Origin of the sequence: Nonomuraea sp. NPDC050394 (genome assembly GCF_044459065.1) — a bacterium.
Classification (GTDB): domain Bacteria; phylum Actinomycetota; class Actinomycetes; order Streptosporangiales; family Streptosporangiaceae; genus Nonomuraea.
On record NZ_JBITIO010000001.1, the window covers coordinates 1,458,443 to 1,573,785 of the forward strand.

The following is a 115,343-nucleotide window of genomic DNA, read 5'->3' on the forward strand; positions in this document are numbered from 1 at the left end:
GGGAGGGCGACGGGCGGCTATGAGCCGTGTACCCATGGTCGATGTGATGACCACGCTCCAGCAGCGGCTGCCGGGCGCAGCTTCCCTCGCCCAACCGGAGACTCCGCGCAAAAGGTTCACCCGGGCGCTGAAGCCCGCCCGCACACCCGTCGGCGTGACGCTCGCGCTGGCGCTCACGGCCGGGCTCGGCCTGACCGCGGCCGAGCTGGTCGCGTCGCTGATGGGGACGCCGCTGGGATGGATTCCGCTGGATCGGGTGCTCGCGGTGGCCGGCCGTACCACGTGGTGGGAGATCTCCTTCGCGGCGCTCGTGCCGGTGATCGGCGGCGCGGGGCTGCTGGCGCTGGCGATCGTGCCGGGACGTTCACGGCTGGTTCCGGTCGAGACCGCCGACCCGCTGATCGTCATCGGCATCACCCGTTCCGGGCTGCGCCGCACGCTGCGCGCGGTCGCCCAGAACGTCGACGGCGTCGCCCGCGCCCGCGTCCGGCTGCGCAAACGCGCGATCGAGGTGACCGTGACCACGGGATCGGAGAGTTCGGGCGCGATGCTCAGGCAGGTGGGCACCGCGGTGGGCGATCGGCTGGCCGGCCTCGGCGCGATCTGCGCGGGCGAGGTCGTGGTACGGCTGCGCACCAGGGGGCTGTGATGCGCCAGTACTCGGGCAACCGGATCGGCCTGGCCGTCGTCGGCACGATCCTGCTCGCCGCCGGCGCCTATGCCTACCTGCGCGGCCAGAACCTGTTGCCGGGCCTGGCCCCGCGCGCGAAGGTCCTGCCCGACGCCGCCGCCGAGTCCGTCGCCGCGCAGCCGTGGATGCTCTGGCTGCTGGCGCTGATCCTGCTCGTGCTCGCCCTGCTCTCACTGCGCTGGTTCCTGCTCGGCCTGGGTTGGGGGCGCAGGGGCGCGCGCAGCGGGACGGGTACCGCGATGTTGTGCGTGGGCCTGAAGGACGTCGAGGGCCTGACCGGCGCGGCCGTACGCGTCGTGGGCGACGCCGAGCGGCTCAACGTCCACCTGGCCTGCCCCGCGGCGGCCGACGTCGGCACGATCGTGAACAAGCTGGACCGCGAGATCATCGGCCGCATCCGCCGCGAGGTCTGCGAGGACGACCGCGGCGCCGTGGTCCGCCTGCACGTACGCCGCTAGGCGCGCATCGGGACGTCAGCCGCTAGGCGCGCAGCGAGTCCAGCAGCCGGGCCAGCGCGGCCTGGGTGTCGGCCAGGTCGCGCGGCCCGCCCGCGGCGGCCAGCCAGAGCGCCGCCTCGTTCATCGCGCCGGACAGCAGGTGGGTCAGCGGGTCGACCGGCTGGCGCGCGATGACGCCCAGCTCGACCAGCCCGGCGAGCGCCTCGCCCAGGTGGCGCGCGGAGTTGTCCGCGTCGAGTTGCCGCCACTGCGCCCATCCGAGTACGGCGGGGCCGTCCACCAGCATGATGCGCTGCAGCAGGGGATCGGTGCTGGCCGTCAGGAAAGCCTGGCAGCCGGCCACCAGCTGGTCCCAGGGATCCTTCTCGGCGTCGGCCGCCGCGACCACCCGCGCGGCCACCTCCTGCTGCACCTGGTCGAGCACGGCGCGGAACAGCGCGGCCTTGCCGGCGAAGTGGTGGTAGAGGGCGCCCTTGGTCACCCCGGCGGCGGCGACGATCTCGGCCAGCCCGACCGCGGCGTAACCCTGGCCGGCGAACAGCCGCCTGCTCTCACGCAGTAGCGTCATGCGCGTTTGCTCACGTTGCTCGGCCCGGGTGCTCACATCGACCTCCATTTGACATACCGACGGTATGCGAGCTAGTTTACTTCACATACCGATGGTATGTGAAAGGAACTTCTCATGAACGTCAGCAGCTTCTACCCGGTCATCGGCAGCTCCCGGCTGGCCGAGTCGCGTGACTTCTACGTGCGCCTGTTCGGGTTCGAGGTCACCTTCGAGGCCGATTGGTATGTCAGCCTGCGCCGGGACGCCTTCGAGCTGGCCCTGCTGAACTACGACCACTCCACGGTGCCCGCCGCGTACCGCAAGCCCGCTCAGGGCATCCTGCTCAACATCGAGGTGGACGACGTGGACGCCGAGTGGGAGCGCCTCGTGCTCACGGAAGGGCTGAAGCCCGAGCAGGAGATCAGGACCGAGGACTTCGGCCAGCGCCACTTCATCGTCGCCGACCCCAACGGCGTCCTGGTCGACGTGATCACCAACATCCCGCCGTCGGAGGAGTTCGCAGGCGGCTACACCGCCGGATGACTGGCAAGTCTGGCCGGGGGGTCAGCGTGAGGGCCGGTCGTGACGGGTACGTCATCCCTTCCCCGACATGGCGAGGAGAAGACGATGACCCCTGGTTGCGGCAACTGCAGCTGCTCGGACGCGATGTCCACCGGCACCCCGCCGCGCTGGCAGATCGTGCGCGTCGAGTAGCCGTCCGCGATGCCCCCGCCCCGCGCTGAAGGGCGGGGGCAACACCCGGCCGCCTACACGTTGATGCCGTTGAGCACGCTCACCTGGAACGCGATCGCCGCGGGCGTGGCGGCGGGATCCAGGCGCACGGCCTCCGCCCTGGCCATGGCCGAGGCGAACGAGGTGTCCGGGACCTGGTCGCCGTCGCCGTCCACGAGTTCGTCCAGCGTGTGGGCGCCCTCGGCGAAGTTCAGCCAGGCCGTCAGCAACTGGGCGTCGAGCTGACGACGGGGGTCGATGCCACGCGGAGTCAGCACGGTGAACGCCCGATCCCTGGTCGAGACGTCCACGACCTCGGAGAACACCCTGCTCATGTGCTCCACCGTGCGCAGCAGGCAGCCCACGGGCGCTCCGCCGGGACGCATGCGCAGCGCCCAGAAGGCCAGCAGCCTCGGCCCGCCGCCGTCGCCGCCGTCGCCGGTGACGACCAGCGTCGCCTCGTCCGCCGCCTCACCGCCGTCGTCGTCGGCCGCCGTCACGCGCACGCCGTACACGCAAGGCCTGGTCCACGTGTGGCGGGCGACGTCGCGCACGTCGCGCGGCCGCACGTCGGGGCTGGGGTCGGGGTCGGTGCCCGGCGGATCGATCAGGTACGCGGTGCTCGTAATCTGCCCATCGCCCCAGGTCCAGGTGACGGTCAGGTCGTCACTGCCGGGGTCGGTGCCGCGCACCGCCCACTCCGCCGCGACCCCCGCGCGGGCGACGCGCGTGTCCGGCCCCTCGATGGCCGCGGCCGGCGCGAGGTTGGCGACGGTGATCGAGGCCGTGTCCTTGCCCGTGCGTCCGCCCTGGTCGGTGACGGTCAGCGTGACCGTGAACGTGCCGTCGTCGCCGTAGACGTGCGTGGCCTGCGCGCCCGTGCCCGTGCTCCCGTCGCCGAAGTCCCAGGCATAGGTGAGCGTGCCCGTCCCCGTCGCACCGCCGGCGAAGGCGACCGGCGCGTTCTCCACTCCGGTGTACGGTCCCCCGGCCTCGGCCTTCGGAGCCAGCGCCCGCTCGACGCGTTCGCGGATCTCCGCCGCGACCTCACCGGTGATCTCCGGCGGCGTCGGCGAGTGCGTGCCGTCGGCGTAGTCGGGGTCGTCGCGGAAGTTGTAGTCGAGGTTGGCCCAGTCGTCGTGCCCGGTCAGCGTCTGGCCGGGGCTGGCGCGGCAGTCGTCGAAGCCGAGGTTGTTGATGTCGACGGAGACCCGCGCGGGGTCCTGGCCGTTGTTCTCGTTCCAGTCGAGCGGGCCGTTGGCCTGCCCGCTGCTCAGGCCGCCGGCGCCGCCGTCCGCGCTCCAGAACGTGAAGTCGGTCCCGCCGGCGCCGACGCCGTCGGACTCCAGCAGCGAGTTCTCCTTCAGCTCGGTCAGCGCCCCGCGGGAGTAGTCCAGCCGGTTCGGCCCCGTCACCTGCGGGATCAGCGTGGTCTGGAAGGAGTAGCCCATGACGCTGATGTAGTTCGGCTTGCAGTTGGTGTTGTCGGCGCCGCCATGACGCAGGCCCAGGTTGTGGCCGAACTCGTGCATGAGCGTGCCCGCCTGCTCCCGGACGTCGCCGACGTGGTGGCCCGCGGCGTCCACGGTCCAGGGCGTGCCGCCGAGCGTCACCAGAACGTCGTTGCCGTTGATCTCGGCCCGTCCCGACGAGTTGCCGCCGTCGCGCGTGTGCCCGAACAGCACGTAGTGGTAGACCTTGCGTTTGGCCTCGATGACCTCGGGCCTGGCCCGCTGGGCGGCCGTGCCGAAAGCGCCGGCCTTGATCGTGTCGTACTCCGTCCACGTGGTCACGTCGTCCTCGTGGGCGAGCTCCTCGTCCAGGTCGATGTGCAGGGTGATCCCGGTGCTGCCGTCCGGGTTGACCACCGGGGCGGCGGCGAACGCGGCCACGACGTTCTGGCCGGCCACGGGCAGCAGGTCGTGCTGCTGCATGTGGTCAAGCTCCAGGTAGATGTCCTTGCGGCGGCGGTTGGCGCCGGTCAGCGTGAGGTCGGCGACGCCGTCGCCGTTCCCGTCGATGCCCGAGGTCTCCCATTCGTCGAGAATCCCGTCGAGATCGGTGTCGCCGCTGACGGTGAGCCTCGTCGTGCACGTGGCCAGGATGGTGGCGCCCGTGTGCGACGAGGTGACCTCGATCGTGATGTCGTCGGTTCCGATGGGCGCCGCGCCCGTCGTGAGGTGCGTGTTCACGTTGACCCCGGTGCCGCCGCCCACGTTCCTGACGAGATAGGTGTGGCGGGGGCCGTAGAAGTCGTTCTCCAGCATCACCGCGGTGAACGTGGTGTCGGGATCGCTCGCCGTCGGATTGCGGAAGCTGAAGTCGAGTGCGAACGTTTCACCGGCCGCCAAGGTCAGGTGCCGCGCGCTGAACCCGCAGCCCGCGGCGGGCGCGGCGAGCGCCGCCCCGCTCTGGCCGGGATCCACCGCGATGAGCGCCGCTGCCAGGAGCAGCACCATGGTCGTTTTCACGCCAAGGAAGATCACCCAGCGAAGATCATCAGAAACCCCGCATCATGGAATGATTCCAGCTCACCGCGCATATCGGGATCGCGACTCGTTGATCTCCGCCTCGTGGCGCACCGCCCAGCCGGCGAGGGCGGAGACCGGTTCGAGCAGCGTCCTGCCCAGCGGCGTCAGGCTGTACTCCTGAGCCGCTGCCTGCTCAGCCACCGCCTGATCCCGCTGCTCGACGCCGCCCCCGCTCCGGTGATCATCAACGTGGCGGGAGCGGGCAACACGGCGGGCGGCATCGTCTGGGAGGACCCGCAGCTGACCCGCCGCTACGGCCAGATCCGCGCCCAGCTCCAGGCCGGCCGTGCCAACGACCTGCTGGGCGTGGCCTTCGCCGACGTCGCCGGCAGCAAGGCCCGTTACGTGCTCTATCACCCCGGCTTCACCCGCAGCGGCACCGGCCACCGGAATCCGCTGGTCAGAGGCTCGCTCAAACTGCTGGCCCGGCTCTTCGCCCGGCCCGTCCCCGACGCGGTCCGGCCGATCGTGGGCTGGATCGACCGGCCTCCGTCGGCGGCGCTTTCCGTCTTCGACCGGGGGCGGAAGGCCGGCCTGTCGCTGAAGACACTCGACCCGGCGGACGCCGCCCGGCCGGCCGCCTATACCGAGAACCTGCTCCGGAGGGCTTGACCCTGACCCTGCGTCAGGGGTTCAGCATCGGATCCATGCCAAGCACATATGACAGATCAGTCCTGGAGGCCGACCTTCAGGCCATCCACGACAAGGGCGTCCCCGGGCTGCTCGCCGCGGCGCACACCGGCGGCGAACTGCTGACCGCTCACTGCGGCACGACCTCCGGCCGGCCCATCGCCCACGACAGCTTCTTCCGGATGGGCAGCACGGGCAAGACCTTCACCGCCACCGTGGCGCTCCAGCTCGTCGGCGAAGGGCGGCTGTCCCTCGACGACACCGTCGAGGATTGGCTTCCCGGCGTGGTACGCGGCAACGGCAACGACGGCGCCAAGATCACCGTCAGGCGGCTGCTCCAGCAGACCAGCGGCCTGCCCGAGTACATCTTCGACGTCCCGATCTGGACCGCGGCGGACTTCCGCGAGCACCGCCACGACTCCTACACCGCCGAGGACCTCGTGGCCCTCGCCATGCGCCACGAACCCAACTGGATCCCGGAACCCGGCGACCGGCGCTGGAGCTACTCCAACACCAACTACACGCTGACCGGGATGATCATCGAGAAGGTCACCGGAAACCCGCGCCCGCAGGAGGTGGCGAACCGGATCCTCCGCCCCCTCGGCCTCGACCGCACCTTCTCCCCGGGCGACGACCCCAAGCTCCCTGACCCGCACCCGACCGGCTACACCGAGTTCCCCGACAGCCCCGAGCCGGTGGAAACCACCGAATGGAACCTCACCCCGGCCAACGCCGCGGGCGACCTCATCACCACGATGCCCGACCTCGTGCGGTTCTGGCAGGCCCTGCTCGGCGGCGAACTCCTCAACCCGGCCGAACTCGCCGCCATGAAGCAGACCGTCCCCGCCCCCGAATGGGACCCCGTCTTCCCCGGCGCACGCTACGGCCTCGGAATCGCCCAGCTCCAATCCCCCTGCGGCCCCTACTGGGGTCACGCGGGCAACACCCCCGGTCACACCACCCACAGCGGCTTCACCGAGGACGGCCGCCGCGGAATGGTCCTGCTCACCACCTTGTGGGCCCCCAACGAGAACGCCCTCCCCATCGAGAAGCTCATCAACGCCGCGATGGACCACCTGATGTGCGACGCGAAGATGTAGAGGTGCTCACCATCGGCCAGCTCGCCGCCCACACCGGCGTGACGGTACGCGCCGTCCGCCACTATCACCATCTCGGCCTGCTGCCCGAGCCGGAGCGGGACGTCTCCGGATATCGCCGGTACGGCGCCGCGGCCGTCGTCGACCTGATCCGGATCAAGACCCTGGCCGACGCCGGCGTCCCGCTCGCCCGCATCGACGAACTCCTTCACGCCGGCCCCGGCCACTTCGCCGAGGCCGTCACCGAGATCGACCGCTCCCTCGCCGAAAAGATGGACCAGCTTCGCGAACACCGCAGGCGCATCTCCGAACTGGCCGCCGGAGACCGGCTGTTCCTCCCAGAGGACGTCGTGCGCATCCTCGACCGCGAGCGTGCCCTGGGCGTCGGCGAGGGTCTGGTGCGCCTGGAACGCGACGTCTGGATCATGCTCGCCGCCCAGACTCCCGAAGCCGTACCCGAATGGGTCGCCGTCAAGGGCGCGGCCCTCGACGATCCGGCATTCGTCGAGCTCTACCGGACGATCTCCCACGCCCTGGAATGGTCTCCCGCGGATCCACGACTGGCCGGCCTCGCCGAACAGATCACGACATGGCACCACAGGAACCTCGACCGGCCGGGCCCCGGCTCCACCGTCCCGGCCGACCTGATGTTCTCCCATGTCCTGCAATCGTCACCGGCACTGCGACGGCTGCTGGGACCCCACCCGGCAGACCCCTCGTGGCCTGGATGATCACGCCCCGCGATGACCGGCCCGTCGCCACCTGACGAGCGGCCGATCCGACATGACGATCAAGATGGTGCTATCTTCCTGGGTTCCTGTGGCGACCGGCAGATGTGGGGCGACGATGTTCACGTACGAGTTCGGTGTTGTCGAGTGGCTATGGGACACGAACGCCATCCGGGTCAACCTGCCGGGAGGCGACGAACGCGTGTTCTCCGGCAGCTACGACGAGGTGGTCGCGGTACTTTCCGAACTCGGCGGCCAGGGCTGGGACGTCGCCACCTGCGCCGCCCAAAGCAACTGGCTGTTCTGGACCATGCGCCGCCAGCGCTGACACCAGACACGCGACGGTCCGCCTGAACCCCTTGACGACGGAGACGGATAGCGCACGGACCGGTGCCGGCAGGCAGCAGCTCACCGGTCGGGAGCTAGCCGGTCGCGTCATCCGGGCGGGTCACTGACACCACCTGAACGAGCTGGTCAAGGCCGTCGAAGTCCTTCGGGTTGGCGGTATACAGGGGAAGTTCGTTGGCGGCGGCGATGGCCGCGATCATCAGGTCGGACGCTCGTCCTCGCGGTTGGCGGCCCATGGCATAGACGAGGGCGCAGGCCTGGCCGAACATGCGGGCCGACTCGGCGTCGTACGGCAGGGGGTCGCCGAATGTCGCTTCCACGTGCTGAAGGACCGCGATGCGCCGTGCCCGCTTGATCGGGTCGTCGGCGGCATATGGCCCCCGCGACAGTTCGCCGAGCGTGACCGCGGTGATGGCGGCCTCGACCGGAAGTTCAGCGGGATCGAAAAGTTTGAAGGCAGCGACGATGTTGGTATCGAGGATGCCGCGGTCGCGACGACTCATAGCTCGGTCCCTTCGAACGGGTCGCGCAGTGAATCGTCGATCACGTCGTCCCACTCGGCGCGCACGTCGGCCCAGTCGATGGCCGGAGCGGCGGCGAAGGTGGCCTGAGCCTCGGCCGTGGGCACGAATCGGCGACGCCGAATCGGCTTCACCTCGGCGAGCGGTTCCCCGTTGATCGTCAGAATGTACCGCTTGCCTTCCCGCAAGCCACGCGTCACGCTGCCGGAGTCGTTGACGAACTGGCGCACGCTGACCTCGGTGGGTGGCGTCGTGGGCTTCATGGCCTCATCGTACGTCAGCGTGCCACGATGTACCACGCCTCCCTCGCCCACAGCCTGAACCTCTTCGGCGCGAAGGTCCCCGGTAAAGACCATGAGCACTCGATGACGTTGACGGCCAGGCCGCCAGTTGTTGAGCATGTCCTGGCCGGTGTCGAGCATCGTCTTGATGATCTTGTCCATCCACGCTGTCCGAAATGCAGCAAGCTGTCGATCGGTGCTGCGCCGTCATGCCCTGACGCCACTCGTTCCGCCTGACGCGACCCGAGTAAATAAAGACGCACGCCTCCGGTTTCGAGGACGCCGGCCTTCGCCGGCGTCAACCCGGGCGTAGTCACAGGACGCCGACCATGTGGGGAGCGCGAGGGTGCTCCCTCGCCAAGGGGTGTGGGGCGGAGCCCCGCTGTCACAGCCCGAGCTCCAGCCCTCTTGTGAGGACCTTGCCCTCAGGGCCGCGGCCCCACAAAGAGCAGCCTGAACTTCTTGGTGCGAGACGCCCCTCGTGAAGACCCTTGCCTGTCAGCATTCGGTGACGTTGACGGCCAGGCCGCCGCGGGATGTCTCCTTGTACTTGTCCAGCAGGTCCCTGCCCGTGTCGCGCATCGTCTTGATGGGCTTGTCCGCGCACACGTTCAACACTGCGGCCTTGAGGTTCACTCGTAGTGGTAGCGGGCCTGCAAGATTATGATCTCGTCGTTCTCGACGAGATACACGAGCCGATGTTCGTCGGTGATACGCCTCGACCAAGCGCCCGCCAGCGCATACTTGAGTGGTTCTGGCTTGCCAATGCCTTCATATGGCTCACGTACGGTGTCTTCGATGAGTCGGTTGATCCGCTTGAGGATCTGTCGATCCGCCGTCTGCCAGTGGACGTAGTCATCCCACCCCTGGCTGGTGAATGCCACCTTCATCGTGCGGCCTCGTCGTCCAGCAGGTCGTGCTGCTCATACCGCCCTTCGAGAGCCTCTTGGTATGATTTGATCAAGCGGCGGGCATTTGCCGGGGAACGGAGCAGATGGGCGGTTTCCTGAAGGGCTTCATACTCTTCTGCGGAGACCAGGTAGGCATTGCCGCCCTTGGAGACGATTTCGACGGCGGTGCGGTCGTTGTTGACCTCTTCGATGAGTGGGAATAGGCGACGGCGAGCTTCGCTTGCAGTGATGGACACTAGCTTCCCCTTCTCGAGTGGTACCAAAAATGGTACCACTAATGCCAGTGTGAGCGAGGTCCACCCCACATCGGGAATCGGATCAACCCCACCGCAGGACCTCGGCCACACGGAGAGCGCGAGGGTTCTCCCTCGCCCGGGGTGTGGGGCGCAGCCCCACTGTCACAGCCCGCCCCCTACGTGAGGACCTTGCCCTTAACTGGGGTGTGGGGGCAGCGCCCCCACAAGGAACTGCCTGAACTCCTTGGCGCGAAGCGCTCCCCGTGAAGGTCTTGCCCTCAACACGGCGATGACGTTGACGGCCAGGCCGCCGCGGGATGTCTCCTTGTACTTGTCCAGCAGGTCCCGGCCGGTGTGGCGCATCGTCTTGATGGGCCTTGTCGTTCATCCGGTCCGCTCTGTTAAGAGGCGGTCAGAGGTTCGGCCGGACCACTTGTATGGCGATCACCTCTACGCCTTCATGAACGGTGATCGTGTACCAGATAGTGACGTCATCGCTGATGAGGTTCAGCTCATAAGCGTTTGGCACACCGGCCATAGGCTCGGCGAGCGTGGGTCGTGGCTCGTCCGGGAGAGTGAAGATGGCAAGCTGGACGGGTCTGCGCAGCCCCTCAGGCAGAGCCTCGATCTACTCCCACGCACGCTCAGGAAAGGCGATACGCCGGTCAGCCACCAATGCCCCACTCGGCGGCCAGTTCGTCGCGAGTGAACGTTCGCACGTGGCCTGGGGTGGGTGAGTTGTCCATGATGGCTCGCATGACCTGCTGGCGACCTACCTCCCGGCGCAGCCGGCGGACCTCGGCTTTAAGGGCCTCGTATCGTCACGAGGAATGGTGATGACCTCGTCATGGTGATTCGCCGTCATGCGCTCACGCTACCTGTCCTGTCCGACATCCCCGAGTGAAAGCACGTTCTATGAACAAGGCCGCCTACGTCCCTGCTGCGAGGCGGCCTGCTTACCCCCGGCGTGACCACGGGACACCGGAGCGCGAGGGTTCTCCCTCGCCCGGGGTGCGGGGCAGAGCCCGCTGTCACAGCCCGAGCTCCAGCCCTCTTGTGAGGACCTTGCCCTCAGGGCCGCGGCCCCACAAAGAGCAGCCTGAACTCCTTGGCGCGAAGCGCCCCTCGTGAAGACCCTTGCCTGTCAGCATTCGATGACGTTGACGGCCAGGCCGCCGCGGGATGTCTCCTTGTACTTGTCGAGCATGTCCCTGCCCGTGTCACGCATCGTCTTGATGGCCTTGTCCAGGCTGACGAAGTGCCGGCCGTCGCCGCGCAGGGCGATGCGGGCGGCGGTGATGGCCTTGATGCTGGCCACCGCGTTCCGTTCGATGCACGGGATCTGGACCAGGCCGCCGATCGGGTCGCACGTCAGACCCAGGTTGTGCTCGATGCCGATCTCCGCCGCGTTCTCCACCTGTTCCGGGGTGCCGCCGAGGACCTCGGTCAGGCCGGCCGCGGCCATGGAGCAGGCTGAGCCCACCTCGCCCTGGCAGCCCACCTCGGCGCCCGAGATCGACGCGTTCTCCTTGAACAGGACGCCGATCGCGGCCGCCGTCAGCATGAAGCGGACCACGCCCTCGTCGTTGGCCTGAGGGATGAAACGCGTGTAGTACGTCAGGACTGCCGGGATGATGCCTGCCGCGCCGTTCGTCGGGGCGGTCACGATGCGCCCCCCGGCGGCGTTCTCCTCGTTGACGGCAAGGGCGAACAACGAGACCCAGTCCATCGTCTGGAGCGGGTCCTTCTCGGGGGACTCGCTGCACAACTGGCGGTGAAGCTGGTGGGCGCGGCGGCGGACCTTGAGGCCACCGGGCAGCATGCCTTCCTTGCTGATCCCGCGGTGCACACACTCGGCCATGACGCGCCACAGGTTCAGGATGCCGTCGCGGATCTCCTGCTCGGTACGGCCGAAGGCCTTCTCGTTCTCCAGCATGAGGCCGGAGATGGACAGGCCGGTGTTGTGGCAGTGCTTGAGGAGCTCTTCGGCGGAGGTGAACGGGTACGGAACGACGGTGTCGTCGGGCTTGATGCGGTCGGCGCCGGTGGCGTTCTCGTCGACGACGAAGCCGCCGCCCACGGAGAAGTACACCTTCTCGCGGAGCTTCTCCCCGCCGGCGGCGAAGGCGGTGAAGCGCATGCCGTTCGGGTGCTCGGGCAGGCTGATCTTGCGTTCGAAGACCAGGTCCTCGCCGACGACGAACGGGATCTCGCGCTCGCCGTACAGGCGGACGGTTCCGGCTTCGCGCATGGCGGCGAGGCGTTCGTCGACGGTGTCGACGTCGACGAGTTCGGGCTTCTCGCCGGACAGGCCGAGGAGTACGGCCTTGTCACTGCCGTGGCCCTTGCCGGTCAGGCCCAGGGAACCGTAGAGGATGGCCTCGACCCGCGCGGTCCGCTCGACGAGGCCGTCTTCGTGCAGGCCGCGGGCGAACTTGTGCGCGGCTGCCATCGGGCCGCCGGTGTGGGAGCTCGACGGGCCGATGCCGATCTTGAAAAGGTCGAAGACGCTGATCGCCATTGATGCGTCCTTCCGCAACAGGGGGGAGGGCGGTGCCGGGGCCCATGCCGGGCCCCGGCGGTTGGTCAGGAGTCGCCGGAGGTGAGTGCTCCGTACTCCTCAGCCGAGAGGAGGTCCTCCGGGTCGCCTTCGAGGCGCACCCGGAACATCCAGCCGTCGCCGTAAGGGTCGCTGTTGACCAGCGACGGGTCGTCCACGACGGCCTGGTTCACCTCGGTGACCTCGCCGCCGACCGGAGCGTAGATCTCGCTCACCGACTTGGTCGACTCGACCTCGCCGATGGAGTCGCCGGCCTCGACGTTCGAGCCCGCCTCGGGAAGCTGCACGAAGACGACGTCACCCAGGGCCTCGGCCGCGAAGGCCGTGATGCCGACGGTCAGGGTCCGGCCGTCGTCGAGACCGGCCACCCATTCGTGCTCCTTGGTGTAGCTCAGCTCGTCAGGGATGCTGCTCACTTACGTCCTCCTGCTGGTTACTGCGCTTGTAGTTTCGATCCTCACCCGTCACGGACGGGCGCTGCGCTTGTAGAAGGGCAATGCGACGAGGTCCATGCCCTCCTGGCTGCCCCGGATGTCCACGGCCACGCCTTCGGTGACACCAGTGTCCACGTAGGCCATCGCGATGGGCTTACCCAGGGTCTGGGAAGGGGCCCCGCTGGTGACCTCGCCGACCACGGCGCCGTCCTTGGTCACCGGGTACCCGTGGCGGGGGACCCGGCGCCCGTGCGCGACCAGTCCGACCAGGCGCCGCCGTGGCGGGTCGTCCTTGACCGCCTCCAGCGCCGCCCTGCCGACGAAGTCGCCGGGCTTGTCGAATTTCACCACTCGGCCCAGGCCCGCGTCGAACGGGGTGAGCGCGGTGGACAGCTCGTTGCCGTAGAGCGGCATGCCGGCTTCGAGGCGCAGCGTGTCGCGCGAGGACAGTCCCGCCGGAATCAGCCCGTACGGCTCGCCCGCCTTGACCAGTTCCTGCCACAACGGCACCGCGTCCTCGTTGGCGACGAACAGCTCGAAGCCGTCCTCGCCGGTGTAGCCGGTGCGGGCGATGAGCGCCTGGGCCCCGGCGACGACGCCGGGCAGCCCGGCGTAGTACTTGAGTCCCGGCAGGTCGGCGTCGGTGAGCGAGGAGAGGATCTCCTGGGCGCGCGGACCCTGCACGGCGATGAGCGCCCACTGCTCGGACTGGTCGTCCACGACGGCGTCGAACCCGGCGGCGCGCGCGGTCAGCTTGCGGGCCACGAGGAGGTAGTTGGAGGCGTTGGCCACGACCATGAAACGTTCGTCGGCGAGCCGGTAGACGATCAGGTCGTCCAGGACGCCGCCGTCCTCCCCGACGATCATGGTGTAGCGGGCCCGTCCGGGCGCCAGCGCCGAGATGTGGCCGACGAGCGCGTAGTCGAGTGCCTCGCCCGCCTGGGGACCGGTCAGGAAGATCTCGCCCATGTGCGAGAGGTCGAACAGTCCGGCGGCGGTGCGCACGGCGTTGTGCTCGGCGGACTCGCTGCCGTAGCGCAGCGGCATCAGCCAGCCGGCGAAGTCGGTCAGCGTCGCGCCGAGACTCTCGTGAACGTCTCGCAGCGGTGTCGGTCGGGACATTGGTCTTCGCACCTCAGGGCAGGGTCGGATGCCAGCATCCTCCCCCTCTGTCATCGATGCCTGAGAGCTTCGCCCGGGTTTTGCCGGACTTTCACCTTCGGCGAGGCCCGGAGGCCTGCTTTCCAGAGGCACCTCGCCCGAGCGGTCCTTTGCCTTGAGAGGTTCGCGGGGAGGGCTTGCTCCTTCAGGGGCTCTGACCGGATTGTCAGAACGCTCTCCCGCACGGGTTCACCGGTGTCTCCAACCAGCCTAGTGCCGTCACGGGGGTGTTGTCGCGTGTGGATCGCGCCAATCGATCTCTTCCGTGAGCTTGTGCAGGGTTGTGGCGCCGATGCGGCCTTCGGAGTACATCTGGCCGAGCGTCTCGCGCTGCGCCCTGGCGAGCTCGTCGCGCAGTTCGTGCGGGGTGCCGGCGTTCGCCTCGACCGCGAGCAACTGCCGCTGCGCCCACAGCGTGCCGGTGTCGAGACGGTGGGAGATCTGGTCGAGCCTGTGCATCGCCGCCGCGGCCGCCGCCTGCCGCGCCCGCGCCTCCTCCTCGGGCGCCGCCACACCCCCACTGTCCGGTACGGCGGCGCGGCACGTGAGCAGGGCGAACCCGCTGACCAGCACCACCGAGGCGGCCGCGAAGATCAACGCGTCCTGGGCGGGCAGCGCGGGCATGGCCAGCGCGATGGCCAGCGTCGAGGCCCCGCGGGTGCCGCCCAGCGTGAGGGCCCGGACGCCGCGCCGGTCGACGGCCAGCGCGAACGCCAGCCGTACCAGCAAGGTCGCGCCCAGCAGTGCCGCGGTGACCAGCAGGACCGTCGTGATCGGCAGCCCGGAGTGTGAGCCGCCCAGATCGCGCAGCTGGAGCCCGAGCAGGACCGCGAGTGTCCCGCCGAGCAGGAACGTCAGCACCTGCCAGGTGATCCGCTCGGTGGCCCGCGCGGGGGTGTGGAAGAGGCGGCCGCGCGCCCCGACGTAGAAGCCGGCGGCGGTGACGGCGAGCGGGCCGGACAGTCCGAGCTTGCTCGCGCTGATCTCGGCGACGAACGGCGTGGCCAGCGAGAGCACGATCAGCGTCCCCGAGTCGGCCAGGCGGCGGCGCAACTGCACGACGACCCAGCCCAGCGCGAGACCCGCGAGCGCGCCGCCGGTGATCGCCCCGGCCAGTTGCAGCGCGGCCACGGAGACGGTTTCGGGGCGTTTGAGCTGCTCAAGGCCGATGGCGAGCAGCACGACCGCGACGCCCTCGTTGATCAGGCTCTCGCCGCGCAGCACGGTCAGCACGCGTTCCGGCGCGCCGAGCCGGTCGAGGACGAGTGCCTGGGTGGGCGCGAAGGCGGCGCCGACGGTCAGCGCGGCGCCCCACGGCAGGCCCGGGAGCAGCAGATGGGCCACGAGGGTGACGGCGCCGGCGGTGGCGAGGGTGAGCCCGACGCCGAGGAACATGATCGGCCGCCAGGCGGCGCGCGACTCGCGGGGCGCGCTGCGCGTGGTGGCGTGGTGGTAGAGCAGGGGCGGGATGAGCACGGTCAGCACGACGTACGGGTCCATCGAGACGACCGGCACCCAGGGCATGACTCCCACGAGCATGCCGAGCAGGACCAGGAACGGCAGGGGCGGCAGCCTCCACCGGGTGCTGAGAAAGCGGGCCAGCACGATCGAGACGGCGACGAGCGCGGCGATGATCACCAGGTCGCTGGACAAAAGCTCGGGCTCCCTCCTGAGGGGGATCGGATCCGGACAACGGTGGCGAGCCTATGGGCGATATGTCCGGATCAGGCCGAGCATGTGGAGGGCTTGGCGCCTGAAGTGATCAGTGTTTGCCGAGAGGTTCAGGGGCCCTGCGTGTTGCTTGCCCCGTGTTTAACGGGATATTTCGGGACTTTGCGGGGCGTGTGATTCAACGCATAGCGCGGCCGGCCGTCCCCCCGGATGAACGGCCGGCCACGGGGTGTGGCCGGGAACCTGGCACACCCCAGCGGTTCCCGGCCACGTCTGTACGACCGGCGCCTGGCGGGACGCCGGCCGTACATGCTCCTCTAGAGGCGCTGCCAGAGCGCGGGTGTGCCGGGCGGCTCCCAGCCGGGCAGGCTCGTGTGGCTCTGCAGGCACCGGTAGTTGGTGCCCTGGTAGCTCACGGTCGTGCCGGCCGTGTAGGAGGTGTACGGCGCCCATTCGTTGCCGGTGCTGCCCACGGTCAGGGTGAACGTGGCCGAGCGGTCCGTGCTGGTGCCGTCGCCGTTGAGCGTGATCGGATAGGTGCCGGTGGCGACCGAGGAGGTCGTCGCGATCGACACCGCGGAGGTCTGGCCGGCCGAGATGGTGGCCGGGCTGAAGCTCACCGTCACGCCCTGGGGAGCTCCGGAGGCCGTCAGCGCGATCTGCTGGGCCTGGCCGGAGGTGACCTGGGTGTTGACGGTGGCGCTCGCGCTGCCGCCGGGCTGGACAGAGGCGGACGCCGGGCTGACCGAGAACGAGTAGTCGTTCTGGACCTGCCCGATCGTCAGGTTGAAGGCGGTCGAACGGTCGCTGTCGGCGCCGTCACCGTTGAGGGCGATCTGGTAGCTACCGTTCGCCGCCGCCGCTGACGCCGCGACCGTGACCGTCGAGGACTGTCCCGCCGAGATCGTCTGCGGGTTGAAGGAGACGGTCACCCCGGCCGGGACGCCGCCGGCGGAGAGGCTGACCAACTGCGTCTGGCCGGAGGTGACCGTCGTGGTGAGCGTCGTCGTCGCCGACTGGCCGGGCTGGAGGGTTGCCGAGGCCGGGCTCACCGCCATGGAGTAGTCGTTCTGCTGTGACTGGCCGACGGCCAGGTTCCACAGCGCGTGTGCGGCCGCGTCGGCGTTACGGTCGAGCGCGGTCGTGTTGATGTTGGACGGATAGGTGTCGCAGGCCGAGTGGTAGCAGCGGTCGAACGACTGGTTGGCCTGACCGCCCCACTTGGCGGCCTGGGCGGCCGTCTTGCGTTCGCTCGCCCCGGTGAAGACGCCGCCGACGCGTACGCCGGCGTTCTTGAACGAGGCGTGGTCGCTGCGTCCGTCGCCGATGCGCTCCGGCTCGGTCTGCACGCCGATCGAGGTGTAGTAGTCGTTGAACAGCCGCTGCAGGGCCACGTCGTCGTCATAGACGAAGTAGCCGGGGTTGGGCGAGCCGGTCATGTCGAAGTTGAGGTACGCCTCGACGCCCGCCGCACCCCCGTTCTGCACGTAGTACCGGGAGCCGATCAATCCCTGCTCCTCGGCACCCCACCAGCCGAACCGGACGTGCTTGGTCACCGTCGGCCGCTGGCTGGCCAGGGTCAGAGCGATCTCCAGCAGGGCCGAGGAGCCCGAGCCGTTGTCGTTGATCCCCGGACCGGCGGCGACGCTGTCCAGGTGGGCACCGAGCATGATGGTCTGGTTGGTCGGGCCGCCCGGCCAGTCGGCGATGAGGTTGCTGCCACCGCTGAAGGTCTGGATCCGGGTGGTGTATCCGGCCGCGTCCAGCTTGCCCTTGATGTAGTTGACCGAGGCGTTGTACCCGGGCCGTCCTGAGGCCCGGTTACCGCCGTTGGCCGTGGCGATCGACTGGAGCTGGCTGAGGTGGGCTGTCACGTTCGCGACCGGGATGTTGGGCGGCGCGACAGCCTGAGCGCTCGTGGCGCCGGCGAGGGGGGCCAGGGCGGCCACCACGATGGTGGCCAGCCCTGACACTAGGAGTTTCTTCACAGCGGCTGCCAGAGTGCGAGCACGTTCGGCGGCTCCCAGCCGGGCAGGCTGGTGTGGCTCTGCCGGCAGCGGTAGCTGGCGCCCTGGTAGGTGACGACCTGGTTGATCGTGTAGGAGGTGTACGGCGCCCATTCGGTGCCGGTGCTACCCACGGTCAGCGTGTAGGTGGCCGTCTTGCTGCCACTGGTGCCGGTGCCGGTGAGCGTGATCGGGTACGACCCCGCCGCGACACTGGAGGTCGTGGCGACGGTCACCTGAGAGCTCTGGCCGGCGGTGACGGTGGCCGGGCTGAAGGTCACCGTCACGCCCGAGGGCTGGCCGGTGGCCGACAGCGCGACCTGCTGAGCGGAGCCGCTGGTCACCGTCGTGTTGATGGTGGTCTGGGCGGAGCCGCCCGGCTGAGTCGAGCCGGACGCCGGGCTGACCGCGAACGAGAAGTCGTCCTGGACCTGCCCGATCGTGAGGTTGTAGGTTGCGTTCTTGTCGACGGCGGTGCCGTCCGCGGTCACCTGTACGGCGTGGCCGCCCACGGGGCTGCCCGCCGAGGTCGACAGGGTCAGCGTCGAGGTCTGGCCGGCGGTGATCGTGGCCGGGTTGAACTGGGCCGTCACACCACTGGGCAGCGTGCCGGCGCGCAGCGTGATCTGCTGGGCGTTGCCGCTGGTCACCGTGGTCCTGACCGTGGTGGTCACGCTGTCGCCCGGGTCGGCCTGGCCGGCGGCCGGGTCGAGAGCGAGCGAGAAGTCGTCGGTCGGGGCGGTGCACGTCGGCTCGCCGGACTGGGCGCCCAGGCGGATGCCGTCGAAGGCGGCCTTCACCACGTTGAACTCGGCGCAGCTACCGGGCCACAGCTCCTTGGCGGCCTGCAGCGCGGCCACCCGGACCTTGGTGTGCGTCCACGGGGACGTCTTCTTGTTCAGCGTGGTCATGAAGACCTGGGCGGCCTTGCGGATGCCGATGCCGACGATCGCCGGGCCGTTGTCGCAGCGGGTGCTGGCGGGCTTGCCCTGCGGGTTGGTGCCCTCGGACATCAGGTAGAACCAGTGGTTCTGCGGGCCGGCTCCGGCGTGCACCTCGGGGAAGGACCCCGGGGTGTAGCAGTTCGGGTGGCCGAGAGCCGACGGGTTGTACATGTTGCGGATCGGGCCGCCGCCGAGCGCGGGCTCCTCACCGACCAGGTAGTCCGGCGGGTCGTTCGGGTTGTTGGCGTAGTGCTCGGTCACGGCGCCGAAGATGTCACCGGTGGACTCGTTCAGGCCGCCGGCCTCGTTGCCGGAACCCGCGCCGCCGGGCGTGGTCTGGAAGATGGCGTGGCCGTACTCGTGGCCGACGACGTCCATCGAGACCAGGTTCTTGCGGGCGGCGCCGCTGGCGCCGTTGTGGCCGTAGTTGGTGTACGAGCCGTTCCAGAAGGCGTTGGCCTGGGCCAGGCCGACACGCGCCGGGAAGCCGCCGCCGGAGCCGTTGATGCCGTTGCGGCCGACCCACTCCCGGAGCATGTCCCATTCCTTCTGGACTCCGTAGAGGACGTCGACGCAGGCGGTCGGCAGGTCGGTGGCGCCGCCGTTGCCCCAGGGGCTGGAGCCGGTGAAGGCGGAGCCGTTCTGGCCGCCGCACTGGATGCCGCGGCGGTTGGGGTCGACCATCGAGGTGGCCTGGGTGTCGATGGTGACGGTCCCGACGTAGTGGGACCGGCCCTCGGCTGCCTTGAACAGCTCGACCTCGTCGATGACCGCGCCGGTCAGCGCGTCGACGTAGACGGTCCGGTTGTTGGACGGGCCGGTGACGGTGGTCGCGTACGCCAGCCGCGGAGTCTTGCTCGCGGCGTGGATGACCAGCGACGGCGCGCTGACGCTGTCCACCTTCTTGATCCGTGCCTGCGACGTGGCGGCGGCGGTGGCCGCGCTCACCTTGGCCGTGGTGCCGACGTTGATGACGGCTTGCTGGCCGGTGGTGATGTCGCTGACCGACTGACCGGAGGCGTCCGTCGTGACGACGACCTCGCCGCCGTAGACGGGCAGGCCCTTGTGGGTGCGCGAATAGGTCAGGAACTGCAGGCCGTTCGCGCCGGGGGTGTTGGCCTGGAGGTGGTATGCGTCGTCCTGCGCGGTACGCAGGGAGGGAGCATAAGCAGCAAGTGCGCCCTGCGCCGAGGTGACGGCGCTCTTGGCCTCACTTGGAGTTGGGGGATCTTGTCCGGCCTGCGCCGCCTGGGGTACCAGGGCCAGCGCCAGCGCGACTAACGCGGCGGCCGACAGTTTGAGCTTGGGGTTCACTCTCGTGGCTCCTTGGGGGGTGTGAATCTGGCTGGAGTCAACCCCAAGCTGACATCGGGGGCTCACGGACCGTAACCCCACAATTTGTCATAACGTCACACTATGGGCGCCATGTCGCCGCAGCCACGCGTTGTATGTGGGGTTGCGCATGGCCTCCGACCAATAGGTCTTGGTGACCGCCTGGACGAGGTCCTTGGCGTGCGGAGCCAGCGCTCCGTGCTCGGTCCAGCCGATCAGGTGACGCATCTTCATCGGCGACCCGACCAGCGGCCGGATCACGATGCCGTCCCGCGCCGGGCTCGTGGCCTGGAACAATCCGACGCAGCGGCCCTCGGCGATCAGGTCGAGCGCGACGCTGAGGTCCACCTTGAAACCGACCATCGGCGAGAACCCGTGATCGGCGCAGGCGGTCCAGAAATGCTCGCGCGGCCCCGACTCCAGCAGCGCGTGCTGCGCCCATTGCTCCTTGGCGAGATCCGCCAGATCGATCTCGTCGTGTGCCGCCAGAGGGTGACTGGCCGTCAACCCCACGAACACCGGCTCGATCGCGATCTCGGCGTAGACGGCGCCCTGGGGCGGTTGCAGTTCGTGGCCGGGATAGTCGTCCAGGGTGGCCAGCTCGATGCGTTCCGACTCCAGCAGTCCGGGCAACACCTCGGTCGTCTCTTCGGTACGAAGGCTGATCTCGGCCTCTGGTAACAGGCGGCGTAACGCCTTGGCCGCGTAGATGGCCAGCCGGGTGAGGGCGCAGCCGACGCGGATGGTGTCGCGCTCGTCCCGCGCGTGGCGGCGGGCGTCACGCGCCAGGTCGTCGAAGGCGGGTAAGACGGAACGCGACCTCAACAGCAACCAGCGGCCTAAGGGAGTGGGCGTCGTCCCTTCGCGGCCCCGCTCGAACAGCGGGCCGCCGAACTGCCGCTCGATGCGGCGCAGCTGCGCTGCGAGCGCGGGCTGGGACATCCCGAGCGACGTCGCCGCCTTGGAGATGCTCCCGGTGTCCGCGATCGCACATACGACTCTGAGATGCCGGACCTCGAGCTCCACACTCCGAGAGTAAAAGTAAAGAAGCTTTCCAGTAAGACCCAATTCAGAATTCGCTGCTGACCTGGTGTTCACTGGGGCGACATGACCGCGTCGTGGGGGGTTCTACCTCGTGGTCTATCAGATTGGGGTCGATCGCGGCTTTTGCGGTGGATCGTGACCACCGACTTGACAGCCACCCCCTGCGGACCGGACAGGAGCGGGTGAAGACGCCGTCTGCACGCGCCGGGGTGGCCGGAGGCGGGGCCGTGGCCACCCCTCACGGCCACGGCCTGGCCTCCGGCGCCACCTCTCACCGCCACGGCCCGAGCCCCTCACCGCTACGGCCTGGTTTCCGGTGGCGCTCCTCATGGCCTCGGCCCGGTCTCCGGTGGCGCTCCTCCCCGCTACGGCCCGACCTCGGCCACGGTCCCACCTCCGGTACGGCCTCCTCATGGCACCACCTGGCCCGCTGGCCACCGGGTGTGTGGGGGCCGGGTCGTGGGTGGGTGTGCTCGGGGGGCCGGCGTCGGTTGGTGGGTGGTGGGTCAGGGGGTGGGGTGGGTGGCGGCGGTGGTCAGGGCGTGGAAGAGGGCGGGGTCGTTGCCGGCTTCCGGGTGCCATTGGACGGCCACGGCGAAGGGGTGGGCGTCGAGTTCTATCGCCTCGATGGTGTCGTCCTCCGCGCGGGCGCTGACGGTCAGGCCGGTGCCCAGGCGGTTGACGGCCTGGTGGTGGTAGTGGGGGACGTCGAGCGGGTCCTGGCCGAGGATCTTGGCCAGGCGGGTGCCGGGTTCGGTGTGGACGGGCAGGTGCCCGAACGTGCCCGGCGCGGGGGAGTGGCCCTCGTGGCCGGTCACGTCGGGCAGGTGCTGGTGGAGGGAACCGCCGAGGCTGACGTTGAGAACCTGGAGGCCCCGGCAGATGCCCAGGAAGGGCAGCCCGGCCTCCAGAGCCGCGGACATCAGGGCGAACTCGGCCTCATCACGAAATTTCCGGATGTAGCCGACACGGTCGTGGGCCGGCTCGTCGTACCGGGCGGGGTCGATGTCGCCGCCTCCGGCCACGATGAGGCCGTCCAGGCGGGTGACGAGTTCGGCGGGGTCGCCGGCCGGAGGCAGGATGACAGGCTGACCGCCGGCCGCCGCCACCTGCTCCACGTACATGTACGGCAGCAGCGCCGTGTCCATCTCCCACACGGTGAACCGCGCGGGCTCCACGTAACAGGTGATCCCGATGACGGGCCGCATGCTCATACCTCCATCCTCATCCATCCGCCTGCCCACCCGGCAAGCCGGTCAACGCAACACGCGAGCGGACACCTCACCCGGGGAATGGGGGGGTCGGGCGAGGCGTGTGGCTGGCTGGCCGTGGGAGCGGGTCGTCGCGGGGGCCCGCCCCGCGCGGCCGCCTGCCGTGGCCCTGGAGTGCCGCCCGCCCTGTGCGGCGGGTGGCGGGGGCGGCGGCTTGCCGTAACGGAGCAAAGGCCCGTAGCGGAGCAACAGTCCGTAGCGGAGCAACGGTCCGTAACGGAGCAACAGTCCGTAACAGAGCAACAGTCCGTAACGGAGCAACGGCCCGAAACCGATCAACGGCACGTAAGGCATCAGGGGCCCGTAGCCGAGCGAAGGGCTTGGGAGACATCAGGGGCGGCAAAGGGATCAGAACGGGGTGACGTACGCGCCGGAGATGCCGCCGTCGACGAGGAACTCCGAGCCCGTGATGAAGCTGGCGTCGTCGCTGGCCAGGAAGGCGACCGCGGCGGCGATCTCGGTGGCCTCGGCGAAGCGGCCGACCGGGATGTGGACCAGGCGGCGCTGGGCGCGCTCGGGGTCCTTCGCGAACAGTTCCTGCAGCAGCGGGGTGTTGACCGGCCCGGGGCACAGGGCGTTGACGCGGATGCCCTCGCGGGCGAACTGCACCCCGAGTTCGCGCGACATCGCCAGCACGCCGCCCTTGGAAGCGGTGTAGGAGATCTGCGAGGTCGCCGAGCCCATCACGGCCACGAACGAGGCGGTGTTGACGATGGAGCCCTTGCCCTGCCGCCGCATGTAGGGGATGACGTGTTTGCAGCAGAGGTACACGCTGGTGAGGTTGACCTCCTGCACGCGCCGCCAGGCGTCGATGCCGGTCTCCAGGATGGAGTCGTCGTCCGGCGGGGAGATGCCGGCGTTGTTGAAGGCGATGTCCACGCTGCCATAGGTGTCGAAGGCGGTCCGGTACATGTGGGCGACGTCCTCGTCGCTGGTCACGTCGGCCTTGACGAAGATCCCGCCGACCTCCTCCGCGGCCTTCTTGCCGGCCTCCTCGTCGATGTCGACGCAGACCACCCGGGCGCCCTCCTCGGCGAACCTGCGTGCCGTGGCCAGCCCGATCCCGCTGCCCGCACCGGTGATGACGGCGACGCGGTCCTGCAAACGCTGCATGTCTATGACTCCCAGGAGATGAAAACGTTTTTGGTCTCGGTGAAGGCGCTGAGGGCGTCGGGGCCGAGTTCGCGGCCCAGGCCCGACTGCTTGAAGCCGCCGAACGGGGTCCAGTAGCGCACCGACGAGTGCGAGTTGACCGACAGGTTGCCCGCCTCGACCGCGCGCGCCACCCGCAGCGCGCGGCCGACGTCGCGGGTCCAGATGGACCCGCTCAGGCCGTAGGGGGTGTCATTGGCGATGCGTACGGCGTCCGCCTCGTCCCGGAAGGACACCACCGACACCACGGGCCCGAAGATCTCCTCGGTGAACGCGCGGTCGGTGACCCGCGAGGTGAGCACGGTGGGCGGGAACCAGTAGCCGGGCCCGTCCGGGCAGGCGCCTTGAAGGTGCGGCCCGGCGACGAACCCGCGTACCCGCTCCAGGTGCTCGGCGCTGATCAGCGGGCCCATCTCGGTGTTCTCGTCGAGGGGATCGCCGACCTTCACATCCAGGACGGCGGCGCCCAGCGTCTCCAGGAACTCCTCGTACACGGTGTGCTCGACCAGGATGCGCGATCGGGCGCAGCAGTCCTGCCCGGAGTTGTCGAAGACGGCATAGGGCGCGGTTTTCGCCGCTTTTTCGAGGTCGGAGTCCTGGAAGACGATGTTCGCGGACTTGCCGCCCAGCTCCAGCGTCAGCCGCTTCACCTGGCCCGCCGCCTTGGCGGCGATCTCCTTGCCCACCTCGGTCGAGCCGGTAAAAACGATTTTGGCCACGTCCGGGTGCTCGACCAGCCGTGCGCCGGCGACCTCTCCGGCCCCGGGCAGCACCTGCAGCACGCCCTCCGGCAGGCCCGCCTCCAGGGCCAGCTCGGCCAGCCGCAGCGCGGTCATCGGCGTCCACTCGGCCGGCTTCACGATCACGGTGTTCCCGGCAGCGAGCGCGGGCGCGACGCCCCAGGTCATGACGACCATGGGGAAGTTCCACGGCACGATCACGCCCACGACGCCCAGCGGTTCGTGGAAGGTGACGTCCACGCCGCCGGGCACGGGGATCTGCAGGCCGTGGTTGCGTTCCGGGGCACCGGAGTAGAAGTGCAGCACGTCGCGGACGTTGCCGGCCTCCCAGCGGGCGTTGCCGATCGTGTGGCCGGCGTTGGCGACCTCCAGCTGGGCCAGTTCCTCGCCGTGGCGGTCCACCAGGTCGGCGAACCGGCGCAACAGCCTGGCCCGGTCGCCCGGCGCCACCTCGCGCCAGCTCGCGTACGCCCGCTTGGCACGCTCCACAGCCCGGTCGGCCTCGGCCGCGTCGGCGAGGTCGACCTCGGCCACCACGGCTTCGGTGGCCGGATTGATGATCTTCATGCTGGTCCCTTACAGACGTTCGAAGCCGCGGAACATTTCCCAGTCGGTGACCGCCGCGTCGAAGGCGGCCAGCTCGACGCGCGCGTTGTTGGCGTAGTGGGCCACGACGTCCTCGCCGAAGGACTCCCTGGCCAGCTTCGAGCCCTCGAACAGGGCGAGCGCGTCGCGCAGCGTGTGCGGCACGGTCTCGGCGCCGGAGGTGTAGGCGTTGCCGGTGAAGGCGTCCTCAAGTTCGAGCTCGTGGTCGATGCCGTGCAGGCCGGCCGCGATCAGCGCGGAGACGGCCAGGTAGGGGTTGACGTCGCCGCCGGGGACCCGGTTCTCCACCCGCAGCGAGTGGCCGTGGCCGACCAGGCGCAACGAGCACGTGCGGTTGTCCACGCCCCACTTGACGGCGGTCGGGGCGAAACTGCCGGGCACATACCGTTTGTAGGAGTTGATGTTCGGCGCGTAGAAGAGCGTGAGCTCGCGCATGAAGGCGAGCTGGCCTGCGATGAAGCGGGCGCCGAGCTCGGACATGCCGTGGGGTCCGTCTCCGGCCATCACCGGTTCGTCGGCGGTGCCGCGCAGGCTGATGTGGATGTGGCAGGAGTTGCCCTCACGCTGGTTCGGCTTGGCCATGAAGGTGATCGAGCGGCCCTCCTGGGCGGCGATCTCCTTGGAGCCGGTCTTGTAGATCGAGTGGTTGTCGCACGTCTTCAGCGCCTCGTCGAAGCGGAAGGCGATCTCGTGCTGGCCGAGGTTGCACTCGCCCTTGGCCGACTCCACATACAGCCCCGCGCCCTCCATCTCGCGCCGGATCCGGCGCAGGAGCGGCTCGATGCGGGCGGTGCCGAGCAGGGAGTAGTCGACGTTGTAGAGGTTCGCGGGCGACATGTCGCGGTATCCGCGCTTCCACGCCTGCTCATAGGTGTCCTCGTAGACACAGAACTCCAGCTCGGTGCCGACGAACGCGCGCAGGCCGCGCTCGTCCAGGCGGGCGAGCTGCCTGCGCAGGATCTGGCGGGGAGAGGCGGTCACATCGGTGTCGTCCTCCCAGGTCAGATCGGCCATGAGCAGGGCGGTGCCCTCCTGCCAGGGGATCCGTCTGAGTGTCGAGAGATCCGGTTTCATGACGAAGTCGCCATACCCGCGTTCCCACGACGACATCGCGTAGCCCTCGACGGTGTTCATGTCCACGTCCACCGCGAGCAGGTAGTTGCAGCCCTCGGAGCCGTGCCGCAGCACCTCCTCCAGGAAGAACCGCGCCGAGAGGCGCTTTCCCTGCAATCTGCCCTGCATGTCGGCGACGGCGAGCAATACGGTGTCTATGCGCCCAGCAGCAACTTCGTCCCGCAGGTCGGAAACGGACAACAATCCGGTGCTCACGTGAGGATGCTCCGATCTGGCCACGGCGGTTTCCCGTTGATTGGGCTAGTGTTAGACCATTGAGGTCCATGGCGGGATCGATTGTCAAGGCCCTGTGGCGGTGGGGGGAGCGAAGCGTGAACCCGTTGACGGTGCTGCGCCCCGTGCGCGCGGGCAACGCGTTCGAGGAGACCGTGGAGCGGTTGCTCCAGGCCATCAAGCTGGGCGTCGTCGCGCCCGGCGAGAAGCTCCCGCCGGAACGCGAGCTCGCCGTCCAGCTCGGCATCAGCCGGGTGACGCTGCGCGAGGCCATCCGCGCCCTGCAGGACTCCGGCTTTCTCGATGTACGGCGCGGCCGTTACGGCGGAGCCTTCGTCACCTATGTCCCACCCCAGCCCGGCACCGGAGCCCTGCGCAAGGTCGTCACCGACATGGGCAACGACGACCTCTCCGACGCCCTCACCTTCCGCATGGCCGTGGAGTGCGGCGCCGCGCAGGTACTGGCCACGACCTCGCTCGACGAGGACCGCCGCCGGATCCTGCGTGCCCGCCTGGACGATCTCAACGCCGCCGGGCCCGGTGAGTACCGCCGCCTCGACACCGCCTTCCACCTGGCGATCGCCGAGCTGACCGGCTCCCCGCTGCTGGCCGCCACCTGCGCCGACGCCCGGCTGCGGGTCAGCGACCTGCTCAACGCCATCCCGATGCTCCAGGTCAACATCGATCACGCGGCCACCCAGCACGAGGCCATTGTGGCGGCGATCCTGTCCGGAGATCCGGAGGCGGCGCGGCGTGCCGTGTCAGAGCATCTGGAGGGCACCGCCGCACTCCTGCGCGGCTTCCTGTCCTGAGCCTTCTGGCATCCTAGGAGGAGCGCGACTGGCGGCACAGAGGATGGAATCGACCATCGGGGAGCTCGTCGTGGAAGCCGACCGCCTGGGCGACCACGTTGCGAGGAGAGCCATGACCCGCATGCTTCCCGGCGGTCCGGTCGCGCAGAGTGTCCTGGAGGACGTCGCCGCGCGCGCCGCCGTACTGACTGCCAAGGGTGTCACGCCCTCGCTGGCCACGATCCTGGTCGGTGACGACGACGCCAGTGCCGGATATATCAGGATCAAGCAGCGGCAGGCGGCCGAGCTCGGCTTCGACTCACCGCACACCCACCTGCCGTCCGACGCCACCCAGGCCGACCTCCACGCCGCCATCGCCGCCTACAACGACGACCCGGCGGTGCACGGGCTGCTGGTGCAGTACCCGGTGCCCGGCCACCTCGACTACGACGCGGCGCTGCAGTCCATGGACCCCGACAAGGACGTGGACGGCATGCACCCCCTCAACATGGGCCGGCTGTCCCTCGGCATGCCAGGGCCGCTGCCCTGCACGCCCGCCGGGATCGAGGCGTTGCTCGCCTTCTACGAGATTCCGGTGGCGGGGCGGGAGGTCGTGATCCTCGGCCGTGGCGCCACCCTCGGCCGGCCGCTGGCCACGCTGCTCAGCCAGAAGCGGCCCACGGCCAATGCGGCGGTGACCGTCGTCCACACCGGCGTACCCGACTGGGCCCGCTACACGCAGCGGGCCGACATCCTCATCGCCGCCGCCGGGGTGCCGGGAATCATCCAGCCTGAGCACGTGAAGCCCGGGGCCGTCGTCGTCGGCGGGGGTGTCCGGTACGAGGGGCGGCGGTTGCTGCCCGACGTGGACGAGTCGGTTGAGGCGGTGGCAGGGGCGATCACGCCTCGGGTGGGCGGCGTGGGGCCGACGACGGTGGCGATGCTGTTCCGCAACGCGATCATAGCCGCGGAAAGGGCCGTGGGCGTTCCGGCGTGACCGCGCCTCGGTGCGGCGGTCCTTCCTGGGTACGCCGGTCGGCCGCCGCGGCTTCTTCCGGGATGACACCGTCCGGAGTGCAGCGGTCCTATCGGGGGCGCCGGAGGGTCATCGAGCTCGCCGGAGGGTCATCGACCTCGCCGGAGGGTCATCGACCTTCCGGCGTGACCATGGGAGGCATGGGGCCTTCCGGGGTGATCACGTGGACGACCCCGTCCGGCCAGGTGAGCGTGACGGCCAGCCCGTTCACCTCGGCTGAGGGGAGTTCGGGCAGTTCGTGGGCCAGGACGGCGGCGCTCACCCGCCAGCCGGTGGCGTCGGTGCCGGTGAGCGCCGGGACCAGGGCGGGCCTGCCGAACGCCGTGCCCTCGGACGCCTCCAGCACCGAAGGCGTCACCGCCCCGGCCAGCGGAATCAACCAGGACCCCAGCCCGTCCACCGCCCGCACCACGGCCCCGCCCGCGATCCTCCCGTCGGAGCCACCCACTCCGCCCGCCGTGTCCGCGGCCTGAACGGCGTAGCCGCCCACCCCATCCGCGCCCGTTGTGGCGAAGCCGCCCATCTCGTCGGCGCCCATTACGGCGGGATCGCCCGCTCCGCCCGTGGCTGTCGCGGTGGGGTCGCCCGCTCCGCCCGTGGCTGTCGCGGCAGTTTCGTCCGCTCTGCCCGAGGCAGTTGTGGCGAAGCCGCCCATCTCGTCCGCGCCCCTCACGGCGGGATCGCCCGCTCCGCCCGTGGCCTTCTCGGCGGTTTCGTCCGCAGCCCCCACTCCGCGGTCCCCTGGCGTGGCTTGGGGCAGTGCCCAGCCGGTCTCCCGGCCCACCTCGCCATAATGCAGCCGCACCTCCACCTCTCCGCGCACCACGCTCACACTGGCCACCCCGCTGCCCTCACTGAACGAGGCCGCCCAAGCGCCGTCGCCCAGCGAACCGGCTCCCCGAGGGACGATGCGTCCGCGGGGAGCGGAGCCCGCGTGGTTGTCCGGGACGTCGGTGGCGGTGGTGGGGCCGGTGCGGGTGGAGTACGCGTACCGGTCGTAGAGCGGGTCGCCGGGATGGTGCTGGCTGCCGTGGTTGACGACTCGGGCGAGGCCGCCGGTGTTCTGGACGATGAGGCCGGGACCGGCCAGCGCCAGTACTCCCCGCGGCCCCGGCTCCTCGGTGGCCGTCCAGACGGGGTGGTCGGCGGGCAGCAGGAGGCCGGCGAACGCCTTCGCGGCCCAATACGGCGAGGCGAACCCCGAGTACCCCTGCAGCGACGGTTCGTGCGGCCCGTGCCAGCCGAGCGTGAGGATGCCCTCCGGTGACAGGGCGTCGTGCTCCAGGAAACGGCGGAGCGTCGCCGAGGCGACGCCTCTGGTCTGGCCGGGTGTCAGCGGGGTGGATCCGGCGAGCGCTCCGGCGAAGAGCGAGGCGGCCGAAGCGAAGCGATAGGTGAGCGATCGGCCGTGATAGAGCATGCCGCCGTCACTGTCGAACATCAGCGCATAACCGGTCAGGAACTCTCTGAGCCGCTCGCCGTACCTCCCGACCGATGTCTTGGACAGCAGGGCGAGCAGGACCGGATACAGGTGCATCGCCCAGCCGTTGTAGTGGTCGAAGGAGCGGTTGGCGCCGTCGGAGTACCAGCCGTCGCCGGTGTACCAGGGCTCGATGCGCTCCAGGCCGCGCCGCACGGCCGCCTCGGCCTCCTTGGTGTGGAACCCGGCGGCCGCCAGGAAACCGCCCACCATGACGGGAAACAGCCACCAGTTGTTGTCCACCGGCTCATGCCGGAGCGCACCGGCCAGGTATCCGGCCACGCGTGCCTGGACGTCGCCGGGCAGGCGGTCCCAGAGCTGCTCGCGGGTGAGCCACAGCCCGATGGCGATCGACGCCGCCTCGACCATCGGCTGAGTACGGTCCCCGACCGGCTCCCAGACCTCCGGCCCTGCCCGCAGCCCGCGCCCATAGGGTTCGAGCAACTCGACCGGCCCCCCACCGGCCACCCGGAAGGCGGCGAGCAGGAACGTCCTCGCATACCCCTCCAGACCATCACATCGCGACGCGCTCTCCCGGCCGGGCAAGGTGATCACAGCACCGTCCGAGGAGCGATACGGTTCCACCGCGCCCAGCAGCCCGTCGGCCACCGCCTCCCAGTGGGCACGGGTCCACCCCGTGAGCGGGCTGAGCGAACGGTCCTCCGGCGGAAGGGGAAACATGCACCACTCCAAGGGATCTCCGATTGTGATCGAACGAAAGCATACGTTCATATCCGCACGCTAGGATCAGCAACGACCGAGTCGAAGGGGCAATCGTGTTCGTCGAGCAACGCCATGAACTCATCCTGCGCGAGGTGAGCGAGCGCGGATCCGTGCGGCTCACCGACCTGGTCGAGCGCGTCGGCGTCTCCATGGTCACCCTGCGCAGGGACGTGGAGAACCTGGCCGCGCAGGGGTTGCTCAAGCGTGTGCACGGCGGCGTGACCAGGGTCCGCACCGACCTGCCGGACTCGCCCGCCACCGCCGACACCCCCGCGGCGCCCGGCACCGGCGACACCGCCCTGACCATCGGCATGCTCGTGCCCTCGGCCACCTACTACTACCCGGCCGTCATCAAAGGCGCCCGCGAACAGGCCGCCAAACTCGGGGCAAGGCTGGTGCTCGGCGTCTCCCGCTACGACGAGGCCGAGGAACGCCTCCAGGTGGCCCAGCTCGTCGCCGGAGGCGGAGTGGACGGCCTCCTGCTCACCACGACCCGCCAGCCCGACGAGTCCCACGGAGACTGGCTCGCCGGCCTGAAGGTGCCCACGGTCCTGGTAGAGCGCCGGGCGGGACTCGGCGGCCCCGCCTCCCTGCTGGACGCCGTCGCCTCCCACCACGCCCACGGCGCCTTCCTCGGCGTCCGCCACCTCGCCGAACTGGGCCACAGACGCGTGGCCATGGTCACCCGCGAAAGCCCCACGGCCCCGCGCGTACGCCAGGGCTTCGAAGCGGCACTGCGCGACCTCGACCTGTCCGGCTACGCCGACCTCGGCATAGACCAGGAGGGCCCGTCCCACCACCAGGTGGGCGACGTCGTGCGCGCGGTCCGCGCCGAGGGTGTGACCGCGTTGCTCGTCCACAACGACGAGGACGCGTTGCTCCTGGTCCAGCACCTGCGCTCAGCGGGCGTCACCATCCCGGACGAGGTCTCCATCGTCGCCTACGACGACGAGGTGGCCGCCCTGAGCGACCCGCCTCTGACCGCCGTGGCCCCACCGAAGAGCGCGGTGGGCGCCCACGCCGTAGACCTCCTGATCCGCCGCCTGACCACCGGCCCCAAGACCCCCCGCCAGCACATCGCCCTCCTCCCCGAACTCCGCCCCCGCGCCTCCACCCGCCCCCACTGATCGTCCCGCTCCCTCTTTCGCTTTCGCTCCCTTTGCTCCTTTTCGCTCCGTGCGCTTTCCCTCCCCGCAACGCTGCCCCACCTTGTGCTGCGTCCCCTCTGTGGCGCGTTCCCGCGCGCCTTGCGCCCGGCCTTCGTGCTGTCCCGCCTTGTGCTGCGTCGCTGTGCTGCCTCGCCTTGCGCTGCGTCCCTCTGCGGCGCATTCCCGCGCGCGTCGCGCCCGCCTTCGTGCTGCACCTTTCCGTTACGGCAAGCCACCCCGCCCGCCCCGCCGTCGTAGGTTGCCGCCTGTCGAGCGCTGGTCGTGAGGGCTCACGGGTCGCTCGCCGCAACAACTCCGCTCTTGCCCAGCCGCCGTGCCCCACGTCCCCACCGCACAGCGGCGCCGAACGCCACCGACCAACCCCCCACCGGTCGGCGCCGGAAAAGCGCAGGTGGCTCGCCACCGACCGCGTCCCGCACCGCGCGTTCTGCCCGGTTGTCGTGGTGTCGGGCCCCTTATCCCGCGTGGCTGTCGGGACTACGCGATGGGCCGGTGTCCGGAGGCTGCGCAGGTCAGGCTCGCATCCCGGGACCGGGCCTGTGCGGGTGCGGGCGCGGGTTGCGTCGTCGGGCAGAGGGCGGGCGATCGGCCGAGAGCCCAGGGGGTGAGTGCGGGATGGGGTCAGTGGTGGAGGGGGCGGTGCGGGCGCTGGCTGGTGGAGGGGCGGTGAGAGCTGGCTGGTGGAGGGGGCTGGCTGGTGGTGGACACGGGGTGGTGGTGGACACGGGGTGGTGGACACGGGGTGGTGGACACGGGGTGAAGCGGGGTGAAGCGGGGTGAAGCGGGGGTGGGGGTGGGGTGGAAGCGGGGTGGGGGTGGGGTTTCGAGATGGAGTTGTGATGATCGAATGGTAGACATGTGTTCGGTTATGAGCGAATGATGCTCCAGAACGATCGGATTTCGATCGATTGCGGAAAAGGAGCATCGATGGAGCGTAAGCGCGCCGCCGCCGGCCTTGCTGGGCTGCTGGCCGGGATCACTATGCTCGCGGCCTGCGGTGGGGGGCAGGAGGGCGGCGGGTCCGGGGCGGGTGGGCAGCCGGTTACCGTCACGTTCTGGGGCTGGGCCAAGGGCACTCAGCAGGTCGTGGACGCCTTCAACAAGTCGCACAAGGACGTCCAGATCAAGTTCGAGGAGATCCCCTCGGGCAACGCGGGCGGCTATGCGAAGTTCGCCAACGCCGTCAAGGCCGGCAACGCGCCCGACGTCATGTCGATCGAGTATCCCCAGTTGCCCGATTTCGTTAATCAGGGCGCGTTGCAGGACATCACCGCTGCTACCGCTGACGTCAAGGGGAAGTATCCGGGTTCGGTCTTCAGCCTGGTCGAGCTGGGAGGGAAGACCTGGGGGGTGCCCATGGACGCGGCTCCACAGGTGTTCTTCTACCGCAAGGATCTGTTCGAGAAGAACAAGATCGAAGTGCCGGCGACCTGGGATGACTTCAAGGCTGCCGCAGCCAAGGTGAAGAAGGCGGACGGCAAGGCGCGGATCGCCACGTTCTTCCCTGATGATCCCAGTGTGCTGGCCGCGCTGGCGTGGCAGGCGGGGGGTAAGTGGTTCGGGACCGAGGGCGACGCCTGGCAGGTGTCGATCGCGGACGAGGCCACCAAGAAGGTCGCCGGCTACTGGCAGGACCTGGTCAAGGACGACCTCGTGCATGTGCAGGCCTCGTTCTCGCAGCCGTGGAACGCCGCCTTCGAGGACGACACCCTCTGGGGCTATGTCGGCGCCAACTGGGGTGCGGGCGTCATGAAGAGCGGCCACGCGGGCCAGTCCGGCAAGTGGGCGATCGCGCCGGTGCCGCACTGGGGGACGCCGTCCAGTGGCATGCTCGGCGGAACCACTTTCGGTGTGTCCAAGAACAGTAAGAACAGTAAGCAAGCGATCGAGGTCATTAAGTGGCTGACCGGTTCTGAGCAGGCTTGGACGGCCCGCCTGGCCTCCGGTACCTCCAGTGGCTTTCCTGCCATCGCCGACCTGGTCCCGGTCGCGGCCAAGAGCTTCGACGCGTCGTTCTACGGCGGCCAGGACATCTACGGGCTGTTCTCGGAGTCGTACAAGACCATTCAGCCGGGGTGGACGTGGGGGCCGAGCATGGTGCAGACCCTCACCGCCTTCAAGGACTCGCTCGGCAAGGTGGGCACCGGTGAGACCACGATCCCGTCGGTTCTGGACACCGTGCAGACCGCGACGGTCAACGAGATCAAGGCCCGCGGGCTGAACGTCGCCGCCCAGCAGTGACACCGGTACGGCACGCCCCGCCGGACCCAAAGGTTGCGCCGGACCGAAAGGGTTGCGCTGGACCAACGGAGTCGCGCCGCTCCGGAAGGATCCGCGCCGCACCGAAAGGTCCCGACGGACCAAGAGGATCCGCGCCCCCATCGGAAGATCCCGACAGCTCAAGGAGATCCCGATGGATCGAGGGGATCTCAGCGGATCAAAGGGGGTCCCGGCGGATCAAAGGGGGTCCCGGCGGATCAAAGGGGGTCCCGGCGGATCAGAGGGGGTCCCGGTGGATCGAGGGGATTCCGGCGGATCAGAGGGGGTCCCGGTGGATCGAGGGGATTCCGGCGGATCAGAGGGGATTCCGGTGGATCGAGGGGTCCCGGGGTGCCGGAAAGGTCCGTGACCTGTGTCGGAAGGAAGGATGCGCGATCTACCCCGAAAGGGTGCGCGCCGTAAAAGATCGATGACGAAGGAGCAGCATGCGCAGTGAGGCGGCGCGGCGGCGGGGAGCGGTTGTGCTCTTCGTGGGGCCGTTCTTCGTGCTCTTCGCCGCGGTGATCGTGGCGCCGCTGGCCTACGCGGTCTATCTGAGCTTGTTCAGTGAGAAGTCCTCGGGGCTCGGGTTCGGTGGTACCGAGACGGTGTTCGTCGGGCTTGGGAACTACCTGGACACGCTTGGGGACAAGGCCTTCACCGACGGGTTCCTGGTGATCGCCGGCTACTGCCTGCTCTACATCCCGCTGATGATCGGCGGGGCGCTCGGGCTGGCGTTGTTGCTCGATTCGGGGCTGGCGCGGCTGCGGAGGTTCTTTCAGCTGGCGTTGTTCATGCCGCACGTCGTCCCGGGCGTGATCGCGGGTCTGATCTGGCTCTATCTCTATCTGCCGGGGATCAGCCCGATCGTGGATCTTCTGGGCGGGGTCGACTTTCTCGGTGGCGGGGCTGTGCTCGGGTCCATCGTCAACGTCGCGCTCTGGGAGTGGATCGGCTACAACATGATCATCTATTTCGCGGCGCTGCAGGCCATCCCGGCCGAGGTGCTGGAGGCAGCGCGGATGGACGGCGCGGGCCGGTTGAGGACCGCCTTCAGCGTGAAGCTGCCGCTCATTCGCGGCGCCGTCATCACGACGCTGCTGTTCACGATCATCGGCTCGCTGCAGTTGTTCACCGAGCCCATGGTGTTCGACAACTCCAGTGACGGCGTGGTCAGCACCTGGACCCCGAACATGTACGCCTACAACGAGGCGTTCGGCAACAACGACTACGGCCAGGCGGGCGCCGCCTCGATCCTGCTGGCGCTGCTGGCCGCCGTGATGTCGTACGTCGTCACCAAGTGGAGCAACCGCCGATGAAGTGGATGTCCCGGGCGACGGTCAACCTCTTCCTGGTGATCGCCGCTCTCTACACGCTGCTGCCGCTGACGTGGCTGCTGTTCGCCTCGACGAAGACCCTCGACGACCTGTACGGCACGCCGGGCTTCGCCTTCGCCGACTTCAGCCTGATCGACAACATCCGGGCCGTGAGCAGCGAGAACGGCGGCATCTTCTTCCGCTGGTATCTCAACAGCGTCCTGTACGCGGGGGCCGGAGCGGCGGTGAGCGCGCTGATCTCGGTGATGTGCGGCTTCGCCTTCGACAAGTACGCCTGGTTCGGCAAGGAGAAGATGTTCGGCCTGGTGCTGCTCGGCGTGCTGGTGCCGACCACGGCGACGGCGTTGCCGCTGTATCTGCTGGCCTCGAAGGTGGGCGTGGTCAACACGTTCTGGGCGGTGTTCGTCCCGGCGCTGGTACATCCGTTCGGGGTCTATCTGTCCCGCGTGCTGTCGGCCGGCTACGTACCCAATGAGGTGCTTGAAGCGGCGCGCTCGGACGGTGCGGGGGAGGTGCGGGCGTTCGTGAAGGTGGCGCTGCCGATGCTGCTGCCCGCGTTCGTGACGATCTTCCTGTTCCAGTTCACGGCGATCTGGAACAACTTCTTCCTGCCGCTGGTCATGCTCAACGACCAGCATCTCTACCCGCTCAGTCTCGGGTTGTTCACGTGGGAGAAGCAGGGCAACGCCTTCCCCGAGTTCCACACGCTGGTGATCACGGGCTCGCTGCTGTCGGTGGTGCCGCTGCTGATCGTGTTCATGTCGCTGCAGCGGTTCTGGAAGGCCGGGATGACGGCGGGCAGCGTCAAGTGAGTGATTTCTCGGGGGATGTCATGAAGAGGCCCAGGACGCTGGTCGCCATGGGCGCGCAGGTCGCGCGGCGGCTGCTGCGCGAACCGGTCAGAAGCCGCCTGGCGCTGGTCGCCGATGTGGACCCGGATCTGGTGGTGACCGACTTCGCCGACGCCGACCTGGCCGAGGTGGAGGTGCTCTACACCTCGTGGGGCTGCCCGATGGTCAGCGCCGAGGTGCTGGCCAGGGCGCCGAGGCTGCGCGCGATCGTGCACGCGGCGGGGTCGGTCAAGCACCATGTGAGCGAGGCCTGCTGGCAGCGTGGCATCAAGGTCTCCACCGCCGCGGCGGCCAACGCGGAGCCGGTGGCGGAGTTCACGCTGGCCGCGATCTTGTTCGCGAACAAGCGGGTGTTCGACATCGCCCGCGACTACCGCGCGAACCGGGCCGACGGTGACTGGGACGCCCGCTATCCCGGCTTCGGCAACTACCGCCGCACGGTCGGCGTCGTCGGCGCCTCCCGCATCGGCCGCCGTGTCATCGAACTCCTTCGCCCCTTCGACCTGGACGTTCTGGTCAGCGACCCGTACCTGCGCGAGGACCTGGGCGCCGAGCGGGTGAGCCTCGACGAGCTGGTCTCCCGGAGCGACGTCGTCAGCGTCCACGCCCCGGACCTGCCGGAGACCCGCTACATGATCGGCAAGGACCGGCTCGCGGCCATGCGCGACGGAGCCACGCTGATCAACACCGCCCGCGCGGCCCTGGTCGACCAGGACGCGCTCACCGCCGAGCTGGCCTCGGGCCGCCTCCACGCCGTGCTCGACCACACCGCCCCGGAGATCCTGCCGTCCGGTTCCGTCCTCTACGACCTGCCGAACGTGCTGGTCACTCCGCACATCGCCGGTTCGCTCGGCGGCGAGCTGGCCCGCATGGCCGATCTCGCCGTGGACGAGCTGGTCCGTTACGCCCGCGGCCTGCCCTTCGCGCACGGAGTGGAGCCCGCGAGCCTGTCCCGCTCCGCCTGATCCCGACCTTCTGGAGAGCAACCGATGCGCTTAACCCCCCGCCTGGCGCTCCTGACCGCGCTCGTCGCGGCCTGCGCCGGGCTGACCGCCGCCCCGGCCCAGGCCGCCGCCGCACGTAACTTCTTCGTCGACTGCCAGGCCACCCCCGGCGGTTCCGGCCGTGACGCCGCCGGGCCACTCACCGCGCTGGCGCAGGTCAACGCGATCGTGTTCCGCGCGAAGGACACGGTCAAGTTCCGCGCGGGCACCGTCTGCACCGGCCGCCTGGAACCACTCGGATCCGGTACGGCGGGCCGCCCCGTCACCTTCACCTCTTACGGCACCGGCCCCAAGCCGATCATCCAGGGCGACGGCGGCGAGTGGGCCGTTCACCTGGTCGACAACAGCCACGTCACCATCGAGAAGCTGCACATCACCAACCCGGCGCCGACGACGGGCAAGCGGACCGGCGTGCAGTACAACTCCACGACGGCCGCGCCCAAGGCCGGGCTGGTGCTGCGCGACCTGGAGATCTCCGACGTCGCCGGGTGGGGTGACAAGACCGGTGCGAACGCCTCCTGGTTCTCCTACTCCGCAGGCATCAGCATCCAGGCGCTGCCCGACGGCGTGCCAGGCCCGATCGACGGCATCACGATCACCGGCAACCACATCCACGACACCGGCGGCGGCGGGATCAAGATCAGCCGGAAGGGCAATGACTACCACCGCGACGTGCTCATCGCCCGCAACACGATCAGGGCGGTCGGCGGCGACGGCATCGTGGTGCACGCCTCGGACCGTCCACTGGTGGAGCACAACTTGTTCGACGAGGGCGGAGCCGGGAAATACCCGTACATTGACGGAAATTTCGCGGGCATGTGGCCGATCAACTCGGTTGACCCGATATTTCAGTACAACGAGGTGACCCGCCAGCGGCCCACCATCTACGACTCCACCGCCTGGGACTGCGACGGCGGCATCAAGGGCACCTGTCTCTACCAGTACAACTACTCGCACGACAACGCCGGAGGCTTCTTCCTCGGCTGCCAGGGCTGCACCGAATTCCCCAACTACAAGGCGACCGCCGTCCTGCGCTTCAACATCGCCCAGGACGACTGCCGCATCGCCAACACCGACAACGCGCCCTTCCGCGTCTACAACAACACCTTCTTCTGCTCCAGCCAGAAGGTAGACATGCGGCTCAACCAGGACACGCGCCTCGTCAACAACATCTTCTACGCCGCCCACGGCGCCTTCCCGACCGGCACCGGCATCACCTACGACGCCAACGTCTACCACGGCGGCATCACCCCGCCCGCCGGCGACGCCCGCGGCATCACCGCCGACCCCGGCCTGGCCGCGCCCGGCACCGCCACCGGTGCCGGCGACGTGGACGGCTACAAGCTGCTCGCAGGATCGCCCGCCCTGGGCACCGGGGTGGCCGTGGACGGGCTGGGCGCCCGTGACTACTTCGGCAACCCGTTGACCACGCTCAGCAGGGGCGCCTACTCGGGGCCTCCCGTCGCGGCGCAGCCGTACCGGAGGATCGAGGACGCCTACAACAACGTCGGCGTCAGCTCCGACCTCAACCCGAACACCGGCGGGCTGTCCACCAGCGGACGCAGTTATCCGGGGCAGGGGCTGGAGAAGGCCGGGCTCGTTCCCGGGCGGCCGGTGAGCGTGCTCGGCGCGTCGTTCGTCTGGCATCCGCGCCCGTACGGCTGGGCCGACAACGTGAAGGCGGCCGGTCAGACCATCCGGGTGTCCGGGAAGGGGGCGAAGCTCGTGTTGCTGGGGGCCGGGGTGTTCAAGGTGCGGGAGGGCGAGTTCACCGTTACCTACACCGATGGCAGTGCCGAGTCGAAGACGGTGCGGTTCGGGGACTTCTGGGATTCCGCGCCACCTTCCGGTGGGGTGGTGGTCGCTCGCACGGACTATCACAACATCACCCAGACCAGCCACAAGAACCCGGCCACCGGACAGACCCGCGAATCGGGCGTCACGGTCTTCGGCTACTCGGTCCCCTTGGACCCGGGCAAGACGGTCGCCTCGGTCACGCTGCCTGGGGGGAGCCCGCTCGCGGACGCCGGTCTGCACGTCTTCGACATGAAGGTCGCCGGCTGACCCCATGACGCCCACCACCCCGCACCCCACCAGAGCGCCCCGCCCCAACGCGGCGCCGCTCCCCGGCGGAACGCCAAGATCCGCCGGGGCGCCATCCCGTGGCGAGGCACCGCACCGTGAGCCGGCCGCGCGGCCCGAGCAGGCCGGGCGCCCCGGGCGACCAGGGCAGCCTGGGGGGTCTGGGCAGAGCCGGCGGTCCGGGCAGAGCCGGCGGTCCGGATGGGCGGGGTGGTCTGGGGGATCCGCGTGCCTCGACGGTGTCTCGTGCTCCGGCCGGGGCGGGGTTGGGTGGGCCGGTCCGGGCGGGTGGCGTGGCCGTTCCCGGTGGTGGGTTCTCACCGTGGCCGTCACCGCGATGCTCGTCACCGCCTGCTCCCTCACCCCACCGCCACCGGGGGAAGAGGTGGTGGTGCTGGTCGATGGGGAGCCGGTGGTGCGGGCGGAGCTGGAGCGCGGCATGAACACCGCCCGCGCCGGCGTCGCCGCGGCCAACGGAGGCGCCGTCCCGCCCGACCGGTTGCGGGCCGAGGGGCTGGCGCTGGCCGTACAGGACAAGGTGCTGCGGTTGTGGGCACGCGAGGAAGGGCTGCTCGCCGACGTCAGCGAGGCGGGTTTCGCGGCGGCGCTCGCGGCGGAGAACCGCCGCCGCGAACAGGCCCGCGCGTCAGGCCGCCCGCTGCCCGGGGTGCCGTCCTACGACGAGTACACCTTCGCCGGCCTGCGTGCCGCCGAGCTCAGGAAGGCGCTGGCCGACCGCCTGGACCTGCCGCGCGAGCGGGTCCACGCCCACTACGACGAGCTGGTGAAGGACCTCACGGGCGAGCCGCCCACGTTCGCGGAGTCCGAGCAGCGGGTACGGCTCTCGCTCGCCGGCCGCGAAGTCACCAAAGAGCTCGCCAAACGCCTCCAAACCGCCCAAGTGACCCAGCCGTCGCGCAAGGTGCAATGAACTGCTCGTACCATCGGTTTCAGGGCTATGGGGTATTGGTTCGAGCACAGCATCGTTGCGACGGGGCGGCTACCGCTGTTCTGTTTCTTCGTCGCGCTCATCGGCGCCTTCGTTTTTGTGCGCATCAACGTCCGGCTGATCCGGGCCAAGATCGGATGGTTCCGCAACGTCAGCGTCGGCGAGATGCACATCCACCACGTGGTGTTCGGGGTCGTGCTGATGCTGATCGGCGGCGTCACCGGGCTGGTCGTGGCGGGGGCGTCGCAGCTGTGGTTCGCGGTGGCGGCCTCGATCTTCGGGGTGGGTTCGGCGCTGGTGCTGGACGAGTTCGCGCTGATCCTGCACCTGCACGACGTGTACTGGGAGGAAGAGGGACGAACCTCCGTCGACGCCGTCTTCATCGCCATCGCCGTGACCGGTCTGCTGCTGATCGGACTACGGCCGCTGGTCGTGGACCTCTGGGGCCTCGCCGACACCACACTGGTGATCGTCTGTAATCTCGTGCTCGCCGTGGTGACCCTGCTCAAGGGCAAGATCTGGACGGGTCTCGTGGGCCTGTTCGTGCCGCTCGTCCTGGTCGTCAGCGCGGTACGGCTGGCGCGTCCCGGCTCTCCCTGGGCGCACTGGTTCTTCGCCGGGCGCAACCCGCGCAAGCTCGCCAGGGCCATCCACCGGGAGGACCGCTGGCGCCGGCCGGTGATCCGCGCGAAGATCGCGTTCCAGGAGTTCGTCTCGGGACGGCACGACCTCCCCTCGACCAGGAAGCGCCGAGGACAGGTGTGACGCCGGCTAGTAGCCGGTGGGGGCGGGCCAGTGGCGTTCGACTCCGGCGGCGTCCAGGCCGGCGGTGAAGTCGCTCAGGTGCGTCTGGTTCTCCCCGACCTCGTGGGGTTCGGTGCCCCGGCGCAGGCAGTACGCGGCGAGATGACCGGCGACCTCCCCGATGTTCCACTCCACGGGATGCAGCCGGAAGCAGCCGTTGGAGATGTGGGTCGTGCCGAGGTTCTTGGCGGCGGGCAGCAGGTTGCGCATCCTGACCGGCAGCAGCGCGCCCAGGGGGATCTCGAAGGGCACGCTGGCGATGTCGATGTAGTTGTCGCCTCCGGTCGAGGGGTGCAGGTCGATGCGGTAGGCGCCGACGCCGACCGAGTCGTGGTGGCGTAGTGCGCCCCGTTCGCCGACGATGGCGCGGGAGACGTGGTGCTCGGTCACGGTCGTCCGGGCGCGGATGCGGCGCGACTCCCGGACATAGGCGGACTTGGCCAGGCCGTCCCCGGTGCCGACGACGTCGTGGCGGAGCCGGAGCCCGGGGAAGCCGGTGCCGCCGTCGAGCCGTGGCGCCTCGGTCTGCAACCAGTAGAGCAGGGACAACGACAGCTGCTTCGCCTCCGCGTGGGCACGCGCGGCCGTGCCGGGGTCGACCTCGATGATCGGCTTGAGCCAGTAGTCGTTGAGCGGCCAGTTGACCAGGGTGATGTCGGAGGCGGCGAAACCGGGCTCGAACAGGTCGCGGGCGAGGATCCGGCGGAACATCCACAGGTCCTTGTCCCCCGACTGGGCACTCTGGTCGGCGAGCACCCCGCGCGGGTCGCCTGTGGGGTTGGGGTCGAACCAGCGATCCTCCGGCTCCAAGGTACGCGGGTCGGGCGCGCTGAAGCCCAGCAGCGGGCCGGGCCAGAAGTCCGGCCGGTGGTCGCGCCAGAACGCGTAGTCCGCCGGGCGGTCGATGACATGGTTCTCGCCGTCGTGGTGGGACACGGCGAAGCAGTACGTGATGCCCTGCATGTTCAGCGGCTGGTGCTCGTCCGGCGCGTGCGGCTCGCCGTGCTCGCGCCCGGCCTCCGCGCCCGTGACGTATTCGGTCTTCGCCAGCGGCAGCAGCTCACCGGTCTCGGTCGCGTCGAGGACGTACGCGGCGGTGACGGTGAGCGAGTCGCCCGAGCGGGTGTCCCGGAGCGTGACGGCCGTGACGCGGTCGCCGTCCACGTCCACGCCGAGAGGGCGGTGTTCGAGGAGGACGCGCAGCCGCCCGGCGGACTGGTGGGGGGCGAGCATGGCGCGCAGTACGGCCAGCGAGACGCCCGGCTCGTGGCACAGCTTGCTGACGTAACCGGCGCCCGGGTTGAGGTGGCGCCAGCCGCGCGCGCCGCCGGTCATCGGGTACCACCGCCGGTAGTGGTCGCGGATGGAGGCGCGCAGGTCGCGGTAGGTGGCGGTGGCGCCGTAACTCTCGATCCAGGGGTGTTCGTCCGGTGGCACGGCCTGTGCGGTGAGCTGTCCGCCGATCCAGTCGCTCTCCTCGGTGAGAACGACGTTCTGCCCGGCGCGGCAGGCGGCCAGGGCCGCGGCGACGCCGCCGAGCCCACCGCCGACAACAAGGATGTCCGTTCTGATTTCGGGCATGGTGCGGCCTTTCAAGGGGGTAAAAGGGGTGTCAGCGCGGGGACGCCGCGGTCTGGCCGGGCTCAAGCTCGCAGGCCAGAAGCTGGTGCCGGGAGACGGCCCGGTCTCCCGCGATGAGCTGGGCGAGCAGCCGGACGGCCGCCGCGCCCATCTCACGACGCGGTACGGCGAAGCCGGTGAGCCCGCCGGGACCGGCGGCGGGGTCGCCGAGTGTCGCCAGGGACAGGTCGTCGGGGAACCGGTACCCCGCTTCGCGCGCCGCGGCCAGCAGTGCGAGGTGGGCGGCGTCGGTGTCGGTGGCCTCGGTGACGATCGCGGTGATGCCCTGGTCGTGCCAGGTCCGCAGCCGGTCGGCGGTCAGGTCGGCGCCGTCCGTGCGCACCACCGTGGCCGGCAGCCCGCACGCGTCCATGCCGTCGCGGAAGCCCGCCTCCCTGTCGATCGAGGTGATCGCCTCGTCGGGTTCGCGTACGTAGAGGATGCGCTCGTGGCCGAGCCCGGCCAGGTGCCGCACCACGGCCGCGCTCGCCGACACGTAGTCGGCGCCGACGTAGGGCAGGCGGTCGCCGAAGTCGTCGTGCCGCCCTATGTAGACGATCGGGAGGTTGGTGGCCAGCAGGCGGTCCATCTCCGGCACGGGCAGGTGCCTGCCGAGGAACAGGCAGCCGTCGGCCAGCCGTACGCGGTTGAGCACCTGGGCGTGCGGGCGCTCGCCGGTGACGCTGGAGGCGATGAACATCAGCAGGTCGTAGCCCTGGACCGCCGACTCCTCCTCGATGCCCACCAGGAACGGGTAGTAGGCGTGGGACATCTCGGTGGGGAAGGTCGAGGTGAAGGTGTAGAGGCCGAGGAGGTTGTTCTGCCCGGCGGCCAGGCGGGTGGCGATCGGGTCGGGCACGTAGCCGAGCCGCTCGGCGGCTTCCATGACCTTGCGCTGGGTCTCCTCGGCGATGCCGACAGCGGCGGCGCCGCCGTTCAGGATCAGCGACACGGTCGGCTGTGAGACGCCGGCCAGCCGAGCGATGTCCGCCTGACGAGGGCGACCGCTCGATCTCATGACATACCCCCCAGGAAATAGTAGATCACGGAGCCTCGATCCCGCCGTCGGGCCGCCGGACCCGCGCGGCCCACCGCTCGTGCAGATGGGTCCGCGGCGGATGGCGCAGGGCGGCCCGCTCGTCGAGGTCGACGCCCCAGCCGGGCCGGTCCGACGGCATCAGGTACCCGTTGACCGTCCTGAGCGTTCCCGGGAACACCTCGTGCACCGCCTCCGGGTAGACGTGCGCCTCCTGGATCCCGAACGCCGGGCTGGTCACGTCGAGGGTGACGTTGGCCGCCGCGCCCACGGGTGACACGTCCGGCGGTCCGTGCCAGGCGGTGCGCACCCCGCTCAGCTCGCACAGCGCCGCGAGCTTGCGCGCCGGGGTCAGCCCGCCGACCGCCGAGACGTGCAGGCGCAGATAGTCGACAGCTCCGGAGGTGATGAGGCGAGCCGCGCCGGTCACCGAGGAGACGAGCTCTCCCGACGCGATCGGCATCGGGGCGGCCGCGCGTACCTCGGGCAGCCGGTCGAAGTGCTCGGGCGCGAGCGGGTCCTCCAGGAAGAACAGCCGGTACGGCTCCAGCGACCGTGCCAGCACCACGGCCTCCTTCGGCGTCAGCCGGTTGTGCGCGTCGTGCAGCAGGCCGAGCTCCTCGCCCAGGACCGAACGGGCGCGCTCGAAGAAGCGGGGTGTGTCGCGCAGGTACCGGCCGACGTCCCAGCCGTCCGGATGGGGGCTGCCCGGGTATCCGCCGGGCGTGCCGGTGCCTCCGTAGGTACCGATGCCGGGCCCGCCGAACTGCAGCCGCACGTACCGGTAGCCCTGGTCGGCGAGCGCCGCGGCCCGCTCGATCGACTCCTCCACCTCACCGCCCCTGGCGCCGGTGTAGGCGGCGGCAGCCGTACGGACCCGGCCGCCCAGGAGTTCGTAGACCGGGACGCCGAACCGTTTGCCCGCGATGTCCCAGAGCGCCTGGTCGATGCCGGACAGCGCGTTGTTGTGCACGGGCCCGCCACGCCAGTACGACGAGTAGTGCAGCATGCGCCAGATGTCCTCGATGTCGGCCGGATGCCGCCCGATGACCATGGGCGCGACGTGCTGCTCGATCGCGGCCACCACGGCGTGGAAGCGCTGGGTGAAGGTGGCGCAGCCCAGGCCGTACAGTCCGGGCTCGGAGGTGTCGACGCGGACGACGACGAGAGGCACGCCGCCGGGGGCGGTGACGATCGTGCGTACCCCGGTGATGCGCAGCCCGTCCCTGGCCGGCCACGGCGCCTGTGTCTCCGGCATGATCATGGAAGCAGCTCCTCGGCGGTGAATCCGAGCACCCGTCTGGCGGGTTCCAGGTCGATGGCCACGGTTCTGCCGGGCAGCTCCGCGCGGCACGGGACACCGGGGTGATAGGTCGCGATCAGCTCCCGCGTGGGAGTGGACATGAGCGTCTCCGGGGCGGCGAGGTAGAAGGCGGGTGTGCCCTCCAGCGGGGCGGTCAGCCCGAGCAGGCAGGCGCGGGCGGCGTCGCGCAGGTCCAGATAGCTCCACAGGTCCGCCGCTCCCGCCGCCGGGTTCCCGGCCAGCATCGCGGCGCGCGCGGCCAGCCTGGCCCGGTCGCCGAGGAAGGGGAAGCGCAGGGTGGCGACGGTCATGCCGTGCCGGCGGCCCATCATCGCCGCGGTGGCCTCGTCCACCTGCTTGGACAGCGCGTAGGGGTCCTCGATCAGCGGCGGCGCGTGCACGTCGAGCGGCAGGTACGCCGGGCTCGGGCGCGATCGGGCGAACGGCAGTCCGGTGATCGACAGGCTGCCGGCGATGACCGCCCGCCGTACCCCTTGCCCGCCCGCCTCGTTCAGCACCACGAACGTGGCCTGAGTGTTGGCGGCGAACACCACCTCGGGCGCGGCGACCTCGGGAGAGGCGAGCGCCGCGGTGTGCACGACGGCGTCGGCTCCCTCCAGCGCCGCGCGCACGGCGGCGGGGTCGCGCGCGTCACCCACGACCACCCGCTCGGCCGCGATCGGCCCGGGGTCGCGCGCGACGAGCGCGGTCACCTGATGTTCCGCCAGCTCCGCGAGTACGGCGGAGCCGAGCCGGCCGGCCGCGCCGGTGACCAGGACCCTCATCCCTTCAGCCCGGTGAAGGCGATGCCGCGGATGATCTGCCGCTGGAAGACCAGGAACACCACGACGGGCGGGATGATGGCGATCAGCATCCCGGCGATCAGCAGGGCCTGGTCGGAGGTGTCGGCCAGCCGGGGGAGCGCCACGGCCAGCGGCTGGCTCTCGGTGTCGGTGATGGCGATCATGGGCCAGAGGAAGTCCTTCCACGCGTTCATGACGGCCAGCAGGGAGACCACGGCCAGGATCGGGCGGGACATGGGCAGCACGACGCTGGTGAAGATCCGCCATGGCCCGGCGCCGTCGAGGCGGGCGGCCTCGAACAGCTCGCGGGGGATGCCGTCGAAGAACTGCTTGACCAGCAGGACGTTGAAGGCGTGCGCGCCGGCGGGCAGCCACACCGACAGCGGGGTGTTGGCGAGGCCCAGATCGAGGACGGTCAGGTAGAGCGAGACCATCGAGACCGTCGCGGGCAGGAACAGGGTGGCCAGGACCGCGCCGTAGACGTACCTGCCGTAGGAGGGCCGCAGGATCGACAGCGCGTACGCCCCGGTCGCCGCGACGAACAACTGGGTGAACCAGGAGCCGGCCACGAGCACGACGGTGTTGGTCAGGTAGTGGCCGACCTCCAGCGTCGTCCACGCCTCCGCCAGGTTCGACCAGCGCGCCTCCGCGGGCCACAGGGCCAGCGGATCGCGCAGCGACTCCTGGGTGGAGGAGATCGCGCCCTTGAAGATCCAGTAGATCGGGCCCGCGCCTTCCAGCAGAAGGGCGACGATCAGCAGCACCTGGATGGTGGACAGCCGCCCACGCAGGCTGCGCCGTTCCGCCTCCGAGATCACTTGGTCCCCCAGGTTCTGGTCAGCCGCAGGTACACGGCGGACAGCAGGGCCAGCACCACGGCCAGGCTCACGCTCAGCGCCGCGGCGGCGCCGTAGTCGCCGTTGACGAACGCGTATCTGTAGATCAGTAGCAGCACCGTGACCGTCGAGTCCTCGGGCCCGCCGTCGGTCAGCACGAACGGCTCGGTGAATACCTGGAAGGTGTTGATCACCTGCAGGAGCAGCATGATCAGCAGGACGGGCCGCAGCTGCGGCAACGTCACGTGCCATATCCTGCGCGGGATCGAGGCCCCGTCCAGCTGGGCGGCCTCGTACAGCTCGACCGGCACGCTCGACAGCGCGGCCAGATAGATGAGCACGGCGCCGCCGGCGCCCGCCCAGGTCGCCTCCAGGACGAGGCTCGGCATCGCCATGCCCGTGGACTGCAGCCACGGGTACGGGCCGAGCCCGACGAGCCCGAGCAACTGGTTGAACAGCCCGGAGTCCGGGTCGTAGAACCACTTCCACATCAGGACGGCCACCACCGGCGGCACCACCACCGGCAGGTAGACCAGCACCCGCATGAGGCCGGAGCCACGGCGCAGCTCCGACATCAGCACCGCGAGGACGATCGGCACCGGGAAGCCGATCACCAGGGCCAGGCCGGTGAACAGCAGCGTATTGCCCGCCGCCGTGCCCAGCAGCGGGTCGGCCAGCAGGGTGCGGAAGTTGTCCAGACCGGCGAACGCCGCCGCCTCGACCAGGTTGGTCCGCTGGAATCCGAGCACCACGCTGCGGACGATCGGCCACCAGGAGAAGAGGCCGAACACCAGCACCGTCGGGATGAGGAACAGCGCAGCCGCGAGGCCGGGACGCCGGGTCACTGTGCTTTCTCGAGCAGGGGCGCGACCCGCGCCGCCGCTTTGGTCAGCTCTTCGCGGGGGTCGGCGTCCTCGCGGGTCAGCACGGCCTGCACGGCGGTGTCGAGCGCGCCGTACAGGTCCTGGGCGGCGATCGGGGGCTCCACCAGGTACTCCAGCTTGTCGGTGTCCTTCACGTAGGGGGTGAAGTTGGACACCGGGATGTTGGAGTGCTTGGCGATCGCGGCGTTCACGGGGCCGGACACCGCGCTTCCGTAGAACGGCAGTGTGGGCAGGCCGACGGCCAGCTTGTCCGCCGCGTTGGCGATGGCCAGCCGCTCGGCCGCCGCCGGGTCGTAGTTGGGCTTCAGGTAGTAGAAGTCGATCCACTTCACCGCGGCGGCGCGCTGTTCGGGGGTCGCCTTGGCGTTGACCGCCGCCACCAGGCCGCCCAGCAGCGTCGCCCTCGCTCCGGCCTGCTGGGGAAGTGCCGTGATGCCGAAGTCGTCCGGCTTGCCGGAGTACAGGGTGGTGTAGCGGGTGTAGCTGTTGACGGTGCCGATCATCATGCCGATCTTGCCCGCGGCGAAGTCGCGCTCGGCGTCCTGCTGGGTGCGCAGCTGGTTGGCGCCCATGGAGCCGTCCTGCCAGCGCATCGCGGCCAGGTGGCGCAGCGCCTGCTCGGCCGGGCCGTCCAGGAGTGACGGGACGTACTTCTCGCCCTCCTTCTTCTCCATCCGGCCGCCGAAGGAGTAGGTCATCGCGGTGAGGATCCAGCCGCCGGTGTTCTTGACCGTCATCTGGGTGTAGCCCGCGACGCCGGAACCGGCGAGCTTCTTCGCCGCCGTCCTGACCTCGTCCCACGTGGCGGGCGGCCGGTCCGGGTCGAGCCCGGCCTTGGTGAACAGGGCGCGGTTGTAGACCAGGCCCAGCGCGTACTCGGTGACGGGCAGGCCGTAGATCTTTCCGTCGGCGCCGGTCGCGGGGGCCAGCGCGCGGGGGTCGAAGTCGGTCGCGTGCGGCAGGGTCTTGATCTCGGTGCTGAGATCGGCGATCTGCCGCCGCGCGATGAGCCCGGGCGGCTCGGTCAGCGGTACGGTCAGCACCGTCTCGGCGTTGCCTCCTGCCAGCCTGGTCGCGAACGTCCTGGCGTCCCACTGCGTGTCGGTCGGCTTGAGCTTGATGTCGGGGTTGGCCTTCTCGAACGCGGCGACCGCGTCCAGGAACTGCTTGCGGGTCTTCGCCGCGGTCGTGGGGGGCATGCCCGCCACGGTGATCGTGGTCTTGCCGGGGTCGCCTTCCGTGGTGCCGGACGAGCAACCAGACGCCGCGGCGGCGAGCACGAGCGCTCCGGCCATCCCCAGACGCCACCTCGTGGAGACATCCATGGGCAACTTCCCTTCGCCTAATGCGTATTAGGCGGCATCTAAGCCGGTATGGCGGGCGGATGTCAAACGCTTGACACTCTGGTGACGGCAGGAGTACACCTCTCACCTAATTCGCATTAGGTGACTGGAAGGGATCCTCATGGCCGACATCCCCCGACGCCGATTCCTCGGCGGAGCCGTTGCCGCGGGGCTCGCCGGAGCCCTGCTCCCCGCGACCGCTGCCGAGGCCGGCGCCCCGTCGATCGCCGCCGACGGCATCACACTCCTCGCCGCGGCCGACGGCACGATCACCGTCAAGGACGGCGCCGGTGTCGAACGGATCCGGCTCACCGGATTCATGACGAAGGACACCGTCATCGGCATCCAGCGAACGACCGGCGGGACCCCGTCGCTCGTCACGCTCCCGGACGGCGACCAGGCCATCCAGGTCGACTACACCCTTCCCGCCGCGGCGCAGGGGATCACCGTCCGCGGCGTCTTCCGCGTCGCGCCGAACCGGGCGCGGTTGCGCTGGGAGGTCACGGGCCCGGCCACGCTGATCCCGGCGGGCTTCATGCTCGGCCGCACGGTCGTCGCCCCCACCGAGCCCGAGTCCTTCACGGCGCTCACCCGATGGAACCGCGACGCCGGGGGCGGCGTGCCCTACGAGACCAACGCCGGAGTGGTCTACCAGGAGACCTGGGCCGCCACCCGCGCCTACTTCCGGCTCGGCGCCACCACCCCGGCCTGGACCAACGCCACCTGGATCCACGCGCCGGGCACGGGGATGGCCGGCGGGGCGGTCACGGAGGCCGATCTGGCGCTCGGCCCGGTCCGGCCCGCGGCGGGCGGGACCATGGGCGCGGGACTGCCGCTGGGCGTGGAGGTCTGGACCGACAAGCCCTTCAGCCTGTGGGACGGCGGTGGCCAGCCCATGGCCCTGCACGCGGAGGTGGCCAACGGGGGCGGCGCCCCGCGTACCGTGAAGCTGTCGTGGTGGGCCCGTGACTTCGACGGCCGGACGCTGGGCTCGGGCAGCGTCACCGGCACCGTCGCCGCCGGGTCGGCGTGGAGGCAGACCTTCACCGTCACCTCCCCGTCGCACGGGATCGTGTTCACCGAGGTGAAGGCCACCACCGGCGCCGACAGCGCGTTCGCCCGCACCAACCTCACCGTCCTGCCGCCGTACACCTACCGGGCGGGCGCCGACAGCATGTTCGGCATCGCCAACTACCCCTGGCTGCTCAAGCCCGACGCGGCCGCGGTCGTGGGCCTGATGCGGCGTATCGGCATCAAGCGGGTGCGCATTTCCTACGACGGCGGGCCCGGCCTGCCACCCGCCACCCTGGACGCCGCGGGGATCGAGCACAACATCGAGCTCGCGGGCATCCCTCTCGGCGGCACCCCCGCCCAGGTCGCCGCCTGGGCCGACACCAACACCCAGAAGGCGATCGGCTCGCGGGCCGACTACTTCGAGGTCGCCAACGAGGTGAACCGGCCGTGGATGAGCGGGGAGACCGCCGCCGCGTACGTGCGGGACGGCTTACGCCCGGTCCGCGAGCGCCTGACCGCCGCCGGGGCTCCAACCAAGGTGCTCAACGCGGGCCTGGCCGGCATGGACTACGTCTGGACCAAGAACTTCCGCGACGCCGGCGGCTGGGACCTCATCGACGGTTTCGCCTTCCACCCCGGCAGGGGCAACTTCACCCCCGACTACGCGCCGCCGCCGGAGGAGTGGACGCAGGGGAACAACGGCTCGTACTGGAACTTCCTCGGAAGTCTGCGCAAGGCCCGCGAGGTGATCGCCGACTACGGCGACAAGGAGCTGTGGCTGACCGAGGCCTACGCCTGCACCAAGCCGAACAGCTGGTGGCACGACACCTACCGGCAGGCCGCCGAGAACATCCTGCTCAGCCTCGCGCTGGCCATGGCCGAGGGGGTGAGCTGCGTGAACTGGTACCAGCTGCACGACAGCGTCCTCGGCAAGCCGCAGATGGCCGACCCGGCCAACCCCGAGTACCACTACGGCCTCATGAACCGCGACACCAGCGCCAAGCCCTCGATGCTCGCCTACGCCACCGCGGCCAGGGTCCTGGACCAGGCGACGTTCACCCGCCGGTTGACCTTCGCCGACCCCGACCTCAAGGGGCTCCTGTTCAGCACCCCGGAGGGGCCGGTCTCGATCCTGTGGAGCCGCAAGGACGGCTACCTGCTCAACACCGACCACGAGCCCGGCTCGGGGTGGTTCGCCGCGCCGGAACCGTGGATCGACGGCTGGCCGACCAAGACCGATGTGCACGTGGCCGCGGCCGGCGGCCCCGTCAGGGTGCTGGACTGCATCGGCAGGGAACGACGGCTCACCCCGTGTGACGGCCAGGTCAAGATCCGGCTGGACGGCGCGCCCCGCGTCTACTACGGCCTGACCGAACACATTGACGTTCCTTAGAACACGGCAAGGCCCGCCGACCTCACTTAGTGACGCACCAGGGCGCCGGATTCCATCGCGACCCAGATCAGGCCGTCGGGCCCGGCCGTGAGGCCGTGGGGTTCGGCGCCTTCCAGGGGAAACTCCTCGATCGTGCCGTCGGTCGTGATGCGGCCCAGCGTGCCGGAGCCCCACTGCGTGAACCAGAGGGCGCCGTCGTGGCCGGTCACGATGGCGTGCGGCCGGGCGGCGCGGTCGGGCAGCGGGAACTCGGTGATCGTGCCGGAGGTGCCGATCCGGCCCACCTGGCCCGCGCCGATCTCCACGAACCACAGCGCGCCGTCCGGACCCGCGCAGATGCCCACCGGGGCGGCGTCCGCCGTGGGCAGCGGGTAGTGCGTCGCCTCGCCGTCCAGGGTGATGCGGCCGATCGCGTTGCCCTGGTTGAGGGTGAACCAGAGCGCGCCGTCCGGCCCGGTCACGATCATCGACGGCATCGCGCCCTCCGTCGCGAGCGGGTAGCGGGTGATCTCGCCGGCCGGGGTGATGCGGCCGATCTGGTCGCCCTGCAACTGCGTGAACCACATGGCCCCGTCGGGGCCCGCGGTGATGCCGTACGGCGAGGCCGTCTCGAAGGCGGTGATCGTGCCGTCCACGGTGATCCGGCCGATCCGGCCGCCGGTGAACTCGGTGAACCACAGCGCGCCGTCGACCCCCGCGGCGATCACGGTCGGCCGGCCGTCGGCGGGGTCGAGCTGGAAGATCGTGGGGTCCATGCCCGGCGTGACCCGGCCGATCCGGCCCTCATGGACCAGCGTGAACCACAGGGCGTCATCGGGGCCGGTGGCGACGCCGTAGGGAGAACCGTCGATCAACATGGGTGGCCTTCCTGTAGGGAGATCTCGGTGCCGGTGAAGCGGCGTCGCAGCGCCCGGTCGTGGGTGACCACCACGAGCGCTCCGCCGTAGCCGTCGAGTGCCTGTTCGAGCTCGACGAGCGTGAGCGAGAGGTGGTTGGTGGGCTCGTCGAGCAGCAGGATCTCCGGCGAGGCCGCCAGCGCGCAGGCCAGCCCCAGCCGCGCCCGCTCGCCGCCGGACAGGCTCGACAGCACGCGTGAACGCTCGATCCGCGCCAGGCCGAGCCCGTGGACCGCCTTGTCGACGCGGGCGTCGGCCTCGTAGCCGCCTCTGGACTCGAAGGAGGTGAGCAGGTCGCCGTACCTGTCCATCTCCTGCGCTTCCGCGGCCTCCCGCATGCCGTCTTCCAGGGCGCGCAGCTCGGCCAGGGCGGCGTCGATGGCCTGCTGGACGGTGTGGTGGCCCGGCAGGTCGAGGGTCTGGCCCAGGTAGCCGACGCCACCTGCCGCCGACACGGTCACCTCGCCGTCGTCCGGCGTCTCCACCCCGGCGATCAGCCGGAGCAGCGTGGACTTGCCGGAACCGTTCTCGCCCACGATCCCCATGCGCTCGCCCGGGCGGACGCTGAAGGTGATCTGGTGGAGGACGCGGCGTTCGCCGTACGTCTTCGAGACTCCCTTGAGGGTGAGCTGTGTGGTCAGAGTGGTACTCCAATCGCAACTTGTGTAGCGTTAAAGTAGCACGGCTCGATCGGCTAATGCAACTGGAGTAGACTTTGACGACGACGCGTCCCGGGGGTCGCAGTGCTCGCGTACGCGATGCCGTACGGCAGGCCACGCTCACCGAACTGGCCGAACACGGCTACACCGGGCTGACGGTGGAGAACGTGGCGCTCCGGTCGGGCGTACACAAGACGACCGTGTACCGCCGGTGGGGAAACGCCGAAGGGCTGATCGCGGACGCGCTGGAGCTCGCGCAGGGGGAGCCGTGGCCGGTGCCCGACACCGGCTCACTCCGGGAGGATCTGCGGGAGATCGCCCGGCTGGTGCGCAGTGGGTTCGCCGACCCCGTGGCCGGGCCAGTCGCCGCCGCGTTCGTGGCGGCCGCCGTGCAGAGCGGCGGCGCCGCCCGGTCGCTGCACGACTTCTTCGTGGCCCGCCACCAACAGGCGGCCAAGGTGGTCGAACGGGCTGTTGAGCGCGGCGAGCTTCCACCGGGCACGGACGCCGCCGACGTGGTCAGGATGGCCGTCGCCCCCATCTACTACCGGCTGTTCGTCACCCACGAGCCGGTCACCGAGCGCGACGCCGAACGCGCGGCCGACGCCGCCGCCGCGGCCGCCCGCGAGGGCATCATCTAACCGGCCCGGACGTCACCTGGCGTCTGCGCGGCGTTTCGATGGCTTCCGGGGCGGGCGTCGGGTGGCTTGGGGGTTGGGCGTCTGGTGGCTTCCGGGTTGGGCGTCGGGTGGCTTCGGGGTTGGGCGGTTCTCGGGGGTGGGCCGTTGTCAGAGGATGCCTGCCGCTGACCTGATGGCCAGGCCGGCGCCCAGGAGGACGACCATCGCGGCGGTGCCGACCGGGGCCAGGCCGGACAGGCGGGCGGCGATACGGTGACCGGTCGCGGCGCGGCGTTCCAGGCGGTCGGCCAGTTTGACCAGGAGCAGGCCGGTGACGGTGAGGGTGGCCGCCATGCCCAGACCGTAGGCGGCGACGAGCGCGATGCCGAACCAGGTACGGCCCAGCCCGATCGCCCCCAGCAGCACGATCAGCGCCGACGGACTCGGCACCAGCCCGCCTGCCACCCCCAGCCCCACCAGCCCCCGCCTCCGATACCCCCGCCCGGCGCCGTGCTCGTGCCCGACCGCTTCGGGGTCGTCATGCTCGCCACCGTGCCCGGCCACGAGGGTGCCGACGCCGCTCCCCTGGCCAGACTCACCCTTGTGTCCCCGCCCCAGCGCGGCCGTATGCCCATGTCCGCGGCCGTGCCCGTGCTCATGTCCGTGCTCATGCTCATGCCCGTGCTCATGCCCGTGCTCATGCTCATGTCCGTGCCCGTGCCCGTGCTCATGTCCGTGCCCATGTCCATGTCCATGTCCATGTCCGTGGCCGTGGCCGTGCCCGTGGGTGAGGTTTCGGGAGGTGAGGAGTTTGATGCCGATTGCGGCGATCAGTACCCCGCTGGCCACGCCGAGCCAGGACAGCACCGACTCCCCGGCCAAAGCGGTGAACGCGCTCAGCAACAGCCCCACCACCAGGACGGCGGCCGTGTGGGTGGCCGTCACCGTGGCACCCACCACGAGCGCGTCGCGCGGGCGGCCCCTGCGACCGGCCAGGTAGGCGGCCATGATGGTCTTGCCGTGTCCGGGGATCAGCGCGTGCCCCGCGCCGAGCAGGACCGCCAGCAACACCGCGAGCAGTCCAAGCGGCAGGGTGAGGCCGTCGGCGCCGATCAGGTAGGTGAAGGTCCGGTCCACGAAGGCGAGTGCCTCCCCGATGGGCCCGCCGATCGCGGGCGCCGCGAGCCCGCCACCGGTCCCCAACTCGCCGTTTCCCGGCTTGCCGCCGGGTCCCTCTTCGGTGCGGGTTCCGGGCCCGCTATCTGTCCCCAGCCCACCTTGAACGGGCCCGCTGTCCGTCTCCAGCCCACCTGGACCGGGCTCGCCGGTCGTGGGGGAGGAGCCGGGGGTGGTGGTGAAGGTGGCGGTGTGCTGGTTCAGGGGGTTGGACAGGAGGTCGTCGGGGTAGCGGCGGAGTTCGTCGCTCACGCTGGTCGTGCCGACGTTCGAGCCCGCGAGCCGGACGCCGTCCCCCACGGCGGTGATCTCCCGCCAGCCGATCCTTTCCTGCTGATAAAGGTCCTCAAAGGTGACGCCGCCGGAAATGTCGCCGGGGTTGGCCGTCAGTTCGCACGTCAACCGGCTGGTTCGCAGGCCACCCTGCCCAGGGGTGAACGCGAAGGCCGCGGAGGTGACCCGCCACGGCACCGCCGTACCGTCGATGACCAGGCGTTGTGCCCGCGCCAGCGCGGCACACTCCGCGGCGGCCGACACCCCGTCGCCCGCCTGCAGCGTGGGCAGTTCGGCCAGGTCCACCACGGCGGTGTTCTCGATCCGATCGGGAAGAACGCGCAGCCCGTTGTGGTGGTTGACGGTGAAGTTGCCCAGCGGATGGGCCAGGAGGGCGCCGGACAGCACCAGCGACGCGATCATGCTCACGAGAACCTCGCAAGGGCGGGCAGGGACGGGTCGAAGGCCGGGTTGAGGCGCTCGGCCGGGATGGAGGAGGGGCGGCGGCCGAGGGCTCGTTCGATCTCGGCGCGGTGGTGGTACAGGATCGCGTTGCGCCACCCGCCCGCCGTCGCCTTCTCCGCGTACGGCAGCGCCTCCCTCGACCGCCCCGCCCGGTGCAGAGCCCAGGCCAGAGCGTCGGCGGCGACCGGGTTGCGGTTGTCGGCGTACTCGGCGCGGGCGAGGCGGACGGCGGCGGCGGGCGAGCCGTGGTAGGCCTCGAACTCCGCCCAGGTCAGGGCGTCGCGGACGCCGGCCTCCTCGTAGAGGCGCCGCTGGGCCTTCAGGAGCGTCCAGTCGGCGGGCAGCCCGGCCTTGATGCGCGTCTCGCCCTGTTCGAGCAGGTATTGGGGGAGGGGCAGCCGGTTCACGACCGTCTGGTAGAGCTCCAGCGCCTCGGGGAGACGGCCGGAGAGGGCGGCGACACGGGCGCGTCCGGCCATCGCGGGCACGTAGGCGGGCAAGGCCTGCTGCGCCCGCGTGTACCAGCGGTCCGCCTCCCACAGCGCGCCGGAGCGCAGCGACAGCTCGCCGAGGTAGTAGCGGGTGAAGGCGAGGTCGGCCGGCAGGTACGCGTCCTCGTGCGCGAGCCGCATCAACTCCGTCGCCGAGGCGGTGTCGCCGCGCAACTCGGCGGCATACGAGGCGCGGGTGAACGACGGCACCCCGGGGCGCAGGGCGAGCATCTTGTCCACGGCGCGCTGGGCGCCGGGCAGGTCGCCGAGCTGGGTGAGGGCGTCGGCCAGGATGCCGTGGGCGGTCGAGCTGTAGGCGTTGACGGAGATGGCCTGCTCGGCCAGCCGTACCGCCTGCTTGAACTCGTGGCGGCCGGCGGCGAGGGCCGCGCGGCCGGTCAGGACGGCGTCGTCGCGTGGCGCGAGCGCGGCGGCCTTGGCCAGCGCGCCCTCGGCCTTCGGGTAGTGGGCGGGGTCGCCGGTGATCCTGGCCTGTTCGATCCGCTCCATGCCGAGCTGGGCCCAGGAGCGGTGGTCGCCGGGCAGCCGGGCCAGGCGCGCCTGCAGCGTCTCGGTGAACACGGCGGGTTGTCCGGCCTGGGGCGCCGGCGGGGCGAGCACCGCGTAGGCGGTCAGCGCCAGGGCTCCGGCCAGGGCGAGCGCGACGATCCAGCGCATGGCGGGTGGCTCCGTTCAGGGTGGAGATGACAGGCGGCCGCGATGGGTCCGGGAGGTGAGATGACAGGCGGCCGCGATGGGTCCGGGAGGTGAGATGACAGGCCGGCCGCGATGGGTCGGGGGTTTGAGATGACCGGCCGGCCGCGACGGGGAGCGGCCGGCCGGTCGGACGGCGGGCGTTCGGGAGTGTCGCCCGCCGGGGGGACCGGCCGCTCCCGGAGAGGAGGAGCGGCCGGGTGGTGGCTCTATCGCTGGTTCACCGCGACATTGCTGGGCAGCGGGATGTACGGGAACGTGGCGCCGAACATCTTGTCGTTCTGGTCGACCTTGTCGGTCAGCGCCGGGATGAGCTTGCCCGTCACCGCCGCGCCGGCCACGGCCTGGAGCTCGATGTCCACGACGTCGTCGCCGAGCCGCCGGCCGTTCGGGAAGCCCTGCAGGTCACCGGCGAGCACGCCGAGCCGGTTCGGGTCCTTCGTGGGCGGGATCGACATGTTGAGCCGCATCATCTCGGCGGGACGCAGCTTGCCCGCGTCCTTGTTGAGCGTCTGCGAGTTCAGGTCGGCCATGATCGGGCCGTTGCCCTTGGCGATGCCGGTCAGGAAGATCTGGACCAGGTCGTTGCGCGGGGTGGCCGGGGCCTTGATGCCGTAGATGGACTCGAGGAGCCTGGCCAGCTCGGGGTCGGTGACCCGCTTGACCACGGCCGGGACGTCGGCGTCCTTCTCCGGGGGCAGGGCGTTGAACGCGTCCTTCAGCCCCGCGGGCACCACGAGCTCGTTGACCAGTGGCTCGCCCAGGCGCGAGACCTGCTTGTAGCCGTTGGGGCCCCACTTGTCGGTGGTGGACCACACGCCGATGACCGGGTTGCGCTTGGCGTCGGCCTTGAGCGCCAGGTCCTTGGCCGCGACCTGCAGGCCCAGCGTGTGGACGTTGTAGCCCTTGAGCGTGTCCTGGCCGACCTCGGACAGGTTGCCGCCGTACAGCAGGTCGAAGACGCGCAGGTCGAGGAAGAACGCCTCGTCGGACTGCCCGGCGAAGGTCTTGCCGCCGGGGATGCTGGTGATCGCCTGTGAGCGCAGCGTGCCGTAGTCGGGCATCGAGGCGGGCCCGACGTTGCTGGGGGCGACGACGCCGTTGGCGACGAGGGTGCTGGTGCCGCTCTCGGTGATCCGCTTGAGCGTGTAGCGCTGGCGGTAGAGCAGGTTCTGGTCGTTGAGCGAGGTGACGGGCCCGTTGTTGTACAGGAACGTGTCGTTTCCGCGCTTGTCCTCGTCGCGGAAGGTCCACTGGTAGGTGATGTCGGGCTTGGCGTCGCCGTCGTTGTCGATCTTGATGTTGTAACGGGACTTGGTGTCGAAGAAGTAGAAGTTGGGGCCGCCCTGAGGCTCCTCGAACGGGATCCAGTTGGCGAGCAGGGTGACGGTGTCGGGCTTGTCGGGGCTGACGAACGCGTAGACGTCGGTGTTGTCGTTACGCGGGTCGCCCGAGATCGCCGGTGCCTCGCGGTGCGAGGAAGCCGTGCCGGTGTCGGTACGGAGCAGGGCGAACGAGGAGGCGGTCAATGCCGCCGCGACGCCCAGTCCGACAAGGGCGCGCCGGTTGATCCGGAGCTCCATGTTCGGTCCTTTCAGTCTGGTCCTGGCTGAGGTTCCGGCCGGGTTCCTCGACGCCCTATTCGCGCGACTCCTCCTCGGGGATGAGAAGTCAATCAAAGTTGACATACTTAGGTCGTCAATTTAGGTTGACGGGTACGGATGGGGCCGTTCGTTCGTTGGAGTTATCGGAAATTCCGGAAAGGGGAACTATGGACGAGGACGCAGGGGGAAAGGCGCCGTTCAAGGTGCTGATCGGGTACCTCAGGCCGCATCGGGGGATCCTGGCGCTGGGCGGCGTGCTCAGCCTGATCGGCTCGATCGCCGGCCTGGCCATGCCGCTGCTGGCCAAGTACGTGGTCGACGCGTTCGGCGCCAAGCAGTCCATGGCCGCGCCGCTGATCGGGCTCACGATCGCGGTGCTGGTCGGCGCGGTCGTCTCGGCCGGGGGCAGCTACCTGATGGAGCGCACCGGTGAGGGCATCGTCCTCGGGGCGCGGCGCAAGCTCGTCGACCGCCTGCTCAGGCTGCGCGTGGCCGACGTGGACCGGCTCAAGCCCGGTGACCTGCTGTCACGGGTGACCGGCGACACGACGCTGCTGCGCTCGGTGCTGACCAACGGCATCGTCGACTCCATCGGCTCCGTCTTCATGCTCGTCGGCGCGATCGTCATGATGGCCGCGATGGACGGCATCCTGCTGCTGGTGACGCTGCTGGTCATCGTCGTCATCGGCGGGCTCGTGGCGCTGGTCATGCCGAAGATCCAGAAGGCCCAGCACCAGGCGCAGGAGGCCGTGGGCGAGATGGGCGCGGTGCTCGACCGGGCGCTGCAGGCGTACCGGACGGTCAAGGCGAGCGGCGCGGAGGAGCGCGAGGTCGAGGTCGTCGGCGAGGCGGCGGTGCGCGCCCGCGACCGCGGCCTGCAAGTGGCGGGCTGGACCTCGCTGGCCGGTGTGGCCACCTGGATGGCGGTCCAGATCGCGTTCCTGTGCGTGCTGGCGGTCGGCGGCGCCCGGGTGGCCTCGGGCACGCTGGAGGTCTCGGCGCTGATCGCGTTCCTGCTCTACCTCTTCTACCTGGTGGCGCCGATCGGCCAGCTCGTCGAGGGCGCGGTGCAGCTGCAGAACGGCCTGGCCGCGCTGAAGCGCATCCGCGAGATCGAGGACCTGCCCGCCGAGCCCGCCTCGGCCCCGACGGTCCGCGAGGGCGCGCCGGTCGGCGTGACCTTCGAGGACGTCACCTTTCAGTACGGCGAGGACCGTGAACAGGTGCACCACGGCGTCACGTTCGACGTGCCACCCGGCGGCCTGACCGCGCTCGTGGGCCCGTCGGGAGCGGGCAAGTCGACGGTCTTCGCGCTGCTGGAGCGCTTCTACGACCACCAGGGCGGGACGATCACCGTCGGCGGCAGGGAGATCCGCGACTGGCCGCTCGGCGACCTGCGCGCCACGCTCGGCTACGTGGAGCAGGACGCGCCCGTGCTGGCCGGGACGCTGCGGGAGAACCTGCTGTTCGCCGCCGAGGACGCCGGCGACGACGACCTGTGGCGGGCGGTGCGGCGTACGCGCCTCGACGACCTGGTCTCCCGGCTGCCGGAGGGGCTGGAGACGCCGGTCGGGCACCGGGGCGTCCTGCTGTCGGGCGGCGAGCGGCAACGGGTGGCCATCGCCCGCGCGCTGCTGCGCAAGCCCCGGCTGCTGCTGCTCGACGAGGCCACCTCACAGCTGGACGCGGTCAACGAGCTGCGCCTGCGCGAGGTGATCGCGGAGGTGGCCAGGGAGACCACCGTGCTGGTCATCGCCCACCGGCTGTCGACCGTCACCAATGCCGACCGCATCGTGGTCATGGAGGCGGGCACGGTGCGGGCCATGGGCACGCACGACGAACTGGTGGGCGCCGACGAGCTCTACCGCGAGCTGGCCGCGACCCAGTTCCTGGTGAGCTAGTCCGGTATTGGTACGTTTGTCCGTTATGCGAGTAAAGAGACTGGCAATGACTGTCCTGCTACTGGCCGGTTCGGCCGCCGCCCTCGGGTCCGCCCCGGCCCAGGCCGCGACCGGTCAGTGCGCGGGCAACCGTATCGAGCACCTCGCGGTCAAGACCTCCGGCGGCACGACCAAAGGCCACCTGAACATCTATTACAACCCCTCCAGCGGCTACAACTGCGCCCGCCTGGACTCGTACGGCAGCCACTGGGGCCGCACCAAGCAGATGTCGGTCACCCTGCACACCTGCAAGAACAAGACCTCCGACTACTTCTCCTGCAAGTCCATCCAGATCGCCAACGACGACGGCCACTACGCCAAGTACGCCGGTCCGGTGAAGGTGTACGGCAAGGGCCGCTGCATCGCCGCCTCCGCGGTCATCGACGCCGGGCGAAACGAGGCCGTCAAGGTGACTCCCTGCTATCACTGCTGACCTGTACTCTTCGAGTGACATAGGTGAATATGTTCATTCAGAGGAGACTTCATGAGCAGGGTCGTCCGCGCGCCGAGGGGTAACACGCTCACCGCCAAGGGGTGGTCGCAGGAGGCGGCGCTCCGCATGCTCCAGAACAACCTGGACCCGGAGGTCGCCGAACATCCCGAGCAGCTGGTCGTCTACGGCGGCTCCGGGAAGGCCGCACGCGACTGGCCCTCGTTCGACGCGATGGTCCGCACGCTGACCACGCTTGAGGGCGACGAGACGCTGCTGGTGCAGTCGGGCCGCCCGGTCGGCGTGTTCCGCACGCACGAGTGGGCGCCCCGCGTCCTCATCGCCAACTCCAACCTGGTGCCGGACTGGGCCAACTGGGAGGAGTTCCGCAGGCTGGAGGCCGCCGGCCTCACCATGTACGGCCAGATGACCGCCGGATCCTGGATCTACATCGGCACCCAGGGCATCCTCCAGGGCACCTACGAGACGTTCGCCGCCGTGGCCGCCAAGCGCTTCGGCGGCACCCTCGCCGGGACGATCACGCTCACGGCCGGGCTCGGCGGCATGGGCGGCGCCCAGCCCCTCGCGGTCACCATGAACGGCGGCGTGGCCATCTGCGTCGACTGCGACCCGCGCAGCGTCTCCCGGCGCATCGAGCACCGCTACCTCGACGTCGAGGCGTCCTCCTTGGACGAGGCGCTGCGCCTGGCCTACCAGGCCCGCGACGAGCGCCGCCCGCTGTCCATCGGCGTCGTCGCCAACGCCGCCGACGCCCTGCCCGACCTGCTGGCCCGCGGCGCCGAGATCGACATCGTCACCGACCAGACCTCGGCGCACGACCCGCTGATGTACCTGCCGCAGGGGATCGCCTTCGAGGACATGTCCGCCGCGCGCGAGAAGGACCCCGCGGGATTCACGCGGAAGGCCCGCGAGTCCATGGCCAAGCACGTCGAGGCCATGGTCGGCTTCAAGGACGCCGGCGCCGAGGTCTTCGACTACGGCAACTCCATCCGCGGCGAGGCCCAGCTCGCCGGCTACTCCCGCGCCTTCGACTTCCCCGGCTTCGTGCCCGCCTACATCCGGCCGCTGTTCTGCGAGGGCAAGGGCCCGTTCCGCTGGGCGGCGCTGTCCGGCTCGCCCGAGGACATCCACAAGACCGACCAGGCCATCCTGGAACTCTTCCCCGAAAACGAGCAACTGGCCCGCTGGATCCGCAAGGCCGGAGAGAAGGTCCACTTCCAGGGCCTGCCCGCGCGCATCTGCTGGCTCGGGTACGGCGAGCGGAACCTGGCCGGCGAACGCTTCAACGACATGGTGGCCAGCGGCGAACTCCAGGCGCCCATCGTCATCGGGCGCGACCACCTCGACAGCGGTTCGGTGGCCTCGCCGTACCGGGAGACCGAGGCCATGGCCGACGGCTCGGACGCCATCGCCGACTGGCCGCTGCTCAACGCCATGCTCAACACCGCCTCCGGCGCCGCGTGGGTCTCGATCCACCACGGCGGCGGCGTCGGCATCGGCCGCTCCATCCACTCCGGCCAGGTGACCGTGGCCGACGGCACCGCGCTGGCCAGGGAGAAGGTCAGCCGCGTGCTCACCAACGACCCGGGCACCGGCGTGATGCGGCACGTCGACGCGGGCTACGAGGAGGCGGCCGCGGTCGCCGACGAGCGCGGCGTCCGCATCCCCATGCGAGAGTCGTAGATCCCTCCATGCGAGAGCCCGTCCTCCCGACGCGGGAGTCCCTTCCCTCATCGCGTGAGCCCGGCCTCTCGACGGGGGAGTCCCTTCCCTCGTTGCGGGAGTCCCTTCTCTCGTTGCGGGAGGTTCTGATCCGTTACGGCTCCGCCGCACCGCCGCCTCCCGCCGCCGTGGGTCGCGCCCGATCGTCGGGCGCTTCTCACGCCGGACGTGGCGCCCGCCGCCACAAGGCCCGCCTGACCGGCCAAGTGGTGCCCACATTTCGGGATACGTGGGATGGGATCGCATGAGTGACGGTGTTGGAGGTGGCGTGACGCATTCCGGGCTTGAGGCGCTGCTCGACGGGCGGCGCCTGTCGCCTGTGCAGCGCCGGATCGCGCATTACCTGTCCGAGCACCTCGATGACGCGATCTTCCTGTCCAGCGTCGAACTGGCCGAGCGCTCGGGGGTCAGTCAGCCGTCGGTCACCAGGTTCGCGATGGTCCTGGGCTTCGCCGGATACCCCGAGCTCAAGCAGGCCCTGCGGCCGCTCGTCCTCGGTGGGCCGCGCCCCGCCGAGGACTCGCTGATCCGCACCGCGCTCGACGACGAGATCCGCAACCTGTCGGCCGTGCGCGAGCGGCTGAGCGCCCTGCCGATCAAGGAACTGGGCGAGGCGCTGGCCGCCACCGAGCCGCTGCCGGTGCTCGGGCTGCGGGTGTCGTCGGGCCTCGCCACCACGTTCGGCTACTACGCCCGCCGGATCCACCCCGACGTGCGGCTGCTGGTCCACGGCGGCTCCGAGCTGATCGACGGGCTGCACGCGGCGCGCCGCGCGGGCGCGGGGTGGGTGCTGGCGGTCGTGCTGCCCAGGTATCCGGCGGAAGCCGTACAGGCTCTGGAATATGCCGAGAAGGCGGGGCTGCGGACGGCGGTCATCACCGACCGGCCGGACTTTCCCGCCGAGGTCGTGCTCGACGCCCCGGTCGGCGACCGGCTCGTCTTCGACTCCCACGCCGCGCCGCTCGCGCTGGCCATGGCCCTGGTCGAGGCCATGGCCGACGCGGCGCCGCTGCGCACCCAGGCGCGGCTGGAGGAGTACGAGAAGATGACCGAGGAGACCGGGACCTTCTCCGAGCTACCCGGCGATTCTCCGTAGAGACCGCACGGACCAGGTCACTGTCAGCAGGGCGAGGCCGAGCATGATGGCGAAGGCCAGCGGCACGTTGACGTCGCCGAAGTTACCGGCGAACAGCGCGCGGCCCGCCTCGACCGGGTGGTAGAAGGGCGTGAACCAGGAGACCTTCTCCAGCCAGTCCGGGCCGAAGGCCATCGGCAGCAGCGCGCCCGACAGCAGCATCAGCGGCAGCGCGAAGAACTGCATGATCTGTCCCATGGCGTTCTCGTCACGCAGGCTCAGCGCCAGGCCGTAGGCCACGCCGGAGGAGAACAGCCCGGTGAGCGCCAGCAGGAGCACCATGAGCAGCAGACCGGCGGCGCCGACCCGCATACCCATGATCACCGCCACCACCATCACGATGATCGACTGGATCACCAGCACGACCACGTCGCGCAGCATCCGGCCCAGGACGATCGCCGGGCGCCGGGTCGGGCTGACCGCGATGCGCTCCAGGACGCCGCTGCGCATCTCGTAGATCGTGCCGTACGCGACGCCCATCGAGCCGAACAGCGCGGTGATCACCAGCATGCCGGGGGCGAAGCTGGTCAGCGCCTGCCCGAGATCACCGGCGAACCCCATGCCGGCGAACAGCGGGGCGAACAGCAGCAGGTACATGACCGGCTGCATGATGCCGAACAACGGCCAGATCGGGTTGCGCAGCGTGTTCCTGACCTCGTAGGCGAAGAAGAGCGAGGTGTCGCGGATCATACGGCGGCTCCCGTGTCCCTGAGCGAGCGTCCGGTCTTGGCGAGGAAGACGTCGTCGAGCGTCGAGCGGTCCAGCGCGATCGAGCGCAACTCCAGCCGCTCCTCTTCGAGCCGCCTGAGCAGGGCGGGCAGCATGTGCTCGCCGTCGTCGAGATAGACGCGCAGCACGTCCTCGTCCACGCGGGCGGCGCGGGCCAGCGGGCCCAGCGCCTCGGCCGCGCGGTCGAGCTCGTCCAGGCGCAGGGTGACCACGTCGCCGGAGACCTCGCGCTTGAGGCCGGACGGGGTGCCCTCGGCCACGACCACGCCGTGGTCCACGATCGCCAGCCGGTCGCACAGGGCGTCGGCCTCGTCGAGGTAGTGGGTGCTGAGCAGTACGCTCGTGCCCATCTCGCGCAGCTCGCGGATGCGGTCCCAGAGGTTGGCGCGGTTCTGCGGGTCCAGGCCCGTCGTGGGCTCGTCGAGGAAGAGCAGCGGGGGCGCGTGCACCAGCCCGAGCGCGATGGCCACCCGCCGCTTCTGGCCCCCCGACAGGGTACGGCCCGGCCGGTCGGCCAGCTCCAGCAGGTCGAACCGGCGCAGCACGTCCTCGGCCGCCCGGCCCGGATCGGCCACGCCATAGATCTTGGCCGCGAAGACGATCTGCGCGCGCGGGCTGTTGCCCTCCTCCACGCCGCCTGCCTGGGAGACGTAGCCGAGGTTGCTCCGTACACCCGCGGGGTCCTTGAGCAGGTCGTGACCGGCGACGACGGCCTGACCGGCGTCGGGGACGATCAGCGTGGCGAGCATTCTGATCGTGGTCGTCTTGCCCGCCCCGTTGGGGCCGAGCACGCCGAAGATCTCGCCCTTCTTCACCGCGAGGTCCACGCCCTTGACGGCCTCGACCGTCTGGACGCCCTTTCTGCTCTTGGTGGTGAAGGTCTTCCTTAAGTCCGTAGCTTGAATGATCATCGTTCTCCTCAGGGAAGCTCGTCGGCTTCCACCTTTTTCACGGCTTCCTCGCACCAGGCGAGCTGGGCCTTGAGCATGCCGATGTTGAGCTTGAGGTTCTCGTCGATGTGCCGGGGCGCGCCCGCGCCCCGCTTGGCGCCGAGGGCCCGCTCGGTCATCGCGATCGCCATCGTGAGCTGCTCCTTCCTGCCGCGCAGCGCGCCGAGCAGCTCGGGCTTGCCGAGCCGGTCCATGAACGTCATCGCGACCTGGAACGGGTCGACGATCGGCTTGATCTCGTTCCAGAACGTCATGAGCAGATGGAAGAACTGGTAGCGGCCGTCGTCGCTGAGCGCGTAGACGGTCTTGCCGCCCTTGCCGCTCTCCACGACGTCCAGCAGTCCTTCGTCGGCCATCTTCGACAGACCGTGGTAGATCGACCCGTAGGCCACGTTGGCCCAGAAGTCTGCGCCCATCATCTCCAGCTGCCTCCTGACCTGGTAGCCGTTGAGCGGGCCGTCGAGCAGGGTGCCGAGGATGAGTACACGCGTCGAAGACATGCTCAAGTTTGAGTTCAAATTTGAGTGCGTGTCAAGGGTGGCTAGGGTGACGGCATGAGTGAACGACCGATCGCGCTGGTGACGGGGGCTTCTCGCGGGGTGGGCGCGGCCGTCGCGCGGGCCTTGGCGCCGACCCACCGACTGATCCTCGGCGGACGCGACGAGAAGGCACTGGCCGAGGTGGCCGCGGACCTTCCCGGCGCCCGGGTGTGGCCGGTGGAGCTGACCGGCCTGCGGGCCGCGGACCTGCCGGACGTCGAGCGCCTGGACGTGCTCGTGCACAGCGCGGGCGTGGCGGAGCTGTCCCGCATCGCCGACACCCCCGCGAGCGTCTGGCGCGACACCTACGAGATCAACGTGGTGGCCGTCGCCGAGCTGACCCGGCTGCTGTTGCCCGCCCTGCGCGCCGCCGAAGGCCACGTCGTGTGCGTCAACTCCGGTGCCGGCCAGCGTGCCAACCCGGGCTGGGCCTCCTACGCCGCCAGCAAGTTCGCGCTGCGCGCCTTCGCCGACGCCCTGCGCCAGGAGGAGCCCGCGCTCCGCGTCACCAGCCTCTACCCCGGCCGTGTGGCCACCGACATGCAACGTTCGGTGCGTGAGCAGGAGGGCGGCGCGTTCGAGCCGGCCAAGTACCTGGCCGCGGAGACCGTGGCCGGGGCGGTTCTCGGCGCCGTCACCGCGGGCGCCGACGCCCACCTGACCGATCTCACCCTCCGTCCCCGGAGCGGCCCTGTCACATGAATGGATTCATTCACTAGAGTGACCCCATGCTTGGAGAACTTGCGCACATCGGGCGGGATCCCGCGACCAACGGCTATGTCCGGGATGCCTGGTCGGCCGCGGACCTGGAGCTGCGGGAATGGTTCGCCGGGGAGGCGGGCCGGCGCGGCCTCGATCTGCGCGAGGACCGCAACGGCAACCTCTGGGCGTGGTGGGGCGACCCGTCGGTGACGCCGGGCGTGGTCACGGGCAGCCACCTCGACTCGGTACGGCAGGGCGGCGCCTACGACGGCCCCCTCGGAGTCGTGTCGGCCTTCCAGGCGCTCGACCTGGTCAGGGAGCGGGGATTCCAGCCGGGCCGGCCGCTCGGCATCGCCTGCTTCACCGACGAGGAGGGCGCCAGGTTCGGGGTGCCGTGCATGGGCTCGCGCCTGCTGACCGGTGTCCTCGATCCCGACCGGGCCAGAGGGCTGGCCGACGACGACGGGCGCACGCTGGCCGAGGTGCTGGCGGCGGCGGGGCGCAAGCCGTACGGGCTGGGGAAGGACGAGGAGACGCTCGGGCACGTCGGCGTCTTCGTCGAGCTGCACGTCGAGCAGGGCAGAGGGCTGGTCGACCGCGGCCGGCCGGTCGGCGTGGCCAGCGCGATCTGGCCGCACGGACGCTGGCGCTTCGACTTCCGCGGCCAGGCCAACCACGCGGGCACCACGCGCCTGGAGGATCGCGACGACCCGATGCTCGCCTACGCGGCCAAGGTGCTGGCCGCCCGTGAGGCGGCCGGCCGCTACGGCGTGGTCGCGACGTTCGGGAAGGTGCGCGTCTCGCCGAACAACGCCAACGCCATCCCCGGACAGGTCTCGGCGTGGCTGGACGCCAGGGGCGCCTGGGAGCGCGCGGTACGGGCGCTGGTGGCGGAACTGAGCGCGGGCGAGCAGGTCAGCGAGGAGTCCTGGACGCCGGTGGTCGACTTCGACGAGACCCTGCGGGATCGCGTGGCCGCGGCGGCCGGAGACGTGCCGGTCCTGGCGACCGGGGCCGGGCACGACGCGGGCATCCTCGCCTCGGCCGGGGTGCCGTCGGCGATGCTGTTCGTGCGCAACCCGACCGGCATCTCCCACTCGCCCGCCGAGCACGCCGAGGAGGCCGACTGCGCGGCCGGGGTCGAGGCGCTCGCCCATGTCCTGGAGGACCTGTGCCGATGACCTACTGGTGCGAGCAGGCGTGGCTGCCCACGGGCGCCGCGGAGAGTGTGATCGTCGAGGTCGAGGGCGAGCGCGTCGCGGCGGTCACCCAGGGCCCGCCGCCGCCCGGCGCGCGGCGGCTGCCGGGGATCACGGTGCCGGGGCTGGCCAACGCCCACTCCCACGCCTTCCACCGGGCGCTGCGCGGCGCCACCCAGACCGGCAGGGGCGACTTCTGGACCTGGCGCGACCAGATGTACGAGATCGCCGCCCGGCTCGACCCCGACTCCTACCTGACCCTCGCGCGCGCCGTCTACGCCGAGATGGCGATGGCCGGGATCACCTGCGTCGGCGAGTTCCACTACCTGCACCACGCCCCCGGCGGGCGTCCCTACGCCGACCCCAACGCCATGGGACACGCGCTCGTGACGGCCGCCCGCGAGGCCGGGCTGCGCATCGCGCTGCTCGACACCTGCTACCTGACCGGCGGCATCGGCACGCCGCTGGCCGGCGCGCAGGTCCGCTTCGGCGACGGCGACGCCGAACGGTGGGCCAGGCGGGCCGAGGACCTGGCCGCGCACTACGCCGGCCAGTCCGGTGTGGTGGCCGGGGCCGCGATCCACTCGGTGCGCGCGGTGCCACCCGAGCAGATGCCGCTGGTCGCGGAGTTCGCCCACCAGCACGCCGCGCCGCTGCACGCCCACGTCTCCGAGCAGCGGGCCGAGAACGCCGCCTGCGTCGAGAGGTACGCGGCCACGCCGGTGCAGGTCCTGCACGAGCACGGCGCGCTGGGCCCGCGCTCGACCGCCGTGCACGCCACCCACCTCACCGACGCCGACGTCGAACTGCTCGGCGGCTCGCGCACGCACGTCTGCATGTGCCCGACCACCGAACGCGACCTGGCCGACGGCATCGGCCCGGCCAGGACGCTCTTCGACAAGGGCGCGCCGATCACCCTCGGCTCCGACAGCCACGCGGTGATCGACCTGTTCGAGGAGGCGCGGGCGGTCGAACTCGACGAGCGCCTGGCCAGCGAGAAGCGCGGTCACTGGCGCGCCGCCGAGCTCCTGTCGGCCGCGACGGTCGCCGGCCACGCCTCGCTGGGCTTCCCTGACGCGGGGGTGCTGGCCGAGGGCGCGTGGGCCGACCTCGTCACGGTCCGCCTCGACTCCGTCCGTACGGCCGGCGCCACGGGAGCCGAAGCGGTGGTCTTCGCCGCGACGGCGGCAGACGTGTACTCGGTGGTCTCCTCGGGCCGCCAGATCGTGGCCGACGGCCACCACATTTCCGGAAATGTCGGTCAGATGTTGGCCGAGGCGATTGGAGCCCTGCGGTGAGCGCGAAACTGATCGACGGCATCGGCCTCCTCTACACGGGCGACCCCGCCCGAGAGGAGATCGCGGACGCCGCCATGGTCGTCGAGGACGGCCGCGTCGTCTGGACCGGCCCCGCGGCCGAGGCGCCGGAGGCCGACGAACGCGAGGACGCCGCCGGGCGCTGCGTCATCCCCGGCTTCGTGGACAGCCACGCCCACCTGGTCTTCGCCGGTGACCGTACCGCCGAGTTCGACGCGCGCATGTCCGGCCAGCCGTACACGGCCGGTGGCATCCGCACCACCGTCGCCGCCACGCGCGCCGCCAGTGACGCCGAACTGGCCACGCACGCCGCCGCGCTCCTCGGCGAGATGCGGCGCCAGGGCACCACGACCGTCGAGATCAAGAGCGGCTACGGGCTCAGCGTCGAGGACGAGCGGCGCTCGCTGGAGATCGCCTCCGGGCTCGTCGACGAGACCACCTATCTGGGCGCCCACGTGGTGCCCGCCGGGGTGGACGCCGACGACTACGTGCGGCTCGTGGCAGGGGAGATGCTGGCGGCCTGCGCGCCGTACGCGAAATGGGTGGACGTCTTCTGCGAGCGCGGCGCGTTCGACGGCGACCAGACGCGGGAGATCCTCACCGCGGGCATCAAGGCCGGGCTGCTGCCGAGGGTCCACGCCAACCAGCTCACCGAGGGGCCGGGCGTGCGGATCGCCGTCGAGCTCGGGGCGGCCTCCGCCGACCACTGCACGCACCTGTCGGACGCGGACGTGGACGCGCTGGCCTCGTCCGGGACCGTGGCCACGCTGCTGCCGGGGGCGGAGTTCTCGACGCGCTCGCCGTACCCGGACGCGCGGCGGCTCATCGACGCCGGAGCCACCGTGGCCATCGCGACCGACTGCAACCCCGGCTCGTCGTTCACCTCCTCGATGCCGTTCTGCATCGCGCTGGCCGTACGGGAGATGAGGATGACGCCGCTGGAAGCCATCAGGGCGGCCACGTACGGCGGCGCCCGCGCGCTCCGGCGGGAGGACGTCGGCGTGCTGCGGCCGGGGTCGCGCGCGGACTACGTGACCCTCGACGCGCCCTCGTATGTGCACCTCGCATACCGCCCAGGCGTACCCTTGGTAGCGGCCGTCTCCTCCTGAAGGAGGACAACCAGAACCATCCCAGCGGCGTACCTGTTTAGGGAATCTTTGCTTCGGACCACACGTTGGCCGGGTATAGAACGCAGCTGCGGGAACGAGGTGCCTGGGGATGGCAAGGCCTACGGGGAGTCGCACGCAGGAGGTCGCAGAACGCGACCTGCTCGGAACCTATCTGGCGGAGATAGGCCGGGTCCCGCTGCTCACCGCCGAAGAGGAGGTCGAGCTCGCCAAGCGGATCGAAGCGGGGCTTTTCGCCGAGCAACTGCTCGACAGCGGCGGCTCGGAGCCCCGCATCGGGGACGTCGCCGACGAGGAGCTCGAACGGCTGGCGATATCGGGACAGCGGGCGAAGGACGAGTTCATCCAGGCCAACCTCCGGCTGGTCGTGGCGGTTGCCCGGAAGTACTCCGGGCGGGGGATGCCGCTGATCGACCTGGTCCAGGAGGGGAACCTGGGACTGGTGCGAGCGGTGGAGAAGTTCGACTACCAGCGGGGGTACAAGTTCTCGACGTACGCCACGTGGTGGATCAGGCAGTCGGTCGGACGAGCCATCCACGAACAGGCTCGCCCCGTACGGCTGCCCACGCACGCCGGTGAGCAGATGACCCGGCTGATGCGGGTACGGCGCGACATGCTGGCCGAGTTCGACACTGAGCCCACTGATGACGACCTCGCTCAGGTCCTCGAACTGCCCATCGAGCGGGTTCGCGAACTGCGCCGGTGGGCGTCCGACCCCGTGTCGCTGCAGCTTGGCGTCGGTGACGAGGACGAGACCGAGCTTGGCGACATGATCGCGGACGAGACGTGGGCGGACCCCGAGCAGCAGGCGATCGAGATCCTTGAGCGTGAGCGGCTCGACCAGTGGCTGACCGACCTGGAGGGCGACACCTCCGAGATGCTGCGGTGGCGGTACGGGCTGGTGGACGGGCGCGAACACACGCTGACCGAGGTCGGAGAGCGGTACGGGATCGGCCGGGACCGGGCCCGGCGCATCGAAAGGGACGCGTTGGCCCGACTCCGCAAGATGGCTGCCGCCTAAAAGCAAGGTCATCGCCTTGGGCGCGCTTCGCGCTCTTGGGGCTCAGGCGTTTCTCCGGTCGAGCTGAAGCTCGACCCCTGTCGGGCCTCCGCTTCGCTCCGGGCGCCTTTCTTGGGGCCCACCCCTTGCCCAGCTGGGTGGCAGGCCAGCTCCTGCCCACCCGTGCTGGTTGGGGTGTGGGCCGGTTGGGTGTCCTTGGCCGGGAACCGGTTTGGCCGGGCAATGTGTTCTGGGTCTTTGGTGCTCTGGGGTGATGCCGTCCTCTCGGTGCCCGGAGGCTGAGTCTGGAGGCGGTGGGTCTGAGCGGTGCTCGTGCCCGTGGGTGGCGCCGGCCCTGATGGGATGCCGTCTTCAGAGCTTCCGGACTCCGCACGCCATGGACCGAATCGGCCAATGGCGTCCATCGCTTGTGGCTATTCGCCGTGCTTCTTGGCCCACAGGGTGATGCGGGTGGCCGGGTCTGCCTTGCGGCCCGCGGCAGGTGTCTGCCTGGTGACGACCCAGTTGCGGTCGTAGATCTGAAGCCGGTCCTGCCCGGTGGCGTCCTGGTCGTCGAGGAAGTAGAAGCCGGCGGCCTGCATGGTGTCCTGGGCGGCTTGGAGGTTCATGCCGACGACATTGGGGATCTTCGCTCTCGCGGCTGACGGTTGCGGGAGTTCAGGTGATGGTGTCGGGGGAGCCTGGCTGGGGCTGGACGGTGACGTGATGGTCGTGGCGGGCGCCGGTGCTGACGGGCCTGCCGTACCGGGGGATGTGCAGGCGGCGCACGCGAGGGCGAGTACGGCGATCGAGCTGAGGGGGATTCGCATGAACGCACTCCTTGCCTGAGGTAGGCCCGCAGTGTGCCCCGCGACGGATGCGATCCGGTTGACACCGCCTTTCTGAGCGGACATCCCGGACATGGGTTCCGAGACGGGGCCATCGATGGATCTGGGAAGTTTGTATTCGGTCGGACTGCCTTCTTGAGGCCGCATCCCCTGCCGGTTGGGGTATGGGCCGGCTGGGCGTCCTTGACGACTCAGAGAGTTCCTTCTTTCAGGCCGCTCCCGGCAGCCGGGAAGCGTGTCCTCGGGACTCCGCCTCCAGATGCTCGCGCAGTTCATCCAGCGTGGCTCCGCACCGGACGTTGGAGAGCCCGCCGTGTGCGGGGACCGTGACTGTGCGGACCGCGTACCAGCCCCCGCCGGCAGCGTCTGAGATCGCCCAACCGGGGTACGCGCGGATCAGCTCGCGCAAGCTCACACCCATGCCTAGTCATCCACCATCGCCTCTGACGGTGGATGCGTGGCGCGGAGTCGTGAGGAGAGCGCCTGATCCGCAGCTTCTTGTGTCCTCAACTGTTGGGCGAGCTGGGGTACGTCGTCCGCATCGAGGGTCTGGTAAAGGCCGGTCCGTTGCGTGTTGCCCATAAACGGCCTGCTGAACTGCGCCACATGCAACCAGCCGGGAAATGCCGCTTGGAGGCCTTCGAGAATAACCGGCGTTGACATGGGATCAGCGTGCTTACTCGCGAGTGACGAACCCACCGCGTTGTCGAGACGTCCAGGACGTTACGGCGTTACGCTCAAAACGTCCCTGACGTCCTCAGTCCTCCGAGGGGTACCGTGGCCAACGTCGCCCTACGTCGCGCCATGCTTAACACTCAGGCTGATCGGTGTGGGGCGGACGTCAAGACGGTAGAACGCTGGTCAGGACGAGACTCGTATACCGCATCTGCTGCACCAGTGGTCCGCAGCAGAGGCACTTGGAGTTGAGACAGCCGTGTTATGGCCAGACGCAATCCGCAATACGGTAAAAACGGGGCCGGACCGAGAAGTGCTGACCGTTTATCCGTATCGTTCCGCCTGCCCGAAATCTATCTGGCGCAACCTCATCAACGCGGCGCGCAACGAGATCGTGTTCGCTGGCTACACGAATTACTTCTTGTGGCTGGAACACCCCAACCTGGCCAAGGTTCTCACGCGAAAGGCGCAGCAGGGCTGCAAGGTGCGGTTCCTCGTCGGCGACCCGGAGAGCGATGTCACCCGCCGCCGGGAGGATGTGGAGAACGTCCCACTGACCGTTTCCACGCGCATCCGCATCACGCTGTCGGAGATCGAGCAGCTACGCGACGTCCCGGGAGCCGAGGCCCGTTACGGTGACGAGCACATCGCCATGAGCGTTTTCCGGTTCGACGCGGAGATGCTCGTCACGCCCCATCTGGCCAAGCTCGTCGGGCACGACTCGCCGATGTGCACCTGCGCCGGTATCAGGACGACGGTCTGTTCGACCGGTTCGCGTACCACGCTTCTGAGCCGTGGAGCAACGGACGCGACGTGTGGCAACAGCCCGAGGCCACAGCCCAGACGCTCGGTCACTGACCGTGCGGCAATCGTCTCGGACGGCCGTGGGCCCCCAAGGATCGCACGGGACCATGTCCCCAGCCGGGAGCAGGAATGGGCCCTGGCCTCACTCGCAACTGATGTGCCTGTGCGGCAAGAGGGCGAACCTCAGGGAGCCGAAGTGTCCGGAGAACAGGGGGAAGCTCACTTGGCGCAACATTTCCGGCCCTCTGACTCAGAACGTGTTCTGACGTACACCGCGGGAATGAGCGCTGACCGTGTCGGCGCAGTGACTTTTTCCGATCTGTCGAGAAACCCGCGAGCGGTCGCCGAGCGTGCGGCGCGCCTTGGACGGGTGCGTGTCACCCATCGAGATGCTCCTGACTTCTATCTGACCGTGGCTGAGCGCGAAGAGGATCGCGAACGGACGATGGCCACGGCGTCCCGGCTGTTGCTTGCGTTGATCAAGCATGATCCCACCGCGCATGCGCTGGTCATCGCCATGCCGGACGTCTTCCCCTGGGTTCGCCATCTGTCTTCGGCCGAGTTGCGGGCGTTCACGCTGGAACTGGTCCGGGCACTCTCCGACGCCGCCGAGCTTGACGTCGATGCCACCATCCACGAGGTCATCGCGGGCTGGCAGGCCACTGCCAGAATCAAGGCGGATCCACTGCGCTACAGCGAGGCTCGCAAACCCACGAGCGGTGACTTCGGGCCGGTGCAGGGTTCGGCGTGAGCCCGAAGCGCGGAGATCGGGTTACGGCGCCGCCTCCGGATGACGAGTGGGACGTTCGATTCGGCACAAGCGACGCGGTCCGGGGCTGGGAAGAGCGTTGCCGCCATGCTCTGGCCAACACGCGGCGATGTTTCGAGTCGCTGCGGGTTGATCCCCGTACGGGGTCCAGGCACTCCCCGGCGTGGCCGAAGTAGAAGTTCGAGGTCACCAGCGGCGGGCGCGTGCGTTATGTCATCGATGACGCCACTCGTACCGTGTGGGTGATCTACGCGTCACCTCGGCATCCCAAGGACACCGAGTAGGCGACTCCAGTCACGGGACCGGTCCCGATCGGGCCGGGCTAGCTTGCGGTGTCCGGATGGCGCGCAGTGCCCATGGGCCCGGTCGGTGCCCGGTTGTGGTTCGTCGCCGCGGCACAGCTCGTGCCGGACGCTTTCGGTGATCTCGGTGACCGAGCGTGGCGCGGCCGAACAGCCGCGACGGCGCATGCGGCACAATGAACACCACCCAGGTCGTCGATGAGCGGTCGCCTGCGCGCAGGGCGTGTTACAAGATCGCGACTGTTGACCGTTACGGAGGCCGTAAGTCGTGGAACCGCCGTTGGCCCGGCCGAACCGATCCGGGTGGCTGAAGGGCCTCGGGCTGGTCGTTCTTGGCATCGCGTCGGGTGTGGCGCTTTCCGTCGTGGCGCACTGGCCGCGGTCCGAGGTGGTGTACCGCAGCGATCAGCCGGCCACGGTGGCGTACGTCGACGACTCCAAGCATCTGCTGGCCCTGGTACGCGAGAGCACCCTTCTCGGGGACTCACACCACATCGTCGTAGGCCGGGATCCCAGCCTCTCCTACGGGCACCGGGTGGGCATCGAAACGTCCGCCGCCTCCGTGAAGACGACAGAATGGACGACCGCCGGGGTGCGGGTGCTTTTCGACACCGGGCACGAACTGTTCATCCCTGCCAGATACTTCATCGGGGGCCGGTGAGGCGCCGGGACGCTTGATCGACTGAGGGGAGAAGGCTCGCTAAGGTGAGGCGTTCGATCGCATTCACCCCAGGAAGTGCTACGTGTCCCGTCGTTACCGATTAAGTCTTCTCGCCCTCCTCGTCGTGGGCGTTTACGTCATCGCGCTGGCGATCGTTGGAGCACTCGCCCTGGTCTCGGGCGATCTGAGCGCGATGTTGCGGCTGACGTTGGTGCCCGAACTGGATGAAGACCTCGCGGTGACATGGCGCAGCGTGGTCATCGTGGGCCTGGTCGGCGCGATGTGGGCGTGGGCGCTGTGGCAGGGCCTGCGCGGGCCGCTGGTGGGCCCGCCGTTCGAGATGGATCGGGACACCGCGCGACTACGGATCGCGCTGTACGTCGCGGCGGCGTCGTGGGTGGTCTTTCCCCTCATGACGTCCTGGTCGTGGTGGATGAGCCTGCTCGACGCGGCGGTGATGCTGGCGGTGGTGTGGCTGTACCACCCGGTGCTGACGCGTGGCCTGAAATATGGCGACCATATGCGGTCTTTCGGCATCTTGGCGTACGGAAGCGTCGCGGTCTCCGAGGTGCTCGACTGGCTCGGCATGCCCGTGGGCGACTTCCTGATCCTTATAGGCGGGGTGGCGGGACTGCTCTGGACGGTGCTGCTCCTGCGGGCGCAGCGAAATGACAGCCGCTGGCAAACCTCCACTGTGGCGTACGGCATCGCCTCCCTGGTCCTGATGCTGACCTCCTCGCTTCTGGACCGGTTGCTGGAAGGCGTCGGCAACGTCCCCGGCACGGTCACGGCGGTCGCCGGCGCGCTGAGCCTGATCTGGCTGACCCGCTCCGCCCACGACCTCGGCGACCCACGACACGAGGAGACGGCCCCGCCTTCGCCTCTCACCGCGCAGCCGTAACGGCGGCACTGGGGTCGCGCGACTGTCCGGGCGATGGGTGAAACGTGAACGCGTTGCGCGGCCTCGGCCGGGGGTCGAAGATGCCGGTATGCGCGGACGTGGACGGGCTTGGGGCAGGCGGATCTTGCTTCTGTTGTCGGTACCGCTCGGAGTGGGTACGGCGGTGGCCAGCAATCAGGTGCTCACCGATGCCGGATGGAGCTGGGGGTGGACGGGTGCCGCCGTGGCTGTGGCCGCGGCCGGCGCGCTGGTCGCGTTCTGGCTGACCCGGGCCACCGTCGCTGAGCCGGACCCTCCGGCCAATGACGGGGGGCGGTCCGGTGTATCGGCGACGGGGGAGCGGTCGGTGGTTGTCCGGGGTGGCAACAGCGGGATCATCTCCACGGGCGACGGCGCTACCAACATCCAGATGAATGCCCGGGTCTCAGGTCAGGGCCGGTCGCCTGGGGCCGGTCGCGACCAGCCCACCGACGAGTGACGAGCCAGCTCTTGGTTCGGCTCTCGCGGCGCCCTCACCCACGGGCGAGAGCGCCGCGAAGCCCATGCTGGCTAGTGGTTGACGTATCCCCACACGCTGGACGCCCAGGAGCGGCCAGCCTTGAGCTGGAAGCACGTCCCCTTACGGACGACTCCGTAGGTCAGGACATAGTTGATCTTGTACTTTGTGATCTTCACCCACGGCCCCAGATCCCCGCCACCGCATTTGACGGCGCGCACGCCAAACCCGTGGTTGTAGCGCTTGTACTGCAGGTTGGCGGAGATGTAGCTGCTGTTGGCCTTATAGAACTTCTGGGACAGCCGCTCGCGAGCCGGCGACAGGCTGATGCTCCACCGCTGAGTCTTGGCGATGCCGGCTTCGGAGGCGGATGCGACCGTCTCCGTCGCGAGTGACGTTTCGGCTGCCGTGGCCGGCAGCGAGGGGCCGAGTAGCCCGCTGAAGGCGATGGTCATGCCGAGAACGGCGGCTTTCTTCATGCTCGCTCCTCTGGGTTGCGCCTGTTGACGACTCCATTCGTAGCGGCGGGGAAATTGTTCGCCTGCCCTCTTCGCCAGGCAAAACAATTCTTCTCCGGACGGTCGCGGGGGCGCGTCACTATGGTGATCACCGAGATGGGACGTCGAGAGAATCCAGTGGATCCCGATGCGGGCCCCCTCCAGGCTTTCGCCGACGAGCTCCGGCGGCTGCGGCGTGCCGGAGGGATCACCTATCGGGACCTCGCTTCCCGGACCGGCCTGTCGATCTCCACGCTCTCCAAGGCCGCTGCCGGGCTCAGCCTGCCGACGTTGAAGGTCACCCTGGCCTACGCCGTCGCCTGTGGCGCCGATCGGCGGGAGTGGACGCGACGCTGGCACGAGGTGTCCGAGCACCTCATCGAGGAAAGCGGACATGACGGCCCGTACCGGGGCATCGCGCAGTACGAGATGCGTGACCATGAGCTGTTCTTCGGCCGGGATGACCTGGTGGCCGACCTGGTGGAGATGGTGCGGCGCCACCGAGTCACGGCGCTGGTGGGCGCCTCGGGAAGCGGGAAGTCGTCGGTTCTGCGGGCGGGCCTGGTGGCCGCGTTGCGGGCGGATAAGGAGCTGTGCGAGGCCAGGATCATCTCACCGGGCGAGCGGCCGCTGCGCGAGCACGGACGGTTCCTGGGTACGGCGCGCGGCCTGGTCGTGGTCGACCAGTTCGAAGAGGTCTTCACCCTGTGCGAGGACCGGTGTGAGCGGATGGCCTTCGTTGACGCGATCCTGGCCGGGCGGGCGCGCACCGTGCTGGCCGTACGGGCGGACCTCTTCGGCCGCTGCGCCGTACATCCCGAGCTGGCGCACGCCTTGCGTGCTGCGACGCTGCTGGTCCCGCTGATGCGGGAACGGGAGCTGCGGGATGCGATCGTCCAGCCGGCCACCTCGGCCGGGTTGATCGTGGAGCGTGAAGTCGTCACCGCGGTGGTCGACGAGGTGCTGGGGGAGCCGGGCGGACTGCCGTTGATGTCGCACGCGCTGCTGGAGACCTGGCGGCGGCGGAAAGGCCGCGCGCTGACGTTCGAGGGCTATCAGGCGGTGGGCGGCGTGCGCGGCGCGATCGCGCGCACCGCCGAGCAGCTCTACACCGAGCTGAGCCCGGACCAGGCGGCCGCGGCCCGGCGGCTCCTGCTGCGGCTGGTCTCCGTCGACTCCGAGGCTGGGGAGGTGACGCGGCGCCCGGCGGGCCTCGCAGAGCTCACCGGCGACACCGAGACGGTGCTGGCGCGGCTGACGCGGGCGCGGATGGTGACCGTCGACAGCGACACCGTACGACTGGCGCACGAGTCGCTGATCACCTCATGGCCTCGCTTCGGTGAATGGATCGACCAGGACCGGGACCGGGTCAGGACTCACCGTCAGCTCGGCCAGGCCGCCTCTCACTGGAACGAACTGGCGCGCGACGCCGGCGCGCTGTACCGAGGTGTCCGCCTGACACTCGCCGAGGAACGGCTGGAGCAGGAAGACCTCAACGCGCAGGAGGCCCTCTTCCTGTCGGCCAGCGTGCAGGCACGAGCACGCGAGCAGCGCCTGAACCAGCGGAACACCAGGCGACTTCGGGTTCTGGCGGCCGCGCTGAGCGTGATGCTGGTGATGGCCGGGACGGGCGCGGCCATCGCCTGGCAGCAGTCCGTCGTGGCGCGCGACGGCGAACGCGCGGCGATCTCCCGTCAGCTCGCCCTGCAGGCGTATGAAGCCGCCCCCACCGATGTACGGCAGGCGGCGAGGCTTGCCGGCGATGCCTACCGTACGTCGGCCACGATGGAGGCCCGCGACGCCGTCCTGACCGTCGCCGGAACCCCCGCCCACACGGCGCGAGTGACCGCGGACGGCCCCGCCTCGGCAGTGGAGTTCAGCCCTGATGGCCGTGCCCTGGCCTATGGCACCGTCAACGGGCGGGTCACCGTGGTCGACCTGCCGGGTCTGGCGGTGCGGTTCACTTTCGTGGCCCATGCGAGCGCCGTGCGCGCGCTCGTGTTCAGCCCCGATGGGCGAACCCTGGCCACCGGCGCTCACGACGGCACGTTGAGCACCTGGAACGCCGCCGACGGCAGCCTGGGCGGATCACGCGCGACCGGGGCCGGGCCGGTCCTCGGACTGGTGTTCACCCGTGACGGCCGTGACGTGCGGGCTCATCTCACCGATGACAGGGTGGTCGACCTGGGCGGAGGCAAGCCGCGGAAGGGGAGCGTGGCCTCCCGTTCGACGCCGGGGTTACGCGTCAAAATCGTGCCCAGGAGCCAGGGCGACAACATCACCATGGGCTGGCGGCAGGACACCAGCGAGGTCGGAGAGCCCGAGCCGCGGGAACTATCCGAGCTGATCAGGCGTGACCAGCTCTACGAGGGCTGGCCCACGGCTTCGGCCGCCGACGGTACATATGCCGAAACAGGCGAGGACGGCACGCTCAGGGTTTCGCGCTCCATCGTCAACGACCCACTCGGCCGCCCCGACGGCGAAGTCAGCAGCATGGCTCTGACCAGGGACGCCCGCCGCCTGGTAACCGGAGATCACCGCGGGGTCACGACCCTGTGGTCGACGCGGAACCCGGGTGTCCTGTTCCGGCTGGGGGGACACACCGGGCCGGTCAACGACGTGGCCGTCACCGGCGATGGGCAGTGGATCGCCTCGGCGGGACAGGACGCCGCCGTCACCGTCTGGCACAGCAGCGCGCTGCCGTACCTTGGCCACACCTCCCCGCCAATCGAGGTGACCGGGCCGGGACGCGGCCTGATGATCAGTGCGGGCGGCGAGGACGGCGCCGCCCTGCTCTGGAACCTTGGCACCGGGACCTCGACCACGCTCGCGGAGCAGGGACCGAAGGTCGGTCGCACGAGCGCGGTGGCTTTCCATTCGCGGACGGGGCGCACCGCCGTCGCCAGAGGACCGGAGGTGGAGCTGTGCGACGCCGAGCGGCAGAGTTGCTGGGCAGTCCTGCGGGACCACCGGGCCGATGTCGTCGCCGTGACCTTCAGCCCGGACGGGCAGACGCTCGTCTCCGCCTCCGCGGACGGCCGCGTGCTGCTTTGGGATGTCTCGACCGGCCGACGGCGTGGCGAGATCCGCACGGATGGGCCGGGCACCGGACTGGCCTACCGCCCCAGCGGTCGGCCCCTGCTCGCCGTACGGGGTGCCGGTAGTGTCCTGCTCGTCGACCCAAGCACGCGGGCCGTGGTCACCACGGTCCCCAGTTCCGGCGGCGTCGGAGAGCTGACCTTCTCCCCCGACGGCAAGTTGCTGGCCATAGCCGAGACCGACGGCGCCGTCATGCTGATCGACTTGGGCACAGGACAGCCGACCGCGCGGCTGGCGGGACACGCGGGCGCGGTCACCGCAGTCGCCTTTTCCCCCACCGGGCGGCGCCTGGCCGCGGCCGACGACCAGGCCGTGGTGCTCTGGGAGCTTCCGCGCGGCTCCCGCTGGGGGAGCCTGTCCGTCCGGCACCCTCAGCCCAGCAAGGTCAGCGATGTCGAGTTCGACGGCGAAAACAGGCTTGTCACCGCAGGCCTCGACCACGGCGTCCGCCGCTGGAACCTTGATCTCGGCACCGCGTTGGCGGAACTGGACACCACCACCCGGACCGGGATCGCGGCCAGCTGGGGGTGAGCTGAGGCTGTGACGTGCATCGGTTGGTGGCTCTGGCCCACTCCCGATAATGAGTGACCCAGTGTGCGGGAGGCGGATGATGATCACCTCCTGAGCATCGCCCAGAGGAACCTGGCGGCGGATCGCCCTCATGGACGGAGGTCGTCACCTTCCTGGGCGGAACGTCAGCCACGTGACCCAAGCTGGGCAAAAGCGATGGGAAACCACGGCACGAGTCAGTCGAGCCGTGCCCCGCAGCCGACCTCACCACCACCGGAGGCGTCCGCATGGCCGGTGCGTTCCGCCCGGACAACGTCCGGCAGTGCGCCAGCTGGCGCCACGATCCCGGTGTTCGCCCTGCCACCGGCGCCGGCGGTCGCGTTGCCGCTGACACCAAGGACGCTCAGCCGGCCCACACTCCAGGCGGCATGGGTGGGTGGGAGCTGGTCTGCCACCAAGCCGGGCCAAGGACACCCAACTGGCCCGCACTCCAACCGGCACGGGTGGGCAGGAACTGGCCTGCCACCTAGCCGGGCAAGGGGTGGGGCCTATGAGAGGCGCCCGGAGCGAAGCGGAGGCCCTTCAGGGGTCGAGCTTCAGCTCGACTGGAGAAACGCCTGAGCACCAAAGAGCGCGAAGCGCGCCAAGGGCGATGACCTTGCCTTTAAGGGCGGAGGAGGCGGTGAAGGAAGTCTTCCACCGCCCTCTCCGCACCCTCCAGCTCGTTCCCCCTCGCCACCAGCAACACGCTTTCGTTGATCGCGGCCAGCAGCATGTGCGCGTACACGTCCAGCGCCTCTCTCGGCACTCTTCCGGTCGCCCTCAGTGCCGCCTTCAGCATGCCGAACGCGTGCCGTTCCTCCAGCGCTCGCCATCTCTCCCACCCCAGAACCGCCGGTGCGTCGATCAGCACGATGCGGCGGATGGCCGGGTCGCGGGCCATGCGTACCCATGCCAGACACCCTGTCACGAGGGCCTCGGCAGGGTCGGTGATCCCTTTGACCGTCTCCATCAGCCGCACCCCGACCGACGTCTCCACCTGCTCAAGTACCGCCTCGAACAGGGCGTCCTTGCCCGAGTAGTGGTGGTACAGCGCCCCCCGGCTCAGGCCCGTCTCCTGCAGGACGGTTTCGATCGAGGTGCCCTCGTAGCCCTGTTCGGCGAACAGGCGTCGCGCGACCGTGAGGACCCGGTCGCGGGTGGCCGCGCCCCGCTCTGCCTTGAGGTTCATGAACCAACTCTAGACATACCGACCGACAGTCGGGTATTTTCCAGACCGACAGTCGGTTTGTTTGGAGGCGTTCATGCTCAACCACCTCGACGAGGGCCGGGGGCCGGTCACGCTGTTCGTACATGGCGTGGGCACGAGTTCCCACCTCTGGCGCAACGTCATCGCCGAGCTACGCGGCGAGCGACGGTGCGTCGCACCCGATCTGCCCGTCCACGGCGGCAGTCCGATCACTGACGACCTCACGCTGCCCGGCCTGGCGGAAGCGCTGGCCGAGTTCTGCGACGACCTGGAACTCGGCCAGGTCGACATGGTCGCCAACGACACCGGCGGCGCCATCGCGCAGATCTTCGCGGTGCGCCATCCGGACAGGCTCCGTTCCCTCACGCTCACCAACTGCGACGTCCACGACAACACCCCGCCCGAGGCCTTCCGCCCCACCGTCGAACTGGCCGCCAAGGGCGAACTCGTCCCCCTGATCGAGGCGCTGATCCAGCACCCCGGCCTGATCGGCCAGAGCGTGTACGGCGACGGCTACGAGCGGATCGACGACCCCGAGGCGCTCGTGGACGCGTACCTGCGCCCGATGTTCGCCAAGCCAGGCGGCGGGCCGGCCTTCGAGCGTCTCCTGGCCGGGATCGACGCCAAGGAGATGGTGGCCATCGAGCCGCAATTGACGGTGCTTGCCGTGCCAACGCTTGTGGTGTGGGGTACGGGTGACGTCTTCTTCGGCCTGGAATGGGCGCGCTGGCTGCGCGACACCATCCCCGGCGTGCGGGAGGTCGTCGAGATCGACGGTGGCCGGCTCTTCTTCCCCGACGAGCGGGCCGCCGAGCTCGTCCCTCATCTTCGGCGCTTCTGGGGGTGACACGGATGCGGAAGCCGGTGGCGGCGACGGTGACGTCGTTGTTCTTCGTCCTCGGGCCGGGGCTGGTGGCCGGGGTGGCGCCGTGGCTGATCACCGGCTGGCACTTCGGGCCGATGTGGCCGCCGCTTCGGGGGCTCGGCGGCCTCATGGTCGTGACGGGGGCGGTGGTGATCGTGCCGGCGTTCGCCCGCTTCGTGGTCGAGGGGCTGGGCACGCCGATGCCGGTGGCCGCGCCGAGCCGCCTCGTGGTGGGTGGTTTCTATCGCTACGTCCGCAATCCCATGTACGTGGCCGTCGAGGTGGCCATCGTCGGGCAGGCCCTGCTGCTGGGACGGCTGAGCCTGCTCGGGTACGCGGCGCTCGTCGGAATCGTCACGTGGTTGTTCGTGCGCTTCTACGAGGAGCCGACGCTGCGCCGTACCTTCGGGCAGGAGTACGAGGACTATCGGCGGGCGGTGCCCGGCTGGATCCCTAGGCTCCGGCGGGGGTGACCTGGAAGACGGCGGCCTTCCACTCGCCGTCCTGGCGGACCAGGGTCGTCGTGGCGTGGTAGCGCACGGTCTGCTTCTCGGTGCCGTTCACGAGCACGTCGATCTCGACCAGGCTGATGTGGACGAGGCTGTCCTCGGTCAGCGGGACGACGCGGTGGCCGGACTGCTCGGTGCGGGTGTAGGGGTTGCGGTTCTCGGCGAAGCCCTTGAGGATCGCCTCCCGGTCGGTGATGACGCCCCAGGGGGAGACGCTCACCGGTTCGGCGGTGAGGAAGCGGTCGAAGAAGGCGGCGTCGCCGTTCCTGTTGGCTTCCCACGAACGCTCGGTCAGCTCAATGATCTCGTTCATCTTCGTCTCCTCTGGCTACACCGGTTTAACTGGTGTCCAGTGTTACACTGCTCCTGTGGAGAGCGCAAGCGCGATGGTGCTGACCGGAGGCGACGGTCAGCGGTTCAGGTTCGACGCGGGCACGCTGTGCCTGGAATTCCTGCTCAGCGGGGCGGTGAACCCCTGGGAACGGCTGCACGCGCCCGCCGATCTGGCCGAGTGGATCGCCGTGTCGAGGCTCGGCGTGGACGGGCCCGCGCGGGCCGGCGCGGACGAGCTGGCCGACGCCAAACGGCTGCGCGGCGCGATCCTGTCGCTCGCCATGGAGGCGGTGAAGGACGACGCCCCCGGCTTCAAGGTCGCCGGTGTGGCGGAGGTCAGGATCGACGCGGACCCGCCGGAGCCGCACACGATCCTGAACGAGCTGGCCGCCGCGCCGCCGCCGGTTCCCGTCATGGGGGACGGCCGGGTCAGGGAGTGGGCGTACCCGGTGACCGGGTCGCAGTTCCTGTCGGCGGTGGCACGAGACGCGATCGAGTTGTTTTCCGGCGATCGTGTCGAACGTGTGCGCATGTGTGGTGGCGAGCGCTGCTACCTGCTGTTTCTCGACACCTCACGGCCCGGCGCGCGCCGCTGGTGCTCGATGGATCGCTGTGGAAACCGGCAAAAGCTCCGCACACGCCGTAAGATCATAAAATGAGTGATCTTGTCGGTGTTGTGGGGGCATTGCGCCGCTATCCGGTCAAGTCGATGCTCGGGGAAGACCTCGACACCGGCGAGATCACTGAGCGAGGGCTCTCCGGAGACCGGGTGCGCGCCGTCGTCGACGTTTCCACGGGCAAGGTCGCCAGTGCCAAGAACCCCCGGCTGTGGCGCGACCTGCTCACGCTCGACGGCGTCGCACCGCCCGGCGACGCCGAGCTGTCCAGGCTGTTCGGCCGCGAGGTACGGCTCGCCGACACACCGCCCCCGGCGGCCGAACTGGAGCGCTCGATCCCGGAAGAGGTGCTGGAACGGGGTGTCGAGCATGAGGTCGGCCACACCATCACCTACCTGGCCGCCGCCGCGCCCGGGACGTTCTTCGACTTCGCCCCGATCCACCTCATCACCACCTCGACCGTGCGGCGCATCGGCGAGCTGAGCGCGCGCGGGCACATGGAGGCGGTTCGCTACCGCCCCAACCTCGTGATCGACACGCCCGGCGACGGCTTCCCCGAGAACGCGTGGGCAGGCGCCCGGCTGCACCTCGGGGCGGCGGAGCTGGAGGTCATCGTGGCCAGCCCGCGCTGCGCCGTACCGACGCTCGCGCACGGCGGGCTGCCGCGCGACACCGACGCGCTGCGCACGGTGGCCCGCCACAACCGTGTCGAGGTCTTCGACATGGGCGCGCAGCCGTGCGCCGGGGTCTACGCCCGGGTTCTGCGGCCCGGAGGCGTGCGGGTGGGAGACGAGGTACGGCTCACGCCAGCGCGGTGAGGTACTTGTCCAGGTCGTCCAGGATGCCGTTGGCCGCCTTGACCCCGATGCCGAGCATCCAGACCTCGTCGTCCACCGCGTGGGCGTGGCCGGAGGTGACCGCCTTGAGCTTCTTCCACAGCGGCCCGCCGGTGACCTCGGCCTGCGACGCGGCCGCGGCCTCGCCGTAGGCGCTGTAGAAGAGGGCGTCGCCGTCGGCCTGGGCGATGTTCTCCTGGCTCAGCTTGCCGAACCGCTTGTCCTCCTGGGCGGCCAGCATCTGGACCTCGGGGCGGCCGACACCGGCGTCGCCGACGACGATGCCGCTGAAGGACTCGGGGCCGTACATGCGGATCTCGGTGGGCATGAAGCGCACGATGCTCAGCTTGAGCTTGGCGAACTTCCGCCCGACCGTCTTGGCGCGCGTCTCGTAGTCCGACATGAGCTTGGCCGCCTCGGCGGGCTTGCCGAGCGCCTCGGCGTCGAGCGTGAAGTTCTCCTTCCAGGTCACGCCGACCTTCTCGGTGAAGACCGTCGGGGCGATCTTGCTGAGCTTGTCGTAGAAGGCGGCCTGGCGGAACTTCGTGCCGAGGATGAGGTCGGGCTTCAGCGCGATGATCGCCTCCAGGTTGGGCTGCTGGAGGGTGCCGACGGACTTGGTGTCCTTGAGTGCGTCGCCGAGGTAGGCGGGCCACTTCTGGTTCTCGGCCGCCTGGGCCGCGCCGACGGGGGCGAGGCCCAGGGAGACCATGGTGTCGAGCTTGTCGGTGTCGAGGACCACGACGCGCTTGGGCGTCTCGGGGACCTTGGTCTCGCCCATGGCGTGCCTGACCGTACGGGTGGAGCCGGCGCCCTGGGCGGGGTCCGCGGAGTTTCCGCAGGCGGCGAGGGCGAGGACGGGCAGCAGTGCGGCGATCGCCACGGGCAGGCGCATGGGATGAGATTCCTTGGTCAATTAGGTTAGGCGACCCTAAGTGTAGTGACGCTGACGTAGTCCACCAGCATCGGCCTGCCGGGGACGGTCGCCGCGTTGGGCGGGCCGGGCAGGCCGCCGCCGACCGCCACGTTGAGGATCACGAAGAAGCCCCGCGGCAGGCTCCTGTCCAAGGTGAAGTACGGCCTGCCGTCCAGCAGCCAGGTCGTGGACCGCTCGGTCACCTCGACCGCGTAGGTGTGGAAGGAGCCGTGGCAGCCGGGGCACGGCTGTTCGGGTGTGACCAGGCCCTTCGGCTCCTGGCACGGGCCGCCCGGCATGGTGCCGCAGTGCATGGCGCCGGTGACCGACGGCCGGCCGTTCACCGCCTCCATGATGTCGATCTCGCCCACGGCCGGCCAGCCGGTCTCCCCGCCCAGCATCCAGAACGCCGGCCAGTACCCCGCGCCGTCCGCGGGCGAGACGGCGGGCAGCGCGAGGCGGGCCTCCACCCGCAGCGTGCCGCCGGGAGGGACGGCGAAGTCGGCACGCCGCGTCCTGACGCGGCCGGAGGTCCACCGGCCGTCCTCCAGGCGCGGGGTGATGGCCAGGTGGCCCTTGCCGTCGAGGGCGACGTTGGCGGGGGAGTCGGTCATCGTCTCGATCTCGCCGGTGCCCCAGCGTTCCGGCGGGCCGGTCTCGTGCCGCCAGCGCCCGGTGCCGGGCGCGGTGTCGAGCACAGGGCCGTCGAAGTCGTCGCGGAAGACCTCCCGCTGGTCCGTGCCGCCGCCGCACGCGGCGAGGACACAGATCAGCAGGAGGCAGGTGAGGATTCTCATAGCACCGTGGGGATCAGGTCGAGCCCCTCCAACTGCTGCTCCAGGCGTGGAGCGAGCCGCTGGACGAGCGTGTTGGTCAGGTGGGAGTCGTCGCGGTAGAGCACGACGCCGTCGAGCGACGCCGGGCACGTGGGGCCGTTGCCGGGGCAGAGCAGGTCGCTGACGTCCAGCGTCCACAGGCCCGGCCGCCTGCCCGCCGCCAGGGGGTCCGGCGCCAGCCCGCGCGAGCGGGGGAAGGCGCAGGACTCGGCGGGCTTGCCGGACAGGCACGCCGGCACGTCGATGCCGGGCAGCGGCGTGTCACGCAGGTACACCAGCGGCGCCCCCAGCCGCGACAACCGCTCCAGCGTGGGCCGCCAGCCCTTCAGCGTGGCCTTCGCGTCGGCGTAGGCCGTCAGCGAGGCCAGCAGGATGAGCCGCGGCGGCGTCTCGCCCTCCAGCCTGGTCAGGGTGTTCTCGCGCCACTGGTCGCACTCGCGGTACTCCCGGCCCAGGCGCGGATCCACGACCTTCAGCGCGGCCAGCGGGCAGCCCGGCTTGGTCAGTACCTCCAGCGTCCAGCCGCGCCGCTGCGCCACCCGCCGCGCCATCGTGAACCACTGCCCGGCGTGCGAGTCGCCGAGCAGTACGACGCGGTCGTTGCCGGGCACCGCCCCCGCGCGCCCGGAGCCGCTGGGCGTGAACAGGCACGGCGGGCTCGTGGTCGTCGTCAGCGCCACCTCACACCCCTCCGAGGGCGGATAGTCGGTACGCGCCGCCGCCGCGTCGACGGTGGGCGCCTTCTCGACCACCGCGGTGGCCACCTCGGCGCGCGGCACGCTCGCCCCGCCCAGCAGCAGCGCGGCCGTCACCGGGACCGTCATCGCCGCCGTCCCCACCGCCAGCCCGCGCCGCGGCAACTCGGCCACGACCTTGGAGAAGCGCACCGGCCGCTCCACCAGCCGCATCGTCAGCCAGGCGGGCAGCGCGGAGCCGATCACCAGCGCGAGCTTGACCGGCCACGACCGCCCGTCGCCGAACAACACGACCACCGGCCAGTGCCACAGGTACCAGGCGAACGACAGCCGCCCCACCGCCCCCATCCAGCCGTGGCTCAACAGCGCCGAGACCGGCGAGCGGAACAGGATCAGCGCCGCCGTCCCCAGCGTGGGAACCAGTGCCTGCGTTCCCGGATAGCCGCTCTCGTCGAGCGTCAGGGACCAGGCCAGCGCCGCGGCTCCCGCCGTACCCAGGAGTGCGGCCGGGAGGCGGGGGGTGCGGGAGAGGTACGGCAGAGCCAGCGCGGCCAGCGCCCCCACCCCGAACTGCCAGGCCCGCGTCGGCGAGGCCAGGTAGGCGGCGGGCCCGTCCCAGGACAGCGACAGCGCGAACGACCCGGCCGTGACCAGCACCGCGGCGGCGGCCACGGCCCGGCGTCCGGCCAGCCAGAACGCGGCCAGTAGAAGAGGCGCCCAGACCAGGTAGAACTGTTCCTCCACCGCGAGTGACCAGAAGTGCAGCAGCGGGCTCGGGTCGCGGTCGGCGGCCAGGTAGTCGGTCTCCTGGGCGATGAAGCGCCAGTTGGCCACGTAGAGGGCGGCGGTGAAGACGTCGGCGGCCACGTCGGCGGCGCGCAGCGGCGGCAGCAGCAGCCACGCCGCCAGCGCGCTCGCCACCAGGACCGTCCCCGCGGCCGGAAGGATGCGGCGGGCGCGGCGGGCGTAGAAGTCGGCGAGGGAGAAGGTCCCCGCGGCCAGGTCGCGCACGATCAGGCCGGTGATCAGGAAGCCGGAGATGACGAAGAAGACGTCGACGCCGACGAACCCGCCGCCCAGGCCGGGTACGGAGGCGTGGAAGGCCAGGACGAACAGGACGGCGACCGCGCGCAGGCCGTCGACGTCCTTGCGGTGGCCGGTCACGGGATCACGGGAGGCAGGACGGCCCAGCCCGTGGCCAGCACGATGGCCAGGACCAGCAGGGTGGTGATGGCCAGTGTCTCCGGCCAGCGCTGTCGGTGGTTCATCGCACGAACCTCCACAGGTCGCGGATCAGCGGCAGGGCGATGTAGGTGCTCGCGGCGGCGAACAGCGTCAGCGCCCAGTAGTGGTGCCAGCCATAGGCGGGGGCGCGCCAGGCGATGCCCGCCCAGACCGCGAGCGTGGTTCCGCTCAGCCAGGCGAGGGCCAGGCGGGTGATGGTGACCACCAGGCGCGAGCGCTTGGCTCCGCCGCCGCCGCTGGGCACCCAGGCCGACACCCGGTTGCGCAGGGCGTGGCCGATGGCGAACAGGTGGCAGTAGGAGTAGAGCGTCTGGGCGCGGATGACCTCGAAGCGGTAGCGGCCGACCGAGGCCGCGGGCAGCAGCACCAGCGCCACCCACAGCGGGCCGACGAACGGGATCATGTGCCAGGCGCGCACGTCCTGCGGGTAGGCGTAGAGCATGATCAGGCCGGGCAGCGGGATGGCCGCGATGTTGAGCGCCGAGACGAAGTAGGACAGGAAGCCGCTCCAGTAGGACAGGCGCACCCGCCAGCCCATCGGCGTGCGGTGGAAGTCGCGGCTGAACAGCAGGCTCAGGCAGCCCATGGCCCAGCGGTACTGCTGTGCCACGTACGAGCCGACGTTGTCCGGCGACAGGCCCTTGGCCAGCAGGACCGGCACGTACTTGGTGCGCAGGCCGTGCTTCATGAGCGCGACGCTGGTGTAGATGTCCTCGCTGTGGTCGATCCTGGGGAAGCCGCCGATGCGGTCGAGGGCGGCGCGGCGGTAGACGACGTTGGTGCCCACGCAGATGGCGCCGCCGTCGGCGTCGCGGCTCGGCTGCAGCCACCGGTAGAACAGCTCCTGGGAGGCGGCGGCGGTCCGCTGGATCCACGGCATGCCCTGGTCGGTGTCGAAGAACTGCGGCGACTGGGCGATGGCGATCTCCGGGTCCTCCAGGTAGGGGACCAGGTGGTGCAGGAAGTCGGGGCGCGGGACGAAGTCGGCGTCGAAGACCGCCACGACCTGGTTGCCGGTCAGGGACAGGCCGTGGTTGAGGTTTCCGGCCTTCTTCAGGTGGCCGCGGTCGGGGCGGACGGTGTGGGCGAAGCCGTACGAGCGGGCCAGGTCGGCCACCTCGGGGCGGTCGGCGTCGTCCAGGACCGTGACGGTGAGTGGAGCGTTCCAGTCAAGGCGGGCCACGTGGGCGAAGGTGTTGTCCAGCACCTCCAGCGGTTCGTCCATGGTCGGCAGCAGCACGTCCACGCCGGGCGGCCGGGCCGGGCGCCAGCCCTTGGTCAGGAGCAGATGCGACTCCCAGGTGGTGGCGCGCTGGCGCTGGCCGTCGACGTAGGAGAGCAGCCAGCCCGCCAGGTTGACCACGAGCGCCGCCAGGAAGGGCAGCAGGATCGGGTGGCGCAAGGAGAAGAGGAATAATGTTCCGGCGGTAAAGGTCAGACTCAAAGGTACGGCCAGCAGAACCCACCGGCGCTGCGGGCCAAAATAGAGTGAAATTTCGGTGTCCGTTGGTGGGACAGGAAGAAAGTCGTGCTGTGGCCGGGCCGTAGGCGCGAGCAAGGTCGCGGACATGGCGAACACTCCCCGTTCATCAGGCATCTTGCCTTCTACTGTAAACAAACCTATCTAAACGGCGGTGAACGGCGCCTTAAGCGTCGGGGGCGGATGGGCCGTCGAAGCAGGGAAAGTCGCGTGGTGTCCGAATTTAATGTGATGGACCTCACGGGAGATTGTCCATAATTAAAGTAGGTTTTGGCCTAGCGCCCGCTTGGGCGTCCGCGCCTCCGATCCCGAACGCGGGCTGTGCGAAGACCGAAACAAGGGCGAAACACCACGGCGTGGAGATTCACGCACGTGAAACACGCCTGGTCGAGCCGCGAAACCCCGCAGGGCGACAGTTCCGGTCAGTCGCCAATGTGTAAGGAGGTCGCGTCGATGATCGATAGCGGCACTACCGCCTGGATGCTGGTGTGCACCGCTCTGGTGCTGCTGATGACTCCGGGCCTCGCGTTCTTCTACGGGGGCATGACCAGGGCCAAGAGCGTCCTCAACATGATGATGATGTCGTTCGTCAGCATCATCGTGGTGACCGTCGCCTGGGTGCTCTACGGCTACTCGCTCGCCTTCGACACCGCCGGAGACGGCACCGGGTTCATCAACAAGATCGTCGGCGGCCTCGACTACCTCGGGCTCAGCGGCGTCTACAACGCGGTCTACGAGAACCTCATCGTGGCGGGAGGCAACGTCACGCCCGAGGCCGCGGCGGCCGACAACTTCCCGCTGATGGTCTTCTCCGCCTTTCAGCTCACCTTCGCCATCATCACCGTCGCGCTGATCAGCGGAGCCATCGCCGATCGGGCCAAGTTCGGCGCCTGGGTGCTCTTCTCCCTGGTGTGGGCCACGGTCGTGTACTTCCCCGTCGCGCACTGGGTGTGGGGCGGCGGCTGGCTGGGCCAGCTGGGCATCGAGGACTTCGCGGGCGGCACCGTGGTCCACATCAACGCGGGCGCCGCGGCCCTCGCGCTGGCCCTGGTGCTGGGCAAGCGCTCCGGCTGGCGTAAGGAGCCGATGCGGCCGCACAACCTGACGCTGGTCCTGCTCGGCACCGGCCTGCTGTGGTTCGGCTGGTTCGGGTTCAACGCCGGCTCGGAGCTCGCCCCCGACCAGACCGCCGGCCTCGCCTTCATGAACACGCAGGTCGCCGCCGCCGTCGCGGCGGGCGCCTGGCTCATCGTGGAGAAGCTGCGCGACGGCCACGCCACCACGCTGGGCGCCGCCTCCGGCGCGGTCGCCGGTCTGGTCGCCATCACCCCTGCCTGCGGGTTCGTGGACCCCTGGGCGGCCGTGCTCATCGGCCTGCTGGCCGGCGCCGGCTGCTGCTACGCGGTCGGCCTGAAGTACAAGGCGGGCTTCGACGACTCGCTCGACGTCGTCGGCGTGCACCTGGTCGGCGGCGTGATCGGCGCCGTCGCGCTGGGCTTCGTGGCCGCCTACCCGTTCCTGCCCGGCCAGAACAAGGGCATCCTGATCGAGGGCGGAAAGCTCAGCCAGCTCGGATTGCAGGTGCTCGGCCCGGTCGTAGTGGGTCTCTACTCGTTCGTGCTCTCATGGGTGATCGGAAAGATCATCGACAAGACCATGGGCTTCCGGATCTCCCAGGAGGCCGAGGTCGCCGGCGTCGACGTCACCACGCACGCCGAGACCGGCTACGACCTCGGCAGCGTGCACGCCTCCGGCGTGGTCTCCTCCAACGGCCCGGTCCCTGCCACGAAGAAGGTGGACGCATGAGGCTCATCACCGCCGTCATCAAGCCGTTCAAGCTCGACGACGTGAAGGCCGCGCTGGAGCAGTTCGGCATCAAGGGCATGACGGTCAGCGAGGCCAGCGGGTACGGCAGGCAGCGCGGCCACACCGAGGTCTACCGGGGCGCCGAGTACCAGGTGGACCTGGTCCCGAAGGTCCGCGTGGAGGTGCTGGCCGAGGAGGACGACGCCGAGGACGTGATCGACGTCATCGTCAAGGCCGCCCAGACCGGCAAGATCGGCGACGGCAAGGTCTGGTCCGTCCCGGTGGACACGGTCATCCGGGTACGCACGGGAGAGCGGGGCCCCGAGGCGCTGTGAACTCGCCGGGAAACCATGGAGGTGTCGTGAGGGGAGAGGCGCGCTCCTTCGCCGCGGCCCGCGGTTCGCGGGCCGCCGACACCGACCGCTGGCTCAAGGATCTCTTCCGTACGGCCGGCGACGGCGCGGGCACGGCACTGATGGCGGTCGGCAGCCTGGGGCGGCGTGAGCTGGCCCCGGGCAGCGACCTCGACCTGGTCCTGCTGCACGAGGGGCGCGACGACATCGCCTCGATCGCCGATCGCGTCTGGTACCCGGTGTGGGACTCGGGCGTCGGGCTCGACCACTCCGTGCGTACCGTGGACGAGGCCGTGCGCGTGGCCCGCGACGACCTCAAGGCCGTGCTCGGGCTGATCCAGGCCAGGCACGTGGCGGGCGACCCCGAGCTGACCAGGAAGGCCAGGGAGGCGGTGCTGGCCGGGTGGCGCGCCGACTCGCGCCGCCGCCTGGCCGAACTGCGCGTGGCCGCCGACCGGCGAGCCGAGAGCAGCGGCGAGGTCGCCTTCCTGCTCGAACCCGATCTGAAGGACGGCCGCGGCGGGCTGCGCGACCTGCAGGCGATGCAGGCGGTCGCGGCGGCCTGGGTCGCCTCAGCGCCGGGTCCGAGAGCGCGTGAGGCCTACGAGTTCATCCTGGACGTGCGCCACGCGTTGCACGTCGTCACGGGACGCGGCGCCGACCGCCTGGTCCTGCAGGAGCAGGACGCGGTGGCGGGGCTGCTGGGCCTGCTGGACGCGGAGGCGCTGATGCGCCGGCTCGCGGAGGCGGGCCGCACGATCGCGCACGCCTTCGACGTGACCTGGCGGGCGGTCGACCGGCTGGTGTCGGGCCCGAGCCCGCGAGGGCGCCGCCCGCTGGCCGACGGCGTGGTCGAGCACGGAGGTGAGGTCGTGCTGGCGCGCGGCGCCGATCCGCGCAAGGACCCGGTGCTGGTGCTGCGCGCGGCGGCCGCGGCGGCCGAGTCGGGGCTGCCGCTGGCGCCCGCGACGGTCACCGTGCTGGCGGCGCAGTCGGCGCCGATGCCGGTCCCGTGGCCGGAGGAGGCGCGCGACGCGCTGGTCGCGGTGCTCGGCGCCGGACGGGCCGCGGTGCCGGTGTGGGAGGAACTCGACCAGGCGGGCGTCCTGGTCAAGCTGCTGCCCGACTGGGAACGCGTGCGGCACCGGCCGCAGCGCAACCCCATCCACCGCTTCACCGTCGACCGCCACCTGGTGGAGACCGCGGCCAACGCCGCCGCGCACACCCGGGAGGTCTCCCGCCCCGACCTCCTGCTGATCTCCGCGCTGCTGCACGACATCGGCAAGGGCTGGCCGGGCGACCACTCCGCCACGGGCGAGGTCGTGGTCCGCGACATCGGCGCCAGGATCGGGCTGCCCGCGCGCGACGTGGAGATCCTCGCCACCGTCGTACGCCACCACCTGCTGCTGCCCGAGACCGCCACCCGCCGCGACCTGGACGACCCGGTCACGATCGAGAAGGTCGCCGGGACCGTGGGCTCGCGCGAGGTGCTGGAACTGCTGGCCGCGCTGGCCGGCGCCGACGGTCACGCCACGGGGCCCGCCGCGTGGAACTCCTGGAAGGCCGGGCTGGTCGCCGACCTCGTGCGCAGGGTGCGTTCCGCGTTGTCCGGCTCGCCGCCGCCCCGGCCGCCGAGCCTGTCGGAGGCGCAGGTGGCCCTGGCCCGGCACGGTGGCGGTGCCGTACGCGTGCAGGGGGGAGCGGTCACCGTCGTCGCCCCCGACCGGCCCGGACTGCTGTGGAGCGCCGCCGGCGTGCTCGCCGCGCACCGGCTCGTGGTGCGCTCGGCCTCCTCGGCGGCGGCGGGCGCCACGGCCGTGATCGAGTTCGCGGTCATCCCCGAGTACGGCTCGCCGCCGGATCCCGCGACGCTCGAAGCCGATCTCCGTCTCGTCCTTGCTGGACGTCTTGACATAGAGCAACGTCTGGCCCGCCGTACCCGGTCGGTGAGACCCGCTCGCGTACCGGTCGCTCCACCCCGTGTGACGTTGGTGGACGACGCCTCGGCGACCGCCACCGTCGTGGAAGTCAGAGCCCATGACAGGCCGGGGCTTCTGTGGCGTATTGGCAGGGCTTTCGGGGAATGTGGGCTTGACGTACGCGCCGCCCGAGTGGAGACTCTCGGCGCGGAGGCGGTGGACGTCTTCTATGTGGTAGACCGTGCCGGGCGCCCCCTCAGCGACGGTGCGCAGAGGACGCAAGTCCGCGATCTCGTGCTTGCAGCACTGCGGTAACCAACAACACACATTCTGCGGTCACATTTGTAACGATTGTGTCCGTTTTGCCTGGTACGTGAGTTGCTGCGGATACTTTGTGGACGGTTTACGACCCGTTGAAGACGGGATGATTGAGGGGTAGCGAAAGCAGTGACTACGGGGAGTTCCGAGAGCGGCCTCGCCGCGAGGCGGGACCGCGCGAGGCGGTCGCTGCCCAAGTTCAGCCTGCGCAACTGGCGTGTGAGATGGCGTCTGACGGCGCTCATCCTCGTGCCCACGGTGGCCGGCGTGGTTCTCGCGGGCGCCCGGGTGGTCACCTCCGTCGAAAGTGTCAACGTCTACGACCGCGCGGCCGCCGCCGCCGAGCAGAGCGGGCGCATCCGCGACCTCGTGCAGACCGTCGGTCTGGAGCGTGACACCGGGACGTGGATGTACACCGCCGGGGCCGCGGGCAGAGAGCTCAAGGGCGCCTTCACCGCCCGCCAGAAGGAAGTCAACGACCAGGTCAAGGCCCTGCAGGACGACCTGACCGCCATGGCCGACTTCGGTCCCCGCGTCGAGCACGCCGTCATGATGGTGCGGACCTCGCTCAACCTGACGAAGATCCGCGCGGACAAGGTCCCGACCGCCTACCGCGGCCTCACCGACTCCCTGCTGAGCCTGCACGACGAGCTGAGCCTGCTGACCCAGGACGCCGCGACGATCGGCTACCACCGCGGCCTCAGCGCGCTCGCGCGGGCCAAGGAGGAGATCTCCCAGCAGCGCTACCAGCTGCTCATCGGCTACTACCGCTATCGCTCGGTCGACGCGCAGGAAGCCCAGCGCTTCATCGCCTCCCACTCCCGCCAGCTTGAGGCCCAGGCCGACTTCGGCGCCGAGGCCGGCGTCGAGCTCGGCATGAAGCTGCGCAACGCGCTTCCGCCCACCGAGTACTACGGCACCGAGCTGACCAAGGCCCGCGCGATCGTGCTCGCGGGAAACAAGGAAGCCGGAGCGGTCTTCAGCAACCACCTCATCGAGGACCCCAACGTCTGGTTCGACGACAACAGCAAGGTCATCGACGCCATCGGCGGCGTGGAGAACGAGGTCGCCCAGCGGCTCTCGGCCCGCGTGCTGGAGCTGAAGAACGCCGAGGTGCGCAGCGCGGTCGTCGCCGGCGTCGCCATCCTGCTGCTGCTCGTGGCCGTGCTGCTGTTCACCGTCGTCATCGCCCGCTCGATGGTCTCGCCGCTACGGCGGCTGCGCACCGAGGCGCTCGACATCGCCGGTTTCCGCCTGCCCGACGTGGTGCGCAAGCTGCGTATCACCGGTGACACCTCCGCGGGCGCGGTGCGGCCCATCGACATCGAGGGTCAGGACGAGATCGGCGAGGTCGCCAAGGCCTTCGACGAGGTCCACCGCCAGGCCGTACGGCTGGCCGGCGAGGAGGCCGAGCTCCGCAGCAACATCAGCGCGATGTTCGTCAACCTCTCGCGCCGCACCCAGACGCTGGTCGAGCGGCAGATCTCGCTGATCGACGGCCTGGAGAAGGGCGAGCAGGACGGCGGCCGCCTGGCCGACCTGTTCAAGCTCGACCACCTGGCCACCCGCATGCGCCGCAACTCCGAGAACCTCCTGGTCCTCGCCGGCCACGAGCCCACCCGCCGGCGCAGCCAGCCCGCCAAGCTCGTCGACGTCGTGCGCGCCGCGCTGTCGGAGGTCGAGGACTACGAGCGGGTCCAGGTCAAGGTGCACCGTTCCACCTCCGTGGTGGGCAGCGCCGCCAACGACCTCGTCCACCTCGTCGCCGAGCTGGTCGAGAACGCGATCCAGTTCTCGCCCAAGAACAGCCAGGTGATCGTCTCCAGCAGCGTCATCGAGGGCGGCGGCGCGCTGCTTTCGGTGAGCGACGCGGGCATCAGCATGACCGAGGACGAGATGGCCGAGGCCAACCGGCGCCTGGCCGAGCCGCCGGTCGTGGACGTGTCGGTCTCGCGGAGGATGGGCCTGTTCGTGGTCGGCCGGCTGGCGCTGCGCCACGGCATCCGCGTGCAGCTGCGCAAGGGCGAGGGCGCCGGCCTGATCGCCATGGTGCTGCTGCCGCCCACGCTGATCCCCGACGGCTCGCAGCCGCAGCCCAACGCCCAGCGGCCCGCCTTCGGCGGCGGCACCGTGGCCTCGCCCGCGCCCGCCTTCGGCGCGCCCGCGCAGAGCTTCAACTCCTTCGGCAGCTACGAATCGCAGGACCTCACGGCCTCACGCGGACGGCTGACCGGCTTCACCGCCGACACCGACGGCGGCGCCTTCCGGCAGGACAGCGGGACCTTCCCGTCGTTCCCGAGCGGCCCGCAGCAGCCCCAGCCGCCGCAGCGCCGCCAGGAGCACCCGTCGTTCCCGAGCATGGAGCAGCCCGCCCATCCCGGCGCGGAGCACGCCTTCCCGAGCGTGGAGCAGCCGGCGTACCCCAGCGTGGAGCAGCCCTCCTACCCGAGCGCCGAGCAGCCCTCCTACCCGAGCGTGGAGCAGCCCGCGTATCCGAGCGTGGAGCAGCCGTCCTACCCCAGCGCGGACTCCGGGCCTCTGCCGACGCGGGGTCCCGCCGCCGGCCAGCCCGCCCCGGCCAGGGAGAACACGGGGGCCTTCCCCGTCCCCCAGCCCACCGCCGAGGTACGGCCCGCCTACCCGCCCGCCACCGGCGCCTTCCAGCCGCAGACGCCGGTGCCGCCACCGGCCGGTGGCGGATACCCGACGCCCCCGGCAAGCCGGCCACCGATGCGGCAGTCGTTCGGGACGCCGGAGCCGGTCCGCGAGCACTGGCGCAGGGACGTGCCGTCGGTGGACGTCTCCCCGATGGAGCCCGGGCAGGAGGAGTTCCTGCCGATCTTCGCCTCCGTCGAGTCGGCCTGGTTCCGCCGGCCGCAGGGAGAGCAGGCGCCGAGGGAGCAGGCACCGGGCACCCAGGCGCAGGGGAGCCAGGCACCGGGGACTCAGGCGCCGGGCGAGCGGGCGCCGGAGGCCCAGGAGTTGCCCAGGAGGGATGAGGCCGCACCCCCGCAGGCCGTACCCTCTGGGGAGGAAACGTGGCGAACCCCCGCCGACGCCGGATGGCGTGCGGCGGCGGCCGCCAGCGACCCCAGTCTCGGCGGACTCACCTCCGCCGGTCTGCCCAAGCGCACGCCCAAGGCCAACCTGGTGCCGGGCACGGCGGGCCAGCAGGCCCAGCCGCTGTCCCCGATGCCACCCGTGTCCGCGGATCGCATCCGCAGCCGGATGGCCAGCTACCAGCAGGGTGTGCGCCGCGGTCGTGCGGAAGTACGTGAACAGGAGGAACAAGAGTGAGCGAGCGTCCTGCCGCTAGGGAGGTAGCGTGACTACCCTTAGCCACGAGGCGCACCGGTTCGACTGGCTGATCACCGACTTCGTGAGGAACACTCCCGGAGTCGCGCACGCCGTCGTCGTCTCCGCCGATGGGCTGTGCCTGGCCAGCTCAGAAGGCTTCCCGCCGGACCGCGCCGACCAGCTCGCCGCCGTGTCCGCCGGGCTGCTCAGCCTGACGGTGGGCGCCTCCCGGGTCTTCGAGGGCGGCGCCGTCACCCAGACGGTCGTGGAGATGCAGCGCGGGCTGCTGCTGGTCATGGCGATCAGCGACGGTTCCGTGCTCACCGTGCTGGCCGCCCCCGACTGCGACATGGGGTTGGTGGCCTACCAGATGACGCTGCTCGTCGACCGCGCCGGCCAGGCACTCACGCCGTCCCTGCGCGCGGAACTCCAGGCAGCCAGGACGCGGTGATGCGATGAAATCGATGGGACAGGCCCGTGTATGGCAGTGACGGGGACGACGAGCCCCTGTTCCGCCCCTACGCGGTAACCGGCGGTCGCTCCGAACCGCGCTACCACCTGGCCATGGAGACCCTGGTGTCCTCCATGTCGATCCCTGATGACGAGTTGTCCCTGCTCACGCCCGAGCAGGATGCGATCATGCAACTCTGCCGCACCTTCCGGTCGGTCGCCGAGATCTCGGCCCTGCTCCGGGTTCCGCTCGGTGTGGCGCGCGTGCTGGTGGCGGACATGTCCGACGAAGGACTCGTCCGCCTGCACCAGCCACGTCTCGCCCAGGGACAGCCAGACCTCAACATGCTCGAAAGGGTGCTCAGTGGCCTACGACGCCTATGAACACAGTGCAGGCTCTAACGCAGGCCTCACATCCACCAAGATTGTGGTCGCGGGCGGCTTCGGCGTGGGCAAGACGACGTTCGTGGGGGCGGTGTCCGAGATCCTCCCGCTCACCACGGAAGCGGTCATGACGGACGCGTCCGCGGGCATCGACGACCTCGGCATGACACCGAACAAGCAGACCACCACGGTGGCGATGGACTTCGGCCGGCTCTCGCTCGACCGTGACCTCATCCTCTACCTGTTCGGCACGCCCGGTCAGCACCGCTTCTGGTTCATGTGGGACGACCTCGTACGCGGGGCCATCGGCGCCGTCGTCCTGCTCGACACGCGGCGCCTGGCCGACAGCTTCCCCGCGATCGACTACTTCGAAGAGGCCAAGCTGCCCTTCGTCGTGGGCGTCAACGGGTGGGACGGGCAGTTCCCGCATGGCGAGGAGGAAGTGCGGGAGGCTCTGGCACTGCCCTCGCACGTGCCGATCGTCCGCACGGACGCCCGGCACCGCGACTCGGTCAAGGCGACGCTCATCGCGCTGGTGGAGCACGTGGTCCGCATCCGCGCCGCGCACGTCTGACCCTCATCGGGTACGGCCCGGCGGCCCCTCTCCAGGCGGAGCGGGGCCGCTTCCGGTTTCTCAGGCGGTTCGCGGCCGACTTCAGCTTCTTCGCGGCCGATTTCAGCTTTTTCGCGGCCGGTTCCAGCTTTTTCGCGGCTGATTTCGGCTTTCAGGCCGTGCGTCGCCCGATCAGCGCCTCCACGCCGTCCAGCACGCGCTCCAGCCCGAACTCGAAGGCGTGCTCCGCGCTGTAGGCGCTGCCCAGCGCCTCCGCCGCCGCCTGTCCCACCCGCGCGGCCGTGGGGAAGCGGGCGGTGTCGCCGATGCGGGCCAGGAAGGGCGCGTGGGCGGCCCACCACTGCTCGTCGCTCATCCCGGTCTGCGACTCGGCCTGCGCGGCCTCCACCGCGCCTCTGGCGGTGCCGTGGACGAACCCGTTGACGAGCGTGAGCACCGCGTCCATCTCGACGTCGGTGAGCCCGATGCCGTCCAGCGCCCGCAGTTCGAAGTCGTACTTGGCGGTGACGTTGGGGCCCAGCACCGGCCGGGAGGTGGCGACCTGGAGCAGCCAGGGGTGGCGCAGGTAGAGCCGCCAGTTCTCCGTGGCGATGCGCGACAGCCGTTCGCGCCAGCCGCCCGGAGGGTCCTCGGGCCGCTCGACCTCTCCGTAGACGGTGTCGAGCATGACGTCGAGCAGTTCCGGCTTGCCGGGCACGTAGGTGTAGAGCGACATCGTCCCGACGCCCAGCTTCTCGGCGACCCGCCGCATGGACAGCGCCTGCAGCCCGTCGGAGTCGGCCACCTCGATGGCCGCGCGTACGATCCGCTCGACGCTGAGGTCCGGCTTGCCCTTACGGCTGACGCGGTCGCTGGTCCGCCAGAGCAGCGCGAGGCTGCGCGCCGGGTCGCCCTTGCCTGTGTACTCGATGGTCACGATCCGTACGGTACACCGTACGGCCGGGGAAGATCACGCGACGGTGGAGGAGAGCGCATGCTCGACCAGCGCGATGAGCGTGGACTTGACCGCGTCGCGGTGCCGGGCGTCCGTGCGGACGATCGGGACGTGCGGCGAGAGCGTGAGGGCTTCGCGCACCTCGTGCTCGACGTGGGGGAACTGCCCGTGCCAGCCGTTGAGCCCGATCACGAAGGGGATGTCGGCGTTCTCGAAGTAGTCGACGGCGGGGAAGCTGTCGGCCAGGCGGCGGCTGTCCACCAGCACGACGGCGCCGATCGCGCCCTTCACCAGGTCGTCCCACATGAACCAGAAGCGGTGCTGGCCCGGTGTGCCGAACAAGTAGAGGATCAGCTCGCGATCTAAGGAGAGCCGCCCGAAGTCCATGGCCACCGTGGTGGTCGACTTGCCGGGGATCAGCCCCAGGTCGTCGATCCCCGCGGAGGCATCCGTCATCACCGCTTCCGTCGTCAAAGGCATGATTTCCGATACCGACCCGACGAACGTGGTCTTCCCGACACCGAAACCACCGGCGACCACGATCTTGGTCGAGGTGAGGCCCGAGTTAGAGCCTGCGTAGTCCACTGAGCACCCTTTCCAGCAGGCTCCTGTCCGGCAGGCCCGCGTCCAACTGCGGCTGGTAGATCCGTACCAGCCCTTCCGCCTCCATGTCCGCGATCAGTACGCGGGCCACGCCGAGGGGGATGCTCAGCAATGCAGAGACCTCCGCCACCGACCTGACCTGGCGGCACAGCTCGCTGATGGCACGGTACTCCCGTGTGTAGGCCATGCCCAGCTGCGCCGAGGTCGCCGAGGAGACGAGCGCCTCCATCGCCAGGCCGCTGCGCGGAGCGGTACGCCCGCCGGTGACCGCGTACATGCGTACCAGCGAGCTGCGCTCCGCCTCCGGCGGGCCGTCATGCCACGATGCCACAGTCGACTCCGATCACCAGGGGCGCGCTGCGGAGAGCTCGGCGCGTACGGCGGGCGTCAGCACCTGCCCCGCGCGCTCCACGAGGATGGTCATTTGGTAGGCGACAAGGCCCATGTCGCAGTCCGGTGCGGCCAGGACGGCCAGGCTGGACCCGTCGCTGATCGACATCGCGAGCAGGAGCCCGTGCTCCATCTCGACCAGGGTCTGGTTGACGCCGCCGCCTTCGAACACGCGGGCCGCGCCCGTGGTGAGGCTGATCAGGCCCGCCGTGATGGCGGCCAGCTGGTCGGCGCGGTCCTGCGGGAAGCCTCGCGAGAACGCCATCGGCAGGCCGTCGGCGGAGACGACCACCGCGTGGGCCACGCCGGGCACCTGTTCGACGAAGCCGGTGACCAGCCAGTTCACGTCCCTGGCCGCCTGGCTCAGATTTCTCATGGGTTCTCCTCAAGCTCTGAGCGCCCTTTACGGACGCCCTGCTGGTAGCTGGAGAGCCTGCTTCGCAGCCTGTCTGGCTCGACCGGCGGCAGGGGTGGCGGTGGGGCCGCCGGCGTGGCAGAGCCCGGAACAAGGTTCGCCCTTGGCGTGCGTTTCGGCAATCCCGAAGAGGTCGTACCACCGTGTTCCGGCTCGCCGGTCGAGCGGGCGGCCTGCCACGCGGTGTCGGTGGGCGACTGCCAGTCGGTGCGCTGGTCGGGGGTGGGGGAGGACTTGGTGAACCAGCTCGACTCGTTCTCGACCGCCGCGAAGATCGGCAGGTACTCGTCGACCTTGGGGATGGGGCTGGTCATCTCGATCGACGGCGTGGCCGCGGAGAACCAGGAGCGCGGCTCGGACTCGGGCAGCGGCACGTCGAGCGAAGGGTGTTGCGGCCTGGCGTCGTAGGAGGGCGGCTCCGAGTCGTAGGAGGGGGAGGGCGTGGCGTCGTAGGAGGGCGGGCCACCGGCCTGCGGTCCTCCGGGTGATCCCCCCGGCGGGCCCGCGACGTGCGGTCCTCCGGGTGATCCCCCCGCCGGGCCCGCGGGGTGCGGTCCTCCGGGCGGGCCCGGCGGGCCTGCCGCGTGCGGCATCGAGTGTGGTCCCGCGCCGTGCGATCTGGGGAGGAGTGAGCCGGTGGGTGGGCCACCCATGGGAGGGTTCCCCGCGGCCGCGAACCGCGCGGATCCGCCCGGCGTTCCCCCCGCGAACGGCGAGGCCGCCGGGTCGAAGGGGGAGGAGCCCGTGTCGAAGGGGGACCCGGTGTCGAAGGGCGAAGGTCCCGTGTCGAACGGCGGTGCGGCCGGAGCGTCGAAGGAGTCGAACGGCACCCCCGGTCCGGCGGGAGCCACGTCGAAGGAGTCGAACGCCTGCCCGCCCGGCTCCGGCACATGCTCGGTCACCGCCGACAGCAGCGCCTCCGGTATCAGCACCATCGCGGTCAGCCCGCCGATGTCCTGGCGGCGCAACTGGACCCGGATGTTGTGCCGCAGCGCCAGCCGCCCGACCACGAACAGGCCCATCCGCCGCGACACCGAGACGTCCACGACGGGCGGATTGGCCAGCCGCCAGTTGGCCTGGGCCAGCTCTTCCGGGGTCATGCCGATGCCCTGGTCGGTGACCGACACCATGAGCCCGCCGCCGTCGATCCGGCTGCTGCTGATGATCACCTTGGTGTCGCGCGAGGAGAAGGAGACCGCGTTCTCCACCAGCTCGGCCAGCAGGTGCACCACGTCGCTGACCGCCTGCCCGGCGATCGCCGCCGCCGACTGCACCTGGATGCTGACCCGGTCGTAGCTCTCCACCTCGCCGAGCGCGGCCCGGACGATGTCCAGGAGCTCGACCGCCTCACTCCACTTGCGGGCCGCCTCCTGCCCGGCCAGGACCAGGAGGTTCTCGGAGTTGCGCCGCATGCGGGTGGCGAGGTGGTCGAGCTTGAAGAGGTCGCCGAGCCTGGTGTCGTCGCGTTCGCCGCGCTCCAGCCGTTCGATGAGGGTGAGCTGCCGTTCGACGAGCGTCTGCGACCGGCGGGAGAGGTTGACGAACATGGCGTTGACGTTGGAGCGCAGCCGCGCCTCGTCGCCGGCCAGCCGTACGGCTTCGCGGTGCACCTCGTCGAAGGCCCGCGCGACCTCGCCGACCTCGTCCTTGGAGAAGATGCCGATGGGCGGGATCTCGACGTCGGCACCGCCGTCGCGCGACTCGCGCAGCCGCTGGACGAACTCCGGCAGCCGCCGCCCGGCGATCTCCAGGGCCTCGCCGCGCAGCCTGCGCAGGGGCCGTACCAGAGAGCGGGCCACGCCCGTGGTGATCAGCAGGACCGCGATGAGCAGCGCGAGCACGGCGCCGGCGATGAGGTAGGCGCGCTGGCGCTCGGCGGAGGTGAGCTGCTCGCTGCGGGTCACGATGCCGGCGGACTGACGGCGCTCCACGGCGCGCATGGAGTCGACCATCACGCTCGCCGCCTCGTACCACTCGCGGGCGTCGTCGCGCTTGGCCAGGTCGAGGCCCTTGAGCGGCTGGTTGTTGGCGGCCCGGCTGAGCACGAGTTCGCGCAGGAACAGCATGCGCTCGGTGCCGGCCGCGTTGACGTTCTCGTCGAAGACGCGCCGCTCGTCGGCGGTGGCCTCGGCGGTGAAGGCCCGGCGCTCGTTGGTCTCGCGGGCCTGCTCGCCGAAGACGGCCTTGAGCTGCTCCTGCTCGAAGCGGCCCGCCTGCAGCGCGATGGTGATCCACGCCTGCTGCCGGGAGACGGCCTCCTTGGCCCTGGCCAGCGCGACGAGCAGCTGCGACTGGCGGAACAGCTCGTCGTCGTCGGTGCCCTTGCTGAGCTCGTCGTGGACGGAGATCAGGTCGCTGATGACGGTGGTGTAGAGCTCGATGGACGGTCCGGGCAGCAGGTCGCCCTTGCTGGTCTGCTCGCGCAGGCCGGTCAGGTCGTCGAGCCTGGCGAGGGTGGCCTCCAGTTCGTCGGCGGTACGCCCGGCGACCTCCCCTGACAGGTTCTCGGCGCTGGACTTGACGGTGGAGGCGGCGCCGCTGGTCTCGCGTACCTGCTGGGTGAGCGTCTCGACGCCGTTGTCCGGGCGGCCCCTGGCGATGAACCAGGCGGCGACGGCGCGCTCGCGGGCCACCTGATGGGTGAGCTCACTGATCTGGTCGGACAGGCGGGCGAGCTGGTTGGTGCGTTCGTAGTCGGAGGCGGCGCCGGTGGAGGCGAACATCTGCACGCCGCCGAGCAGGACGGCGGCGGCGGTGGGAATGAGGATCAACGAGACAAGCCGCGCCCGGACACGCCAATTGCGTAGCCGCCAGCCTCCCTCGTCGGCGGCTCTTGCCTGCCTTTCGCCTAACTGTGTGCTCACCGAACGCAACCTCTCGCCGCCCATATCGGCGTATATGGAAGGCCGTGCGGGCCCTTGGGAAATCCAGCAAGTGGGGGTAATTGGAACACATGCCGACTGTTGCGGCCAATCGAACATTACGCGCCAGAATTCGAGAGATGGGTCGCATGAGGCGAGAAGCTGGGGCTCCATCTTTCGGCCGGAAATAACCACGGAAGGTGGCGACTGTCCACCTATAGGCGATTGGCTCGTTCCAAGGCAGTAACGCATGGGAAGCGCCCCGGTATCTGGACGGTCACGACGTTGTGATTTGCGCTATTCACCACATATGTTGGCCCCCGTCCTAGCTACCTACGGGAGGCAAAATGGGGCTTGCTCCCGAGAGCGCGGCCATCGAGGTCAAGGGTCTCTGGAAGATCTTCGGGTCCGCCGCCGAAAAGGTGCTGAACAGTGAAGACAAGCACCTCGAAGCCGCCCCCCTCCGCGAGAAGACCGGCTGCACAGCCGCCGTGCGGGACGTGAGCTTCACCGTACGGCCCGGCGAGGTCTTCGTCGTTATGGGCCTGTCGGGAAGTGGCAAATCCACACTGGTCCGCTGCCTGACCCGATTGATCGAACCGAGCGCCGGCGAGATTTCCATCGGCGGCGAGGACATCGGCCGCGCGAGCCCCGCGCGCCTGCGCGAGATCCGCCGCCACCGCGTCAGCATGGTCTTCCAGCACTTCGGGCTGCTGCCCCACCGCCGCGTCATCGACAACGTCGCCTACGGCCTGGAGGTCCAGGGCGCCGCCAAGGCCGCCAGGCACGAGCGGGCCCGCGAGATCCTCTCCCTGGTCGGTCTCGACGGACACGGCGACGCCTACCCCGACCAGCTCTCCGGCGGCATGCAGCAGCGCGTCGGCCTGGCCCGCGCCCTCGCCGTGGACCCCGAGGTCATGCTCTTCGACGAGCCCTTCAGCGCCCTGGACCCGCTCATCCGCCGCGACATGCAGGCCGAGGTGATCAGGCTCCACCGCGAGGTCGGCAAGACCATGGTCTTCATCACCCACGACCTGTCCGAGGCGCTCAAGCTCGGTGAGCGCATCGCCATCATGCGCTCCGGCTCGATCGTGCAGCTCGGCACCCCCGAGGACCTGGTCGGCGCGCCGGCCGACGACTACGTGGCCGACTTCGTCCGCGACGTGCCGCGCAGTCACGTGCTGACGCTGCGCTGGATCGCCCGTCCACCCGAGCCCGGCGAGGCGCTGGACGGTCCCGCCCTGCCCGCCGCGACCGTGGTCAAGGACGCCATCGAGGTCTCCTCCGGCTCCGGCCACCCGATCCGGGTCATGGACGGCGACGAGCTCGTGGGCGTCGTGGACCGGGTGGACATGCTCTCCTTCCTGGCCGGGCACGAGACGCCGGCCGTACGGGCCGGGGCATGAGCGCGACCGCGGTCGGGACCCCGCCCCGTGTGAAGATGCCCAGGTGGGCCGTGCCGGCAGCGGTGGCGGTCGCGTTCGCGGTGGGCCATGTCGTCTTCCGTGGGGTGGGAACGCTCCCACACGATGACGAGGCGGGCACGTTCGTCGCGCTCACCGACGCGCGCGAATGGGTGGACGACAACAAGAACGCCAACCCGGTCTTCCTCTACTTCATCAACTACCTCCGGCTGTTCATCGACGGCCTGTTCCAGGCCTTCGAGACCGTGTTGCACGCGCTCGGCTGGCCCGGCCTGCTCGGCGTCATGGGCGGCATCGGGTGGCTGGCCGGCGGCTGGCGGATCGCACTGCTGGGCGTGGCCGGGTTCGCCTCGTTCGGCGTGCTGGGCGTGTGGGAGCACAGCGTCGACACCCTCGCCCTGGTCGCCACGGCCGTGCTGCTGTCGCTGCTGGCCGGGCTGCCCCTGGGCGTGTGGGTGGGCCGCTCGCCTCGGCTGCGCAGGGCGATCACGCCGGTGCTCGACTACATGCAGATCATGCCGACGTTCGCGTACCTCGCGCCGATGGTGTTGTTCTTCCAGATCGGCGCGCCCGCGGGCGTCGCGGCCACGATCATCTACGCGATCCCGCCCGCGATCCGCATCACCGCGCTCGCGATCGAGCAGGTCTCGCCCACCGCCGTCGAGGCCTCCGCCTCGCTCGGCGCCACCCGCTGGCAGACCCTGTTCAAGGTACGGCTGCCGCTGGCCCGCTCCACCATGACCCTCGCGATCAACCAGACGATCATGATGGCCCTGTCCATGGTGGTCATCGCCAACCTGATCGCCGCCCCCGGACTCGGCTCCGACATCATCAAGGGCCTGTCCAGGGAGAACGTCGGCATCATGCTCCCGGCCGGCCTCGCCATCGTGGTGATGGCCGTGGTGCTCGACCGCACCACCATGGCGGCCGCCCGGCAGCGGGCCCAGGCGGGCCTGTCACGGCTCAAGCTCGCCGTCGCCGCCGCGATCGCCGCCGTGGGCATCGGGCTGGCGTACGCGCTGCCGCCGGAGTTCCCCAGCGCGCTGGAGCTGCGGATGGGCGGCCCGGTGAACGAGGCGGTGCGCTGGGCCGAGCGCACCTGGTACCCGGTCACAGACGCGCTCAAGGAGTTCACGACCCGGCTGCTGCTGAACCCGCTCGACGGGCTGCTCACCACCGCCCCCTGGTGGCTGGTCGCCGCCGCCGTGCTCGCCTTCGCCTTCTGGGCCGCCGGGGTGCGCCCGGCGCTGACGGCGCTCGGCTGCCTGCTGGCGATCGCCCTGCTCGGGCTGTGGGAGCACAGCATGCAGACGCTGACCATGGTCTTCGTGGCGGTGACGGTCACGCTGGCGATCGGCCTGCTGCTGGGCATCGCCGCGGCCCGCTCCTCCCGCTTCTCGGCCGTCCAGCGCCCGCTGCTGGACGCCGCCCAGACGATGCCCTCGTTCGTCTACCTGCTGCCGGCGCTGGCGTTGTTCGGCGCGACCCGGTTCACCGCCATCTTCGCCTCGGTGATCTACGCGGTGCCGCCGGTGGTCCGGCTGGTGGAGGAAGGGCTGCGCGGGGTGCCGCCGACCGTGGTGGAGGCGGCGCTGTCGGCCGGGTCGACCCCGGGCCAGCTGCTGCGCAAGGTGCAGCTGCCGATGGCGCGCAGGTCCATCCTGCTCGCGGTCAACCAGGGCATCGTGATGACGCTGGCCATGGTGGTGCTGGGTGCCATGGTCGGGGGTGGCGCGCTCGGCTACGACGTCGTCTCGGGGTTCTCCCAGCGCACGGACTTCGGCATGGGCTTCGCCGCCGGAATCGCCATCGTGCTGCTGGGCATCATGCTCGACCGGATCACGCAGGGCGCCGACAGGCGTCCGTCCCCCCAAAAGAGGAAGCCGATATGAAGATTCGCCTGCTTGCAGGCCTTCTGACGCTTGGACTGGCCGTCGCGGGATGCGGCGGAGCCAAGGTGGAAGTCACGCCCAGCTCGGCCGCCGCGCCGTCGGGCTCGCAGAGCGCGGCGCCGGCCTCGGGCGGCGGCACCGTGAAGATCGCGATCAACCCGTGGGTGGGCTACGAGGCGAGCGCCAACGTCGTGGCCTACCTGCTGAAGAAAGAGCTCGGATACACGGTCGAACTGCCGGAGATCAAGGAGCAGCTCGCCTGGGAGGGCTTCGAGACCGGCGACGTCGACGTCATCATCGAGAACTGGGGCCACCCGGACCTCAAGAAGCAGTACATCGACGAGAAGAAGGTGGCCCAGGTCGCCGGCTCGACCGGCAACAAGGGCGTCATCGGCTGGTACATCCCCAAGTGGATGGTCGAGAAGTACCCCGGCATCACCGACTACAAGAACCTGAACAAGTACGCCGACCTGTTCAAGACCTCCGAGTCGGGCGACAAGGGCCAGCTGCTGTTCGGCGACCCGTCGTACGTGTCCAACGAGGACGCCCTGATCAAGAACCTCAAGCTCAACCTCAAGGTCGTCACCGGCGGCTCGGAGGCGGCCCTGATCAAGGGCGCCCAGCAGGCGCAGGAGCAGAAGAAGCCGCTGCTGTTCTACTTCTGGGACCCGCACTGGCTCTTCAGCAAGACGGATCTGGCCAGGGTGAACCTGCCGCCGTACGCCGACGGCTGCGACGCCGACCCCAAGAAGGTGGCCTGCGACTACGCCGAGATGGACCTGGACAAGATCGTCAGCACGAAGTTCGCCACGTCCGGCGGCAAGGCCTATGACCTGGTCAAGAACTTCACGTGGACCAACGAGGACCAGAACGCCGTGGCCGACGACATGACCAACAACGGCATGTCGGGCGAGGACGCGGCCAAGAAGTGGGTCGAGGCCAACACCGCCAAGTGGCAGGCCTGGATTCCCAAGTGACCCCCGGCAGGCCGCGGCCCCTCGCGGGCCGCGGCCACGAGGACCTGTGATGCCAACCAAACCGCTCGCGGGGCTGCTGGTCGCGGTCCTGCTGCTGTCCGCCTGCACCGGTGAGGAGCCCAAGGCCGCCCCCGGCACGCAGGGCACCGTGAAGATCGACATGCACGCCTGGGTCGGGTACGAGGCGACCGCGGGCGTGCTGGCCTATCTGCTGGAGCACGAGCTCGGCTACAAGGTGCAGACGCGAAAGATCACAGAGGACAAGTCGTGGCCCGATTTCGCCGCCGGCAAGGTGGACGTGATCGTCGAGAATTGGGGCCACCCCCCGGAGAAGAAGGAGTGGATCGAGGAGAAGAAGGCGGCAGTCCCCGCCGGTTTGACGGGGAACAAAGGGGTGATCGGATGGTATGTCCCTGAGTGGATGGTCAGGAAATATCCAGACATCACCAATTATAGAAATTTGAACAAGTACGCCGCGCTCTTCAAGACCACCAAGTCTGGAAATGCCGGGCAGTTCTTGGCGGGCGATCCGACCTTCGTCACGAACGACGAGGCGATCATCCGCAACCTCGGCCTCAATTTCAAGGTCGTCTACTCCGGCAGTGAGGACGCGCTCATCAAGGCGGCGCAGCAGGCGACCGCCAAGAAGAAGCCGCTGCTGATGTATTTCTACGAACCCCAGTGGCTGTTCACGAAGATCAAACTCGTCAAGATCAACCTGCCCGCGTACGCGATCGGGTGCGACGCCGACACCAACACGGTGGCCTGCGACTACCCGCCCTACCTCCTGGACAAGATCGTCAGCGCGGACTTCGCCCGTACCGGCGGCAAGGCCTACGAGCTGGTCCGCAACTTCAGCTGGACCAACGACCACCAGAACAAGGTCGCCAGTGACATGGTCAACGAGAAGATGACCGCCGAGCAGGCCGCCAAGAAGTGGGTCGACGAGAACAAGATCGTGTGGAAGGACTGGATCCCGAGGTGAGCTACGACTTCGTCATCGTGGGAGGGGGGTCGGCGGGCTGCGCGCTCGCCAACCGGCTCAGCGCCGACCCCTCGGTCAGCGTGCTGGTGCTGGAGGCGGGCCGGCCCGACTACCCGTGGGACGTGTTCATCCACATGCCGGCGGCGCTCATGTTCCCCATCGGCAGCCGCTTCTACGACTGGAAGTACGAGTCCGAGCCCGAGCCGCACATGAACGACCGCCGCGTCTACCACGCCCGCGGCAAGGTGCTCGGCGGCTCCAGCAGCATCAACGGCATGATCTTCCAGCGCGGCAACCCGCTGGACTACGAGCGCTGGGCGGCCGACCCGGGCATGAAGTCCTGGGACCACGCCCACTGCCTGCCGTACTTCAAGAAGATGGAGAACTGCCTCGCCGACCCCGGCGGCGAATGGCGCGGCGGCGACGGCCCGCTCAAGCTGGAGCGGGGCCGCGCGGAGGGGCCGCTGTTCGAGGCGTTCTTCAAGGCGGTCCAGGAGGCCGGCCACCCGCTCACCGACGACGTGAACGGCTTCCGGCAGGAGGGTTTCGCAGCCTTCGACCGCAACCTCCACCGTGGCCGCCGCCTGAGCGCCGCCCGCGCCTACCTCCATCCGGTACGGCGCCGCCCCAACCTGACCGTCCGCACCCGGGCCTTCGTCGAGAAGGTCGTCTTCGAGGGCACCAGGGCGGTCGGCGTCATCTGCGACGGCGAGCGGATCGCGGCCAAGGAGGTCATCCTCTGCGGCGGCGCGATCAACACCCCGCAACTGCTCCAGGTCTCCGGCGTCGGCCCCAAGGCGGTGCTGGAGCGGGCCGGCGTGCCCGTCGTGCACGACCTGCCGGGCGTCGGCGAGCACCTGCAGGACCACCTGGAGGTCTACGTCCAGCACGCCTGCCTGAAGCCGGTCTCGATGCAGCCGTCGCTGGCCATGTGGCGCCGGCCCTTCATCGGCGCGAACTGGCTGTTCCTGCGCCGCGGACCGGGCGCCACCAACCACTTCGAGGCCGGTGGCTTCATCCGCTCCAACGACGAGGTCGCCTACCCGAACCTGATGTTCCACTTCCTGCCGATCGCGGTCCGCTACGACGGCTCTGCCCCGGCCGGCGGGCACGGCTACCAGGTGCACATCGGCCCCATGTACTCCGACGCCCGCGGCTCGGTCCGCATCACCTCGCCGGACGTACGGGTCAAGCCCCAGCTCCGCTTCAACTACCTGTCCACCGACCAGGACCGCAGGGAGTGGGTGGAGGCGATCCGCCACGCCCGCGCCATCCTGGCCCAGCCCGCCTGGGAGGGGCTGAACGGCGGCGAGATCTCCCCGGGGCCCGAGGTGGAGACCGACGAGCAGATCCTCGACTGGGTGCGCAAGGACGGCGAGACCGCCCTGCACCCCTCGTGCACCGCCAGGATGGGCGTGGACGAGATGTCGGTCCTGGACCCGGAGACGATGCGCGTACACGGGCTGGAGGGGCTGAGGGTGGTCGACGCCTCGGCCATGCCGTACGTGACGAACGGCAACATCTACGCGCCCGTCATGATGCTCGCCGAGAAGTCCGCCGACCTGATCCTCGGCAACACGCCGCTCGACCCGATCCCCACGCCCTTCTACCGGCACCAGGGATAGGTTGCCATGATCGGGGGAGGCGACATGGACGACAGGGATCTGCGGCACCTGCGGCGCTGCGTGGAGCTGGCGGCGCTGGCGCTGGCCAAGGGCGACCAGCCGTTCGGCTCCGTGCTGGTGTCCGGCGAGGGCGCGGTGCTGTTCGAGGACCACAACCACGTGGCGGGCGGCGATCACACCCGGCACCCGGAGTTCGAGATCGCCCGCTGGGCGGCGGCCAACCTGACGCCGCGGGAGCGGGCGGCGGCCACCGTGTACACCTCGGGCGAGCACTGCCCGATGTGCGCGGCCGCCCACGGCTGGGTCGGGCTCGGCCGCATCGTGTACGCCGCCTCGTCGGAGCAGCTCGGCGAGTGGCTCGGTGAGCTGGGGGTGCCCGCGCCGCCGGTCGCCACGCTGCCCATCGGCGCCGTGGTGCCGGGAGCCGTGGTCGACGGCCCCGCCCCCGCGCTGACCGCCGAGATCCGCGCGCTGCACCGCCGTTTCCACACGAGCTGATCTCCGGTACGGCACGCGCCGCGGTACCGGAGAAAAGCACACCCGAAGAGCGGTCAGAACCGTCGGGCGGCCAGGATCGTCGGGCGGTCAGGGTCGGAGGGTGGTCGTGGCCGGAGGGTGGTCAGGGCCGGAGGGTGGTCAGGTCGACCACCAGTGGGCAGCGATCAGTTCGGCGACCAGCGTCTCCGTCAGCAGCGCGACGTCCGGGTCGGTGTCGTGCGTGTAGCGGACCGACGTCGCCGCGCCCGGCAGGCCGGCGCCCACGGCGAGCACCGTGGAGCCGCGCTGCTCCACCCACTCCATCGCCTGCGCGTCGTAGGCGGAGCCGGGGAAGAGGATGGCGCGGTAGTCGAGGGTCTTGGTGAGGTACACGTCCACGTGGGACCAGTCGCCGGTCTCGCACGCGTCGGCCGGGCGGCGCGGCCCCTCGCGGAACATCAGCGCCGACTGCTCCGCCGACGACAGGTGCTCGGCGGGGGCGATCGTGTAGACGCCGTGTGGGCCGTCCAGGAGCTCGATGGCGCTGGGCAGCCACTGCTCGCGCCGGTCCAGCAGGTCCGCGGTGGCCTCGGCCGCCTGCCACACCAGCCCGGCCACGCCGCGGTGACCGCCGCTCAGCCGCGACTCCAGGGCCAGCAGGAGCGCGAGCGTGTGCTGGAACGTACGGCAGGCCACCCCGCCCCGCTCCTCGCCCGCCAGCATGTCCACGACCGCGTCGGCGCCCTCGGCCACCGCCGAGCCGGGGTCGTTGGTGAGCGCGGCGACGAACGCCTGACCGCCCCGGTAACGGGCGACGGCGTCCAGGGTCTCCCTGCTGCCTCCGGTCGCCGAGATCGGCACCACGAGCGTGCCGCGCGCCGCCGGGAACGAGGCCCGCGCGGAGGCGTACTCGGCCACCGCGTTCACCCCGGCCGCCCGCAGCCGCAGCGCCGCCACGCCCGCGGCGTAGCGGGAGCTGCCCATGCCCAGGAACACCACGCGATCGACGTCACCGGGGATCGCCGCGAACGGGTCCTCCGACAGCGACTCCGCCAGCTTGGCCAGGGACTCGGGCTTGGCTTCCAGGTCGGCCAGGAACAGGTCGGGGTTCACGCGGGGTCCTCTTTCTCGTCGTACCAGGTGCGCAGGACGCCCATCGGGGCGTAGCGCCAGCGGGGCAGGTGGCGGGCGGCGTAGATCAGCTCGCGGCACTCCTGCTCGACCTCGAACGGCCGGATCAGGGCGGGGTCGAGCAGGTCGCAGGCGCCGGTGTAGGCGGACAGCAGCTCGCGCCTCGCCCGCCGTACCCAGCCGGCTGCCTCGCCGGGCGCGGTGCCGCGGCGTTTGATCGCCACCTGGGCGACGTGCTCCAGGCTCGTGGTCAGTTGCGCGAGGTCCCTGGCCGGCGGCTGGTACGGCGCCGCGTCCGCCACCGTGGGGTTGCCGTCGAAGTCGATGACCGCGTAGCCGTCGCGCCAGCGCAGGATCTGTCCCACGTGCAGGTCGCCGTGGATCCTGATCCTCGGCCCGGTCGCCGGGGTGCCGAGCGGGGCCAGCTCCGCGCGCATCCTTCCGGCCCGGGCGGTCAGCCACCTGCCGTCCGCCCCGCCGGTCACCGCCAGTGCCTCGTCCAAGGCGCCCTGCGCCCGCGTCAGCAGCCCGGGATCCGGGCCGGCGGGCGGGGGGAGGGTGGACAGCGCGGTGTGGAGGTTGGCGGCCAGGTGGCCGAGCGGCGTCGCGAAGGAGGTGTCGGCTGAACAGCAGGCGTCCACGCACCACTCCCAGCCGTCCGTGGCGTCCGGAAGGTAGCCCGTGACCAGGGCGAGCAGGAGCTCCGACTTGCCGTCGGAGCGTGTCAGAGCCGCGTAAGGAGGAGCTGTTTCGTTGAAGCCGGCGTCAACGAGGTGGGCGAAGATCTCGGGCGTCGGGTGGGGGAGCGGAACGGGCGGCGTGAGCCATTTGACGACCACCGATTCGGCCACGACCACCGAGTGGTTGGTCATGTCCACGTGCTCGCCGAAGCCGCGTTCAAGCGCCACCCCGGTGCCCTGATCAGCTTCGCCGTACGACAGAGTGGGCAGCGGCTGGAAGCGGCGCACGGCGAACGGCGCCGGCGGTTCCGACGCCAGCGCGGCGAGGAGCGCGGCGGTGAGGCCGTGATCCCGTTCGGTAAGGGGATTCTCACCCACAGAGAGCAACCGCTCCCATATTGAATCCGAGTTCAACAGGCAGACCAAACTTCCAGGTGGCAATGTCCGGAAAAGTCTTGCTCATGTTGATTTCTACTGCAACACTCCTCTCCTGGTCTGGCGTGCCTGGATGGTTGCGCGACCTCTTCCCCGAATTCCTGAAGGAGTAGCGACCGTGTTCCGTACCCGGTTCACCCGTCGTCTTCCGGCCGCCGTCGCGGTTGCCGGCCTCGCGCTCGCCGCTGCAGCGTGCGGCGGTGGTGAGTCGACCAGCACCGGCGCCCAGGCCGCGCCCAGCGCCAGTGCGGCCCAGCTCAACGCCAACGCCGACCTGTCCAAGCAGTCGCTCCAGGTCACGGTCTGGGACGGATACACGCCCAAGGAGCTCCCTGACAAGGTCAAGGAGAAGCTCAAGATCTCCCAGATCAAGATCAACCTGCACGACACCAACGAGACGGCCATGAAGAAGCTGGCCGTCCCTGGTGACAGCGGCATCGACGTGGCGTTCGTGTCCGGCCAGTACGCGCAGGCGCTGTGGGAGCAGGGGCTGCTGGAGCCCATCCACCCCGAGCTGATCCCGAACCTGAGCAACCTCTACCCCGAGGCCACCCAGCTGTCCTACGACAAGGGCAACAAGTACTCCGTGCCCTACACCTGGGGCACCACGGGCATCTGCTACCGCTCCGACCTGGTGAAGGCCGAGCCCACCAGCTGGAACGACATCCTCAAGCCGCCGGCCTGGGCGCAGAAGAAGGTCACGATGATGACCACCGAGCGCTGGCTGGCCCTGCCCGCACTCAAGGCGCTCGGCTACTCGGTCAACACCGACAAGGACGACGAGATCGCCAAGGCCAAGGAACTGCTCCTGGCCGCCAAGCCGCAGCTTCTCGCCTATGACGACACGACCTTCGGCGAGAAGCTCAAGACCGGCGAGGCCATCATGGTCGAGGCGTGGGACGGCTGGTGCCCGACCACCGACGAGAAGAAGAACATCAAGTTCGTGGTCCCGAAGGAGGGCAGCGACCTCTGGGTGGACACCATGGTGATCATGAAGTCCTCCAAGAACAAGGAGGCCGCGCACGCCTTGATCAACTACATTCTCGACCCCGAGATCCACGGCTGGGCCGCCGAAAACATCAACTACAAGGTCCCGAACAAGGCCGCCATGGACAAGGTGAAGGTGCCCGACGGCTCGCTGCTCGGCATCAAGCCCGCTGAGCTGCTCAACGGTGAGTCCATTCGCGACCTGGGCGAGGCGTCGACCAAGTACACCCGCCTGTCGTCCGAGGTCAAGGCGCAGTAAGCCCTCAACGTGAAGAGCCAGACCAAGGCCCGGCCGGCGTCCCCCGCGAGGGGGCGCCGGTTCGCGGCGTTCGCCTTCCTCTCGCCCGGCCTGGTCTATCTGACCGTGCTGCTGGTGGTGCCGCTCGCGTTGTTGCTCAGCGCCACGGTCTTCCGCCGGGGCAGGTTCGGCGGGATCGTCTACGAGTTCACCACGGAGAACTTCGTCAGGCTGATCGACCCGCTCTACCTGAACGTGCTGGTCAACTCGCTGAAGATCGCCGCCATCACCACGTTGCTGGCGCTGCTGATCGGCTATCCGACGGCGTACTTCATCGCCCAGCTTCCCCGGAACTGGAAGACGATCGCGCTGGTGGCGATCGTGCTGCCGTTCTGGACGAACTTCATCATCCGCATCTACGCGTGGATCATGCTGCTGAGCGGCCCCGGCATCGTCAACTCCGTGCTCGGGACCAAGATGGAGCTGCTGTATCGCGACGGCACGGTCATCGTCGGCCTGCTCTATTCCTACCTGCCGCTGATGGTGCTGCCGCTTTACGCCGCCATCGAGAAGCTCGACCCTCAGCTGCGCGAGGCCTCGGCCAACCTCGGCGCCTCGGCCTTCACGACCTTCCGCAAGGT

The 115,343-nt window shown here is 70.0% G+C and carries 101 protein-coding genes and 2 riboswitches (1 of these 103 cut by a window edge); of the genes, 52 read left to right on the forward strand and 49 right to left on the reverse strand.

All coding sequences use genetic code 11. The features are described 5' to 3' along the window. Positions 1–46: 46 nt before the first annotated feature. Together ACIBKY_RS07145 and ACIBKY_RS07150 are read left to right on the forward strand one after the other, a co-directional pair. The gene (locus tag ACIBKY_RS07145; RefSeq protein ID WP_397095087.1) at positions 47–649 is read left to right on the forward strand and encodes a DUF6286 domain-containing protein; all 603 of its coding nucleotides are present in this window, start codon (positions 47–49) and stop codon (positions 647–649) included. Then, positions 649–1,149 (forward strand): hypothetical protein, encoded by a 501-nt coding sequence (locus ACIBKY_RS07150; RefSeq protein WP_397095088.1) that lies wholly within the window; start codon positions 649–651, stop codon positions 1,147–1,149. The genes ACIBKY_RS07145 and ACIBKY_RS07150 overlap by 1 nt, the downstream gene beginning before the upstream one ends. Positions 1,150–1,171: 22 nt before the next feature. On the opposite strand, the gene ACIBKY_RS07155 is transcribed toward ACIBKY_RS07150, so the two are convergent. After that, positions 1,172–1,765: a TetR/AcrR family transcriptional regulator gene (locus ACIBKY_RS07155; RefSeq protein ID WP_397095090.1), complete on the reverse strand. Its 594-nt coding sequence runs from the start codon at positions 1,763–1,765 to the stop codon at positions 1,172–1,174. A 66-nt stretch (positions 1,766–1,831) separates the two neighbouring features. On the opposite strand from ACIBKY_RS07155, the gene ACIBKY_RS07160 reads away from it, so the two are divergent. After that, positions 1,832–2,239, forward strand: a complete 408-nt coding sequence (locus tag ACIBKY_RS07160; protein WP_397095092.1) for a VOC family protein — start codon at positions 1,832–1,834, stop codon at positions 2,237–2,239. A gap of 224 nt (positions 2,240–2,463) precedes the next feature. Here the strand turns inward: ACIBKY_RS07160 and ACIBKY_RS07165 are convergent, their stop codons facing one another. After that, positions 2,464–4,899, reverse strand: coding sequence for a PKD domain-containing protein (locus tag ACIBKY_RS07165; RefSeq protein WP_397095093.1), 2,436 nt, complete (start codon positions 4,897–4,899; stop codon positions 2,464–2,466). Between the two features lie 102 nt (positions 4,900–5,001). Between ACIBKY_RS07165 and ACIBKY_RS07170 the strand changes: the two genes are divergently transcribed. From ACIBKY_RS07170 to ACIBKY_RS07185, 4 genes are read left to right on the forward strand one after another with little or no spacing between them, the layout of a single operon-like run. Further along, entirely contained in the window at positions 5,002–5,571 is a 570-nt protein-coding gene (locus ACIBKY_RS07170) for a hypothetical protein (protein WP_397095094.1), read from the forward strand. 35 nt (positions 5,572–5,606) lie between these two features. After that, a complete protein-coding gene (locus ACIBKY_RS07175; protein WP_397095096.1) occupies positions 5,607–6,689 on the forward strand; it encodes a serine hydrolase domain-containing protein in 1,083 nt (360 codons plus the stop codon). Next, positions 6,671–7,417, forward strand: a complete 747-nt coding sequence (locus tag ACIBKY_RS07180) for a MerR family transcriptional regulator (protein WP_397095097.1) — start codon at positions 6,671–6,673, stop codon at positions 7,415–7,417. The genes ACIBKY_RS07175 and ACIBKY_RS07180 overlap by 19 nt, the downstream gene beginning before the upstream one ends. A gap of 52 nt (positions 7,418–7,469) precedes the next feature. Beyond that, the gene (locus ACIBKY_RS07185) at positions 7,470–7,742 is read left to right on the forward strand and encodes a hypothetical protein (protein ID WP_397095099.1); all 273 of its coding nucleotides are present in this window, start codon (positions 7,470–7,472) and stop codon (positions 7,740–7,742) included. A 94-nt stretch (positions 7,743–7,836) separates the two neighbouring features. On the opposite strand, the gene ACIBKY_RS07190 is transcribed toward ACIBKY_RS07185, so the two are convergent. From ACIBKY_RS07190 to ACIBKY_RS07260, 15 genes are all read right to left on the reverse strand, one after another. Beyond that, positions 7,837–8,265 (reverse strand): type II toxin-antitoxin system VapC family toxin, encoded by a 429-nt coding sequence (locus ACIBKY_RS07190; RefSeq protein ID WP_397095100.1) that lies wholly within the window; start codon positions 8,263–8,265, stop codon positions 7,837–7,839. Then, the gene (locus ACIBKY_RS07195) at positions 8,262–8,726 is read right to left on the reverse strand and encodes a hypothetical protein (protein ID WP_397095102.1); all 465 of its coding nucleotides are present in this window, start codon (positions 8,724–8,726) and stop codon (positions 8,262–8,264) included. Before ACIBKY_RS07195 ends, ACIBKY_RS07190 begins: the two co-directional genes overlap by 4 nt. A 470-nt stretch (positions 8,727–9,196) precedes the next feature. Continuing rightward, positions 9,197–9,454: a Txe/YoeB family addiction module toxin gene (locus ACIBKY_RS07200; protein WP_397095103.1), complete on the reverse strand. Its 258-nt coding sequence runs from the start codon at positions 9,452–9,454 to the stop codon at positions 9,197–9,199. Beyond that, positions 9,451–9,711, reverse strand: a complete 261-nt coding sequence (locus ACIBKY_RS07205) for a type II toxin-antitoxin system Phd/YefM family antitoxin (protein ID WP_397095105.1) — start codon at positions 9,709–9,711, stop codon at positions 9,451–9,453. Before ACIBKY_RS07205 ends, ACIBKY_RS07200 begins: the two co-directional genes overlap by 4 nt. A 1,144-nt stretch (positions 9,712–10,855) precedes the next feature. Next, positions 10,856–12,232 (reverse strand): L-serine ammonia-lyase, encoded by a 1,377-nt coding sequence (locus ACIBKY_RS07210; RefSeq protein WP_397095107.1) that lies wholly within the window; start codon positions 12,230–12,232, stop codon positions 10,856–10,858. Between the two features lie 65 nt (positions 12,233–12,297). Beyond that, entirely contained in the window at positions 12,298–12,687 is a 390-nt protein-coding gene (gene gcvH / locus ACIBKY_RS07215) for a glycine cleavage system protein GcvH (RefSeq protein ID WP_397095109.1), read from the reverse strand. A 48-nt stretch (positions 12,688–12,735) separates the two neighbouring features. Further along, entirely contained in the window at positions 12,736–13,827 is a 1,092-nt protein-coding gene (gcvT, locus tag ACIBKY_RS07220) for a glycine cleavage system aminomethyltransferase GcvT (protein ID WP_397095110.1), read from the reverse strand. Positions 13,828–13,959: 132 nt separating this feature from the next. After that, positions 13,960–14,058, reverse strand: a riboswitch (glycine riboswitch). A gap of 27 nt (positions 14,059–14,085) precedes the next feature. Further along, positions 14,086–15,519, reverse strand: a complete 1,434-nt coding sequence (locus ACIBKY_RS07225; protein ID WP_397095111.1) for a cation:proton antiporter — start codon at positions 15,517–15,519, stop codon at positions 14,086–14,088. A 335-nt stretch (positions 15,520–15,854) separates the two neighbouring features. Then, entirely contained in the window at positions 15,855–17,525 is a 1,671-nt protein-coding gene (locus ACIBKY_RS07230; RefSeq protein WP_397095112.1) for a M28 family peptidase, read from the reverse strand. Then, positions 17,522–19,801: a M4 family metallopeptidase gene (locus tag ACIBKY_RS07235; RefSeq protein ID WP_397095113.1), complete on the reverse strand. Its 2,280-nt coding sequence runs from the start codon at positions 19,799–19,801 to the stop codon at positions 17,522–17,524. The genes ACIBKY_RS07230 and ACIBKY_RS07235 overlap by 4 nt, the downstream gene beginning before the upstream one ends. An 87-nt stretch (positions 19,802–19,888) precedes the next feature. After that, a complete protein-coding gene (locus ACIBKY_RS07240) occupies positions 19,889–20,845 on the reverse strand; it encodes a LysR family transcriptional regulator (protein WP_379609224.1) in 957 nt (318 codons plus the stop codon). Positions 20,846–21,369: 524 nt separating this feature from the next. Then, complete coding sequence (locus ACIBKY_RS07245) at positions 21,370–22,077, reverse strand: gamma-glutamyl-gamma-aminobutyrate hydrolase family protein (RefSeq protein ID WP_397095114.1); 708 nt, start codon at positions 22,075–22,077, stop codon at positions 21,370–21,372. A 405-nt stretch (positions 22,078–22,482) separates the two neighbouring features. Next, positions 22,483–23,247, reverse strand: coding sequence for a 3-oxoacyl-ACP reductase (locus ACIBKY_RS07250; protein ID WP_397095116.1), 765 nt, complete (start codon positions 23,245–23,247; stop codon positions 22,483–22,485). 2 nt (positions 23,248–23,249) lie between these two features. Further along, positions 23,250–24,593: an aldehyde dehydrogenase family protein gene (locus ACIBKY_RS07255; RefSeq protein WP_397095118.1), complete on the reverse strand. Its 1,344-nt coding sequence runs from the start codon at positions 24,591–24,593 to the stop codon at positions 23,250–23,252. A 9-nt stretch (positions 24,594–24,602) separates the two neighbouring features. Then, positions 24,603–25,961 carry a glutamine synthetase family protein gene (locus ACIBKY_RS07260; RefSeq protein WP_397095120.1) on the reverse strand — a complete coding sequence of 453 codons (1,359 nt, stop codon included), beginning with the start codon at positions 25,959–25,961 and terminating at the stop codon, positions 24,603–24,605. Positions 25,962–26,086: 125 nt separating this feature from the next. On the opposite strand from ACIBKY_RS07260, the gene ACIBKY_RS07265 reads away from it, so the two are divergent. Together ACIBKY_RS07265 and ACIBKY_RS07270 are read left to right on the forward strand one after the other, a co-directional pair. Next, positions 26,087–26,791, forward strand: a complete 705-nt coding sequence (locus ACIBKY_RS07265) for a FadR/GntR family transcriptional regulator (protein WP_397095468.1) — start codon at positions 26,087–26,089, stop codon at positions 26,789–26,791. A 14-nt stretch (positions 26,792–26,805) separates the two neighbouring features. Next, a riboswitch (ZMP/ZTP riboswitch) is annotated at positions 26,806–26,889 on the forward strand. Between the two features lie 14 nt (positions 26,890–26,903). Beyond that, positions 26,904–27,767: a bifunctional 5,10-methylenetetrahydrofolate dehydrogenase/5,10-methenyltetrahydrofolate cyclohydrolase gene (locus tag ACIBKY_RS07270; RefSeq protein ID WP_397095121.1), complete on the forward strand. Its 864-nt coding sequence runs from the start codon at positions 26,904–26,906 to the stop codon at positions 27,765–27,767. Positions 27,768–27,915: 148 nt separating this feature from the next. Here the strand turns inward: ACIBKY_RS07270 and ACIBKY_RS07275 are convergent, their stop codons facing one another. Then, positions 27,916–29,967, reverse strand: coding sequence for a DUF2264 domain-containing protein (locus ACIBKY_RS07275; protein WP_397095122.1), 2,052 nt, complete (start codon positions 29,965–29,967; stop codon positions 27,916–27,918). Positions 29,968–30,062: 95 nt separating this feature from the next. Here ACIBKY_RS07275 and ACIBKY_RS07280 point away from each other — a divergent pair, with 95 nt between their 5' ends. From ACIBKY_RS07280 to ACIBKY_RS07315, 8 genes are all read left to right on the forward strand, one after another. Further along, positions 30,063–31,136: a substrate-binding domain-containing protein gene (locus tag ACIBKY_RS07280; RefSeq protein WP_397095123.1), complete on the forward strand. Its 1,074-nt coding sequence runs from the start codon at positions 30,063–30,065 to the stop codon at positions 31,134–31,136. A 969-nt stretch (positions 31,137–32,105) separates the two neighbouring features. Next, positions 32,106–33,419: an ABC transporter substrate-binding protein gene (locus ACIBKY_RS07285; protein WP_397095124.1), complete on the forward strand. Its 1,314-nt coding sequence runs from the start codon at positions 32,106–32,108 to the stop codon at positions 33,417–33,419. A 464-nt stretch (positions 33,420–33,883) separates the two neighbouring features. After that, positions 33,884–34,756, forward strand: a complete 873-nt coding sequence (locus ACIBKY_RS07290) for a carbohydrate ABC transporter permease (protein ID WP_397095126.1) — start codon at positions 33,884–33,886, stop codon at positions 34,754–34,756. Further along, on the forward strand, positions 34,753–35,586 hold the full coding sequence (locus tag ACIBKY_RS07295; protein WP_379609234.1) for a carbohydrate ABC transporter permease: 834 nt from the start codon (positions 34,753–34,755) through the stop codon (positions 35,584–35,586). Before ACIBKY_RS07290 ends, ACIBKY_RS07295 begins: the two co-directional genes overlap by 4 nt. A gap of 20 nt (positions 35,587–35,606) precedes the next feature. Continuing rightward, positions 35,607–36,590 (forward strand): hydroxyacid dehydrogenase, encoded by a 984-nt coding sequence (locus tag ACIBKY_RS07300; protein WP_397095128.1) that lies wholly within the window; start codon positions 35,607–35,609, stop codon positions 36,588–36,590. A 24-nt stretch (positions 36,591–36,614) separates the two neighbouring features. After that, a complete protein-coding gene (locus ACIBKY_RS07305) occupies positions 36,615–38,693 on the forward strand; it encodes a right-handed parallel beta-helix repeat-containing protein (protein ID WP_397095130.1) in 2,079 nt (692 codons plus the stop codon). A 340-nt stretch (positions 38,694–39,033) separates the two neighbouring features. Continuing rightward, complete coding sequence (locus ACIBKY_RS07310) at positions 39,034–39,642, forward strand: hypothetical protein (protein WP_397095132.1); 609 nt, start codon at positions 39,034–39,036, stop codon at positions 39,640–39,642. Between the two features lie 27 nt (positions 39,643–39,669). Beyond that, a complete protein-coding gene (locus tag ACIBKY_RS07315) occupies positions 39,670–40,425 on the forward strand; it encodes a hypothetical protein (protein ID WP_397095134.1) in 756 nt (251 codons plus the stop codon). A 6-nt stretch (positions 40,426–40,431) separates the two neighbouring features. Here ACIBKY_RS07315 and ACIBKY_RS07320 read toward each other — a convergent pair whose 3' ends face one another. From ACIBKY_RS07320 to ACIBKY_RS07350, 7 genes are read right to left on the reverse strand one after another with little or no spacing between them, the layout of a single operon-like run. Next, complete coding sequence (locus ACIBKY_RS07320) at positions 40,432–42,045, reverse strand: FAD-dependent oxidoreductase (RefSeq protein WP_397095135.1); 1,614 nt, start codon at positions 42,043–42,045, stop codon at positions 40,432–40,434. A gap of 31 nt (positions 42,046–42,076) precedes the next feature. Next, positions 42,077–43,102 carry a LacI family DNA-binding transcriptional regulator gene (locus ACIBKY_RS07325; protein ID WP_397095137.1) on the reverse strand — a complete coding sequence of 342 codons (1,026 nt, stop codon included), beginning with the start codon at positions 43,100–43,102 and terminating at the stop codon, positions 42,077–42,079. A 25-nt stretch (positions 43,103–43,127) separates the two neighbouring features. Next, positions 43,128–44,384: an enolase C-terminal domain-like protein gene (locus ACIBKY_RS07330; RefSeq protein WP_397095138.1), complete on the reverse strand. Its 1,257-nt coding sequence runs from the start codon at positions 44,382–44,384 to the stop codon at positions 43,128–43,130. Further along, positions 44,381–45,208 carry an NAD-dependent epimerase/dehydratase family protein gene (locus ACIBKY_RS07335; RefSeq protein WP_397095140.1) on the reverse strand — a complete coding sequence of 276 codons (828 nt, stop codon included), beginning with the start codon at positions 45,206–45,208 and terminating at the stop codon, positions 44,381–44,383. Before ACIBKY_RS07335 ends, ACIBKY_RS07330 begins: the two co-directional genes overlap by 4 nt. Continuing rightward, positions 45,205–46,044, reverse strand: coding sequence for a carbohydrate ABC transporter permease (locus ACIBKY_RS07340; RefSeq protein ID WP_397095142.1), 840 nt, complete (start codon positions 46,042–46,044; stop codon positions 45,205–45,207). Before ACIBKY_RS07340 ends, ACIBKY_RS07335 begins: the two co-directional genes overlap by 4 nt. Continuing rightward, entirely contained in the window at positions 46,041–46,907 is an 867-nt protein-coding gene (locus tag ACIBKY_RS07345; RefSeq protein WP_397095144.1) for a carbohydrate ABC transporter permease, read from the reverse strand. The genes ACIBKY_RS07340 and ACIBKY_RS07345 overlap by 4 nt, the downstream gene beginning before the upstream one ends. Beyond that, positions 46,904–48,271: an extracellular solute-binding protein gene (locus tag ACIBKY_RS07350; RefSeq protein ID WP_397095146.1), complete on the reverse strand. Its 1,368-nt coding sequence runs from the start codon at positions 48,269–48,271 to the stop codon at positions 46,904–46,906. Before ACIBKY_RS07350 ends, ACIBKY_RS07345 begins: the two co-directional genes overlap by 4 nt. 139 nt (positions 48,272–48,410) lie before the next feature. Between ACIBKY_RS07350 and ACIBKY_RS07355 the strand changes: the two genes are divergently transcribed. Beyond that, a complete protein-coding gene (locus ACIBKY_RS07355; RefSeq protein ID WP_397095148.1) occupies positions 48,411–50,696 on the forward strand; it encodes a hypothetical protein in 2,286 nt (761 codons plus the stop codon). Between the two features lie 26 nt (positions 50,697–50,722). On the opposite strand, the gene ACIBKY_RS07360 is transcribed toward ACIBKY_RS07355, so the two are convergent. Next, positions 50,723–51,553 carry a virginiamycin B lyase gene (locus ACIBKY_RS07360; protein ID WP_397095149.1) on the reverse strand — a complete coding sequence of 277 codons (831 nt, stop codon included), beginning with the start codon at positions 51,551–51,553 and terminating at the stop codon, positions 50,723–50,725. Next, entirely contained in the window at positions 51,547–52,233 is a 687-nt protein-coding gene (locus tag ACIBKY_RS07365; protein WP_397095470.1) for an ATP-binding cassette domain-containing protein, read from the reverse strand. Before ACIBKY_RS07365 ends, ACIBKY_RS07360 begins: the two co-directional genes overlap by 7 nt. A 74-nt stretch (positions 52,234–52,307) precedes the next feature. Here ACIBKY_RS07365 and ACIBKY_RS07370 point away from each other — a divergent pair, with 74 nt between their 5' ends. Continuing rightward, positions 52,308–52,892, forward strand: coding sequence for a TetR/AcrR family transcriptional regulator (locus tag ACIBKY_RS07370; RefSeq protein WP_397095151.1), 585 nt, complete (start codon positions 52,308–52,310; stop codon positions 52,890–52,892). A gap of 147 nt (positions 52,893–53,039) precedes the next feature. Here the strand turns inward: ACIBKY_RS07370 and ACIBKY_RS07375 are convergent, their stop codons facing one another. The 3 genes from ACIBKY_RS07375 to ACIBKY_RS07385 form a co-directional block, all read right to left on the reverse strand. After that, positions 53,040–54,743, reverse strand: a complete 1,704-nt coding sequence (locus tag ACIBKY_RS07375; RefSeq protein ID WP_397095472.1) for a High-affinity nickel-transporter — start codon at positions 54,741–54,743, stop codon at positions 53,040–53,042. Positions 54,744–54,745: 2 nt separating this feature from the next. Next, positions 54,746–55,954 carry a tetratricopeptide repeat protein gene (locus ACIBKY_RS07380; protein ID WP_397095152.1) on the reverse strand — a complete coding sequence of 403 codons (1,209 nt, stop codon included), beginning with the start codon at positions 55,952–55,954 and terminating at the stop codon, positions 54,746–54,748. 245 nt (positions 55,955–56,199) lie between these two features. Continuing rightward, complete coding sequence (locus tag ACIBKY_RS07385; RefSeq protein ID WP_397095154.1) at positions 56,200–57,573, reverse strand: DUF4331 domain-containing protein; 1,374 nt, start codon at positions 57,571–57,573, stop codon at positions 56,200–56,202. Positions 57,574–57,761: 188 nt separating this feature from the next. Here ACIBKY_RS07385 and ACIBKY_RS07390 point away from each other — a divergent pair, with 188 nt between their 5' ends. The 4 genes from ACIBKY_RS07390 to ACIBKY_RS07405 all read left to right on the forward strand — a co-directional run bounded on the left by ACIBKY_RS07390 (position 57,762) and on the right by ACIBKY_RS07405 (position 62,803). Next, positions 57,762–59,495 carry an ABC transporter ATP-binding protein gene (locus tag ACIBKY_RS07390; RefSeq protein WP_397095156.1) on the forward strand — a complete coding sequence of 578 codons (1,734 nt, stop codon included), beginning with the start codon at positions 57,762–57,764 and terminating at the stop codon, positions 59,493–59,495. 46 nt (positions 59,496–59,541) lie between these two features. After that, complete coding sequence (locus tag ACIBKY_RS07395) at positions 59,542–59,967, forward strand: hypothetical protein (RefSeq protein ID WP_397095158.1); 426 nt, start codon at positions 59,542–59,544, stop codon at positions 59,965–59,967. Positions 59,968–60,018: 51 nt separating this feature from the next. Continuing rightward, the gene (gene hutU, locus ACIBKY_RS07400; protein ID WP_397095159.1) at positions 60,019–61,668 is read left to right on the forward strand and encodes a urocanate hydratase; all 1,650 of its coding nucleotides are present in this window, start codon (positions 60,019–60,021) and stop codon (positions 61,666–61,668) included. A gap of 307 nt (positions 61,669–61,975) precedes the next feature. Next, entirely contained in the window at positions 61,976–62,803 is an 828-nt protein-coding gene (locus ACIBKY_RS07405) for a MurR/RpiR family transcriptional regulator (protein ID WP_397095160.1), read from the forward strand. Here ACIBKY_RS07405 and ACIBKY_RS07410 read toward each other — a convergent pair. From ACIBKY_RS07410 to ACIBKY_RS07420, 3 genes are read right to left on the reverse strand one after another with little or no spacing between them, the layout of a single operon-like run. After that, positions 62,783–63,532 carry an ABC transporter permease gene (locus ACIBKY_RS07410; RefSeq protein ID WP_397095161.1) on the reverse strand — a complete coding sequence of 250 codons (750 nt, stop codon included), beginning with the start codon at positions 63,530–63,532 and terminating at the stop codon, positions 62,783–62,785. The two genes, ACIBKY_RS07405 and ACIBKY_RS07410, sit on opposite strands and share 21 nt — an antisense overlap. Next, on the reverse strand, positions 63,529–64,482 hold the full coding sequence (locus ACIBKY_RS07415) for an ATP-binding cassette domain-containing protein (protein WP_397095162.1): 954 nt from the start codon (positions 64,480–64,482) through the stop codon (positions 63,529–63,531). The genes ACIBKY_RS07410 and ACIBKY_RS07415 overlap by 4 nt, the downstream gene beginning before the upstream one ends. A gap of 8 nt (positions 64,483–64,490) precedes the next feature. Further along, the gene (locus tag ACIBKY_RS07420) at positions 64,491–65,021 is read right to left on the reverse strand and encodes a PadR family transcriptional regulator (RefSeq protein ID WP_397095163.1); all 531 of its coding nucleotides are present in this window, start codon (positions 65,019–65,021) and stop codon (positions 64,491–64,493) included. A gap of 54 nt (positions 65,022–65,075) precedes the next feature. On the opposite strand from ACIBKY_RS07420, the gene ACIBKY_RS07425 reads away from it, so the two are divergent. From ACIBKY_RS07425 to ACIBKY_RS07445, 5 genes are all read left to right on the forward strand, one after another. After that, entirely contained in the window at positions 65,076–65,762 is a 687-nt protein-coding gene (locus ACIBKY_RS07425) for an SDR family oxidoreductase (RefSeq protein WP_397095164.1), read from the forward strand. A gap of 26 nt (positions 65,763–65,788) precedes the next feature. After that, positions 65,789–66,943 (forward strand): allantoate amidohydrolase, encoded by a 1,155-nt coding sequence (locus tag ACIBKY_RS07430; RefSeq protein WP_397095165.1) that lies wholly within the window; start codon positions 65,789–65,791, stop codon positions 66,941–66,943. Further along, complete coding sequence (locus ACIBKY_RS07435; RefSeq protein ID WP_397095166.1) at positions 66,940–68,259, forward strand: formimidoylglutamate deiminase; 1,320 nt, start codon at positions 66,940–66,942, stop codon at positions 68,257–68,259. The genes ACIBKY_RS07430 and ACIBKY_RS07435 overlap by 4 nt, the downstream gene beginning before the upstream one ends. Then, a complete protein-coding gene (gene hutI, locus ACIBKY_RS07440; RefSeq protein ID WP_397095168.1) occupies positions 68,256–69,386 on the forward strand; it encodes an imidazolonepropionase in 1,131 nt (376 codons plus the stop codon). The genes ACIBKY_RS07435 and hutI overlap by 4 nt, the downstream gene beginning before the upstream one ends. Before the next feature lie 109 nt (positions 69,387–69,495). Further along, positions 69,496–70,425: an RNA polymerase sigma factor RpoD/SigA gene (locus ACIBKY_RS07445; protein ID WP_379609264.1), complete on the forward strand. Its 930-nt coding sequence runs from the start codon at positions 69,496–69,498 to the stop codon at positions 70,423–70,425. A 413-nt stretch (positions 70,426–70,838) separates the two neighbouring features. Here ACIBKY_RS07445 and ACIBKY_RS07450 read toward each other — a convergent pair whose 3' ends face one another. After that, positions 70,839–71,132: a PASTA domain-containing protein gene (locus tag ACIBKY_RS07450; protein ID WP_397095474.1), complete on the reverse strand. Its 294-nt coding sequence runs from the start codon at positions 71,130–71,132 to the stop codon at positions 70,839–70,841. 543 nt (positions 71,133–71,675) lie between these two features. Further along, entirely contained in the window at positions 71,676–71,915 is a 240-nt protein-coding gene (locus ACIBKY_RS07455; RefSeq protein WP_397095170.1) for a hypothetical protein, read from the reverse strand. A gap of 325 nt (positions 71,916–72,240) precedes the next feature. Between ACIBKY_RS07455 and ACIBKY_RS07460 the strand changes: the two genes are divergently transcribed. The 4 genes from ACIBKY_RS07460 to ACIBKY_RS07475 all read left to right on the forward strand — a co-directional run bounded on the left by ACIBKY_RS07460 (position 72,241) and on the right by ACIBKY_RS07475 (position 75,842). Further along, complete coding sequence (locus tag ACIBKY_RS07460; protein WP_397095171.1) at positions 72,241–73,482, forward strand: hypothetical protein; 1,242 nt, start codon at positions 72,241–72,243, stop codon at positions 73,480–73,482. Between the two features lie 588 nt (positions 73,483–74,070). After that, a complete protein-coding gene (locus tag ACIBKY_RS07465; RefSeq protein ID WP_397095173.1) occupies positions 74,071–74,463 on the forward strand; it encodes a hypothetical protein in 393 nt (130 codons plus the stop codon). Positions 74,464–74,545: 82 nt separating this feature from the next. Next, a complete protein-coding gene (locus ACIBKY_RS07470) occupies positions 74,546–75,364 on the forward strand; it encodes a hypothetical protein (protein WP_397095175.1) in 819 nt (272 codons plus the stop codon). A gap of 163 nt (positions 75,365–75,527) precedes the next feature. After that, entirely contained in the window at positions 75,528–75,842 is a 315-nt protein-coding gene (locus ACIBKY_RS07475; RefSeq protein WP_397095176.1) for a hypothetical protein, read from the forward strand. A gap of 71 nt (positions 75,843–75,913) precedes the next feature. Here ACIBKY_RS07475 and ACIBKY_RS07480 read toward each other — a convergent pair whose 3' ends face one another. Beyond that, the gene (locus ACIBKY_RS07480) at positions 75,914–76,339 is read right to left on the reverse strand and encodes a hypothetical protein (RefSeq protein WP_397095177.1); all 426 of its coding nucleotides are present in this window, start codon (positions 76,337–76,339) and stop codon (positions 75,914–75,916) included. Positions 76,340–76,495: 156 nt separating this feature from the next. Between ACIBKY_RS07480 and ACIBKY_RS07485 the strand changes: the two genes are divergently transcribed. Further along, positions 76,496–79,987 carry a helix-turn-helix domain-containing protein gene (locus ACIBKY_RS07485; protein ID WP_397095178.1) on the forward strand — a complete coding sequence of 1,164 codons (3,492 nt, stop codon included), beginning with the start codon at positions 76,496–76,498 and terminating at the stop codon, positions 79,985–79,987. 643 nt (positions 79,988–80,630) lie between these two features. Here the strand turns inward: ACIBKY_RS07485 and ACIBKY_RS07490 are convergent. After that, positions 80,631–81,197, reverse strand: a complete 567-nt coding sequence (locus ACIBKY_RS07490) for a TetR/AcrR family transcriptional regulator (RefSeq protein ID WP_397095180.1) — start codon at positions 81,195–81,197, stop codon at positions 80,631–80,633. 73 nt (positions 81,198–81,270) lie between these two features. Here ACIBKY_RS07490 and ACIBKY_RS07495 point away from each other — a divergent pair, with 73 nt between their 5' ends. Continuing rightward, positions 81,271–82,062, forward strand: a complete 792-nt coding sequence (locus tag ACIBKY_RS07495; protein WP_397095181.1) for an alpha/beta fold hydrolase — start codon at positions 81,271–81,273, stop codon at positions 82,060–82,062. Between the two features lie 5 nt (positions 82,063–82,067). Continuing rightward, positions 82,068–82,553: a methyltransferase family protein gene (locus ACIBKY_RS07500; protein WP_397095182.1), complete on the forward strand. Its 486-nt coding sequence runs from the start codon at positions 82,068–82,070 to the stop codon at positions 82,551–82,553. Here the strand turns inward: ACIBKY_RS07500 and ACIBKY_RS07505 are convergent. Next, positions 82,534–82,902, reverse strand: coding sequence for a nuclear transport factor 2 family protein (locus tag ACIBKY_RS07505; RefSeq protein ID WP_397095183.1), 369 nt, complete (start codon positions 82,900–82,902; stop codon positions 82,534–82,536). The genes ACIBKY_RS07500 and ACIBKY_RS07505 overlap by 20 nt on opposite strands. Before the next feature lie 55 nt (positions 82,903–82,957). Between ACIBKY_RS07505 and ACIBKY_RS07510 the strand changes: the two genes are divergently transcribed. After that, on the forward strand, positions 82,958–83,581 hold the full coding sequence (locus ACIBKY_RS07510) for a CGNR zinc finger domain-containing protein (RefSeq protein WP_397095185.1): 624 nt from the start codon (positions 82,958–82,960) through the stop codon (positions 83,579–83,581). After that, positions 83,578–84,357, forward strand: a complete 780-nt coding sequence (locus ACIBKY_RS07515; RefSeq protein ID WP_397095186.1) for an MOSC domain-containing protein — start codon at positions 83,578–83,580, stop codon at positions 84,355–84,357. Before ACIBKY_RS07510 ends, ACIBKY_RS07515 begins: the two co-directional genes overlap by 4 nt. On the opposite strand, the gene ACIBKY_RS07520 is transcribed toward ACIBKY_RS07515, so the two are convergent. The 4 genes from ACIBKY_RS07520 to ACIBKY_RS07535 form a co-directional block, all read right to left on the reverse strand. Beyond that, positions 84,341–85,270 (reverse strand): ABC transporter substrate-binding protein, encoded by a 930-nt coding sequence (locus ACIBKY_RS07520; RefSeq protein ID WP_397095188.1) that lies wholly within the window; start codon positions 85,268–85,270, stop codon positions 84,341–84,343. The genes ACIBKY_RS07515 and ACIBKY_RS07520 overlap by 17 nt on opposite strands. Positions 85,271–85,296: 26 nt before the next feature. Further along, complete coding sequence (locus ACIBKY_RS07525; protein ID WP_397095189.1) at positions 85,297–86,088, reverse strand: family 16 glycosylhydrolase; 792 nt, start codon at positions 86,086–86,088, stop codon at positions 85,297–85,299. Beyond that, positions 86,085–87,986, reverse strand: a complete 1,902-nt coding sequence (locus tag ACIBKY_RS07530) for an acyltransferase family protein (protein WP_397095190.1) — start codon at positions 87,984–87,986, stop codon at positions 86,085–86,087. Before ACIBKY_RS07530 ends, ACIBKY_RS07525 begins: the two co-directional genes overlap by 4 nt. A gap of 100 nt (positions 87,987–88,086) precedes the next feature. Beyond that, the gene (locus tag ACIBKY_RS07535) at positions 88,087–89,469 is read right to left on the reverse strand and encodes a glycosyltransferase family 2 protein (RefSeq protein WP_397095192.1); all 1,383 of its coding nucleotides are present in this window, start codon (positions 89,467–89,469) and stop codon (positions 88,087–88,089) included. A 531-nt stretch (positions 89,470–90,000) separates the two neighbouring features. Here ACIBKY_RS07535 and ACIBKY_RS07540 point away from each other — a divergent pair. The 7 genes from ACIBKY_RS07540 (at position 90,001) to ACIBKY_RS07570 (ending at position 98,648) form a co-directional block, all read left to right on the forward strand. Next, the gene (locus ACIBKY_RS07540) at positions 90,001–91,353 is read left to right on the forward strand and encodes an ammonium transporter (RefSeq protein WP_397095194.1); all 1,353 of its coding nucleotides are present in this window, start codon (positions 90,001–90,003) and stop codon (positions 91,351–91,353) included. Next, entirely contained in the window at positions 91,350–91,688 is a 339-nt protein-coding gene (locus tag ACIBKY_RS07545; protein WP_157250041.1) for a P-II family nitrogen regulator, read from the forward strand. Before ACIBKY_RS07540 ends, ACIBKY_RS07545 begins: the two co-directional genes overlap by 4 nt. A gap of 26 nt (positions 91,689–91,714) precedes the next feature. Beyond that, positions 91,715–93,940 carry a [protein-PII] uridylyltransferase gene (locus ACIBKY_RS07550; RefSeq protein WP_397095196.1) on the forward strand — a complete coding sequence of 742 codons (2,226 nt, stop codon included), beginning with the start codon at positions 91,715–91,717 and terminating at the stop codon, positions 93,938–93,940. 222 nt (positions 93,941–94,162) lie between these two features. Continuing rightward, positions 94,163–97,240, forward strand: coding sequence for a nitrate- and nitrite sensing domain-containing protein (locus ACIBKY_RS07555; protein ID WP_397095198.1), 3,078 nt, complete (start codon positions 94,163–94,165; stop codon positions 97,238–97,240). A 28-nt stretch (positions 97,241–97,268) separates the two neighbouring features. Then, positions 97,269–97,691 carry a roadblock/LC7 domain-containing protein gene (locus ACIBKY_RS07560; RefSeq protein WP_184965631.1) on the forward strand — a complete coding sequence of 141 codons (423 nt, stop codon included), beginning with the start codon at positions 97,269–97,271 and terminating at the stop codon, positions 97,689–97,691. A gap of 26 nt (positions 97,692–97,717) precedes the next feature. Next, the gene (locus tag ACIBKY_RS07565; protein ID WP_184965629.1) at positions 97,718–98,074 is read left to right on the forward strand and encodes a DUF742 domain-containing protein; all 357 of its coding nucleotides are present in this window, start codon (positions 97,718–97,720) and stop codon (positions 98,072–98,074) included. Between the two features lie 43 nt (positions 98,075–98,117). Beyond that, complete coding sequence (locus ACIBKY_RS07570; protein WP_379620268.1) at positions 98,118–98,648, forward strand: ATP/GTP-binding protein; 531 nt, start codon at positions 98,118–98,120, stop codon at positions 98,646–98,648. Positions 98,649–98,799: 151 nt separating this feature from the next. On the opposite strand, the gene ACIBKY_RS07575 is transcribed toward ACIBKY_RS07570, so the two are convergent. The 5 genes from ACIBKY_RS07575 to ACIBKY_RS07595 all read right to left on the reverse strand — a co-directional run bounded on the left by ACIBKY_RS07575 (position 98,800) and on the right by ACIBKY_RS07595 (position 103,761). After that, positions 98,800–99,564 (reverse strand): TetR/AcrR family transcriptional regulator, encoded by a 765-nt coding sequence (locus tag ACIBKY_RS07575; protein WP_397095201.1) that lies wholly within the window; start codon positions 99,562–99,564, stop codon positions 98,800–98,802. Between the two features lie 33 nt (positions 99,565–99,597). Continuing rightward, positions 99,598–100,167 carry a GTP-binding protein gene (locus ACIBKY_RS07580; protein WP_397095203.1) on the reverse strand — a complete coding sequence of 190 codons (570 nt, stop codon included), beginning with the start codon at positions 100,165–100,167 and terminating at the stop codon, positions 99,598–99,600. After that, the gene (locus ACIBKY_RS07585; protein ID WP_221340875.1) at positions 100,148–100,462 is read right to left on the reverse strand and encodes a DUF742 domain-containing protein; all 315 of its coding nucleotides are present in this window, start codon (positions 100,460–100,462) and stop codon (positions 100,148–100,150) included. The genes ACIBKY_RS07580 and ACIBKY_RS07585 overlap by 20 nt, the downstream gene beginning before the upstream one ends. Positions 100,463–100,528: 66 nt before the next feature. After that, positions 100,529–100,942, reverse strand: coding sequence for a roadblock/LC7 domain-containing protein (locus ACIBKY_RS07590; RefSeq protein ID WP_379620459.1), 414 nt, complete (start codon positions 100,940–100,942; stop codon positions 100,529–100,531). 5 nt (positions 100,943–100,947) lie between these two features. Then, positions 100,948–103,761 (reverse strand): nitrate- and nitrite sensing domain-containing protein, encoded by a 2,814-nt coding sequence (locus ACIBKY_RS07595; RefSeq protein WP_397095205.1) that lies wholly within the window; start codon positions 103,759–103,761, stop codon positions 100,948–100,950. Positions 103,762–104,198: 437 nt separating this feature from the next. Here ACIBKY_RS07595 and ACIBKY_RS07600 point away from each other — a divergent pair, with 437 nt between their 5' ends. From ACIBKY_RS07600 to ACIBKY_RS07625, 6 genes are all read left to right on the forward strand, one after another. Continuing rightward, positions 104,199–105,257, forward strand: a complete 1,059-nt coding sequence (locus ACIBKY_RS07600; protein ID WP_397095207.1) for a glycine betaine/L-proline ABC transporter ATP-binding protein — start codon at positions 104,199–104,201, stop codon at positions 105,255–105,257. Positions 105,258–105,307: 50 nt separating this feature from the next. After that, complete coding sequence (locus ACIBKY_RS07605) at positions 105,308–107,167, forward strand: ABC transporter permease (protein ID WP_397095209.1); 1,860 nt, start codon at positions 105,308–105,310, stop codon at positions 107,165–107,167. 65 nt (positions 107,168–107,232) lie between these two features. After that, on the forward strand, positions 107,233–108,144 hold the full coding sequence (locus ACIBKY_RS07610; RefSeq protein ID WP_397095211.1) for an ABC transporter substrate-binding protein: 912 nt from the start codon (positions 107,233–107,235) through the stop codon (positions 108,142–108,144). A 49-nt stretch (positions 108,145–108,193) separates the two neighbouring features. Further along, positions 108,194–109,129, forward strand: a complete 936-nt coding sequence (locus tag ACIBKY_RS07615; protein ID WP_397095213.1) for an ABC transporter substrate-binding protein — start codon at positions 108,194–108,196, stop codon at positions 109,127–109,129. Beyond that, positions 109,105–110,754 (forward strand): choline dehydrogenase, encoded by a 1,650-nt coding sequence (gene betA / locus ACIBKY_RS07620; RefSeq protein ID WP_397095215.1) that lies wholly within the window; start codon positions 109,105–109,107, stop codon positions 110,752–110,754. Before ACIBKY_RS07615 ends, betA begins: the two co-directional genes overlap by 25 nt. Before the next feature lie 24 nt (positions 110,755–110,778). After that, positions 110,779–111,252, forward strand: coding sequence for a nucleoside deaminase (locus ACIBKY_RS07625; RefSeq protein WP_397095217.1), 474 nt, complete (start codon positions 110,779–110,781; stop codon positions 111,250–111,252). A 138-nt stretch (positions 111,253–111,390) separates the two neighbouring features. Here the strand turns inward: ACIBKY_RS07625 and ACIBKY_RS07630 are convergent, their stop codons facing one another. Then, positions 111,391–112,344 carry an SIS domain-containing protein gene (locus tag ACIBKY_RS07630; protein WP_397095219.1) on the reverse strand — a complete coding sequence of 318 codons (954 nt, stop codon included), beginning with the start codon at positions 112,342–112,344 and terminating at the stop codon, positions 111,391–111,393. Next, positions 112,341–113,420, reverse strand: a complete 1,080-nt coding sequence (locus ACIBKY_RS07635; RefSeq protein ID WP_397095221.1) for a phosphotransferase — start codon at positions 113,418–113,420, stop codon at positions 112,341–112,343. Before ACIBKY_RS07635 ends, ACIBKY_RS07630 begins: the two co-directional genes overlap by 4 nt. 175 nt (positions 113,421–113,595) lie before the next feature. On the opposite strand from ACIBKY_RS07635, the gene ACIBKY_RS07640 reads away from it, so the two are divergent. Both ACIBKY_RS07640 and ACIBKY_RS07645 read left to right on the forward strand, forming a co-directional pair. Next, the gene (locus ACIBKY_RS07640; RefSeq protein ID WP_397095223.1) at positions 113,596–114,723 is read left to right on the forward strand and encodes a spermidine/putrescine ABC transporter substrate-binding protein; all 1,128 of its coding nucleotides are present in this window, start codon (positions 113,596–113,598) and stop codon (positions 114,721–114,723) included. Between the two features lie 9 nt (positions 114,724–114,732). Beyond that, positions 114,733–115,343, forward strand: the 5' portion of a protein-coding gene (locus ACIBKY_RS07645) for an ABC transporter permease (protein WP_397095225.1). 244 nt of this gene lie beyond the right edge of the window; the window shows 611 of its 855 coding nt (coding positions 1–611); the start codon lies at positions 114,733–114,735; its stop codon lies off the right edge, out of view.

Bases quoted from the DNA above. Each gene is read 5' to 3' on its own strand.
- ACIBKY_RS07145 (WP_397095087.1), top strand. From the start codon at position 47: ATGACCACGCTCCAGCAGCGGCTGCCGGGCGCAGCTTCCCTCGCCCAA.
- ACIBKY_RS07150 (WP_397095088.1), top strand. From the start codon at position 649: ATGCGCCAGTACTCGGGCAACCGGATCGGCCTGGCCGTCGTCGGCACG.
- ACIBKY_RS07155 (WP_397095090.1), bottom strand. From the start codon at position 1,765: ATGGAGGTCGATGTGAGCACCCGGGCCGAGCAACGTGAGCAAACGCGC.
- ACIBKY_RS07160 (WP_397095092.1), top strand. From the start codon at position 1,832: ATGAACGTCAGCAGCTTCTACCCGGTCATCGGCAGCTCCCGGCTGGCC.
- ACIBKY_RS07175 (WP_397095096.1), top strand. From the start codon at position 5,607: ATGCCAAGCACATATGACAGATCAGTCCTGGAGGCCGACCTTCAGGCC.
- ACIBKY_RS07185 (WP_397095099.1), top strand. From the start codon at position 7,470: ATGACGATCAAGATGGTGCTATCTTCCTGGGTTCCTGTGGCGACCGGC.
- ACIBKY_RS07190 (WP_397095100.1), bottom strand. From the start codon at position 8,265: ATGAGTCGTCGCGACCGCGGCATCCTCGATACCAACATCGTCGCTGCC.
- ACIBKY_RS07195 (WP_397095102.1), bottom strand. From the start codon at position 8,726: ATGGACAAGATCATCAAGACGATGCTCGACACCGGCCAGGACATGCTC.
- ACIBKY_RS07200 (WP_397095103.1), bottom strand. From the start codon at position 9,454: ATGAAGGTGGCATTCACCAGCCAGGGGTGGGATGACTACGTCCACTGG.
- ACIBKY_RS07210 (WP_397095107.1), bottom strand. From the start codon at position 12,232: ATGGCGATCAGCGTCTTCGACCTTTTCAAGATCGGCATCGGCCCGTCG.
- gcvT (WP_397095110.1), bottom strand. From the start codon at position 13,827: ATGTCCCGACCGACACCGCTGCGAGACGTTCACGAGAGTCTCGGCGCG.
- ACIBKY_RS07245 (WP_397095114.1), bottom strand. From the start codon at position 22,077: ATGAGCATGCGGCCCGTCATCGGGATCACCTGTTACGTGGAGCCCGCG.
- ACIBKY_RS07250 (WP_397095116.1), bottom strand. From the start codon at position 23,247: ATGCAGCGTTTGCAGGACCGCGTCGCCGTCATCACCGGTGCGGGCAGC.
- ACIBKY_RS07255 (WP_397095118.1), bottom strand. From the start codon at position 24,593: ATGAAGATCATCAATCCGGCCACCGAAGCCGTGGTGGCCGAGGTCGAC.
- ACIBKY_RS07270 (WP_397095121.1), top strand. From the start codon at position 26,904: ATGACCCGCATGCTTCCCGGCGGTCCGGTCGCGCAGAGTGTCCTGGAG.
- ACIBKY_RS07275 (WP_397095122.1), bottom strand. From the start codon at position 29,967: ATGTTTCCCCTTCCGCCGGAGGACCGTTCGCTCAGCCCGCTCACGGGG.
- ACIBKY_RS07285 (WP_397095124.1), top strand. From the start codon at position 32,106: ATGGAGCGTAAGCGCGCCGCCGCCGGCCTTGCTGGGCTGCTGGCCGGG.
- ACIBKY_RS07290 (WP_397095126.1), top strand. From the start codon at position 33,884: ATGCGCAGTGAGGCGGCGCGGCGGCGGGGAGCGGTTGTGCTCTTCGTG.
- ACIBKY_RS07295 (WP_379609234.1), top strand. From the start codon at position 34,753: ATGAAGTGGATGTCCCGGGCGACGGTCAACCTCTTCCTGGTGATCGCC.
- ACIBKY_RS07300 (WP_397095128.1), top strand. From the start codon at position 35,607: ATGAAGAGGCCCAGGACGCTGGTCGCCATGGGCGCGCAGGTCGCGCGG.
- ACIBKY_RS07305 (WP_397095130.1), top strand. From the start codon at position 36,615: ATGCGCTTAACCCCCCGCCTGGCGCTCCTGACCGCGCTCGTCGCGGCC.
- ACIBKY_RS07315 (WP_397095134.1), top strand. From the start codon at position 39,670: ATGGGGTATTGGTTCGAGCACAGCATCGTTGCGACGGGGCGGCTACCG.
- ACIBKY_RS07320 (WP_397095135.1), bottom strand. From the start codon at position 42,045: ATGCCCGAAATCAGAACGGACATCCTTGTTGTCGGCGGTGGGCTCGGC.
- ACIBKY_RS07325 (WP_397095137.1), bottom strand. From the start codon at position 43,102: ATGAGATCGAGCGGTCGCCCTCGTCAGGCGGACATCGCTCGGCTGGCC.
- ACIBKY_RS07330 (WP_397095138.1), bottom strand. From the start codon at position 44,384: ATGATCATGCCGGAGACACAGGCGCCGTGGCCGGCCAGGGACGGGCTG.
- ACIBKY_RS07335 (WP_397095140.1), bottom strand. From the start codon at position 45,208: ATGAGGGTCCTGGTCACCGGCGCGGCCGGCCGGCTCGGCTCCGCCGTA.
- ACIBKY_RS07350 (WP_397095146.1), bottom strand. From the start codon at position 48,271: ATGGATGTCTCCACGAGGTGGCGTCTGGGGATGGCCGGAGCGCTCGTG.
- ACIBKY_RS07355 (WP_397095148.1), top strand. From the start codon at position 48,411: ATGGCCGACATCCCCCGACGCCGATTCCTCGGCGGAGCCGTTGCCGCG.
- ACIBKY_RS07360 (WP_397095149.1), bottom strand. From the start codon at position 51,553: ATGTTGATCGACGGTTCTCCCTACGGCGTCGCCACCGGCCCCGATGAC.
- ACIBKY_RS07375 (WP_397095472.1), bottom strand. From the start codon at position 54,743: ATGATCGCGTCGCTGGTGCTGTCCGGCGCCCTCCTGGCCCATCCGCTG.
- ACIBKY_RS07380 (WP_397095152.1), bottom strand. From the start codon at position 55,954: ATGCGCTGGATCGTCGCGCTCGCCCTGGCCGGAGCCCTGGCGCTGACC.
- ACIBKY_RS07385 (WP_397095154.1), bottom strand. From the start codon at position 57,573: ATGGAGCTCCGGATCAACCGGCGCGCCCTTGTCGGACTGGGCGTCGCG.
- ACIBKY_RS07390 (WP_397095156.1), top strand. From the start codon at position 57,762: ATGGACGAGGACGCAGGGGGAAAGGCGCCGTTCAAGGTGCTGATCGGG.
- ACIBKY_RS07395 (WP_397095158.1), top strand. From the start codon at position 59,542: ATGACTGTCCTGCTACTGGCCGGTTCGGCCGCCGCCCTCGGGTCCGCC.
- hutU (WP_397095159.1), top strand. From the start codon at position 60,019: ATGAGCAGGGTCGTCCGCGCGCCGAGGGGTAACACGCTCACCGCCAAG.
- ACIBKY_RS07410 (WP_397095161.1), bottom strand. From the start codon at position 63,532: ATGATCCGCGACACCTCGCTCTTCTTCGCCTACGAGGTCAGGAACACG.
- ACIBKY_RS07415 (WP_397095162.1), bottom strand. From the start codon at position 64,482: ATGATCATTCAAGCTACGGACTTAAGGAAGACCTTCACCACCAAGAGC.
- ACIBKY_RS07420 (WP_397095163.1), bottom strand. From the start codon at position 65,021: ATGTCTTCGACGCGTGTACTCATCCTCGGCACCCTGCTCGACGGCCCG.
- ACIBKY_RS07425 (WP_397095164.1), top strand. From the start codon at position 65,076: ATGAGTGAACGACCGATCGCGCTGGTGACGGGGGCTTCTCGCGGGGTG.
- ACIBKY_RS07430 (WP_397095165.1), top strand. From the start codon at position 65,789: ATGCTTGGAGAACTTGCGCACATCGGGCGGGATCCCGCGACCAACGGC.
- ACIBKY_RS07435 (WP_397095166.1), top strand. From the start codon at position 66,940: ATGACCTACTGGTGCGAGCAGGCGTGGCTGCCCACGGGCGCCGCGGAG.
- ACIBKY_RS07445 (WP_379609264.1), top strand. From the start codon at position 69,496: ATGGCAAGGCCTACGGGGAGTCGCACGCAGGAGGTCGCAGAACGCGAC.
- ACIBKY_RS07455 (WP_397095170.1), bottom strand. From the start codon at position 71,915: ATGTCAACGCCGGTTATTCTCGAAGGCCTCCAAGCGGCATTTCCCGGC.
- ACIBKY_RS07480 (WP_397095177.1), bottom strand. From the start codon at position 76,339: ATGAAGAAAGCCGCCGTTCTCGGCATGACCATCGCCTTCAGCGGGCTA.
- ACIBKY_RS07490 (WP_397095180.1), bottom strand. From the start codon at position 81,197: ATGAACCTCAAGGCAGAGCGGGGCGCGGCCACCCGCGACCGGGTCCTC.
- ACIBKY_RS07495 (WP_397095181.1), top strand. From the start codon at position 81,271: ATGCTCAACCACCTCGACGAGGGCCGGGGGCCGGTCACGCTGTTCGTA.
- ACIBKY_RS07500 (WP_397095182.1), top strand. From the start codon at position 82,068: ATGCGGAAGCCGGTGGCGGCGACGGTGACGTCGTTGTTCTTCGTCCTC.
- ACIBKY_RS07505 (WP_397095183.1), bottom strand. From the start codon at position 82,902: ATGAACGAGATCATTGAGCTGACCGAGCGTTCGTGGGAAGCCAACAGG.
- ACIBKY_RS07515 (WP_397095186.1), top strand. From the start codon at position 83,578: ATGAGTGATCTTGTCGGTGTTGTGGGGGCATTGCGCCGCTATCCGGTC.
- ACIBKY_RS07520 (WP_397095188.1), bottom strand. From the start codon at position 85,270: ATGCGCCTGCCCGTGGCGATCGCCGCACTGCTGCCCGTCCTCGCCCTC.
- ACIBKY_RS07525 (WP_397095189.1), bottom strand. From the start codon at position 86,088: ATGAGAATCCTCACCTGCCTCCTGCTGATCTGTGTCCTCGCCGCGTGC.
- ACIBKY_RS07540 (WP_397095194.1), top strand. From the start codon at position 90,001: ATGATCGATAGCGGCACTACCGCCTGGATGCTGGTGTGCACCGCTCTG.
- ACIBKY_RS07545 (WP_157250041.1), top strand. From the start codon at position 91,350: ATGAGGCTCATCACCGCCGTCATCAAGCCGTTCAAGCTCGACGACGTG.
- ACIBKY_RS07585 (WP_221340875.1), bottom strand. From the start codon at position 100,462: ATGTACGCGGTCACCGGCGGGCGTACCGCTCCGCGCAGCGGCCTGGCG.
- ACIBKY_RS07600 (WP_397095207.1), top strand. From the start codon at position 104,199: ATGGGGCTTGCTCCCGAGAGCGCGGCCATCGAGGTCAAGGGTCTCTGG.
- ACIBKY_RS07615 (WP_397095213.1), top strand. From the start codon at position 108,194: ATGCCAACCAAACCGCTCGCGGGGCTGCTGGTCGCGGTCCTGCTGCTG.
- ACIBKY_RS07625 (WP_397095217.1), top strand. From the start codon at position 110,779: ATGGACGACAGGGATCTGCGGCACCTGCGGCGCTGCGTGGAGCTGGCG.